This window comes from Micromonospora carbonacea (assembly GCF_014205165.1).
Taxonomy (GTDB): Bacteria; Actinomycetota; Actinomycetes; order Mycobacteriales; family Micromonosporaceae; genus Micromonospora; species Micromonospora carbonacea.
This window is the reverse complement of sequence record NZ_JACHMZ010000001.1, coordinates 5,511,983-5,627,325: the sequence shown is the minus strand read 5'-3', so window position 1 is coordinate 5,627,325 and position 115,343 is coordinate 5,511,983. Positions and strand designations below refer to the sequence as shown.

Here is a 115,343-nt window from a genome sequence, read left to right as displayed (position 1 = left end):
CATCTCGGGCGACAGCGGATAGACCAGGCGGGTGCTCCAGGTGAAGAGCACCTCCGACAGGGACTGGGGCTCCGGCGCCCGGCTGCGGCTCAACGCCGGGCGGAAGGCGGCCAGCGCCCGGGTGTCCACCGGCGCCCACCCGTCGCTGCCCCGCCCGAAGAGCCGGTGGTCCGGCCAGGTGACCGGGGTGACCACGGGGATGCCGGCGAGCGACCCGGCGACCACGGTGGTCAGGTCGTAGTCGTGGAACAGCACCTGCACCCGGCGGGCCCGGAACTCCCGCAGCTGCGCGGCCAGGACGGTCTCCACCAGGTCGGCGTCGGCGTATGCGGACCGGGACAGCAGGTCGTCCAGGCGCAGGGCGGTCGCCGCGTCGGGGTACGGCGCGGCGTCCGGCCCGGGGATCGGCACCGCCGGCACGCCCAGCCGGTCCAGCAGCGGCCGGAAGTGTGGGCTGGCGAACAGCACCGGCGTGTGCCCCGCGAGGCGAACCGCCTCGTACACGGAGAGCACGGTGGAGACCGAGCCGAGGCCGTACGACCACACGCCGGGAACCAGGCCGACCCGCATGGTGTCATCCTCCTTCCGGGCGCCGCACCGGTGTGGCCGGTGCCCTGCGGCGACTGTAGGAAGCCGGCGACGACGGCAACAAGGTGGCGACGTCCGCCGCCGGCACAGATGCGCCCTGGGTGCCATCTGTCCTGCGCCGAAGGTCGTAGATATCGATCCGGAGCGGGCCTGCGGCGGGTCGTCGTCCCTATCCTGGGCGCGACGATCCGTCACACTCTGGGAGGGACTCATGAGGCAACGCGAGTTGTCCGGCGGCGCGGGGATCCAGGTCAGCCAGCTCTGCCTCGGCGCGATGGCGTTCGGCACCGAAGTGGACGAGGAGACCTCGTTCGCGATCCTGGACCGCTTCGTCGAGGCGGGCGGCACCACCATCGACACCGCGAACTGCTACTCGTTCTGGGTCCCCGGCGGGGTCGGCGGCGAGAGCGAGACGGTGCTCGGCCGGTGGCTGGCCCGCCGGGGCGGCCGGGACGGCCTGGTGCTGGCGTCGAAGGTGGGCTCCGGGCCGGGGGCGAACGGCGGGGCCGAGGGGCTCGCCCCGGAGGTGATCCGCACGCAGCTCGCCGGCTCGCTCCAGCGGCTCGGCGTGGACCACCTGGACCTGTACTACTCGCACCGGGAGGACCGCGACACCCCCGACGAGCAGACCCTGGCGACGTTCCACGAGGCGGTGACCGAGGGGAAGGTCCGCACGCTGGGGGCCAGCAACCACGCCGCCTGGCGGCTGGCCGAGACCCGGGCGTTGGCCGAGGCGCGGGGCTGGACGCCGTACACGGCGGTGCAGCAGCGCTACTCCTACCTGCTGCCCCGGCCGGCGACGGCGCTGCCCGAGGGCGGGCACGTGCACGCCAGCGACGAGCTGCTGGACCTGGTCCGCAGCCGGGGCCTGACCATGTTCGCGTACAGCACCCTGCTGTGGGGCTCGTACACCCGGCCGGACAAGCCGCTGCCGGAGCACTACCAGCACCCGGGCACCGAGCGCCGGCTCCAGGCGTTGCGGGAGGTGGCGGACGAGCTGGGCGTCACGGTCAACCAGGTCGTGCTGAGCTGGCTGACCGGCGGGGACCCGGCGATCGTGCCGATCGTCGGGGTCAGCTCGGTGGCGCAGCTCGACGAGGCCCTCGCCGCGGTCGACCTGGACCTGCCGACCGAGCTGCGCAAGCGGCTCGACGAGGCCTGCTGAACCGGACCCGCGTCGGCGACCGGGCAGGGGAATCCCCTGCCCGGTCGCCGTGTGTCCACGCAGAAACCCCGTCCCGCTCCCCCGGGCGGGGGAGCGGGACGGGGCCGGCCGCCGCCCGCGCGTGCCGGTCAGCCGGTGCCGGTGAGGGAGACGGTGAACCGCTGCCCGAGGTGGTCGGAGAGGCCCTGCGGGCCGACCATCCGGTAGTCGTGGGACCGCATCGGGCCGGAGACGAACGCCCAGTCCAGCCGCCACCACGGCTTGCCGTCCGGCCAGGACGCCGGGTAGAGCAGGCCGCTGGCCTCGGCCACGTCGGTCATCCCACCGGCGAGGTCGTGCAGTTCGCCCATCGCCGAGGTGGCGTTGAAGTCGCCGGCGACGAGCTGCCCGTTGCCGTTGCCCGCCAGGTCGGCCCGCAGCGCCCGGTAGTGGGCCTGCCGGCGGTCCTCCTGGGCCCGCATGAACTCGGTGAACTCGGCGTCGGTCGGGTCCATCGAGATGTCGAGCTGCACCGGCACGTGCACGTTGTAGACGGAGAGCACCCGGCCGTCGACGAGCACGTCGGTGCGGAGCACCTTGTGCCGGTAGTAGTCGCCGAAGTCCGAGTCCGCCGGCACCCCGTGCCGGACCGGGTCGGTCAGGTACGGCAGCCCGTCCAGGGCCCGCGAGGCCACGATCGGAAGGCGGGACATGGTGAGCAGCTCCCCGACGGCCACCACCTGGTAGTCGGGGAAGAGGCGGCGCAGCTCGGCGACGTGGTCCACCCGGACCGGACGGTGCCGGTCCAGGTCCCAGCCGACGTACTCCTGGAGCAGGTAGACGTCGGCCTGCTGGGCGGCCAGGTAGTCGTGGAAGCGCTGCGGGTCGGAGCCGTCGTACCAGTACTCGGTGTTCCAGGAGAAGACCCGGACCGCGCCGGGCGGGGCGGGGGTGGCCCCGCCGGACAGCGCGGCCGGGTTCAGGCCGGACACGTCGAACCCGATGACCAGGCAGCACACCGCGGCGACGGCGAGCCGGGCGCGCGCCGGCCGGGCCAGCGGGGCGAGGGCCAGCAGCAGCAGCGGCACCGCGACGAAGACCAGCGGCGGCATCAGCTCGACGGGCCGCCACCACCAGTGCCCACCGGTGAGGAACAGGAACGTCAGGAGGAACACCGCCCAGCAGGCGGTGAGCGCGGCGAGCCAGCGGGCCCGGCGCGGCCACCCCGGCCTGCCCGGGTCGCGGCGTCGCGGTGCGGCGGGGGTGATGACCCCGGGGGCCCCCGGCGCGGCGGTGGCCGCGCCGGGGACGGGGTCGAGCAGGAGGCTCATGCCGTGGTCCCGACCATCGTCGGGGACGACGGGGTGCGGGCGGACGACCACTCGGCGTCGTAGAGCCGGCGGAAGTCGCGGGACACCAGCCACTGCAGGGCGCCGACCGCGATGCCGGCGGCGATCGCCACGTTCGTGCCGAAGGCGACGGCGGTGAACACGGCCAGGAACGGCAGGCCCTTGCGGCGTCGCACGTGCCGGTACATCTCCGCGTCCGCCGACAGCGAGATGCCGAACAGGGCGGCGGTCAGCAGCAGCCAGGCGGGGTGCAGCACGGCCAGCGGCAGGCTGGCGAGCACGCCGAGGGCGGCCACCGTGCCGAAGGAGCGGGCCGGGCTCTCGAAGCCCTTGGCGAAGCGCCGCCGCCGGGCGAACAGCGGCACCCGCAGCCGGGCCCGGCGGTAGAGCTTGTGCAGCAGCGGCCACAGCTCGTCGTCGTCGTCGTGCCAGCCGCGGACCTGGTCGGTGACCATGATCTGGTGGCGGGCCGACATCCGCTCGCCGTAGTCGACCTCCTCGGTTTGTCGCAGCCGGGGGTTGAACGGCCCGACCTCCTCGAAGACCCGGCGGGGGATCGCGGTCAGCGACGAGAAGAGGAAGCTGACCTCGCCGAGGGACGCCATCCGCCAGCAGTACGCCTGGAGCACCCGGCACTCCTCGACGATGCTGTCGCGGATCAGCGGGTCCTCCTCGTAGATGCCGCAGACCGCGCCGTACTCGGGGTGGGCGGCCAGCTCGGCGACCGCCAGCTCCACCGCGTCCGGGCGCAGCGCCACGTCGGAGTCGACGAAGAAGAGGATCTCGCCGCGGGCCGCCGCGGCGCCGGTGTTGCGGGCGACGGCCACCCCGCTGTTGCGCGGGGTCTGGAGCACCGTCACCGGCCGCTGACGGGCCTTGGCCAGCGAGTCGTCGGTGCTGTGGTCGTCGACCACGATCACCTCGATCGGCTGGTAGGTCTGCCCCAGCGCGGCGTCGATGCACTTGCCGATGGAGTTGCCGTAGTTGTAGTTCGGGATGATCACCGAGACCAGCGGGTTCGCGGTCGGGGTCGTCATGGGGCTGTCTCCTCAGGAGGGGGTGGGTGAGGTGGGTCGGGATCGTCAGTGGGCGAGGGCGAGCAGGGCCGGGTGTTGGGTGACGAGCAGGACGCCGCCGATCAGCACGCCCCACAGCAGGGCGTTGACCAGCATCGCCCGGTCCTTCAGCAGCACCCGGGTGGGTTCGCCGCCGTCACCGTCGACGACGACCACCTGGAGGTAGCGGGCCACCGCGAAGAGCGCGAACGGGGTCGAGCCGACCAACGCCAGCGCCTGGTACGGGGTGGGGATGGTGGCCTGCACGTGGCCGAGGAAGCCGCTGATCGCGACCGCGGCGCAGAGCACGATCAGCAGGTCCAGGTACTGCACCGAGTAGCCGGCCAGCGAGGGGCGGTGGGCGCTGCCACCGACGGCCATCTCGTGCCGCCGCTTGCCGAGGATGAGCAGCAGGCAGAGGGAGAAGACGGCGATCAGCAGCCAGCTCGACACGGCGACCCCGGCGGCCAGGTAGCCCTGCACCACCCGGAGCAGGAAGCCGCCGGCCACCACCAGCACGTCCAGCAGCGGCAGGTGCTTGAGCCCCCTGCTGTAGGCGACGTTGAGCGTCAGGTAGGCCGCGAGCGGCCACCAGGGGAACGCCGGTCCGAACGCCACCGCCGCGACCAGCGCGGTGGCGATCAGCGCGCCGAAGGCGTACGCGGCGGGCACGCTCACCCGGCCCGAGGCGATCGGCCGGTTGCGCTTGGTGGGGTGCGCCCGGTCGCGGTGCCGGTCGTAGACGTCGTTCCAGACGTAGACCAGCGCGGAGACCATGGTGAACAGCAGCACCGCCCAGCTCACCCGGCCGAGGAGACCGAGGCCGAGCCGAGGGGTGTCGATCAGCACCAGCGGCACCACCAGCAGGTTCTTCGCCCACTGGTGCGGTCGGATCAGGGTGATCAGGTCACGCACCAGGTTGCGGTCGGTGGCGGGGGAGTCGGTGGCCCGGGCCGCCGTGGGGGCGGCGGCCGGGGCCGGCCGGTCGAGGGTCGGCGGGTCGACGAGGACAGTCACGGTTACCTCCGGTGCCGATCAGAAGATGGCCTTGGCCAGGCCGAGGGCGCCCTGCTTCCAGGGGTCCCGGCTGGTCCGGCCGGACGAGGTCGGAGCGGCGGTGCGGTTGTTGGCCCGCCACCAGTCGTAGGTGCGCAGGATGGCGTCGCGGTTGGACAACCGGGGGGTCCAGCCGAGGACGTCGCGGGCCTTGTCGACGCTGACGTAGGAGTCCGCCCGCAGCTTGTGGATGAGGCGTCCGTAGACCGGGGAGAGCTTGAGCCGTTGCAGCAGCTCCAGCGCGGCGACGGCGGGGCGCACCGGCACCGAGACGACGCGCTTGCCGTGGCCGGCGGCGTCCAGCACCGCCTGGAAGTCCTCCCGCAGGGTGGCGAACTGGTCGGCGGCGATGTTGAACGTGTCGTTGGCGACGTCGTCCGGCGCGTGCAGCACGGTGCGTACCGCGTCGACCAGGTCGTCGATCGCCAGCATCTGGATCCGCACGTCGCCCTTGCCGAGGACCGGGAAGTTGCGACCCTCCTCGGCCCACTCGAAGAGCATCGAGAACAGCCCCATCCGGCCCGGCCCGAGGAACGTCTTGGGCCGCAGCATCGGCAGCACCATGCCGGCTGCGCGGTACCGCTCGGCGACCTCCTCCGCGCCGGCCTTGGCCCGGCTGTACGGGTCGACCGGCTCCCGCGGGTACTCCTCGGTGGTGGGCACCACGTTCGGCAGCCCGTACACGGCGGTCGAGGAGACGTGCACCACCCGGGCCGTTCCGGCGCGGGCGGCGGCGTCCAGCACCGTCTCCGTGCCGCCCACGATGATCGAGCGGATCTCGTCCTCGGGGTAGCTGGGCAGGGCGGCCGCGGTGTGCACCAGGGCGTCCGCGCCGGCCAGGACGGCACCGACCCTGGCCCGGTCCCGCACGTCGGCGACCGTGTACTCCACGCCCCGCACCGGCTCGATCGGGTCACGCACGTCCAGGCCGCGCACCCGCCAGCCGTCGGCGGCCAGCGCCCGCACCAGGTGCCCGCCCAGCATTCCGCTGCCGCCGGTCACCACCACCGTCTTCGCGTTCTGATTCACCACAGCGACGACACCTTCTCCTTGACGAAACGGGTGACCAGCCGGGGCAGGCCCTGGGCGAGGGTCTGGTCCAGGCGGTCGAGGAAGTGCTCCACCTCGGCCGTGCCGGTCACCAGCGACGGGCCGACCACCAGTGGGTTCTTGCCGTTGAGCGTGTAGTACGTGTAGATGTCGTGGTCCCGGTAGAGGGCGCTGATGACCGCGCAGGTGACGAGCTTCGTGCCGAACTGCGGGTCCTTGGCCAGGCCGCCGGGCGCCAGCTTGGTGACCAGGTCCAGCACCCGGGGCGCGTCCAGGAACACCCCCCACAGGGCGCCCGCGCCCCGGACCTCGGCGATCGCGTCCGGGTGCTCCTTGGCGAGCCGGGCCAGCCCGGGACCCAGGACCCGCTCGATGTCGCGGGCCCGGGCGGGGAAGTCCTCCTCCACCGCCACGTTGATCGCCTCGATCGCGGTGGCCGTCTCCTCGCCGAAGCCGTAGTAGGTGGTGCTGGTGCTCTGCAACAGCGCGTCGTTGAAGCTCTCGTACGCCTTGTGGAAGATCGGCCGCCGGGCCACGTACGCGGAGATCGAGGACTTGCCGCCGCCGAAGGACTTCGACGTGGTCACCACGTCCGGGATCAGCCCCGGGTAGCGCATGAAGTAGAACATCGTGCCGGTCTTGCCCCAGCCGGTGTAGATCTCGTCGAAGATCAGCACGATGTCCTCGCGGGTGCACAGCTCGCGCAGCCCGCGCAGGAACTCCTCCGAGCACCAGCGCATGGTCGAGGCGCTGAACGGTTCGATGAGGATCGCGTACACGTCGCACTTGCCCCGGCGGTCCCGGGTCGCGTCGACGGCGGCCTGGACCGCGGCCAGGTCGTCGTACGGGAAGCTCACCACGCCCGGGATGCCGGGGAAGGTGAAGTGGTTCTGCGAGCTGCCGGTGAGGCTGCCCGAACCGAGCAGCTTGCCGTGGAAGCTGATGTCGCTGCGCATGATCGTGTTGCGCTTGCCGCCGTGGTACTTGTAGGCGAGCTTGACCGCGCCCTCCACCGCCTCCGCACCGGAGTTGGGCAGGAACGACATGTCGAGGTCGCCGGGGAGCACGGCGGCCAGGTTGTGCGACAGGGCGGCCAGGTACGGCGAGAAGTAGGTCTTGTGCACCTCCATCCGCTGCTGCTGCTGGAAGCGCTGCCGGGCGGCCAGGATCCGGGGGTGGTTGTGCCCGTGGTTGAGCACCCCGACGCCGCCGGTGAAGTCCAGGATCCGCCGGCCGTCCCGGGTGTGGATCCAGGGGCCCTGGGCGTGGTCGACCAGCTCCCGGCCGAAGCCGAACGAGGTCATCAGGCTGACCTGGCTCTTGTTGACGTGCTTGCGGTAGAGGTCCTGCACCTCGGCGACGGAGAGCTGCTCCGCGTCGTCGATGGTCAGTAGCTCGGTCATGAGGGGTCCTTTCCGAAGCGGGGTTTTCCGGAGGCGGTGGTGGTGGAGCGGTGGCGGTGGTGGAGCAGTGGTGGTGGAGCGGTGGCGGTGGTGGAGTCGGTGGGTCGTGCCCGGCGTCAGCCGGGGGTCGGGGTGAGCCGGGCGTCCGCCCCGGCGGGCGGGGTGGCGGCGCGGCCCCTGGCGGCGAGCCGGTCCGAGACCGTGACCGTGAGCAGCGCCAGGCCCGCCGTGAGCACCTCGGCGAGGGTGCTGAGCACCCGGCTGGCCACCGCCGCGGTGACCGCCGCCGGCAGGGGCAGGACGGTGGACAGGGCCGCGACCACCAGCACCTCCCGCACGCCGGCGCCGTCCGGCACGAAGATGGCGAACGTGCCGGCGGTGGTGGCCAGGGCGAACGCGCCGACCGCCGCCGCCAGGGCGGCGCGAGCGTCCGCGCCGAGCAGCACCGCGACGACCCACAGGTGCATCCCCGAGAGCACCCAGGACAGGGTCTGCCACCCGATCGAGCGGCGGACCTCGGCGGGCCGGTGCAGCGGTGCCGGCTGGGGCCGGCGGGCGACCCGGGCGGCCAGCCGGACCAGGGTGTCGAGCAGCCCGGGCCGGACGGCCAGCACCACCAGCAGGGCGACCGGCAGGAGCAGCCAGGCCAGCCCGGCGCCGGTGCCGAGCACGGCCGGGGCCACCAGGAGCCCCACCGCGCCGCCGGTCAGCAGCACCACGACCAGGTTCACCAGGTAGGTGCCGGCCATCCGCCCCCGGCTGACCCCGGCGGCGTCGCCGAGCCGGAGCTGGGCGAGCAGGCCCCACAGCCGGCCCGGGACGAACTTGCCGAGGAACCCGACGAAGAACATCCGGACGCCGGTGCGGGACGGCACCTCCGCCCCCACCGAGGCCAGCGTCAGCGTCCAGGCCCGCATGCCGCAGAGCAGACCGGCCCCGGTCACCAGCAGCGCGGCCAGCAGCCACCCGGCGGTGTCCGGCCGCAGCAGCCGGCCCAGCGTCGACCAGTCCTGCCCGCGCAGGGCCAGGGCGACGCCGCCGAGCACCGCGACCACGAAGACCGCCGTGAGCGCCGTGCGCCACGCCCGCCGCCTGCCCATCACCGACCCGCCGCGAGGGGTAGCGGGCGGGGGCTGCCGGTGCCGCGCAGCCGGGCGACCAGTCCGGCCGCCGCGCCCACCACGATGGCGAGCTGGGCCACCAGGTGCACGCCGACGAACCAGGCCAGGAAGGCCGTGCCGCGCTCGCGCCGGACGAACGGCAGCAGGCCCGGGTCGGCGAGCAGGAAGAGCCCGAAGCAGGCGAGCGGCACGGCGAGCAGCGCCGGGTGCAGCAGGCCGAGCGGCAGGGTGGCCAGCACCAGCGGGGCGGCCAGCACACCGAGGGCGGGATTGACCGCCACGCTGCCGGCGCGCATCCGGTGCGCCCCGGCGAACGCCGCCAGCGGCAGCGAACGGCGGTACTGCTCGCGCAGCATGTCCCCGAACCGGGCGCAGTCGTCGTGCCGGCCGACCACGGTGTCGGTGAGCCTGATGCCGGTGACCCGGGCGAGCCGCTCGCTGTACTCGACGTCCTCGGCGTCGCGCAGCTCCTCGTGGAACTGGCCGGCGGCGAGGAACGCGGAGCGCCGCACCGCGGCCAGCGCGAAGATCGCGGTGTTGACCCGGCCCACGCTGCGCCGCCGCCACCAGTGCGCGTGCAGCACCTTGTAGTGCTCGATCGGCCCGTCGTCGTAGAGCGGCTGGGTGTCGTAGGTGCCGTGCACGCAGCCGCAGGAGGGATCGGCGGCGAGCACCGCCAGGGCGTTGGCGATCGCGTCGGCCCGCAGCGCCACGTCGGAGTCGACGAAGAAGAGGATGTCGCCGGTGGCGGCCCGCGCGCCGATGTTGCGGGCCGCCGACACGCCCCGGTTGCCACCTCCGTCGACCACCCGGCACGGGTACCGGGCCGCGATGTCGCGGGACCGGTCGGTCGAGCCGTCGTCGACGACGATGACCTCGTACGGCCGGTGGGTCTGCGCGAACACGGCGTCCAGGCACGCACCGAGCGTCTTCTCGTAGTTGTAGTTCGGTATGACGACCGAAACTCTCTGCCCATCAGCGGCCATTCGGCCTCTCCCCCTCACTCCCGACGCCGTGGTCGACGTCGATGAATACCGGTGCCAACGACGTTAGGGACGTCGATTCCTTTGGCCAAGGTGGCGCATCCTCATTCGGGTGGGATTTCCTCGAAGGTGGAAGGTCCATCTACGACTATCAGCGCATGGTTCTTTCCCGCAGTGGCAGGACGGCAGAGAAAGGGGCGCCCCGCACGTCTGGCACGACGTGCGGGGCGCCCTCGGTCAGGGTGGCGCGGGTGCGGCTGGGGCTCAGTTGCGGTGCGCGGTGTAGAGCAGGATCGGGGGGCAGTCGTCGGCGATCGCCCGCACGCTCCGCCGCATGCGGTGCAGGGCCTGCCGCCACCGGCTGCCCAGCGAGCGGCGGGCGGGCGGCGTCGGGCCCGGCGTGGGGTCCGGCGTCGGCGGGCCGGCCGGGAGCTGGTCACCGGCGGCCCGGGGCGGCGCGGTCGGGGTCGGGTGCTTCAGCGGGATCGTGATGGTCATGCTGCTCCCTCCATGGGTTGCGGTCGGTTCCTTCCGGTGGTCACACCTGCGCCAGCCGGCTCTGGGCGAGCTCGTCCCAGCGCAGCGCCGCCCCGGTGATGCCGAGCCGGCGGTGGCAGTCGGCCAGGACGGTGAAGGCCGCCGGGTCGTACGGGTCCACCTCCAACGCCCGGCGGTTCCAGCGGATCGCGGCCCACCAGTCCCCGGTATCCAGGGCCAGGTCGCTGAGGAGCCGCAGGGCGTGCAGGGCGCGGACCCGGCACCACTCCCGCTCGGCCACCGCCCACTCCGCGTCCTGGTTGGGCAGCAGGTCGCCCCGGTAGACCTCCAGCGCGCGCCGCAGGTGCCCAGCGGCCAGCGTCCGGTCGCCGCCGGCGACCGCGGCGGTGGCGGCGGTCATCCGCCGTTCGAAGGTGGCCACGTCGATCCGGAGGTGGTCGGCCTGGAGCAGGTAGCCGCCGTCCACCGAGGCGATCCGCACCGGCGAGTGCCGTTCGCCCGGTACGCAGAGGGCGCGGCGGGCCCCGTGCACCGCGGCCTTCACCGAGGTGACGCCGGCAGACGGGGGCAGGTGCGGCCACAGCGCCGAGCGGAGGGTGTCCCGGCTGACCGGTCGGCCCCGGTGCAGCAGCAGGTATTGCACGAGCGCCTGGGACTTGCCGGCCCGCCAGTTGGTGACGGTTCGGCCGTCGATGGTGATCCGAAATCCGCCGAGCAGTTCGGCGCTCGACGTGACTGCGATGTCTGACATAGTGTTCCACCACGCTCTGTCGTCCACTGGGCTGTGGGTGCCCTGCCGACCGTAAATAGCCTGCGCGGCGGAGGCCAAGGTGGCGCAGTCAATGTGGCCACGGAAGTGTCAATAGGTAGTAGGGGGTCTGCTACCTACGTCGTAGGCGTAAGTGAGTGGGTCGGGTGAACCGGGTAACGCGTTTCGCGTCCACGATATTCACATGACCTACCACTCGGTAATTCGGTTCGACCGGTACACCCGGTCCGTCGGTGTCGTGCGGCCGTCGTCGGTGGCGGTCTTGGAAGGCTGCCAGCACGTGGTGGCGAGTTGGCGGGAGGCCCGCCCCGTCGTCCAGGTCGTCTTCCAGTTGCGCTTCCTCGCGGGTGCGGCCGTGGCCGCACCGCAGGCGGTGCTGACCCGGCCCGGCTCGCTGCTGGCCGGCGCGTTCGCCTGGCTCTGCGCGACCTGGTTCGTGTACCTGCTGAACGGGCTCTCCGACCAGGTCGAGGACCGGCGTAACGGCTCGCCGCGACCGCTCGCCACCGGGGCGCTCCCGATCGGCGTGGCCCGGCGGATCGTGGTGGCCCTGGCCGGGCTCGCCCTCCTGTCGGCGGCGACGGTCTCGACGCGCCTGGTCGGGCTGGTGGCGCTGATGTTGGCCCTCGGCTGGCTCTACTCGGCCGGTCCCCGGCCGCAGAAGGGCAACATGTTCGGCTTCGTGCTGGTGGTGGTGTCGGGTGGGATCGTCACCTACCTGGCCGGCGCCGCCGCGTCGGGCGGGCCGGTGGGCCCGGAGCTGGTCGTGCTGTCGGTCGCGATGTCGCTGTGGATGGCGCTGGGCGGCACCACCAAGGACCTCTCCGATGTGGCCGGTGACCGGGCGGCCGGCCGGCGCACCCTGCCGGTGCTGCTGGGCGACCGGGCCGCCCGCCGGTTGATGGCCGTCCTGGTGGTGGTGGCCGGCGGCGTGCTGCTGTCGGGCGCCCTGGTGGTGGCCCCGGTGCTGATCCTGCCGGCGGTGGTGCTGGCGATCGGCGCGACGGGGGTGGTCGGTTGCCTGCTCACCGGGGCCGGTGCCACCGGGCGGTGGCTCCAGCGCCGCCCGTACCGGCTCTTCATGGTCAGCCAGTACGCCGTGCACCTGAGCGTGCTGGGGTTCCTCCCCGCCTGACGGCGGGCCGGGCGGCGACGGCAGTGTCGGAAGTGGACGGTTATCTTCGTCACTGCCCGCCAAGGGTCTACGCTCCGCTACAGGCACGCTACCGTGGTAGCCTCTGGCGAGACAGCGGGGGGGTCCGTGGCGAATCCGTACGCGATGCAGCCCGTGGCCGAGGCCGAACTGTCCTCGATGGCGCGCGAGATCGTCGAAGCGTTTCAGCAGTCACTGCATCAGCAGGAAAGTGACCTGGCCAACGGTCCCGACGTCCTGGCGCAGCTCGCGGCACAGGTGCAGGCGGTGCTCAGCGACGTCGCGGCCCGGGTGTCCATGACGGAGGCGCCACCGATGGATCTGGTCGGCGAGGCCCGGTTGTTCGCCGTCGACATCGGTGCCGACCGGGCCCGGCGCGGCATTCACCCGGTCCAGTCGCTCCGCGCCGCGACCACGCTCTTCGAGGTGATGCTGCCGATCATCACGCGTGGCCTGCCGGCCGCGGACAGCGCCGGGGCGCTGCGGCTCAGCCGCGCGCTGCACGAGGCGATCATGGCGCGGGTCGCGCTGGCCTCGCTGTCGTACGTGGGCTTCCTGATGGAGAAGCTCCAGGCGTCCCGGCAGGAGGAGCGCACCCGGATCGCCCGCGAGCTGCACGACCGGGTGCTGCACGAGATGGGGCTCACCCTGCACCGGCTCGACCTGCACCGGCACTACGCCGACCGCGACCCGGAGCAGGCCCGCGCCAAGATCGATTCGGCCATCGAGTCGCTGGACGAGGCGGTCCGCACGGTGCGCGGCCTCTCCGCCGAGCTTCGTCGTTCCGTGGGCGAATACGGCCTGGAGCGCACCCTGCGCGGCTACCTGGAGGCCAACGTCCCGCCCGCGGTGCAGTTCTCGCTGCTGACCAACGGCGATCTCAAGGTCCTCCCGCCCGACGTGCTGGAGGAGCTCTACCTGATCCTGCGGGAGGCCGCCCGCAACGCGTTGCGGCACGCCGAGCCGAGCCGGCTGGACATCGCGGTGGACGTGGGGGACAACGCGGTGGCCGCCATGGTGGTCGACGACGGGTGCGGCTTCGACACCACTGATCCGGAGCGCGCCCGGGGCGGCCTGCCGTCGATGTTCGAGCGGGCCCTGTTGCTGCACGGGCAGGTCGAAGTGATCAGCGCGCCCGGTCAGGGCACCCGCGTCGAGGTGCGGATCCCCTTCGCCGAGGCGGGCCTGTGACCGACGCGGACCGGCCCCAGATCCGGGTGTGCCTGGCCGACGACCACACCCTGCTGCGCGACGGCATCCGGGAGATGCTCTCCACCGAGCCGGAGTTCGCGGTGGTCGGTGAGGCGTCCTCCGGCCCGGAGGCGCTGGCCCTCGTGATGCGCCTGCGCCCGGACGTCCTGCTGCTCGACGTGGAGATGCCGGGTCCGGGCGCGGCGGCGGTGATCCGGCAGGCCCGGCGGGTGGCGCCGGAGACCCGGGTGATCGTGTTGACCATGCACGACGACCCGGACATGGTGCACGATCTGTTGGAGGCCGGTGCCGTGGCGTACCTGCTCAAGACGATCCTGCGAGACGACCTGGTCGCCGCGGTGCGCTCGGTGGTCCGCCGGCCCACGCAGAGCGTCCTGCTGGCGGTCTCCCGCGAGACGGTGGAACGGCTGGACCGGCAGAAGCCGCGGACGAACGGCACGCCGTTGACCTCGCGGGAGCTGGAGGTCCTCCGGCTCACCGCGGAGGCGATGAGCAACGCGCAGATCGCCAGCCGGCTCTTCATCACCGAGGCGACGGTCAAGCGGCACCTCACCAACATCTACGCCAAGCTGCAGGCGGTGTCCCGGGTGGACGCGATCCGCAAGGCGACCGCCGCCCGGCTGATCAAGCCGATGGACGACCGGCCGAGCGCCCGCTGACGACCGCGACACGCATCGTGAGGCATGACCGAGCCATGACCGGGGTCCCCTAGGTTGGTTCGGTCGGATGTCGTCGAGGTTTCGCCCGGTGTTCTCCCGGCCTCGCGCCGGCGGGATGTATGCCGGGCCAGTCTCCGGAACTGGGAGAGCCGCATGTCTCGGTGGAGGGAGTCCCGCTACTTTCAACTGGTGGTCAGCCAGGCCCGGGATTTCGCGGTCTGGCCCATCGGTCGACGGCCGCCCGCCGGGTGGCGGGTCGTGCCGTTCGCCGGCACCATCCAGGCCTGCGGCCGGCAGGTGGCGGAGCTGACCGGCGTGTCGCGGGCCGGCGACGCGGCACGCTCCCTCGCGACCGACGTCAGCCTCGTCGGCCTGCTCCGCAAGGCGGCGGGGGAGCAGCCCGATGCGCCGGCGCTGTGCGTCGGCGACCTGCGGCTGTCCTACCGGCGGTTGTGGGAGTCGATCGACGACGCCGCCGACCGGCTGACCGCCGCCGGCGCCGGCCCCGGCAGGCGGGTGGCCGTCGTCGGCGAGCGCGCCGAGGATCTGGTCGCCGCGGCGCTGGCGGTGCTGGCGGCCGGAGCCACCTGTGTCCTGTGCGTCGGCAGCCGCCCGGACGCGGCGGTGCGGGAGGCGCAGCCGGAGCTGGTGCTGACCCCGGCGGGAGCGGCTGCGCCCGACGGCTGGCCGGTGGTCCGGCAGCGCTGGCGCAGCGTGACCGGGGCGTTCTGGCAGGCCCATGGCCGCACCGGGCCGGCGATCGGCGCGCCGCCGGGGGAGGAGTCCGGACCGTCCCTGGTGGTGCCGCTGGCCGACGGCGCGGTGGGGGTGGTGTGGCGCGGTGCGCAGCTGAGCTGGTTGTCCGGGGCCTGCGGCCTGCCTCCGTCGGCCCACGGGGACCGGCTGAGCGTGCCGGCCTCGGCGGGCCCGCTGGTCGGCGTGGTGGCGGCGACCCGCGCCCTGCTGACCGGCGCGGAGCTGCTCCTGCCGGCGGCGCAGGCGCCGGGCACGGGCGGCCGGGGTGACGACACGGCGGGGCCGGCACGGTGGTCGCTGCACATCGACCGCAGCACCGGCCTGGCCGAGAGGACGGAACTGTTCGGCTTCGCCGAGACCTCGATGATGGCGGCGGTCGCGCCGGAGGGTGAGGTGTTGACGCCGCTGCCGCAGCACCGGTGGCACGTCCTCGACCCCGGCTTCGGGCCGGTGCCGACGGGGGAGGTCGGGGAGCTGTTCCTGGGCGGCCCCATGCTGGCCGTCGGGTACCTCGACCGGCCGGACCTGACCCTGGCCCGGTTCCTGCCCGATCCGCTGGGCGCGCCCGACGGCAGCCGGATGTTCCGGACCGGGTGTCGGGCGCGGTGTCTGCCGGGCGGCGGGTTCGTGCTCGTCGACGGGGAGGACTGAGCGCGGGTCGACCGGCCGCAACCCGCCGGACATGGCATTGACATATCTCACTCGATGGCTCTAGGGTCTTGCCGAATCGGTTCGACGCCAGCGGACGGTCCGGGTTGCGTCCGGCTCCGCGCGGTGCGGATGCCGTCGACGATTCGAAGACCACCTGGTCCCGCCTGGGCAGCGAGACCAGAGATGGAGCCTGCGGACGCGGAGCCGGGCACCGCGGGCACGTCGTGCGCCTCTCCCCGCGTTCCCCCAGTGGTGGGCGTGGTCGGGAGCGGCAGTCGTGGCGTCAGGGGGCTCCCCGTGGACCCCCGCACCCGAAGCAGTCCGAGCCGAGTGGCAGGAGCCCATCGATGGCGAAGCGCAGACCAATTCTCGGAACCATCGCGGCGGCGGCGATGCTCGTCGCCGGCGTGAGCGCGACGGCGCTGGCCGGAGGCCTGAGCGGAACCGCCTCGGCCGCGGGCGTCGGGGCGGCCGCGGCGACCGCGGGGTGCGGCAAGGCGCCCACGTTGACCAGCGGCCAGCGGTCCATCCAGAGCAGCGGCCAGAACCGCAGCTTCATCCTGCGGATCCCCGACAACTACGACCGGAACCACCCCTACCGGTTGATCTTCGGCTTCCACTGGAACGGGGGCACCGCCAACGACGTCGACTCCGGCGGGACGGACGGGGCGGCCTGGTCCTACTACGGGCTGCGCCAGCAGGCGAACAACAGCACGATCTTCGTCGCGCCCCAGGGCAACGGCAACGGCTGGGCCAATCCCGGCGGCCAGGACGTCACCTTCGTCGACGACATGATCAGGCAGATCGAGGCGGACCTGTGCGTCGACACGACGCAGCTGTTCGCGCTCGGCTTCAGCTACGGCGGAGGCATGAGCTACTCGCTGGCCTGCTCCCGGGCGACCGTCTTCCGCGCCGTCGCGGTCTACTCGGGCGGGCAGCTCAGCGGCTGTAGCGGCGGCACCCAGCCGATCGCGTACATGGGGATCCACGGCATCGGGGACCCGGTGCTCAACGTCTCCGCCGGCCGGTCCCTGCGCGACACGTTCGTGCGCAACAACGGGTGCACGGCGCAGAGCCCGCCCGAGCCGAGGGCGGGCAGCCTGACCCACATCACCACCACCTACTCCGGCTGCCGGTCCGGCTATCCGGTGGTGTGGGCCGCGTTCGACGGCGGTCACACCCCCGGCCCCGTGGACGGCGGCGGCGACAGCGGGGTCCGGACCTGGACCAAGGGCGAGGTGTGGCGGTTCTTCACCCAGTTCGACGGCACGGGCCCGAGCCCGTCGCCCACCGTCAGCCCGACCACGCCGCCGCCGGGCGGCACCACGCCCGTCCGCAACTCCGCCGCCGGCCGGTGCCTGGACGTCAACGGCGCCTCGCAGACCAACGGCGCCGCGGCGATCATCTGGGACTGCCACGGCCAGAGCAACCAGGCCTGGACCTCGACCGCGGCCCAGGAGCTGCGGGTCTTCGGCGGCAAGTGCCTCGACGTCAACGGCGGCGGCACCGCGAACGGCAGCTCGGTGATCATCTGGGACTGCAACGGCCAGTCCAACCAGCGGTGGCGGTTCAACGCCGACGGCACGATCACCGCTGTCGGTTCGGGCCGGTGCCTGGACCTGGTCAGCGGCGGCACGGCCAACGGAACGCGCACCCAGATCTGGGACTGCACCGGGGCGGCCAGTCAGCGGTGGAGCCGCAGCTGAGTCGCTGAACGTCGCGGACGAAACGGTGGATCCGGCGGGGCCCCGGCAGGCTATACATTGACGATAGTCGATTCATAAGGTCAACTTGTCGACGTGGTGGGCCGCTGGCGGCCTGCCGGGGCAACGCCGCCTCCGCCGTGCATAACGACGTTTTGTGGGGAGAGCAGGACATGGACGGACATCAGGACGGCCGCCGGTGGGCGCGATGGGGGCGGGCGGCGCGGACAGCCGCCACCGCGGCGGCGGCAGCCATCGGGATCGCGGCGCTGGCGCTCGGATCCACGGCGGGCCCGGCCGTCGCGGGCGTGGGCTCCGCCGAGCGCGGATCGCCGAGCGCCGCGCTCGCCGCCGCGTCGGTGGCCCGGGTCGCCGCGGGCAACGCGCACACCTGCGCGATCCCCACCGACGGATCACTGTGGTGCTGGGGCGACAACCTCAGCGGCCAGCTCGGCGACGGGACCACCACGAACCGCACCACCCCGGTCCAGGTCGGTGCGGCCACCACCTGGGCGCGCATCGACGCCGGCACCAGCAGCACGTGCGGGGTGCGCACGGACGGGACGCTGTGGTGCTGGGGCGGCAACTCCAACGGGCAGCTCGGCGACGGGACCTCCACGAAGCGCACCACCCCGGTGCGGGTCGGTGACGCCACCAACTGGGCCAGCGTCAGCGTCGCCGCCAACCACACCTGCGGCGTCCGGACCAACGGCACCCTGTGGTGCTGGGGCCTGAACCGCAACACGCAACTGGGCACCGGTTCGTCTCCCTACTGGACGACCACCCCGCTGCAGGTCGGCACGGCGACCACCTGGGCGAGCGTCTCCACCGGCTACGCGCACACCTGCGCCGTCCGCACCGACCGGACCCTGTGGTGCTGGGGCGACAGCACGGACGGCCAGCTCGGCCTCGGCATCCTCAGCTACCGGTCGACGCCGACGCAGGTGGGGACCGCCAGCTGGGCCGGCGTGACGACCGGCTACGCGCACACCTGCGCGGTCCGCACCGACGGGACCCTGTGGTGCTGGGGCGAGAACGGGTACGGCCAGCTCGGCGGCGGCACCGGTTTCCAGACCACGCCGGTCCAGGTCGGCACCGCCGCCACGTGGGCCAGGGTCGACGCCGGCGTCGACACGTCGTGCGCGGCCCGCACCGACGGCAGCCTGTGGTGCTGGGGCAACAACAACTCCGGGCAGGTCGGCGACGGCACCACCACCCACCGCAACACCCCGACCCGGATCGGCACCCTCACCACCTGGACCGACGGCTTCGCCGTGACCTACCACGGCTGCGCGATCCGCACCGACGGCGGCCTGTGGTGTTGGGGCAACAACATCTCCGGGCAGGTGGGCGACGGCACCACCGTCAACCGGTCGACCCCGGCGCAGGTGGTCGTGCCGGCCTGACCGGAAGTCCCGTTCTTCTCCGCCGCGCGGGCCCCGGTCCGGGTGGCTGTACCGGCGGAAAGGCCCTGGCCTGGGGTGTGAATCGCCAGGCCAGGGCCTTCTTCTGTTCCCCCGAACCGGCGGGGCATTCGCCGGTGCCATTCGCGCCCACCGGGGGGACGGCTGACAGGAGCAGTCGTCGGCGGTACGCTGTGGGCGCTCGGAATCCGAGCGGCATATCCAATTCTGTCATTCAGCCGGATTTCTGTCGGACTTCCGGCAGTGATGCCGTCGACCGTTTACCGCGACCGCGTTCGCGATCCTCCGATTACGGTGAGTGTCGCTTTAGTTGTGTCCGGTAATCGTCAATGCATCGTGACGGAGAGATTGTGTTGGGAGAGAGGGCATTGATGCATCGGCCCAGAATGTCTAGATGGCGAATGTTCTCCGCCGTCGCGCTCGGCGTCCTGCCGGTCCTTGCCGCCGCGCCGTCCGTCGCGGCGGTTCCCGGGGAGGCGGAGCGGCTGCCGCAGGCGTCGACGACCTTTGAGCACGAGTTGCTCGGAAAGGCCGTTCCCGACGAATGTTTCGCCGGCATCGGACAGCCCTATCCCGCCGGGCCGCCGTGCGCGCAGGGGCAGGCCAAGGTCAACCAGGCGTACGTATGGTCGCTCGCCCAGGCGAACAATCGCCTCTGGTTCGGCACCGGAGCAAATGTTAACTGCATCGTAACGGGGTCGACGCTCTCCCTGCCGAACCCGCGGCTGAACGACGACTATGTCTGCGAGTTCGCGAGCAGTCAGATTGTCGTACAGAATCCGACCATGCCGACAAACGTGGGCGATCACCGGCAGCCCCGGGTGTACGTATACGACCTGGCCTCCAAAGTGCAGACGGAGAAGACCAGCGTCATCATGAACGCGTCGGCCGACGACGCGTCCCGGCTGAAAAGGACGCTGGGCCTGCGGGCCGGCGGAACGCACCAGGGCGTCGTCCTGCTCGCCGGGCCGGCCCTCGGCCAGACGGTCAACATGTTCGCGTTCGACACGGCGACCGGCGATTACCTCGGGTCGGCCAACTTCACCAAGTACGGCAACATCCGCCACTTCCTCGTGGCCGGCGACGTCCTCTACGCGGGCGTCGGGGTCGGCGCCAACGGCCGTGACGGCGGGTACATGCTGCGCTGGGCCGGCGACCGGACCAACCCGTTCAACTTCGTCGAGGTCGGCAAGCTGCCCGCCCAGATCGCCGACCTGACGGAGCACGACGGCCGGGTCTTCGTCAGCACCTGGTCGGCGGCGACCGGCGGGTCGCTCGCCGCGCGTTCGACGGCCCGCACCGGCTGGGGCCGTCCCGGCGTCACGCCGGCCGACGAGCCCAACCCCGCCGTCGCCGGCGTCTGGATGAGCCCGCCGCTGGCCGACGGCGCGCCCGGCCTGACGGAGGAGGACACCGTCGGCTGGAAGCAGGTCTGGAGCGCGGCGTCCTACGAGCCGGACCCGGTCATCGCCGGCACGTACGGCCTCGGTGCGCTGATGTCCTACCAGGGCTACCTCTACTGGGGGACGATGCACGTCCCGATGAAGTCGACGAGCGTGGTCGCCGACCTGTACCCGCCGGCCGACGAGACCGCGGCGCGGACGATGCTGGAGAACACCCAGCGCCCGGTGAGCATCTTCCGGGGCAAGCGGTTCGACACCGACCGGGAGAAGGTGGAGCTGCTCTACGGGGAGCGGGTGCTGCCGGCGTACGACCCGACGGCGAACGAGGGCGCGGGCGCCTGGAAGTGGACCCCCACCGGCTACAAGCCGAAGTACGGCCACAGCGGGTTCGGCAACGTCTACACCAACTACACCTGGACCATGGCCGTCGCCGGCGGGCGGCTCTTCGTCGGCACGATGGACTGGAGCTACCTCGCGAAGGACCTGCTGCCCGAGGCCGCGCGGCAGATGGGCTTCGCCAACGCGGCGCGCGGGCTGAGCGACGACCTGGACCCGATCGAGATCGACCCCGAGCTCTACGGCGGCGACCTGTACGTGTTCGAGTCGAGCCTGCGGCCCGCCACCGCGGTCGACACGAAGGGGATGGGCAACTACCTCAACTACGGCTTCCGCACCATGGTCGCCGACGGCTCGACCCTGTACCTCGGGATGGCCAACCCGATGAACCTGCGTACCGACCCGACCGACGACGTTCCGGAGGGCGGCTGGGAGCTGATCAAGCTCACCCCCACCGGGCACTGAGCGGCAGCGGTGGGGCCGCCCGGCGCGTCCGGGCGGCCCCGCCGGCTCTCGTCCGGGGGCGGCCCCGGTAATCAGAAGAGGGTGAGGGGCTCGACCGGCACCGGCTCGGGCAGCGCCCCGAGGCCGGGCACCCGGGCGCGCACCTCGTCGTGGAACCGGCGGGCGAGCGCCGGCGCGTCGGCGTTGTCCGGGGTGTGCACGAACACGGTGGGCGAGCGGCCCTCGCGCAGCCAGCCGGCGACCACGTCGACCCAGCGCCGCCAGCCCTCGACCGTCCGCCCGGGGTCGTCGCGGCCGAGGTACCGGACGATCGGCCGGTCGGTCAGCGCCCGGGTCCGCAGCGGCAGGCGCGGCTTCCGCGTCCACGCCTCCCGCTCCGCGTCGCTGGTCGGCGGGCTCGCGAAGAACGCGGTGGTGTCGAACGGGATCCACTCGGCGTCGGTGACGGCGAGCGCCTCCTCGAGCAGCCGCGCCGCGTGGGCGTCGGCGAAGAACGCGGGATGACGCACCTCCACGGCCTGCCGGTGGGCCGCCGGGAGCCGCCGCAGGAAACGGGCCAGCGCGGGCACGTCGGCGGGGGCGAACGAGCCCGGCAACTGGACCCAGAGCGCGTGGGCCCGGGGCCCGAGCGGCTCGATCGCGTCGAGGAACGCGCGGAGTTCGGCGTCGGCGTCGGCGAGGCGGCGGTCGTGGGTGACGAGCCGGGGCAGCTTGACCACGAACCGGAAGTCCGGCCCGGTCTGCCGCGCCCACGACGCCACGGTGTCCCGGCTCGGCGTCGCGTAGAACGTCGTGTTCCCCTCGACCGCGTCGCACCAGCCGGCGTAGTGCCGCAGGCGCTCCTGGGCGGGCGACGGGTGCGCCAGGAAGCGCCCCTGCCACGACCGGTGCGCCCACATCGCGCATCCCACGTGCAGCCGCATGGGCCGACCCTATCCGGGCGCGCCGGGCCGGGGTCCGCCCCGGGTGGCACGGGCCCACCGGACTGGTGTCGGTGGTGTTGAATGTGGACGTCCCGCCCGTCTGACGGAGGTGCGCATGTCGGAGCTTCGGCTGCTCGTGGAGCCGGCCGCGGCGGTCTCCGCCGACCGGGTCGACCAGCTCACCGGCGGGCTCGCCGACGACCTGCGGTCCGTGCGGGGGCTGCGCGTCGCGTACGCCCAGTCGCCCGCGACCACCCACGGCAAGTCGCAGCAAGCCTGGGAGTTGGGGATGCTGGCCGTCGGCGGCCTCTTCTCGGCCGCCACCATGCGCACGATCGCGGTGATCGCGGTGGCCTACGCCGACCGGATCAAGGCCCGGTCGGTCCGGCTGCGCCGGGGTGACCGGGAGTTGGTGGTCACCGGGGCGACGAAGGTCGACGACGCGCTCGTCGCCCAGCTCGTCGCGCTGCTGGCCGACCCGCCCCCGGCCGCCGAGCCGGGCCCGCCGCCGCTCCCGCCCGCCGAGCCGGGCGCGCTGCCGCCGGCGGGGACGAGCGGCGGTGCCGCCGCCGGGGGCTGACCGTGGGACAGCGCCGCGCCCTGCTGATCGCCAACGACCGGTACGTCGACGAGGCGCTGAGCGACCTCTACGCGCCCCGGGAGGAGGCGCGGGACCTGCTGAGCCTGCTCGCCGACGCGGACATCGGCGCGTTCGACCAGACCGTGCTGCTGGAGAACGAGTCGAAGAGCTCGATCGAGCGGGCCATGGAGTCGATGCTGCGCGTGGCCGGCCCGGAGGACCTGGTCCTGCTCTACTTCTCCGGTCACGGGGTGCGCAGCAGCAAGCGGGGCCGGCTGCACCTGGCGGTGTCGAACACGGAGGTCGACCGGCTCTCGTCCACGGCGGTGTCGGCGTCGTTCGTCCGCGAGCTGCTCGACGAGTCGGACGCGGCGAGCTTCGTGCTCCTGCTCGACTGCTGCTACAGCGGGGCGTTCGAGGGGCAGGGCCTGAAGACCACCGACGACCTGGCCATCGACGGTGAGCTGAAGACCGGGTACGGCCGGTACGTGATCACCGCCACCAACTCGGTGGAGCGCGCCGACGACGGCCGCCCGGCGTCGGGGGCCGCACCTCGGCTGCGCTCGGCGTTCACCGAGACGGTCATCCAGGGGCTCAGCACGGGCGCCGCCGACCTCACGGGCCAGGGCCGGATCACCCCGGACGACCTGTGGCGGTATGTCCGGACGGAGCTGCCCAGGCGCACGACGTCGCAGTCGCCGTCGCAGTTCGGGCAGGTCAGTGACGAGATCCACATTGCGCTGTCGCGGGAGGGCCACCACCGTCAGCGCCAGCGCCGCGACCACCGGGACCTGCGCCTCGGCGACCTGCTCGGGCCGTTGGAGCCGACCGACGACGTGCGGCTCTGCGCGGTCGACTGGCGGCGGCGTGGTCTGCTCAAGGTGCCGGTCGGCCAGGCCCACCGGCTCGACCAGCCGGCCGGCGAGCCGCTCTGGCTCGACCTCGCCTCGTCCGAGGGGCACCTGCTGGTGGTGGGGCGGGCCGGGACCGGCAAGACCACGCTGCTGCGCACCATCGTCGGCGGGCTGGCGCTGACCCACTCCGACCAGGAGGTGGCCTTCCACTGCCTGGAGTCCGGCGGGAACTGGCTGGGCCCGATGCGCCGCCTGCCGCACGTGCGCGAGGTCGTCGGCGACGACGAGGTCGCCGAGGTCGACGCCCTGCTGGACCGGCTGGAGCGGGACGTCCTCGCCCGCAAGAAGCTGTTCCGCCGCTACGAGCTGGAGTCGCCGACGAGCCTGCGCGCCCGGCGCGCCACCCTGGACGGCGGGCCGTACCCGGACTTGTTCCTGGTGGTCGACCGCTGGCAGGACTTCGCCGCCCTGCTGCCGGACTTCACCACCCGGGTGGTCGACCTGGCCAACAAGGGCCTGGGGTACGGCGTGCACGTCGCCGTCGTCGAGCGCAGCTGGCGGGCGATCCCGGAGGAGCTGCTGGAGCTGCCGCAGGCCAGGATCGAGACCCGGCTGTCCCAGCCGCAGGAGTCGCGGGTCAGCCCCGACCTGGCGGGGCGGCTGCCGGCGAACCTGCCGGGCTGGGCGATCCACGGCCGGCGCACCTTCCGCATCGCCCTGCCGGACCTGACGGTCAGCGACGCCGATCCGGAGACCGAGGCTCCCGGCGCGGTGGACGAGGCGGGGCTCATGGTGTCGCTGATCGCGCAGGCGTGGTCGAGCGCGCGGGAGCCCGAGGAGGTCGTCGCCGGCCGGCGGGTGCGGGTGCCGTTCTCCGGGCACACGGACGAGGCGCTGGCGCTGGTCGGCGTGGCGGACTACGCGGCGCTGGGCGACTTCGCGGGGGCCGACGAGCCGCTCGGCCCGGACTTCCTGCGGCTGCCCATCGGGGTGGCGGAGGACGGCCGGCCGGTGCTGCTAGACCTGAAGGAGTCCGCCCGGGACGGGATGGGCCCGCACGGGGTGCTGGTCGGCGCGCCCGGCTCGGGCAAGGGCGAACTCGTGCGGGCGGTCGTGCTCGGGCTCGCGGCCCGGCACTCCGTCGCCCGGTTCAGCGTGCTGCTGGTCGACTTCAAGGGCGGCGCGGCCTTCGCCGGGCTGGACGGCCTGCCGCACGTCGCCGGGCACGTCGTCAACCTCGCCGAGGACCCGGCCCTGGCCGACCGGCTGCGGGACGCGCTCGGCGGCGAACTGGCCCGCCGGCAGGAGCTGCTGCGGTCCGCCGGCACGCTGCCGAACTGGTGGGCGTACGAGCAGGCCAGGGCGGCCGGCGCGGAGCTGGTCGAGCTGCCGGTGCTGCTGGTCGTCTGCGACGAGTTCGCCGACCTGCTCACCGTCCAGCCGGACCTGGGCGAGCTGTTCGCCCGGATCGGCCGGGTCGGCCGCGCGCTGGGCGTGCACCTGCTGCTGGCCGGCCAGCGGGTCGAGGAGAGCCGGCTGCGCGGGCTGGAGACCTACCTGTCGTACCGGATCGCCCTGCGGACGTTCACGGCGCAGGAGAGCCGGCTGGTGATCGGGGTGCCCGACGCGTACGGGTTGCCGTCGGCCCCCGGGAGCGGCTATCTGCGCGCCGGGTCGGGTGATCCGGTCCGGTTCCGGGCGGCGTACGTCTCGGGGCCGGTGGGCCTGCGCACCGGCTACGCGGAGCCGCCGCCGCCCGACCTGGCCGGGCACAGCCTCGTCGACGTCGTGGTGGGCCGGCTGCGCGCCGCCGGGCCCCGGGCGCGGCAGGTCTGGTTGCCGCCGCTGGACGCCTCGCCCACCCTGGGTGGGCTGCTGCCGCCGGTCGACCCGAGCGCCGCCGGGCCGCCGGCCGACCTGCCGGGGTTCCTCGCCGTGCCCGTCGGGATCGTCGACCGCCCGTACGAACAGCGCCGAGACCCGCTGACGGTGGAGCTGGCCGGCGTGGGCGGGCACGTCGCGGTGGTGGGCGCGCCGCTGGCCGGCAAGAGCACGCTGGTGCAGACGCTGGTGGCCGCGCTGGCCCTGACCCACAGCCCCCGGGAGGTGCAGTTCTTCTGCCTCGACTTCGGCGGCGGGCGGCTGGGCGTCCTCGCCGGGTTGCCGCACGTGTCCGGGGTGGCCGGGCGGCGCGACGTCGAGGCGGTGGGCCGGACCATCGCCGAGGTGGTGGGGATCCTCGACCGGCGCGAGGACCGGTTCGCGGAGCTGGGGATCGAGTCCATGGCGGCCTACCGCCGCCTGCGCGCCGAGGGCGCGCACGCCGACGACCCGTTCGGCGACGTGTTCCTCGTGGTCGACGGCTGGCCGACCCTGCGGCGGGAGCACGAGGAGCTGGAGGAGGCCGTCGCCGACGTCGCCGCCCGCGGGCTGACCTACGGGGTGCACCTGCTGGTCACCGCCGGCCGCTGGGCCGACTTCCGGCCCGGCCTGCGGGACCGCCTCGACACCCGGCTGGAGCTGCGCCTCGCCGACCCGTACGAGTCGGAGATGGGCCGGCGGGCGGCGGCGAACGTCCCGGAGCGGTCCCCGGGACGCGGCCTCGCGGGCGACCGGGCGCACTTCCTGGCCGCCCTGCCGCGCGTCGACGGCCGCGACGGCGTCGCCGACCTGGCGGAGGCGACGGCCGAGCTGGTGGCGGGGGTGGCCGCGGCGTGGCCGGGGGAGGCGGCGCCGCCGGTGCGGCTGCTGCCGTTGCGGCTGACGGTCGCCGAGCTGGACCGCGCGTGCCCCGCCGGGGAGCGGGGCCTGCCGATCGGGCTGGACGAGGCGACGCTGGGCCCGGTGGTGCTCGACCCGGCGGCCGACCCGCACCTGGTCGTCTTCGGCGACGCCGAGTGCGGCAAGACGAACCTGCTCCGGCTCGTCGCCCGGCAGGTCGTCGCGCGCTACTCCCCGGCCGAGGCGCGGCTGGTGCTCGCCGACTACCGGCGGGGCCTGCTCGGCGCGGTCGAGGGGGAGCACCTGCTCGACTACGCGCCCTCGGAGCAGTCCTTCGCCCAGACGGTCGCGGAGATCCGTGGCGTCCTACACGAGCGGCTCCCGGGCCCGGACGTCAGCCCGCAGCAGCTACGCGAACGGAGCTGGTGGCAGGGCCCGGAGCTGTACGTCCTGGTGGACGACTACGACCTCATGGCGGCGGGCGGCACCAACCCGCTGCACGCCCTGCGGGAGCTGCTGCCGGTGGCGGGGGACGTCGGCCTGCACGTGGTGCTGGCCCGGCGGAGCGGCGGGGCGGGGCGGGCGATCTACGAGCCGGTGCTGCAGACCCTGCGCGAGCTGGGCTCGGCCGGGCTGCTGATGTCGGGCGACCGGGGGGAGGGCGCGATCCTCGGGAGCCTGCGCCTGCGTCCGCTGCCGCCGGGCCGGGGGGTGCTGGTCCGCCGCCGGGAGGGGCAGCAGGTGATCCAGACCGCGCTCGTGGCGGCGTGATCGTCAACCCAGGGTTGACGATCCGAGGTGCGTCAACTTATGGTTGACGCATGACGGAATACGCCCAGCTTCCCAATCCGGTCCGGCTCGACGACCTCATCGCGGGGATCAAGAAGGCCCGCCCCGACGTGCTCGACCAGCTCGCCGACGCGGTCGTGGCCGCCGACCACCTCGGCGACGTCGCCGACCACCTCATCGGCCACTTCGTCGACCAGGCCCGCCGCTCCGGCGCGTCCTGGACGGAGATCGGCCGCAGCATGGGGGTCAGCAAGCAGGCCGCCCAGAAACGCTCCGCCGCCAAAGCGGAGACCGCCGCCACGCTCGACCCGAGCGCCGGGTTCGGCCGGTTCACCCCGCGCGCCCGCAACGTGGTGCTGGCCGCGCAGGAGGAGGCGCGGGCGGCGGGCCACGCCGAGATCACCCCGGGGCACGTCGTGCTCGGCCTGCTCGCCGAGCCGGAGGGGCTGGCCGCCGCGCTGATCGTGGCCCGGGGCGTACCCCTGGAGCGGGTCCGGGAGGCCGCCACCGCGGCCCTGCCGGCGAAGGCCGACCGGGTCCCGGAGCTGATCCCCTTCGACGCGCGGGCCAAGAAGGTCCTGGAGCTGACGTTCCGGGAGGCCCTGCGCATGGGACACAACTACGTCGGCACCGAGCACATCCTGCTCGCCCTGCTGGAGGAGGAGGGCGGTGACGGCGTGCTCGGCGGGCTCGGCCTGGAGAAGGACGCCCTGGAGTCCGCCGTGGAGGGCGCGCTGGCCGAGCTCGCCCGCAAGCGGGCCTGAACCGCGTCGGGCACGCGCCACGGGGGCGCGTGCCCGACGTCGGGACGGCGGTCAGTCGGCGGCGGGGAACCCGTAGCGGGCCGCGTGCTCCGGGTCGGCCGGGTCGACCTGCCGGATGCCGGCGTCGGCGAGCCGCTTGTTCACCTCGTCGAGCTGCTCCCGGACCAGCCGGGCCTCCTCCTCGGTGACCCGCCCCCGGTGCGGCTTGCCGGCGTGCTCGATGGTGCCGTAGTCGACCTTCTCGGCGCCCTTGCGGGCCTTCGGGGGCCGCACCCGCTCGGCGGTCTTCAGCAACTGGGCCATCGGCACGTCGGTGGCCATCGCGTCGAACTCGCTGGCCGTCAGCACCACCCGGCGGGGCTCGCCGCCGCCGTGCCGGTCGTGGACCTCGACCACCGCGACGTCCAGGGCCGCGTCGTCGATGCTCTCCACCTCGGTCGCGGTGGCGTCCAGCTGCACGGGCCCCGCGACCAGGTCGGGGTGCTCCAGCACCACGACGCGGACCACCTCGTCGTCCGGCTGCAGAACGGTGCCGCTGAAGTCGGAGACGTGGATCGTCTTCTTGCCCATGCGCGGAGCTTCTCCTGTCGGTGACCGGTTGTCGGACCAGAAGAAATTACCCGACAGGTGTGCGAAAGGACGGGCTGGACCGGACGGGTGTGTCGCGCGGCGGCCGGTCGGCACGCCGGGCCGAGGGCCGTAGGCCGCCGCCTACGATCACCGGGTGGACACCCCGGTCGCCGCCCCGCCGCCCCGGACCGAGGCCGAGGCGCTCGCCGTGCAGGACCGGCTGCGGCCGCTGGTGGACCTGACCGCGCCGGGGCCCGCCGCGCCCGCGACCGTGGCGGGGCTCGACGTCGCGTACGCCGAGTGCGGCGACCGGCTCGCGGCGGCCGTCACCGTGCTGGACGCCCGGACGCTGGCCGTGGTGGACCAGGCGGTGAGCGTGGGCCGGCCCGCCTTCCCGTACGTCCCCCGGCTGTTCGCCTTCCGGGAGCTGCCCGCCCTGCTGGCGGCGTTGGGCCTGCTGACCGTCCGCCCGGAGCTGCTGGTCTGCGACGGGCACGGGCTGGCCCACCCGCGCCGGTTCGGGCTCGCCTGCCACCTGGGCGTGGTGACCGGCCTGCCGGCGATCGGCGTCGGCAAGACGCCGCTGGTGGGCCGCTGGGAGCCGCCGGGCGCCGCGCGTGGCGCCTGGTCCCCGCTGTGCGACGGCGGGGAGGTGGTGGGCCGCGTGCTGCGCACCCGGGACGGCGTGAAGCCGGTCTTCGTCAGCGTCGGGCACCGGATGGGGCTGGAGAACGCGTGCGCCCGGGTGCTCGCGCTGACGCCGCGTTACCGGCTGCCCGAGACCACCCGCGCCGCCGACCGGCTCTGCCGCGCCGCGCTCGCGGGCCGCAGCGGCGGGTGAGAAGGGGACCCTTCTCTACCGCAGGCGTTAACAAGGGGCCCCTCCTTTCCGCGTCGAGCCGCGATCGGCGGCCGGTAGTAACCTGGCCCGCGGACCCGGACGGGAGAAACGGCGGTGATCATGGCGCTACGTCGGCACGCGACGCGGCTCGCGGCGGTCTGCGTGATGCTGGGCGGCCTGGTGGCCGCCGGGGCGTCGCCGGCCCTGGCCGAGGGCGACTCGGTGCGGGTACGCGCCACCGACAGCTTCCGGCCGGGCGGCTCGCCCGGCGCGGTCAACGTCGAGGTGCGCAAGCGCACCGAGGGCTGCGTGGTGCTGCGCACCGGGCTGGGCCTGAGCCTCGCCGGTCTCGCCGCCAACCAGGTCACCGCGCAGGTGAGCCTCGGGGGCCGTTGGGTCCCGGTGCCGGTCTCTGGCGGCGGGGGAGCGGTCACCACAGGCCGGTCCGCCCCGACGAACCCGACCCTGTGCAAGGGCAAGGGCGTCACGATGCGCTACCGGCTGACGTTCGCGGCGGGGGCGCCGGGCGGCCGGCTCACGGTGGTCGGCGAGGCGGTCGACGGGCGGGGCCGGGCCATCGGCCGGGGGGCCGTCGCGTCCCGGGTGGTCGGGCCGCAGGCGGCGACGCCGTCGCCCACCCCGAGCCGCAGCCCGTCGCGGTCGCCGAGCCCCAGCCCGAGCCCGACGGCGGAGCCCACGACCGACGCCCCGACGGCCGGGGAGCCGACCCTGGCCGCCGTCGCCGCCGAGGCCGGCGGGGCCGGCACCGTGGCCGCGGCCGAGGAGGGCTCCGGCGGGCTGTCCTGGATCATGCTCTTCGGCGTCGGCCTTGTCGTGCTGGGCGTCGGCCTGATCGTGCTGCTGGTGCGCCGGTCGCGGGCCGACCGGGAGCCGGCCGACGACGCCGACGCCCTCCCCGGCGTCCCGTTGCCGCGCAACCCCGGCGGCACCACCTACCGCTCGGCGACGCCCGCGACGCCCGCGCCGGGCCGGACGCCACCGGCCCCCGGGGTGTACGGCCGACCGGCCGCGCCGCCGTCCGGCGGGGTCTACGGCTCGCCGGCCGCGCCGCCGCCCACCGGCGGGGTCTACGGCGGCGCGCCGCCACCCGCCGGGGGCGACGCGGCGGGGCCGGGCGAGCCGCCCGCGCCCGCCGGTGGGGGCGACGCGACGACGATCATGCCGCGCCTGCCCGGCTGAGGCCGGCCGCCCCCCGGTGCTCCGATACGCTCAGGCCGTTGGCGACCTGCGGCGAAGGAGCGAAGCGCGTGTCTGATCTGTCCCGGATCGTGAAGGCGTACGACGTCCGTGGGACGGTGCCGGACCAATGGGACGAACGCGTCGCCGAGGCGCTCGGGGCCGCCTTCGGGCAGGTGCTCGCCGCCGCCGGCGAGCCAGGCGACGCCGTGGTGATCGCGCACGACATGCGGGCCAGCGGGCCGGGCCTGGCGGAGGCGTTCGCCGCGGGCGTCCGGGCCGAGGGGCGCTCGGTGATCGAGCTGGGGCTGGCCTCCACCGACATGCTCTACTACGCCTCCGGCACCCTCGGGCTGCCCGGGGCGATGTTCACCGCCAGCCACAACCCGGCGCAGTACAACGGGATCAAGATGTGCCGGGCCGGCGCCCGCCCGATCGGCCAGGACAGCGGGCTGGCCGAGATCCGGGACCGGGCGCAGGCCCTGCTCGACTCCGGGGCCGCCCGGCCGGCCGGCGTGCCGACCCGGCCGACGCAGCGGCGCGACCTGCGCCCGGAATACGCGGCCCACCTGCGCAAGCTGGTCGACCTGTCCGGCATCCGGCCGCTGAAGGTCGTGGTCGACGCGGGCAACGGGATGGGCGGCTGGACGGTGCCCAGCGTCCTCGGCGACGCCGTGCTGCCCGCGCTGCCGCTGGAGATCGTGCCGCTCTACTTCGAGCTCGACGGCACCTTCCCCAACCACGAGGCCAACCCGCTGGACCCGGCCAACCTGGTCGACCTCCAGCGGGCCGTCCGCGCGCACGACGCCGACCTGGGCCTGGCGTTCGACGGCGACGCCGACCGCTGCTTCGTGGTCGACGAGCGCGGCGAGCCGGTCTCCCCGTCGGCGATCACCGCCCTGGTGGCGGTCCGCGAGCTGGCCAAGCACCCCGGCTCCACGGTGATCCACAACCCGATCACCTCGCGCGCCGTGCCGGAGATCATCCGCGAGCACGGCGGCGAGCCGGTGGTGACCCGGGTCGGCCACTCGTTCATCAAGGCCGAGATGGCCCGCACCAACGCCGTCTTCGGCGGTGAGCACTCCGCCCACTACTACTTCCGCGAGTTCTGGTTCGCCGACACCGGCATGCTGGCCGCCATGCACGCGCTCGCGGCGCTCGGCGGCCAGGCCCTGCCCCTGTCCGAGCTGGCCCGCGAGTACGAGCGCTACGTCGCCTCGGGCGAGATCAACTCCACGGTGGCCGACCAGGCGGAGAGCATCGCCCAGGTGCGGGCCGCGTACCCGGAGGCGGCGGTCGACGAGCTGGACGGGCTGACCCTGAGCTTCCCCGACGGCGCCTGGTTCAATCTGCGCGCCAGCAACACCGAGCCGCTGCTGCGGCTGAACGTCGAGGCACCGACCGAGGAACGGATGATCTCCCTCCGCGACGAGGTGCTCGACCGGGTTCGCCGATAAGATCCCCTGCGCCGGCCGGCACCGCCGACCGCCGCCTACGCACCCGTGGAAGGAGCCGCACCGTGGCCCTGGACCCGCAGTTGCTCGAGATCCTCGCCTGTCCGGACACACACCACGCCCCGCTCGACTACGACGCGGGGGCGCAGACGCTGACCTGCACCGAGTGCGGGCGGATCTTCGAGGTGCGCGACGACGTGCCGGTGCTGCTGCTCGACGAGGCGCGCGGCGGACCCGCGCAGCAGTCGTGATGGAGGGGACGGCCGGGGTCAGCGGGCACCGGCACGCCGACGAGGCCCTGCTCGACAACCCGGACGCCCTCGCCGAGCACGACCCGGGCGGCATGCTGCGGTTCATGGCCTCGGCCGGGGCGCAGGTGCGGGAGTCCGCCGCCCTGGCGGCGGAGGCCAACCTCACCGTGCTCGCCGACGAGGGCCGCCCCCGGGCGGTCGTCATCGCCGGCATCGGCACCGCCGGGCGTACCGGGGACGTGCTGGCCACGGTCGCCGGGCCGCGCTGCCCGGTGCCGGTCATCCCGCACCGCAGCGCCGGTGTGCCCGGCTGGGTGGGCGCGGCCGACGTGGTGATCGCGGTCAGCGCCTCCGGCCGCAGCCCGGAGGCGCTCGGCGCGGCCGAGGCCGCCCACCGCCGGGGGGCCCGCCTGGTCGCCGTCGGCGCGCCCGACTCGCAGTTGCAGTCGGTGGCCGAGCGGGCCCGCGCGCCGTTCATCCCGGTGCCCCGCCGCGCCCCGGCCCGGGCCAGCCTGTGGGCGCTCACCGTGCCGGTTCTGCTCGCCGCCCGTACGCTCGGGCTCGTGAAGGTCAACGAGGCGGATCTCGCGGAGACGGCGGCGCGGCTCGACGCCGACGCCGACCGCTGCCGCTCCACGGCCGAGTCCTTCGTCAACCCGGCGAAGTCGCTGGCCCTGGGGCTGGCCGGCTCGGTGCCGATCGTCTGGGGCTCGTCGCCGCTGGCGACCGTCGCGGCCCGCCGGTTCGGCGACACCCTGTCGGCCAACGCCCGCTACCCGGTGGTCAGCGGGGCGCTCGGCGAGGCCGGGCGGGGCCGCGTCGGCCTGCTCGACGGCGTGTTCGGCGGGCTGGCCGAGGGGGAGCGGGACATCTTCGCCGACCCGGGCGAGTCCGCCGACGGCGGCACCCGGCTGCGGCTGGTGCTGCTGCGCGACGGCGGGCTCAACGCCGAGGACGACGCCGACGAGCCGCTGGCGGTCGAGGAGCGGCGGGCCGACGCCGTGCAGACGCTCGCCGAGCGGCGCGGGGTCCGCTGCGACGTGGTGACGGCCGAGGGCGGCTCCGCGCTGGAGCGGCTCGCCTCGCTGGTGGCGGTGCCCGACTTCGCCTCCGTCTACCTCGCCCTGGCACACGGGCTGGACCCGATGGCGGTTCCGGCCATCACCGAGATGAAGGAGCTGGCAAACCAGTGAGCACGTGCGGCATCGAACGGGGAGCGGTGTGAGCGCCAACGGCGGTACGAGGGCGATCGTCGCGGCCCTGCTGGCCAACGTCGGCATCGCGGTCACGAAGTTCATCGCGTTCCTGTTGACGGGCTCCTCGTCGATGCTCGCCGAGTCGATCCACTCGGTGGCCGACTCGGGCAACCAGGGCCTGCTGCTGCTCGGCGGCCGGCGGGCCAAGCGCGAGGCCACCCCGCAGCATCCGTTCGGGTACGGCCGGGAGCGCTACGTCTACGCGTTCATCGTGGCCATCGTGCTGTTCAGCGTCGGCGGCCTGTTCGCGCTCTACGAGGCGTGGCACAAGGCCGCCGACCCGCACCCGATCGAGAGCTGGCACTGGGTGCCGGTCGTCGTGCTGGTGGCGGCGATCGTGATGGAGAGCTTCTCCTTCCGCACGGCGATCGTGGAGTCCAACCTCATCCGGGGCAACCAGTCCTGGGTGCGGTTCATCCGCCGGTCCAAGGCCCCCGAGCTGCCGGTGGTGCTGCTGGAGGACTTCGGCGCGCTGGTCGGTCTGGTCTTCGCCCTGTTCGGCGTCGGGATGACCCTGATCACCGGCAACGGCATGTGGGACGCGGCCGGCACGGCGATGATCGGCGTCCTGCTGGTGGTCATCGCCGTCACCCTGGCGATCGAGACCAAGAGCCTGCTGCTCGGCGAGGGCGCGGAGCCGACCGACGTGGCGACCATCGAACGGGCCGTCACCGACGGCCCGGAGGTGGAGCGGATCATCCACATGAAGACGCTCTACCTGGGCCCGGAGGAGCTGCTGGTGGCCGCGAAGATCGCGGTGCCGGCGTGCGAGAGCGCCGAGGAGCTGGCCCGGGGGATCAACGCCGTCGAGGCGCGGATCCGCGCGGCCGTCCCGGTCGCCCGGGTGATCTACCTGGAGCCGGACATCTGGTCCGCCACCGCGCAGCGGGCCGGCACCGGCGCCGCCGCGCAGACCGCCGTCGCCACGCCGGAGGCCGTCGCGCCGCAGGCGGCGGTGGCCGGCGCGGACGAATCGCCCGCCGGGGGCTGACCATGGAGCCGCTGCACGGTCCGATCCGGGACTACGCCTGGGGTTCGCGCTCGGCGATCGCCGGGTTGCAGGGGCGGCCCGTGCCCAGCCCCGGGCCGGAGGCGGAGCTGTGGCTGGGCGCCCACCCGGGCGCGCCGGCCAGCGTGCAGCGCGACGGCGAGCCGGTGAGCCTGCTCGACGTGCTGGCCGCCGAGCCGGGGCGCTGGCTCGGCGAGCGGTCGGTGCGGCGGTTCGGCCCCCGGCTGCCGTTCCTGCTCAAGGTGCTCGCCGCCGACGCCCCGCTGAGCCTGCAGGCGCACCCCGACGCGGAGCAGGCCCGCGCCGGGTACGCGGCCGACGCGGCGCGGCCGGCGGGGGAGCGCAACTACGCCGACCCGCACCACAAGCCCGAGCTGCTGGTCGCGCTCACGCCGTTCGCGGCGCTGTGCGGCTTCCGCGACCCGGCGGTGTCGGCGGCGGCGCTGGCCGCGTTCGGCGTACGGGCGCTGGAACCGGTGGTGGCGGCGCTGCGCGAGGGCACGGCGGGGCTGCGGGAGGCCGTCCGGCTGCTGCTGAGCTGGCCGGAGGCCGAGCGGGCGGGGCTGGTGGGGGCCGTGCTGGCGGCGGAGGCCGCCGGGCCGGACGCGGCGCTGGCGCGGGCCCTGGCCACCCGGTATCCGGGCGACCCGGGGGTGCTGGTGGCGCTGCTGCTGCACCACGTGCGGCTCGCGCCGGGGGAGGCGATCTGGATGCCGGCCGGCAACCTGCACGCCTACCTGCGGGGCACCGGTGTGGAGATCATGGCGGCCAGCGACAACGTGCTGCGGGGCGGCCTGACCCCGAAGCGGGTGGACGTCGACGAGCTGCTGCGGGTGTTGCGCTTCGAGGTGCTCGACGACCCGCTGGTGGCCCCGGAGCAGGTGGCGCCCCAGGTGGTGCGCTGGCCGGTGCCGGTCGACGACTTCGCGCTGCACCGGGCGGTGCTGGCCGGCGCGCCGGTGCGGCTCGCGGTGCCGGGGCCCCGCGTGGTGTTCTGCCGCGCCGGGAAGGTCCTGGCCGACGACGGGACGGGTGCGGTGGCCCTCGCGCCGGGGCAGGCCGCGGTCGGTCCCGCCGACGCGGGCCCGCTCGTCCTCGACGGCGAGGGCGAGGCGTACGTGGCGACCAGCGGGTTGGACCGGGGCGCCCTCGGGTCCGGCTAAAGCCGGGCTTGGGTTCCGCTTGGACCGGCGTGTTTTCCGCTCGTTCGACCTGCCCGTGCGGGGCGGCCGAGGTGGCCGGTGGGTGGGGACCGGGCGGGCGGAGCCGGCCGACACAAATCGGGAATTCCCGAAATAGCTTGACGGCGTGCTGGCTCGGTGTAACTTTCTAAGTGCGCAGCGTCACCGCGACGAAGGTCCGGTGGCGCGCGGGGAACCAAACCGGGGGGATGCACGGGGCGGCCGGACCGTGGGCGGACAGTCCGCTCGCGACCGACCGCCCCGTGCGCTGTCCGTCTCCGCGCGTAAGGTGGAGGGTCGCGCAGCACTTCGTTCGTTCGACAGGAGCTTCCATGACCAGCACCCTCCCGGCGGCCCAACCCGGCACGCCGTCCGAGGCCCGGCCGAGCACCCTCGCCGAGGGCGACTACAAGGTGGCGGATCTGTCGCTCGCCGAGTTCGGGCGCAAGGAGATCCAGCTCGCCGAGCACGAGATGCCGGGCCTGATGGCGATCCGCCGCGAGTTCGCGCAGGCGCAGCCCCTCGCCGGGGCGCGGATCACCGGCTCCCTGCACATGACGATCCAGACCGCCGTGCTGATCGAGACCCTGGTCGCGCTCGGCGCGCAGGTCCGCTGGGCGTCGTGCAACATCTTCTCCACCCAGGACCACGCCGCCGCCGCGATCGTCGTCGGCCCCGACGGCACCCCCGACGCGCCGGCCGGCGTTCCGGTCTACGCCTGGAAGGGCGAGAGCCTCCAGGAATACTGGTGGTGCACCGAGCGGGTCCTCGACTGGCCCGACGGCCAGGGCCCCAACATGATCCTCGACGACGGCGGCGACGCGACCCTGCTCGTCCACAAGGGCGTCGAGTTCGAGAAGGCCGGCGCCGTGCCGCCGGTGGAGTCGGCCGACTCCGAGGAGTACGCGGTCATCCTGGAGGTGCTGCACCGGTCGCTCGGCGAGGACGGGCAGCGGTGGACCCGGATCGCCGCCGGCATCAAGGGCGTGACCGAGGAGACCACCACCGGCGTGCACCGGCTCTACGAGATGCACCGCGCCGGCACGCTGCTCTTCCCGGCCATCAACGTCAACGACTCGGTGACCAAGAGCAAGTTCGACAACAAGTACGGCTGCCGTCACTCGCTGATCGACGGCATCAACCGGGCCACCGACGTGCTGATCGGCGGCAAGATGGCCGTCGTCCTCGGCTACGGCGACGTGGGCAAGGGCTGCGCCGAGTCGCTGCGCGGCCAGGGCGCGCGGGTCGTGGTGACCGAGGTCGACCCGATCTGCGCCCTCCAGGCGGCGATGGACGGCTACCAGGTCTCCACCCTGGACGACGTCGTCGAGCAGGCCGACATCTTCATCACCGCCACCGGCTGCTTCGACGTCATCACCAACGAGCACATGGCCCGGATGAAGCACCAGGCCATCGTCGGCAACATTGGCCACTTCGACAACGAGATCGACATGGCCGGGCTGGCCAAGCGCTCCGACGTCGAGCGGGTCAACATCAAGCCGCAGGTCGACCTCTGGAAGTTCGCCGACGGGCACGCGATCATCGTGCTCTCCGAGGGCCGCCTGCTGAACCTCGGCAACGCCACCGGCCACCCGAGCTTCGTGATGTCGAACTCGTTCGCCAACCAGACGATCGCCCAGATCGAGCTGTTCACCAAGACCGACGAATACCCGACCGGCGTCTACGTGCTGCCGAAGCACCTCGACGAGAAGGTCGCCCGGCTGCACCTGGCCGCGCTCGGCGCGAAGCTGAGCACGCTGACCAAGGAGCAGGCGGCCTACCTGGGCGTCTCCCCGGAGGGCCCGTTCAAGCCGGAGCACTACCGGTACTGAGCCAGCACGACAGGGACCGGGTCGGCCGCACGGCGGCGGGCCCGGTCCCTTCGCGTGTGGGGGCGTGCGGCGGGGGCCGGCGGCGATCCCGGGGCGGGCGGGGCCGGGCGGGTGACGTGGCGAAGAACAACTTGACGGGGCCGGGCCGGCGGGAGGAAGGTATGGCTGCCCTAAGTTAACCGAGGCAACCTGATCGATCACGGAGCACCGATGTTCGCCACCTACCTGATCGGCCTGCGCGAGGGCCTGGAAGCGACCCTCGTGGTCAGCATCCTGGTCGCCTTCCTCGTCAAGTCGCAGCGCCGGGACCGGCTGCCGCAGGTGTGGGGCGGCGTCGGGCTCGCGGTGGCGCTGTCGGTGCTCGTCGGCTGGCTGATCGAGTACACCTCGACCTCGCTGCTGGCCCGCTCCGAGGACCGGGAGCTGTTCGAGGCGGTCACCTCGGTGGCGGCCGTCGTCTTCGTCACCTGGATGATCTTCTGGATGCGCCGGGCGGCCCGCACGATGGCCGGCGAGCTGCGCGGCCGGCTCACCGAGGCGCTCGCGGTCGGCTCGCTCGCGGTCGCCGGGATGGCCTTCCTCGCGGTGGTCCGCGAGGGGCTGGAGACCGCGCTCATCTTCTACTCCGCGGCCCAGGGCGCGGCCGGCGACAGCGGGCCGCTGTTGGCCCTGCTCGCCGGCATCGCCAGCGCCGTGGCGATCGGCGTGGGCCTCTACTTCAGCGCCCTGCGGATCAACCTGTCGGTGTTCTTCACCTGGACCGGCGCGCTGCTGATCCTGGTCGCCGCCGGCATCCTCAAGTACGGCGTGCACGACTTCCAGGAGGCCGGCGTCCTGCCGGGCCTCAACGACCTGGCCTTCGACATCAGCGCGACGCTCGACCCGAGCACCTGGTACGCGGCCCTGCTCGCCGGGATGTTCAACGTCACCCCCGCGCCGAGCGTGTTGGAGACCGTGGCCTGGGTCGCGTACGCGGTGCCGGTGCTGGCGCTCTTCCTGCGCCGCCCCGCCCCGCCCACCGGCGCGCCCGCGCCCGCCCCGTCGGCGGCTGCCGCCGGCGTCACCGAGCCCACCGGAACGGCGTCCGCGTCGCCGCGCGCCTGACCATCCCGAGGAGAAACCCCGATGCGTACCACCCGCTTCCTGGTGCTCGCCGCCGCCGGCGCGCTCGCCACCACCGGCCTCGCCGCCTGCGGCGGGCAGGAGAAGGACGCCGGCACGGCCGACGGCGGCCCGATCGCCGTCAAGGCGAGCGACACCGCCTGCGAGGTCGGCCGGACCGAGCTGGCCGCCGGCCAGACCGTCTTCGAGGTGACGAACTCCGGCGCGAAGGTGACCGAGTTCTACGTCTACGCCGCCGGGGACCGGGTGATGGGCGAGGTCGAGAACATCGCCCCCGGGCTCAAGCGCGAGCTGCGCGTGGAGCTGCCCGCCGGGACGTACGAGACGGCCTGCAAGCCCGGGATGAGCGGCAAGGGGATCCGGGGGGCGCTGAAGGTCAGCGGCACCGCCGCGACCGTCGCCCCCGACGCCGCGCTGGCCGAGGCCACCGCGAGCTACCAGCGGTACGTGACCAGCCAGACCGCCGCGTTGCTGACGAAGACCGAGGAGTTCGTCGCCGCCGTCAAGGCCGGCGACGTGGCGAAGGCCAAGGCGCTCTATCCGGTGGCCCGCACCTACTGGGAGCGGATCGAGCCGGTGGCGGAGAGCTTCGGCGACCTCGACCCGAAGATCGACGGCCGCGAGGAGGTCGTCGAGGAGGGCATGGAGTTCACCGGCTTCCACCGGATCGAGAAGGACCTCTGGACCACCGGCGACATCAGCTCCGACGGCCCGATCGCCGACCGGCTGCTCGCCGACGTCAAGGAGATCGTCGCCAGGGCCAACGCCGAGAAGCTCACCCCGCTCCAGCTCGCCAACGGCGCGAAGGCGCTGCTCGACGAGGTCGCCAGCGGCAAGATCACCGGCGAGGAGGAGCGGTACTCGCACACCGACCTGTGGGACTTCAACGCCAACCTGGAGGGCTCGAAGGCCGCCATCGCGGCGCTGCGCCCGGCCCTGGAGCAGCGCGCCCCCGACCTGGTCGCCCAGCTCGACACCGAGTTCGCCAACGTGGAGACGGCGCTCGGCAAGCACCGCGACGGCGACGGCTGGAAGCTGCACACCGCGCTGAGCAAGGCCGAGCTGAAGGAGCTGTCCGACAGCATCAACGCGCTGGCCGAGCCGATCAGCAAGGTCGCCGCGGTCGTCGCCCGGTGACGTACGGCCCCGGCGGACGCGCCGACGAGCAGGAGAGGGTGGTCGCATGAGCGCGAAGTTGTCCCGGCGGCGGGCGATCACGCTCGCCGGCGCGGGGGTCGCCGGGGTGGCGGGCGTCGCCGCCGGGGCCGGCGCGCTGGTCCGCGGCGGGGCCGAGCACGCCTCGGCCGACCAGGGCGCGGCGGCCGGCGCGGTGCCCTTCCACGGCGAGCACCAGGCCGGCATCACCACCCCGGCCCAGGACCGGCTGCACTTCGTCGCCTTCGACGTGGTCACCAAGGACCGGGCCCGCCTGGTCGAGCTGCTCGGTGAGTGGACGGCCGCCGCCGCCCGGATGACCGCCGGGAAGGACGCCGGGGTGATCGGCGCGGTCGGCGGCGTGCCGGAGGCCCCGCCGGACGACACCGGCGAGGCGCTCGGCCTGCCCCCGTCCCAGCTCACCCTCACCGTCGGCTTCGGGCCGACGCTGTTCCGCGACGCCCGGGGGCGGGACCGGTTCGGCCTCGCCGACCGCCGGCCCGCCGCGCTGGTCGACCTGCCGCACTTCGCCGGGGACGCGCTGCGGCCCGAGATCTCCGGCGGCGACCTCTGCGTGCAGGCGTGCGCCAACGACCCCCAGGTGGCGGTGCACGCCATCCGCAACCTGGCCCGCATCGGCATGGGCGTGGTCAGCGTCCGCTGGTCGCAGCTCGGGTTCGGGCGCACCTCGTCGACCTCGACCGGGCAGGCGACCCCGCGCAACCTGTTCGGCTTCAAGGACGGCACGGCCAACCTCAAGGCCGAGGACGGCGGGCTGCTGCGCGAGCACCTGTGGGTGCAGCCCGGCGACGGCCCGGACTGGATGACCGGCGGGTCGTACCTGGTCACCCGGAAGATCCGGATGCTCGTCGAGACCTGGGACCGCAGCTCGCTCGTCGAGCAGGAGCAGATCGTCGGCCGGGCCAAGGGCAGCGGCGCGCCGCTGGGCAGGGGCGACGAGTTCGACGAGCCCGACTTCGCCGCGAAGGGCGACGACGGCCAGCCGGTGATCGCCGAGACCTCGCACGTGCGGCTGGCCCACCCCGACGCCAACGACGGGGCGCGGCTGCTGCGGCGGGGCTACAACTTCGTCGACGGCTCCGACGGGCTGGGCCGGCTCGACGCCGGGCTGTTCTTCATCGCCTACCAGCGCGACCCGCGCAAGCAGTTCGTCCCCATCCAGACCCGGCTGGCCCGCAACGACGCGATGAACGAGTATCTGCGGCACGTCTCCAGCGGCATCTTCGCCTGCCCGCCCGGCGTCCGCGACGGCGGCGACCACTGGGGGCGGGCGCTGTTCGGCTGATCGGGCGGCCCGTCGGCGGCCCGCCGGCAACTCCCCGGACGGTGCCGCTCCCACCGACCGGAGCGGGGATGGAAGTATAGATCCCATGAGAGCCCGGGTACTGGTGGTCGACGACGACCCCGCGCTCGCCGAGATGCTCGGCATCGTCCTGCGCAGCGAGGGTTTCCTGCCCTCGTTCGTCGCCGACGGGGAACGGGCGCTGGCCGCGTTCCGGGAGAACCGGCCCGACATCGTCCTGCTCGATCTGATGCTGCCCGGCATGAGCGGCATCGATGTGGCCCGGGCGATCCGGGGCGAGTCGGGTGTGCCGATCGTGATGCTGACGGCCAAGAGCGACACGGTGGACGTGGTGCTCGGCCTGGAGTCCGGCGCGGACGACTACGTGGTCAAGCCGTTCAAGCCCAAGGAGCTGGTGGCCCGGATGCGGGCCCGGCTGCGCCGGGGCGAGGACGTGGCCCCCGAGCTGCTGACCATCGGCCCGCCCGGCAACCAGATCAGCATCGACGTGCCGGCGCACACGGTGAGCCGCAACGGCGAGGAGGTGAAGCTCACGCCGCTGGAGTTCGACCTGCTGGTCGCGCTCGCCCGCAAGCCGCGCCAGGTGTTCACCCGCGAGGTGCTGCTGGAGCAGGTCTGGGGCTACCGGCACGCCGCCGACACCCGGCTGGTCAACGTGCACGTGCAGCGGCTGCGGGCCAAGATCGAGCCGGATCCGGAGCGGCCGGAAATCATCCTGACGGTGCGGGGCGTGGGCTACAAGGCGGGCACGGGATAGCCTTGGTCGCACTGTGACCACCTCCCCGCCTCCCGGTCCCGCACCCACCGTCACCCGCCGGCCACCCGCCGCGCGGGAGCTGTGGCGCGTGTTGTCCGGGCGGGTGGCCCGGCTGCTGGCGGGCCTGCACCAGACGTGGCGTCGCTCGCTCCAGCTCCGGGTGGTGACCATCACACTGGTCACCTCCAGCCTGCTCGTGGGCGGGTTCGCCTACCTCATCGCCGACAAGATCACCAACATCCTGCTGGAGAACGCCGAGACCGACGTCCGGCTGCGGCTCAGCAGCGGCAGCGACTACGCGGCCAAGCAGTTCAGCCTGTTCAGCCAGGCGCAGGAGGCCCAGCTCCAGGACACCATCGACGGCACGGTCAACTACCTGGCCGGCGGTGACCCGCAGCAGACCAGCGGGGTGGTGGTGGCGATCACCGCCGACAACTACACCGGGATCATCGAGCCGCGCTTCTCGCCCGACGTCGACGTCCGCCCGCTGATCAGCCGGGAGCTGCGGGCCACCGTCGCCGACGGCAACATCGCCAGCCAGATCCGCACCGGCCGGCTCACCGGCGACACCACGAAATACCTGGTGTACGGCTCCCCGGTGCCGACCCGGTTCGGCCAGGTGGAGCTCTACTACCTCGTCCCGCTGACCCGGCAGGACGCCACGGCGACCGACGCCCGGGCCACCGTGGTGGCCACCGGGGCGGCCCTGGTGCTGCTGCTCGGCCTGCTCGCCGCCCTGGTGACCCGGCTGGTGGTGACGCCCGTGCGGGTGGCCGCCCGCACCGCGCAGCGGCTCTCCGCCGGCCTGCTCGACCAGCGGATGGTGGTCAACGGCGAGGACGACCTGGCGCTGCTGGCCGCCTCGTTCAACCAGATGGCGACCAACCTGCAACGGCAGATCCTGCGGCTGGAGGAGATGTCCCGGTTGCAGCGCCGGTTCACCTCCGACGTCTCGCACGAGCTGCGCACCCCGCTGACCACCGTCCGGATGGCCGCCGACCTGATCTTCGCCGAGCGCGACGAGTTCGAGCCGGCCGTGGCCCGCAGCGCCGAGCTGCTCCAGGCCGAGCTGGACCGCTTCGAGGAGCTGCTCACCGACCTGCTGGAGATCAGCCGGTTCGACGCCGGGTTCGCCATGCTCGACGCCGAGCCGACCGACCTGGTCCCGGTCGTGCACCGGGTCGCCGACCGGCTGGCCGGGCTGGCCGAGCGGGTCGGCGTGACCATCGACCTCGACCTGCCGGACGCCCCGGTGATCGCCGAGGTCGACCCGCGCCGCGTCGAGCGGGTGCTGCGCAACCTGGTCGGCAACGCCGTCGAGCACGGCGAGGGCAAGCCCGTCCGGATCACCCTCGGCCACGACCGGGCGGCCGTCGCGGTCACCGTCCGCGACCACGGGGTCGGCCTCAAGCCGGGCGAGGAGAAGCTGGTCTTCAACCGGTTCTGGCGGGCCGACCCGTCCCGGGCCCGGCAGACCGGCGGCACCGGCCTCGGCCTGTCCATCAGCCTGGAGGACGCCCGGCTGCACGGCGGCTGGCTGGAGGCGTGGGGCGCGCCCGGGCAGGGCGCCCAGTTCCGGCTCACCCTGCCGGCCCGGGCCGGCGACCGGCTGACCACGTCGCCGCTGCGACTGGTGCCCGCCGACGCGACCCTGCCCTTCGGCGGCCCCCGGGCCGGCGGGCTGCTCGCCATCGGCCCCGGCCCCGGCGGCGCCCTGGCCATCGGGCCGGCGGCGGGGGCCGAGGACCGGGCGGAGGTCGGGTCGTGACGCGCCGCCGGCTCGCCGGGCTGCTCGCCGGGGCGCTCCTGCTCGCCGGGGCGACCGGCTGCGGCATCCCCGAGCGGTCCGAGGTGAGGGTGGACGGGCAGGTCACCGCCGCCAAGTCCGGCTCGTCGAGCTTCCGCCGGGACGAGCCGCCGAACCGGCTCGCCAGCGGCACCGACCGCGCGGCCTTCGTCACCAACTTCCTCTCCGCCGCGGCCGGCGAGGCGGACCGCGCCTACTACCGGGTCAAGCAGTTCGTCGCCCCCGAGGGGCGCAGCCGGATCCAGGAGAAGCAGCCCAGCGAGGTGGCCCTCACGGTGGTCCGGCTGCGCGAGACACCCGTCATCACCGACAGCACCGACGGCACCCGGGTCACGCTGCGGGTGCAGCAGATCGGCCTGCTGCGCGCCGACGGCACCCTCATGCCGCCGGTGGCCACCGAGACGGAATACCGCTTCGAGCTGCGCGCCGCCGCCCAGGAGGACAAGCCCGACACCGGCTGGTACGTCGCCGACCCGCCGCCGAACGTGCTGCTGCTCAGCGACCAGGCGCTGCGGCAGTACTACCAGACCCACATCGTCTACTTCTGGAACACGGGCCGCACCCAACTGGTGCCCGACCAGCGCTACCTGCCGCTGGCCGTGCCCGACGAGCGGCGGGTCACCGAGGTGGTCAAGTGGCTGACCGCCGGGCCGTCGGAGTGGCTGGGGCCAGGCACGAGCCGGCTGCCCGACGGCACCCGGCTGATCAACAACGCGACCGGGGCCGACGGGCGGTGGGAGGTCAACCTCGACATGCCGGTCGACGCGGACGACCGGCGGGTGGAGGAGTTCGTCGACCAGCTCGCCTGGTCGCTGCCGGAGCTGGACGGCCAGCTCGAACTGCGGATCCACAACCAGACCCGGGTGACCGTGCCCGACCTCGGCCAGCGGCGGCGGGACCGGCCGGCGTACCCGCTCGGCGGCAACCCGCAGCGGTTCTGCGTCTACGACGGCGCGGTGCACCCGCTCGACTTCGGCGGCGGCGAGCCGGTCGACGCCGTTCCGGTCACCGAGGCCGTCAACAAGGGCGTCGTCTCGGCCGGGTTCAGCCGCTCCCACGACGAGGTCCGCGCCGCGCTGGTGACCGCCGGGGCGGACAAGCGGCACCGGCTGGTGGTCGGCGTCGGCGCGGCGCCGGTGTCGATCGTCCAGCGCGGCACCCGCACGTTCGCCGGGATGGGCCAGCCGGTGTGGCTGCGCTCGCCGGCCCCCGACCGGCCGCAGGGCCTGGTGGTGGCCGACGGCACGCTCTACCGCTTCGACTCCGGCGCCCAGCTGCGGGCCGTCCCGCTGACCGCCGAGGGCAAGGTGACGGCGGTGGCGACGTCGCTGGACGGGCACCGCATCGCCGTCATCGTCGGCGGCGCGCTCTACGTCGCGGCGGTCAACCTCAACGGCGGCGTGGTCTCCGTGGGCCCGGCCCGCCGGCTGGCCACCTCGCTGACCGACCTGTCCGCCGTGGACTGGGCGGGGGAGAACACCCTGCACCTGGCGGGCTCGGCCGGCCGGCCGGCGATCTACGACATCAGCGTGGACGGGGCGCTGGAGACGCCGCTGCGCCGGGACGTCGGCGCGCGGGTCAGCCACCTGTCGTCGTACCCGCTGAACGCGGTGGCACCGTTCCCCAACGGCAACCTGATGTACGAGGCAAACGGGGTGGCCTACCGCAACAGCCCGTTCGACACGATCAAGCGGGACGAGGTGCGGGACGTGACCCCGCCGGCGGCCGGGGCGCAGGCCGGCAACCCGACCGCCCCGTTCTTCCTCTACTGATGCGCCTCTGGGCGGACCTGACCGACCTGGTGCTGCCCGTGGAGTGCGCCGGTTGCCGGGAGCGCCGGGCGGCCCGGCAGGGGTTCTGCGCCGACTGCGTGGCGACCCTGGCGGCGCTGCGCCCCCGGCCGGTACGCCCCACCCCCGCCCCGCCGGGGCTGCCCCCGTGCGTGGCCCTGGGCCCCTACGGCGGGGCGCTGCGCGAGGCGCTGCTGGCGTACAAGGAACGGGGCCGGCACGGGCTGGCCCGGCCGCTGGGCGGGCTGCTCGCCGAGGTGGTGGCCGGCGCGGTCGGCGCGGCGCGGCCGGTGCTGCTGGTCCCGGTGCCGGACACCGCGGCGGCGGCGCGCGCCCGCTACGGCGACCACCTCGGCCGGCTGGCCCGGCACGCGGCGGCCCGGCTGGCCGGGGCCGGCTGGCCCGCGCGGGTGGTCCGGCCGCTGCGGGCGCTGCCCCGCCCGGACTCGGCCACCCTGGACAGCGCGGGTCGGGCCCGGGCGGCGGAGTCGGCGTTCCGGGCCCGGCCGGGCGTGGCCGCGCCCCGGGTCCGGGCCGGCTCGCCGGCCCCGGCGGTGGTGCTGCTCGACGACATCGTCACCACCGGCGTCACCCTGGCCGCCGCCTCCCGGGTGCTCACCGCGACCGGCCTGTCGCCGACGGTGGCCGCCGTCCTCGCCGCCACCGAGAAACGCCGCCTTCCGTGACCCAGCGTGTTTCTGATTCACCCGACCGTGTGTGAGCTGTGAAAATTCTGAGGCTTTGCGCGTTGGGGGGTGACTGTCGGGCGAACAGGGGTTAGCGTTTTCGTGTCGGGGGTAGGAAGGCATTCCCACCCGCCCCCGGCGGTGAGAGGAGGCGTAGCCGCACTGACCCGGTCGACGCCGAGCGTGGGGTCTCCCAGAAGGCGAGCCGGCCGGGATTTCCGGATCGAAGACCGTCCGAACAAGGGAGGTCACGTGGACATCGTGGTCAAGGGCCGCAACGTCGAGGTCCCGGATCATTACCGGGTGCACGTAGCCGAGAAGCTCGCAAAGATCGAACGTTACGATCACAAGCTTATTCGCGTCGATGTCGAGTTGTTCCACGAGCGCAATCCGCGCCAGTCCGACCATTGCCAGCGGGTCGAGATAACGTGCGTTTCCCGTGGTCCGGTGATTCGGGCCGAGGCCTGCACCGACGATTTCTACAGCGCACTCGACGCCGCGATCGCCAAACTGGACAACCGGCTGCGCCGCGCGGCGGACCGCCGCCGGGTCCACCGGGGGCGGCACGCGCCGATCTCCGTGGCGGCGGCCACGGCCGACCTGCCGGTCGCCGGCCTCGGGGCGCCCGTCGCGGCCCTCGACGGCGCCGGCACGGCCACGGCCGTCGCCGAGCGGTTCGAGGAGGAACCCGACGACCAGCCGTGGCACATCGCGCGGGCGAAGGTCCATCCCGCCGAGCCGATGACGGTCGACGACGCGCTGTTCCAGATGGAACTGGTCGGGCACGACTTCTACCTGTTCCACGACAAGGAGTCCGGCCGCCCCAGCGTCGTCTACCGGCGACACGCCTACGACTACGGCATCATCTCCCTCGACACCTGACCCGACGACCACGCCCCGCTGACCCGGCCCCGGGTCAGCGGGGCTCGTCGGTGGCGAGCCGGGCGTACAGGACCGAGTCGACGCGGGTGCCCCCGGGGCCGGGCAGGAGGCCGCGCAGGAGGCCCTCCCGGGTGAAGCCGGCCCGCGCGAGGACCCGCTGCGAGGCCGCGTTCTCCGGCCGGGCGCCCGCCCAGACCCGGGCCAGCCCGACCCCGTCGAACGCCCACCCGGTGACCAGGCGCACCGCCCGGGTGGCCAGGCCCCGGCCCCGTCCGGCGGGCAGCAGGCTGAATCCGACCATCGCCTGCCCGGTCGCCTGCTCGTCGTGGTAGAGCATGCACCCGCCGGTCAGCTCGCCGGTGTGCGCGTCCAGGATGGCCAGGTCGGCCGCCTCCCCGGCCAGCCAGCGGACGCCGGCCAGCCGGCAGCGCCGCTCGACGTCGGCGGGCGTCGGCGCGCGCGGAGGCACCCGGTTCGCGACGACCTCGGGCAGGCTGTGCAGCGCGAACATCGCCCCCGCGTCGTCGGGCCCGACCGGGCGCACGGTCACCACGCCGTCGGTGAGCCGCCCGCCGGGCAGGTCGGGCAGGAGGCGGGTCGTCGGGCCGGGCGGGTCGTCGGCCAGGCGTACCCAGCAGACCAGGTCCTGCCGGCCGCCGCCGCGCGCCAGGTTCGCCGCCCGGCGTACCCCCTCGTGCCGGAACCCGGCGGCGAGCGCGACCCGCTGGCTGGCCGTGTTCTCCAGGTGGGTGAGCAGCTCCAGGCGGGCCGTGCCGTGCGCGAAGGCCGCCGCCGCGAGCGCCCGGGTCGCGGCCGTGGCCACACCCCGCCGCCGCGCCCACGGCGCGACCCAGTAGCCCAGCTCCGCCTGCTCCCGCACCGGCACCGGGTTGCCCAGGCCCGCGCCGCCGAGCAGCCGGTCGGTGGCCGGGTCCGCGATCGCGTACGAGGCTCCGCCGGCGGCCCGGGCCGCCGCGACGCCCTCCGTCACCCACCACCGGGCGTCGGCCTCCGTGTAGGGGCTGGGCATGCCCGAGATGAACCGCTGGGTGAGCGGGTCGACACAGGCCGCCGCGATGTCCGGCACGTCCGCGAGGCGGTACGGCCGCAGCCGCACCCCGTCGCCCCCGACGGTCTCGGGCAGGCGGCCCGCGTTCACCGGTTGCCCCGGGACGGTCCGGGTGGTGCGGGCGCGGCGAGGTCCCCGGGCAGCAGCGACGCGACCCAGGCGTCGGCGCGGGTGCCGGCGCGGGTGGGCAGGAAGCCGCGGGCGGTGCCCTCCATGGTGAAACCGGCCTTCTCGGCGACCCGGCGGGACGCGGTGTTGCCGACGAGCGCGCGCCACTCGACGCGGGCCAGGCCGAGGGTGGTGAAACCCCAGGCGGCCAGGGCGGTGGTGGCCGCCGGCAGGTATCCCCGGCCCCGGGCGTGCGGCGCGGTCATGAAGCCGACCATGGCCTGCGCCGGGTCGGCGGCGGCGAGGCGCAGGTCGACCGAGGCGACGTAGCGGTCGTCGCCGTCGGCGACGGTGAAGTACGCGCCGGTGCCGCGCGCCCAGGCCGCGTCGGCGACGTCGCGCCTGAACCTCTCGGCGTCCGCCCGCTCGTACGGGGCCGGCACCGTGGTCCACTCGACCGTGTGCGGATCCCGGCAGGTGTCGGTGATCGCGTCGAGGTCGCCCTCCTCGATCGGCCGCAGCCGCAGCTCCCGCCCCGCGACCGTGGCGAACAGGGTGGGCTGCGGCCGGCCGAAGACGGCGGCCCGACGGGCGTCGAGGGAGTCCGGCCCCGCCGGCCCGGCCTCGCCCGGCGCGGGCAGGTCCCCGGGGAACAGGGAGCCGACCCAGCCCTCCGGCCGCCCGCCGGGCGACGGGTCGGCCAGCCGCAGCTCGCCCTCGACCCGGAAGCCGGCGCGCAGCGCGGTCAGCCGGGAGGCGTGGTTGCCGATCTCGGCCTGCCAGACCAGCCGGCGCAACCCCAGCGCGTCGAACGCCCAGCGGGCGACGGCCCGGGTGGCCCGGGTGGCGACGCCCCGGCCCCGGGCCCACGGCGCGACCCAGTAGCCGACCTCGCCGGAGTCCGTCGTGCGGTCCACCGAGACCAGCCCGCACGAGGCGAGCAGCTCGCCGGTGGCGGCGTCGCAGACGGCGAACGGCGCGCGGGTCCCGGCCCGCCAGTCCCCGGCGCTGATCTGGCCGACGAAGGCGCGGGCGTGTTCCGGCAGGTACGGGCGCGGTACGGTGGTCCAGCGCTGGATGTCCGGATCCTGGCAGGCCCGGTGCACGGCGTCCGCATCGGCCGTCCGCCAGGGTCGCAGCAGCAGGCCGTCCTCGGTGAGCTCCACGGGTTCCACCCGAGCCATCGTGCCGGATCTTTCGCGCTGGGCGTAACCGGATATCCCGCCGCCCGGCCGGCGGTCGGAGTGTTATGTCGGTTTCTCGCCGATCAGACCGCCGCCACCAGTGACCATCGGGCCGACGGAGCGCCTACGATGGGTCGAGACTGTCTAGGGGAGCGTTGATCCGTGTCGATTCTGGAAAAGGTCCTCCGCGCGGGCGAGGGCCGCATGGTGCGCCGGCTGAAGGCCATCGCCGCCGCCGTCAACTCGATCGAGGACGACTACGTCAACCTCAGCGACGACGAGCTGCGCGGTCTCACGGACCAGTACCGGGAGCGGCTCGCCGACGGGGAGACCCTCGACGACCTGCTGCCGGAGGCGTTCGCCACGGTGCGCGAGGCGGCCGCCCGGGTGCTCGGCCAGCGGCCGTACGACGTGCAGGTGATGGGCGGCGCGGCGCTGCACTTCGGCAACATCGCCGAGATGAAGACCGGTGAGGGCAAGACCCTGACCTCGGTCATGGCGGTCTACCTCAACGCGCTGTCCGGCAAGGGCGTGCACGTGGTCACGGTCAACGACTACCTGGCCCAGCGCGACGCCGCCTGGATGGGCCGGGTGCACGAGTTCCTCGGCCTGACCGTGGGGGTGGTGCTGCCCAACCGGCCGGCGAGCGAGCACCGCGCGGCCTACGAGTGCGACATCACCTATGGCACCAACAACGAGTTCGGCTTCGACTACCTGCGCGACAACATGGCCTGGTCGAAGGACGAGCTGGTCCAGCGCGGCCACAACTTCGCCGTGGTCGACGAGGTCGACTCGATCCTGATCGACGAGGCCCGCACGCCGCTGATCATCTCCGGCCCGGCCGAGCACTCCGCCCGCTGGTACGGCGAGTTCGCCGGCGTGGTGGCCCGCCTCCAGCCCGGCAAGGACGGCGAGGGCGACTACGAGGTCGACTACGCCAAGCGCACCATCGCGGTGACCGAGCGCGGCGTGGCGAAGGTGGAGGACCGCCTCGGCATCGACAACCTCTACGAGTCGGTGAACACCCCCCTCGTGGGCTACCTCAACAACGCCATCAAGGCCAAGGAGCTCTACAAGCGCGACAAGGACTACATCGTCAGCGACGGCGAGGTCCTGATCGTCGACGAGTTCACCGGCCGCATCCTGCACGGCCGCCGCTACAACGAGGGCATGCACCAGGCGATCGAGGCCAAGGAGGGGGTGGAGATCAAGCAGGAGAACCAGACCCTGGCCACGATCACCCTCCAGAACTACTTCCGCCTCTACGAGAAGCTCTCCGGCATGACCGGCACGGCCCAGACCGAGGCGGGCGAGTTCAACAAGGTCTACAAGGTCGGCGTGGTGAGCATCCCGACCCACCGGCCGATGGTCCGGCAGGACCGGGCCGACGTCATCTACAAGACGGAGAAGGCCAAGTTCAACGCCGTCGTGGAGGACATCGCCGAGCGGCACCAGGCCGGCCAGCCGGTGCTGGTGGGCACCGTCTCGGTGGAAAACTCGGAGATCATCTCGCAGCTGCTGCGCCGCCGGGGCATCCCGCACGCCGTGCTGAACGCCAAGTTCCACGCCCGCGAGGCCGAGATCGTCGCCCAGGCCGGGCGCAAGGGCGCGGTCACGGTGGCCACCAACATGGCCGGCCGGGGCACCGACATCCTGCTGGGCGGCAACGCCGAGTTCCTCGCGGCCAACGAGCTGCGCCAGCGCGGCCTCGACCCGGCGGAGAACGAGGAGGAGTACGCGAAGGCGCTGGAGGAGGTCCTGCCCAAGTGGAAGCAGGCCTGCGACGCCGAGGCGGAGGAAGTCGCCGCCGCCGGCGGGCTCTACGTGCTGGGCACGGAGCGGCACGAGTCCCGGCGGATCGACAACCAGCTTCGTGGCCGCGCCGGCCGGCAGGGTGACCCGGGCGAGTCCCGCTTCTACCTGTCGTTGCAGGACGAGCTGATGAAGCGCTTCCGGGCCGGCGCGGTCGAGGCGGTGATGGACCGCTTCAACATCCCGGAGGACGTGCCCATCGAGTCGAAGATGGTCACCCGCCAGATCAAGAGCGCGCAGGCCCAGATCGAGGGCCAGAACGCCGAGATCCGCAAGAACGTCCTGAAGTACGACGAGGTGCTCAACAAGCAGCGCCAGGTCATCTACGCCGAGCGCCTGCGGGTGCTCAACGGCGAGGACCTCTCCGACCAGGTCCGCAACATGATCGACGACGTCGTCGGCGCGTACGTCGTCGGGGCCACCAGCGACGGGTACGCCGAGGACTGGGACCTCGACCAGCTCTGGGCCAGCCTCAAGCAGCTCTACCCGGTGGGCGTGACCCTGGACGAGCTGGAGGAGGAGCTCGGCTCCCGGGCCGGCATGGACCAGGACTTCCTGCTCGCCCGCCTGAAGGACGACGCGCACGCCGCGTACGACCGGCGCGAGGAGCAGCTCGGCGCCGAGGGCACCCGTGAGCTGGAGCGGATGGTGCTGCTCCAGGTCATCGACCGCAAGTGGCGCGAGCACCTCTACGAGATGGACTACCTCCAGGAGGGCATCAGCCTGCGGGCGTACGCCCAGCGCGACCCGGTGGTGGAATACCAGCGCGAGGGCTTCGACATGTTCGCCACCATGATGGACGGCATCAAGGAGGAGACGGTCGGCTTCCTCTACAACCTGGAGGTGCAGGTCCAGGAGGCCGAGCCCGAGGCCGAGGAGGTGCAGCTGCTGGAGAAGCCGGTGGAGATCAAGGCCAAGGGCCTGGGCCGCGCTCCCCAGCAGCAGGGCCTGCAATACTCCGCGCCGACCATCGACGGCGAGGCGGGGGCCGGCGCGGTCGCCGTGGAGCGGCCCGAGGAGCAGGCCCCGCCGGTGCGCAAGCCGCGCGCGGCCCGGCCGACGCCCCCGCCGGCCCCGGAGCCCCAGCGCGCCCCGGCGGCGTTCGGTGGCAGCGGGCAGGCGACGGCGGCCAGCTCGGCCCGCCGGGCGGCACCGGGTCAGGCCGACGCGTCCGGCAACACGTCCCGTAACGCGCCCTGCCCGTGCGGCTCCGGCCGGAAGTACAAGCGCTGCCACGGCGCCGCCAACGGCGGCAACTGACCCACCGCGACACCGACGGGCCCCGGCGTTCTCGCCGGGGCCCGTCCGCGTCCGCGTCGGCGGGCTCCGCCGCCCAGCGTGATCGCCTGCTGGTTGGTGGGACGACACGCCGGACGAGTTCGCCAGGACCGCAGACGATCATGGGGGCTTCACCCCGGCGGGGAGCGGGAGCACCGGCGCCGACTTCAGAGGACCTGGAGGGCGGTGCAGAGCCAGCGCCCCCGGCGGTGCTCCAGGCGCAGCGCCATCGCCCAGGTGCGGCCGGTGGCGGCGGTCAGGACGGCGGCGGCCTCCACGGCAGCCGGGCGGGGTTCGCAGACCCGCAGCCGGCGCAGCCGCACGGTGGGGCGGGTGGAGCGGCGGCGCACCGGGCCGGTGTGTGCGGCGGCCGTGGCCAGCTCCTGCGCCACGTCGGCGGCCCGGCCGGGCTCGGTGAGCGGGCGGATCTGCCCGGGCGGCCGGTAGCCGTTGACGATCTCCAGGCAGGTGGCGACGAAGCGTTGGGCGGCCCGGGTCGCCTCCGGGGTGGCGGTCACCAGGGCGGACGGCCGCGGGGCGGTCGGGTCGGCCCGGCCGGGGCCGCCGGGGGTGGGGCGCGGGTCGGGCGGTCGGCCGGTGGGGCGGTGCGGGGCGAGCCGGTGCGCCTCGAACAGGTCGAGGGCCAGTTGGGCGGCGACCGGGCGGGGCCAGCCCTCGGCCGGCTCCTCGACGAAGGGCGGGTCGAGCGGCGGCGCGGGGCGGACCCGCACCGGGGGTCGGACGGGCCCGGGCCGGCGGGACTCGATCATCGCAACCCCCGATGCTTGCGTTTGCCTTCGTTTGCCTCCGACAGCCTCGATTCTCGGCCACGCAGCGGCCCCGGTCAATGGCACGGGGTGCGACGGAGGCTACTCGGGGTCGCGGTCGGTCAGCGGGTTGCCCCGGACCCACTCGGCGGTCTCGGCGTACTTGCGCTGGATGTACTCCTCCAGCCGGGCCCGCTCGACGCGCCACTGCCCCCGGCCACCGATCTTGATCGCGGGCAGCTCGCCGCTGCGCACCATGTGGTAGACCTGCGAGTCCGACACGTTGAGCTCGGCGGCCACGTCGGAGAGCAGCAGGAACCTCGGCTCCACGGAATCTCCCGGGGTTGGGATCGTTTGCTTCAGTTTGCCACCTGCTGCCGACGCCGCCGCCCCACGCCGGTCGACGCGCCGCCCGGCCGGTCCGCGCGGCAGCTTCCCGCCGGCCGGGTGCGCGGTGTATGACGGTCACGGCGTACGGCATGATCGGCGCCCGGGCCCACGCACGTCGGCCCGGAGGCGGAGGGAGACCACCGGTGAACGACGAGCTTGTCCGGGTGTACGTGCCGGCGATCGTGCCCATGCTCGCCCGCCTGCCCGAGCAGGGGCTGCCCGAGACGGACGCGCACGCCGTCACCCCCGCCCTGCGCGAGTGGTACGCCGAGGGCGACGAGGAGGAGCTGGAGTACGTCGCCTTCACCCGCGCCGCCCAGGACGCCCTGCTCCTGCTGCGCGACGACCCGGCCGCGCCCCGCCGCCGCGTGGTGATCTCCGTCGACGTGCCGGCCGCCGCGCTGCGCCGCACCGACGACGTGCTCGGCTCCAGCGCCGTCCGGCTGGTGCGCCCGGTGCCGGTGTCGGCCGTGGCCGCTCTGCACGTGGACGGCGACGTCGCGGTCGCCGACGTGTCGGCCGCCGCCGACGTGGCCGCCGAGGCCCTGGCCGGCGACCCCGACGCCCAGTTCACCGTCGACGGCGCGGAGGACCACGAGCTGGAGTGGTACGACGTCACCGAGCTGGAGCAGCTCCTGCGCGTCGCCTCCTGACCCGCGCCACGCCCGCCCTGCCGCCGACCCGGCGCGTGCCCGTCAGCGGTCGGCGCTCGCCTCCACCGCCTCCGCGCCGTCGTCCTCGGCGGCGTCGTCGGGCGACGGGCCCAGGGTGCGGCCGAAGGCGATCAGCGCGGTGAGCGCGCCGACGAAGAGCACCCAGATGCCGTTGTCCACCCGGGAGGTGCCCAGCGAGGTCTGCGCGACGGAGTCCGCCTCGCTCAGCGCGCCGGCGAGGTCGAGCAGGGACCGCCCGCCGACACGGATGACGACCTCGGCGAGCAGCAGGAGCAGGCCGGGGCCGGCCCCGGCCAGCAGGTAACCGGGCCAGCGGACGTCGCCCGCCGCCGGGTCGCGCCGCTGGGCGCGGCGACGGGCCCAGGTCAGGTACGCGAAGGCGAGCAGCCCCGCCACCAGGCCGGCGAGCAGCGACTCCGTGCGCGACACCCACTTGGCGGCGGTGACCAGGGACTCCTGGGTGTCGCCCGCCCCGAACAGGTCGAACAGGGGGTCCCGGGCCCGGCTGAACGCCACCACGAACACCAGGGCCCCGAGCGCGGCGGTGACCACCGCCCCGGCGACCCGGGCGTTGCCGGCGCCGGCCACCGCGCCGCCGATGGTCGCCGCCGCCGCGGCGGTGCCGGCGATGACGTTGGTGGTCGCGTTGTCGAAGTAGGTCAGGTTGATCACCACGGCGGCGGCGAGCCCGACGAGCAGGCCGGCGCCCGTCGCGACGACGAAGCGCAGGGTGGCCCGGTCGACGCCGCGCCGGGCCAGCAGGTTCGCCGCCGCCAGGGCGGCCGCCGCGCCGGCCACCAGCGCGGCCGAGATCACCCCGGGCAGCGCGAACGCGGAGAGGCTGATCGCGGTGACGCCCGCCTGGGCGGAGGTGATCGCCGCCCGGGTCGACCAGAGCATCGCCGCCAGCCAGCCGACCGCCAGCACCGCGAGCACGACCGCGCCGGGGGCGCGGACGATCGCGCCCCCGGGGGCCGGGAGAGCCTCGGGGACCTGGAGAGCCTCGTCGGCCGGCTCCGGCGCGGCGGCCGGGTCGGTCTCCACCGGCTGGTCCGGCTCCTCGGCCGTGGAGCTGCCGGGCTGGTTGCTCATCGTCTCCCCTTCGACGGGCGCCCGGGCCCGCGTCGGCGCTGCCGGGACGCGGCGGGCTGGTCACCGGCCATCCAGGGTACGCGCCGGGCGCGCCGCCGGGCCGGGGCCATGCTGACGGGGGGAGCCGGGGCGGCCGGCGGACGGGACCGGCCCGCGACCGGGGCGGCCGGCATGGGCGCGGCCGGGGTCGGCCGGCGGCCGGGTGCTGGCCGGCGGACGGGCGGCCGGGGCTGACCGGCCGGCCGCGGGAGCGGGGCAGCGGGCGGAGCGGGGCAGCGGGCGGCCCGTGGAAGAATCGGCGCAGGTCCCGCCGCCGCGACCGGTACACCGCGCGGTGCCCGGCGTCCGGTCACCCGGCCGGCCGCCCGCGGGTCCGGTTTCGCCACCGCTGTCGAGATCGCCAGGAGCGCTGATGGACGCCGTGTTCTCCGTACCCGAGCCGCACAACGAGCCGGTCCGCACCTACGAGCCGGGCGGCGTCGACCGGGAACGGCTCCAGCGGAGGCTGGCCGAGCTGGCCGCCGAGCGGATCGACCTGCCGATGACCATCGCCGGGGAGCAGCGGATGGCCGGCGGCGACCCGATCGACGTCGTCCAGCCGCACCGGCACGCGCACGTGCTCGGCGTCACCGGCCACGCCACCCACGACGACGCCCGCGCCGCCGTCGCCGCCGCGAAGGCGGCCGCCCCGATGTGGCGGTCGCTGCCGTTCGCCGAGCGCGCGGCGATCTTCCTGCGGGCCGCCGAGCTGCTCGCCGGCCCCTGGCGGGACACCCTCAACGCGGCCACGATGCTCGGCCAGTCGAAGACCGCCGTCCAGGCCGAGATCGACGCGGCGTGCGAGCTGATCGACTTCCTCCGGTTCAACGTGTTCTTCGCCCGGGGCCTGCTGGAGGAGCAGCCGTTCTCCTCCCCGGGGGTGTGGAACCGGTTCGACCACCGCCCCCTGGAGGGCTTCGTCTACGCGGTCACCCCGTTCAACTTCACCGCGATCGCCGGCAACCTGCCGTCCGCGCCGGCCCTGCTGGGCAACACGGTGGTCTGGAAGCCCGGCCCGACCCAGCAGTTCGCCGCGCACTTCACCATGCGGCTGTTCGAGGCGGCCGGCCTGCCGCCCGGCGTGATCAACATGGTCACCGGCCGGGGCGAGGAGGTCTCCGACGTGGTGCTCGCCGACCCGGACCTGGCCGGCATCCACTTCACCGGCTCCACGAAGGTCTTCCAGCACCTGTGGCGCACCGTGGGCGAGAACATCCACCGCTACCGGGGCTACCCCCGCCTGGTCGGCGAGACCGGCGGCAAGGACTTCGTGGTCGCGCACACCAGCGCCGACGTCGACGCGCTGCACACCGCGCTGATCCGGGGCGCCTACGAGTACCAGGGCCAGAAGTGCTCGGCCGCGTCGCGGGCGTACGTGCCCCGGTCGCTGTGGGACGGCGGGCTGCGGGACCGGCTGGCCGCCACCGCCGACTCGCTGACCTACGGCGACGTCACCGACTTCACCAACTTCGGCGGGGCGGTGATCGACGCGAGGGCGTTCGACCGGCACACCGCCGCGCTGGAGCTGATCTCCGGCGACCCCTCCTGCACCGTGCTGGCCGGCGGCACCGCCGACGACTCGGTCGGGTGGTTCGTCCGGCCGACCCTGTTCGAGTGCTCCGACGCCGCGCACGAGACGTTCACCACCGAATACTTCGGGCCGATCCTCGGCGTGCACGTCTTCGACGACGCCCGCTTCGACGACGTGGTGGCGCAGGCCGAGTCGATCGCCCCGTACGCGCTGACCGGGTCGATCTTCGCCACCGACCGCCGGGTGGTCGACACGGTGGCCGAGCGGATGCGGTACGCGGCCGGCAACTTCTACATCAACGACAAGCCGACCGGGGCGGTGGTCGGGCAGCAGCCCTTCGGCGGCGCCCGCGCCAGCGGCACCAACGACAAGGCCGGCTCCTGGCACAACCTGGTGCGCTGGATGTCCCCCCGGACGATCAAGGAGACCTTCGTCCCCCCGACGGACCACACCTACCCCCACATGGGCTGAGCGCAAGGAAGGGCCCCCTGTTAGCGCTTTCTGTTGCACAGGGGGCCCTTCCTAACGCCCGGGCGCGCGCCAGCGGGGCGCCCGCGGCGGGGTGGGGGCGCGCCAGGTCACCGTCCCTTAACGGACTGTCGCCGGCCGACAGTGCACATTGGAAGCCGTCCGGGTGGCGAAAGTGGCAAATCCTGGACGCCACGGCGGCAAAGTGGCAGCGTAATGGGCATGGCGGATTCCGGAGTGAACCCCACGGCGGCGGCCCTTCTCGGGCTGCTCCACGAGGGTCCCATGACAGGCGGTCAACTGATGGCCGCCGCCGAGCGCAAGCTCGCCCCGTACTGGTCGATGACCCGCAGCCAGGTCTACCGGGAGCTCCCGGTGCTGGCCGAGCGCGGTCTGGTGCGGCTGGGCAAGCCCGGCCCCCGCTCCAGCCAGCCCTACGCGATCACAGCGGCCGGGAAGCGGATGTTCTCCCGGTGGCTGGCCGAGGACCCGGGACGCGACACCATCCGCAACCCGATCGCCCTGCGGATCGCCTTCGGCGGCCTGCACTCGGCCAACCAGCTACGCAACCTGCAGGCCTCTGCCAATGAATACCACACCGAGGCCCTCGCGCGGGTGCGGGAACAGGTGAAGAACGCCAAGAAGGAGGGCGACAACTTCGACGCCAGCGCGCTGGAGTTCGCCGTCGCCTACCACAAGGCCGCCCTGTCCTGGCTGAAGTCCGCCCCGGTCGGCTGACGCCGTCGACCGCGCGGCCCGTCACCCCGCCACCGGGCCGCGCGGTCGGTCTCCAGGCTGCCTCCCGCCCGCACCGGGGACAGTTTTGGCTCGTGACCGCGGGGCTGGCAAGCCCACCCGGGGCCACCGCAGTACGCTTGTCAGTCGTGACCGCTGCCGATTACGCCGAACAGCTCAAGGAACTCGACGCCATCCTGCGCAACATCGAGGCCGTGCTCAACATCGACCGGCTGCACGAGGACAAGGCCCGGCTCGAGGAGCAGGCCTCCGCGCCGGACCTGTGGGACGACCAGGCCAAGGCACAGCAGGTGACCTCCCAGCTGTCCTACGTCAACGGCGAGATCGACAAGCTGGGCAGCCTGCGCTCCCGGCTCGACGACGCCCGGGTGCTGCTGGAGCTGGCCGAGGCCGAGGACGACCCCGGCGTGCTCGCCGAGGTGGAGACCGAGATTGGCGCGCTCACCAAGAGCATCCAGGACATGGAGGTCCGCACCCTGCTCTCCGGCGAGTACGACTCGCGGGAGGCGCTGGTGGCGATCCGGGCCGGCGCGGGCGGGGTGGACGCGGCCGACTTCGCGGAGATGCTGCTGCGGATGTACCTGCGCTGGGCCGAGCGGCACGGCTACCCGACCGAGGTCTACGAGACCTCCTACGCCGAGGAGGCGGGCCTGAAGTCCGCGACGTTCGCGGTCAAGGTCCCCTACGCCTACGGCACCCTCAGCGTCGAGTCGGGCACCCACCGCCTCGTGCGGATCAGCCCGTTCGACAACCAGGGCCGCCGGCAGACCAGTTTCGCCGGCGTGGAGGTCCTGCCGGTCACCGAGCAGACCGACCACATCGACATCCCCGAGAACGAGGTGCGGGTCGACGTCTACCGCTCCTCCGGCCCGGGCGGGCAGAGCGTCAACACCACCGACTCGGCCGTGCGGCTCACCCACATCCCGACCGGCATCGTGGTCACCTGCCAGAACGAGAAGTCCCAGCTACAGAACAAGGCGTCCGCGCTGCGGGTGCTCCAGGCCCGGCTGCTGGAGCGCAAGCGGCAGGAGGAGCAGGCCAAGCTGGACGGCCTGAAGACCGACGCCGCCGGCTCGTGGGGCGACCAGATGCGCTCGTACGTGCTGCACCCCTATCAGATGGTGAAGGATCTCAGAACCGAGCAGGAGACGGGCAATCCGAGCGCGGTCTTCGACGGTGAGCTGGACAGCTTCATCGAGGCCGGCATCCGCTGGCGCAAGCAGCGGCAGCTCGCCAGCGACGCTGCGTGATCACCCGTGGGCGGAGCGCGTCGTCGATCTCCTGCTAACCGGGCGTTTCGACGACGCGCCCCGCATGACGGGGGCGTGGGGCTTGGCTCATCGATTACACCGCGTAGACTCACCACCCGTGATTCAGCTTGAGCAAGTGACGAAGACGTACCCGAAGGCGTCCCGGCCTTCGCTCGACAACGTGTCCGTCTCGATCGAGAAGGGCGAGTTCGTCTTCTTCATCGGCCCATCCGGCTCCGGCAAGTCCACCATCATCAAGCTGCTGCTGCACGAGGTGACCCCGAACAAGGGGCGCGTCATCGTGAACAGCAAGGACGTGACCTCGATGCGGTCGTGGAAGCGCCCTCACTTCCGGCGCTCCATCGGCTGCGTCTTCCAGGACTTCCGGCTGCTGCCGAACCGCACTGCGTACGAGAACGTGGCGTTCGCCCTTGAGGTGATCGGCAAGACCAAGGCGGTCGCCCGCCGGGTCGTGCCCGAGGTGCTGGAGCTGGTCGGGCTCGGTGGCAAGGAGCACCGCTACCCGCACGAGCTCTCCGGTGGTGAGCAGCAGCGGGTGGCCGTGGCGCGGGCGTTCGTGAACCGCCCGCTGATCCTGCTCGCGGACGAGCCGACCGGAAACCTCGACCCGGACACGTCCATCGAGATCATGCGCCTGCTGGACCGGATCAACCGCACCGGTACGACGGTCGTGATGGTCACGCACGACTCGAACATCGTGAACCAGATGCGCCGCCGGGTCGTCGAGATCGAGAGCGGCCGCATCGTGCGTGACCAGGCCCGCGGCGTCTACGGGTGAGCCGGCGCTCCACCCCTGTGCAGCCTGACGACGAACACCTCACGCCGGAGACCCGGAGGAATTCCCGATGCGCGTGAAATACGTCCTGTCCGAGGTACTGGTCGGACTGTGGCGCAACGTCACCATGACCATCGCGATGATCATCACGTTGGCCGTGTCGTTGACCATGCTCGGTGTCAGTGGCCTGGTGTACAGCAAGGTCGACGACATGAAGGACCTGTACTACAAGAACATCCAGGTCTCGATCTTCCTGAAGAGCGACGTCACCGACCAGCAGCGCACCGACCTGGAGACGAAGCTCAAGAGTGACTCCCTGGTGAAGGAGGTCCTCTACGTCAACAAGGACGAGGCGTACAAGCGTTTCCAGGAGATGTACCAGGACGCGCCGGACCTGGTGACCGCCGTGAAGCCCGACCAGCTGCCGGAGTCGTTCCGGCTCACGCTGGTCAACCCCGAGCAGTACAAGAGCATCTACGACCAGTACAAGGACACGGAGGGCGTCGACGAGATCGTCGACCAGAGCCGGCTGCTGGACAAGATCTTCGACCTCTTCACCGCCGGCCAGAACATCGCCCTGGCCGGGGCGATCGCGATGGCCATCGCCGCCCTGCTGCTGGTCGCCAACACCATCCAGGTGGCCGCGTACAGCAAGCGGCGCGAGGTGGCGGTCATGAAGCTGGTCGGCGCGTCCAACTGGTTCATCCAGGCGCCGTTCGTCCTGGAGGCCGTGGTCGCGGGTCTGATCGGCTCGTTCCTCGGCCTGGGCGCGCTGATCGCCTTGAAGTTCTTCCTGTTCGACGGCTCCCTGAGTGCGTTGCAGGGCCTCTTCTCCCCGGTGACCTGGAGCGACATCTTCCTGACGTTCCCGATCATGGCGGGCGTCGGCGCGGTGGTCAGCGCCGTCACCGGCTGGGTCACCCTCCGGTTCTACCTGCGCGTCTAGTCGCCCACCGGGTCTGCCGGCGACAGCCGAGGGCCCCCCGGCGCGGAATAATCCGCGCCGGGGGGCCCTTGTCGTTCGGGTAGCATGATCTCCGCTTCCGGCCCGCCGTCCGGGCCGGGGCCGGAATCGCACGAGGGGAGGGGCACCGATGCCACGGGAGAAGGGGCGCAAGGTCGTCGCCTCCAACAAGAAGGCACGGCACGACTACGCCATCCTCGACACCTACGAGGCGGGCATGTCGCTGACCGGCACCGAGGTGAAGTCGCTGCGGGCGGGGCGGGCGTCGCTGGTCGACGCGTTCGCCCAGGAGCGCGACGGCGAGCTGTTCCTGCACGGCATGCACATCCCGGAGTACACGCAGGGCACCTGGACCAACCACGAGCCCCGGCGCACCCGGAAGCTGCTGCTCAAGCGCCTGGAGATCGACCGCCTGATCGGCAAGACCCGCGAGGGTGGCCTCACCATGGTCCCGTTGCAGGTCTACTTCTCCGACGGCTGGGCCAAGGTGGAGATCGCCCTGGCCAAGGGCAAGAAGACGTACGACAAGCGTCAGGACCTGGCCAAGCGGGACGCGGAACGGGAGATCGCCCGGGCCGCGGGCCGACGCGGCAAGGGCATGGACGACTGATTCGTCCCGTTTGTCCGCCTCGGCGCGCCGGGGCGGGGCTCGGGGATGAATCCCGTTGCGGCAGGCGTTAGTCTTGGTGGTGCCGCCACACCGGCGGCCCGTCGAGGGGGTGACTGGTTTCGACTTCGTACGTTGCGGCAGGGGAAGCGAGCCGAGGAAGCCGACGTCGTCTCGAGAATCGGTCGTCGGAAACCAATAAGCGCCAAGAACAATCGCGCTGACTTCGCTCTCGCCGCCTGAGGCGAGTAGCTAAGTCTGTCGGCCTGGGAACGCCTTCGTCCCAGTAGCCGGCATCAGCTAGAAGGCTGGCCAACCGGACCCGGTCGCGGGGTCCGTGCGGCGAGATCAATCAGCGACTGGGCCCGTCACACCAACTTGCTCGCGTGAGCGGTGGGGCCGAGTAGAGGCACAGCGAGCTGCGCTCGGAGAAGCCCTGACAAACCGGCGAAGGACCCGGGTTCGATTCCCGGCACCTCCACCACCTGACGAAGCGCCCCGGCCACCCGGCCGGGGCGCTTCGTCGCATCCGGCGGAACCGCAGGCCGCGCGGGCGCGTCGTAGCGGTATGCGTCGAGTTCTCGCCCTGCTGGGGCTGCCCCTGTTGGTCGTCGCGGCCGGTTGCGCACCGGCCGGTTCCGGGCCGTCCGCCGGCGGCAGCCCCGCCGGCAGCGCCAACGACGAGCGCTTCGCGGCGTTCGGGCAGCGGGCCGCCGAGGTCGCCGACGCGTGGCGGCCGGGCACCGCCTGGACCGGCGGCTACCTGCCGTTGCAGGAGCCCACCGTGCTCCTCGGCGACCCCGGGTTCAGCCCCGACACCGAGCAGGCGTTCCGCAACGGCTGGTACCGCGAGCAGGTCGAGGTGCCCACCGCCCGGCCGGCCGACGGTGCGGTCCGCTTCCCCGACGGGACGCTCACCGTGAAGCTGCTCAGCGCCGCCGAGGCGTACCGGCAGCTCGACCAGGGGGACCCGCCGCCCTGCGAGGGGCGGCCGAGGAGCCCCGGACGGCCGGCGAAGCCCGGTTCCGGCCCGATCGTGGAGCCGGGGCCCGACGGCCCGACCGTCGGGGAGGGACCGTACGGCCACAGCGTCGGCCCGAACGACCCGGTCGGCAGCGCGCCGGCGTCGGCCTGCGTGCCGCTCACCGTCACCGCCGTGACGCTCGGCACCGCGCCGGTCCGCACCAGCCGCGGCGAGGCGCAGGTGCCGGCGTGGCTGTTCACCGTCGACGAGCTGACCGCGAAGGTGGCCCGGCTCGCCGTCGCCGACCCCGCCGCCCCGCCGCAGGGGACCGCGCCGACGGGCCGGGCCCCCGACGGGGTGGCGAGCGCGCAGGACCTGCTGGCCGTCGACGGGGCGAAGCTGACCTGGCGGGTCGGCGTGGGCGCCTGCGACACCGGGCTCACCCCGCTCGTGCAGGAGCGCGACGACGTGGTGGTGGTCGGCGGCGGGGTCGTCCGGGGCACCGGCGTGTGCGTCGACCTGCTCAAGCTGGAGCCGGTCACCGCCACCCTCAAGGCGCCGCTGGGCAACCGGCCGGTGCTCGACGTGGTCACCGGCGCGCCGCTGCTCCTGCACCCCTGAGCCTGGCCCCGAGGATGCGGGGTGGCCCCCGAGGGCGCAGCGCGGCCCCGAGGGCGCTCAGAGCAGCTTCGGGACCTCGGTGCTGATCGGCGCCGGCAGCACGGTGGGCCGGTCCGCCGCCAGGGCCGCGCCCAACGCGTCGCCCAACCCGTCCGGCTCCGCGACGACCGTGGCGGCGCAGCCGTACCCCCGGGCGACCGCGACGACGTCCAGGCCGGGCAGGTCCAGGCCGGGCACCCCGGGGGTGTGCTTCAGCTCGGCGAACGCCTTGAGGATCGCGTACTGCTGGTTGACCGGGACCACGACGGCCAGCGGCAGGCGCAGCCGAGCGGCCGTCCACAGCGCCTGCACCGAGTAGTGGAACGACCCGTCGCCGATCACCGCGACCACCGGCCGGCCCCGGCCCGTGTCCCGCTCCGCCAGGGCGATCCCGACCGCCGCCGGCAGCCCGAACCCGAGGCCGCCGCTGGCCATCGTGAAGTACGACCCGGGGCGGGTGACCGGCAGCCGGCGGCGCAGCGCGGCCAGGTTGGACGGTGACTCCTGGACGAGGACCCCGTCGGGCGGCCAGTGCCGGGCCAGGGCGGCGAACAGCGCGTCGGGGCTCGCCGGTGGGCCCGGATCGGGCGGCCCCGGCGCCGGCCGGGGCGGCGGGGGCGGTCGGTTGGCCGTCGGGAGCAGCTCGGCCAGGGCGGCCAGGGCCAGGCCCGCGTCGGCGAGCAGGCTGTCGCCGACCGGCGCGCGGGCCGTCTCGTCGGGATCGTCGGTGACGTGCAGCAGCCGGGCGCCGGCGGGCAGGTAGTCGCCCGGCACGTGCGGGTAGTAGCGGAACACGGGCGCGCCGACCACCAGCACCGTGTCGTGCCCGGCCAGGGCCTCGGCCAGGGGCCCGATCGCGTACGGCAGCACGCCCCGGTAGTGCGGGTGGTCCTCGGGGAACGGGGCCCGCTCCGGGGCGGGCGCGGCCCAGACCGGTGCGGCCAGCCGCTCGGCCAGCGCCACCGCCGCCGGCCACGCCCCGGCCCGGTCGACCGCCGCACCGAGCACCAGCGCGGGGCGGCGGCTGGCGGCCACCCGGGCGGCGAACTCCCGCAGCCGGGCCGGGTCGGGGGCGTACCGGGTGGCCACGGTGCGCACCTCGGGCGGCCCGTCCGCCGGCCGGGCCCAGTCGTCCAGCGGCAGGGACAGGAAGACCGGGCCGGCGGGCGGCTGCACCGCCGTGGCGTACGCCCGCATGAACGCCGCCGGGATGTCCTGCGCGCGGGCCGGCTCGTGGCTCCACTTGACGTACGGCTGGGTCAGCTCGGCCGCCCGGGGGCTGGCCAGCCGGGGCTCCAGCAGCAGCATCTCCCGGGTCTGCTGACCGGCCGAGACGATCAGCGGGGTCTTGTTGTGCCAGGCGGTGACGAGGTTGCCCATGCCGTTGCCGGTGCCCGGGGCGGTGTGCAGGTTGACGTGGGCGGGGCGGCCGGTGGCCTGGGCGTACCCGTCGGCCATGGCGACGGCCGACGCCTCGTGCAGGGCGTGGACGTAGCGGAAGTCGGCCGGGAAGTCCTGGAGGAAGGGCTCCTCCGTCGAGCCGGGGTTGCCGAACACGGTGGTCATGCCCAGCGCCCGCAGCAGCTCGTACGTCGTCTCGCGGACCGTTGCCACCCGCCGAATCTATCGGGTAAACCCCCACCTACCGGGCGATTCGCCCTCCCGTGAGCCCGGCCGGGTTCACGGCAGGGCGAAGGGCAGCTTGATCCCGTCCAGCGCGTGCCCGCACGGGCAGTCCCGCCCGGCCGGCAGGGCGGCGACGGCGTCCAGCAGCACCCCGCGCAGCCGGTCGGTGTTCTCGGCGAAGACCCGGAAGACCTCCTCCTGGGTGACCGACTCGCCCGCCTCCACCCCGGCGTCGAGGTCCGTGACCAGCGCGATCGGGGTGTAGCAGAGGGCCAACTCGCGGGCGAGCACCGCCTCCGGGTGCCCGGTCATGTTGACCACCGCCCCGCCGATCGCCGTGAACCAGCGCGACTCCGCCCGGGTGGAGAAGCGCGGCCCCTCCACGACCACCATCGTCCCGCCGTCGACGGCCGGCACGCCGCGTCCGGCCGCCGCGTCCAGCAGGGCCCGGCGGCCCACCGGGCAGTACGGGTCGCCGAAGGCCACGTGCACCGCGCCCCGGTCGTAGTAGGTCTGCACCCGCCCGCTGGTGCGGTCGATCAACTGGTCCGGCACCACGAACGTGCCCGGCCCCAGCTCGGGGCGGAGCCCGCCGACCGCGCACGGGGCGAGGACCTGCCGCACCCCGAGCGCGCGCAGCGCCCACAGGTTCGCCCGGTACGGGATCAGGTGCGGCGGATGCCGGTGGTCGCGCCCGTGCCGGGGCAGGAACGCCACCCGGCGGCCACCCACCTCGGCGATCGTGACCGCGTCCGAGGGCTCGCCGTACGGGGTCTGCACCCGGTGCTCGGTCGCGCCCTCCAACAGGGCGTAGAGCCCCGAACCGCCGATGACCGCGATGTCCGCCGTCGGACCCATCGTCGCCCCCTTCGATCCCACTCGATCACCCACCGGTCAGACCTTAGCCAGCGCCGCGGGCGCAGGCTATGGTGCCAGACATGGCGTTGACAGCACGGATGAGCCCGGCGTCCCGTGCCGACCGGGTCCGGCAGGCCACCCCCCATGCCGGCCACGACGTCGGTCCTGCCCGGCCCGGCGGCGACGCCGTCCGGGGGCGTCACTTCCGCGTCCTGGCGCGCGGCTGACGGATGTCCGACATGCAGGGAGAGGACCAGGCGATCGGCGGGCGGGCGATGGACTCGATGACCGGACGGCTGCTGGTCGCGACCCCCACGCTCAAGGACCCGAACTTCGACCGCACCGTGGTGCTGCTCGTGGCCCACGAGCCGGGCGGCGCGCTCGGTGTGGTGCTCAACCGGGCCACGGAGGTGCCGGTCGCCGACGTCCTCGGCGACTGGAGCGACCTGGCGCGGGACCCGGCGGTGCTGTTCGAGGGCGGCCCCGTCCAGCCCGACTCGGCCATCTGCCTGGCCCGGATGCGCAACCCCGTGAAGCGGCTGCGGGGCTTCCACCAGGTCTCCGGCGCGGTCGGCACGATCGACCTCTCCGTGGACCCGGAGCGGATGCGGGAGAGCATCGGCGGCATCCGGGTCTTCGCCGGCTACTCGGGCTGGGGCGCGGGCCAGCTGGAGCAGGAGATCGAGGACGGGTCCTGGTTCGTCCTCGACGCGCTGCCCGGCGACGCGTTCGTCGACCGCCCCGACGACCTGTGGCCGATGGTGCTGCGCAGGCAGGGCGGGATGATGGCCGCCGTCGCCCACTTCCCGCCCGACGTGGCGCTCAACTGAGGCGGCGGGGGAGGGCCCCCGCGAGATGACCATGCGGGCGGGCGTGTGTATAGTTCTGTCCGTGCCCGGGAGACCGGGGGCGAACAGCAAGGGGCCGTGGCGCAGCTGGTAGCGCACCACACTGGCAGTGTGGGGGTCAGGGGTTCGAGTCCCCTCGGCTCCACCGAACGCACCGTAGTGCGAACCGGTGGTCAATCGTGAAAAACCCCGCCCGGATCCGGGCGGGGTTTTCGTCTTACCTGTCCGACTCGGGGCAGACGACAGGAGCGCCGCGATGACCACCACGGATCCCGACGGGGCGACGGTCGCGCGGTTGCGCGCCGCCGGCTGCGTCTTCGCCGAGGACGAGGCGCGGCTGCTCGTCGAGGCCGCGGGGACGCCGGAGGAGCTGCACGAGCTCACCCGGCGGCGGCTGCTCGGCGAGCCGCTGGAGGTCATCCTCGGTTGGGCCGAGTTCTGCGGGCTGCGGATCGTCGTCGAACCCGGCGTCTTCGTGCCCCGCCAGCGCACCACCTACCTCGTCGAGCAGGCCGTCGCCGTGGCCCGGCCGGGCGCGGTGGTGGTGGACCTGTGCTGCGGGACGGGGGCGATCGGCGCGGCCGTCGCGGCCCGGGTGCCCGGGGTCCGGCTGCACGCCTGCGACGTCGAGCCCGCGTCGGTGCGCTGCGCCCGCCGCAACCTCGAACCGATCGGCGGGCACGTCCACGAGGGCGACCTCTACGCCGCCCTGCCGGCCGGGCTGCGGGGGGCCGTCGACGTGCTGGTCGTCAACGCGCCGTACGTGCCCACCGACGAGATCGCCATGATGCCGCCGGAGGCGCGCGAACACGAGCCCCTGGTGGCGCTCGACGGCGGCGTCGACGGCGTCGAGGTGCACCGGCGGGTGGCCGAGGGCGCGGCCCGGTGGCTCGCCCCCGGCGGGCGGCTGCTCATCGAGACCGGCGAGGGACAGGCCGCGTGGACGGCGGCGGCGATGTCGGCGCACGGGCTGGTGGCGACCACGTCCACCTCCGACGAGTGGTACTGCACGGTGGCCGTCGGCCGCCGGATGGATGGCCTCCGCCCCCCGGCGGAGGACCACCCGTTCCGGCAGCGAACGCGACCGGGGTCGCCGACTCAGCCCTCGACGTAGCGGTCGGCGACCTCCAGCGCCTCGTCGAGGATGTCCAGCCCCCGCTGGGCGTCCTGTTCGGAGATGACGCAGGGCGGCACCACGTGCACCCGGTTGAAGTGGGTGAACGGCCACAGCCCCCGCCGGCGGCAGGCCGCCGCCAGCTCGTTCATCGGCGCCGCCTGGGCCGGGGTGGGCGCGAACGGCACCAGCATCTCCCGGGTCCGCCGGTCGCGGACCAGCTCCACCGCCCAGAACGCGCCGAGCCCCCGCACCTCGCCGACGCTCGGATGCGACTCGGCCATCTTGCGCAGCCGGGGGCCCAGGACGTGCTCGCCGAGCCAGGCGGCGTGCTCGACGACCCCCTCGTCCTCCATGGCCCGGATCGTGGCCACGGCGGCGGCGCAGGCCAGGGGGTGACCGGAGTAGGTCAGGCCGCCGGGGTAGGGGCGGTCGGCGAACTCCGCGGCGACCCGGTCGGAGATGAGCACGCCGCCGAGCGGGACGTAGCCGGAGTTGACGCCCTTGGCGAAGGTGATCAGGTCGGGCACGACGCCCCAGTTGTCCACCCCGAACCACGCGCCGGTCCGGCCGAAGCCGGTCATCACCTCGTCGGTGACCAGCAGGATGCCGTACCGGTCGCAGATGGCCCGGACGCCGGGCAGGTAGCCGTCCGGGGGCACCAGGATGCCGTTGGTGCCGACGATGGTCTCGATCAGCACGGCGGCGATGGTCGTCGGCCCCTCGAACTGGATGACCTGCTCCAGGTGCTCCAGCGCCCGCGCGCACTCCTGCTCGGCGGTCTCGGCGTGGAACGCCGACCGGTACGGGTACGGCCCGAAGAAGCGGACCACCCCGGCCGTGCCGGTGTCGGTGGGCCACCGGCGCGGGTCGCCCGTCAGGTGCATCGCCGTGTGCGTGGCCCCGTGGTACGACCGGTAGGCGCTGAGCACCTTGGGCCGCCCGGTCACCAGCCGGGCCATCCGCACCGCGTGCTCGTTGGACTCCGTGCCGCCGTTGGTGAAGAACACCCGGTTCAGGTCGCCCGGCGCGTGCTCGGCGATCAGCCGGGCCGCCTCGGAGCGCTGGTCGTTGGCGAAGTGCGGGGCGATGGTGCACAGCCGGGCGGCCTGCCGCTGGATCGCCTCGACCACCCGAGGGTGGGCGTGGCCGATGTTGAGGTTGACGAACTGCGACGAGAAGTCCAGGTAGCGGTTGCCGTCGTAGTCCCAGAAGTGCACGCCCTCCCCGCCGGCGATCGGCAGGGGGTCGATGTGCGCCTGCGCCGACCAGGAGTGGAAGACGTGGGCCCGGTCGGCCGCCCGGACGGCTGCCGCCGCCCCCGGGTCGGGCCGCTGGTTCTCAGAGTGCATCGCTGCTGTCCTTTCGGGCTCTCGGGTGGGGCTTGCGGGAGGGGACGGCCGGGCGCTCAGGCCGGCACCGGGAACGCCCGCTCGTGGTGCAGGAAGTAGTCGATGTCGGCGCTGACCGTCTCGATGAACCGGCCGGGGTCGCCCGCCCCGTGGCGCAGCAGGTCGGCGTTGCGCCGCCGCACCTCGGCGGAGAAGGGCAGGTTGCCGGCCTCCCGGTAGCGGATCGCCCCGTCCGGGTCCCGGCCGGGAACGACCTCCGACCGCGCGTGGATGCTCGCGCTGAACGGCACGTCGAGCCGGCCGGCGTCGAACGCCGCCACGATCGCGCCGGCCAGGTCGTCGCCGTCGAGCACCGGGTCGACCAGCTCGGCGACCTCGCGTTGCAGCCAGTGCATCTCCTCGGCGACCCGGTCGGCGTCGAGGCGGACGAAGTCGAGCAGGGCGGAGCCGCCGAGCAGGGTGGTGTGGATGCCGGTGGCGTTGGCGGCGGCGTCCGGGATCCCGTACGCCTCCTGGTTCGTCTTGTTGATCACCTTGTCGGCCCCGCCGAGCCGGGCGACCAGGCCGCCGTAGAGGACGAGCGCGTCGGCCGCCCGGCGGTCGCGCGGGAAGACCCCCATGAACTCGTGCAGCACCGGGTAGACCTCGACGTCGGCCGGCAGGTACCGCGCGGCCAGCTCGCGGATCGACCGCAGGGCGGCGACGTCCTGGTGCACCTCCCCGCCCTGCGGGTAGGCGATGGACAGGCAGCGCACCCCCTGCGCCACGGCGGCGCGGGCCTCCAGCAGGGTGGCGGCGAGGCTGATCGACGGCGGCACCAGCACGGCGGTGAGGGTGCCGAACAGCTCCCGGTCGACGAGCACGCCCGCCTCGGCGAGCCGGCCGCAGACCGCGTCGACCTGCCGCCAGCACTCCAGCGACGTGGCCAGCGGGACGTTCTTGCAGTACGGGATGTTGTAGCCGATCCCGCCGCCCTCGAAGGAGGTGAAGCCGGCGGCGAGCGACACCGCGAACAGGTCGCGGGGGTCGGGCGAGCCGTGCCGGATCTCCAGCGGCACGTCGACGGTGGCGACCAGTTCCCGGCCGCGCTGCCAGCCGTGCGCCACCAGCGGGTAGCCGTTGAGGTCGGCGGGGTTCTCCCGCAGCACCCGGGCGGCGTGGTCGAACTGCCGCAGCCGGGTGAACGAGTCGATCGTCACGGTCAACATGCCCGGTCCGGCGGGCGCGAGCGAGCGCAGCAGCTCCGTCATCGCGTCGTGCGCCCCGACGCCGCAGCGGGGCTGCACGATCGGCCGGCCGGCGCGGCGGGCCGCCCGCAGCGCCGCCACCGCGGTCGGCGCGCCGCTGTCGCGCAGGTGTGCCACGGTCTCCGCCCAGGACGGCAGCCCGTCGACGGTGCTGTCCGCCAGGTGCAGGTCGGCCCAGTCAGCCACGGCTGCCCACCGCCGTCCGGGACCCGCGCTGGCCGGCGGCCCGCGTGCCGGTGCCCTGGTGGGCCGCCCGCGTGCCGGTGCCCTGAAGGTGGGCCGCCCGCGTGCCGGTCCTGGTCCGGGCGTTGCGCTTCTTCGCGCGCCGGGTCGCGCCGGGCGCGGCCGCGCGCAGCAGGTCCAGCACCAGCGGCAGCTCGTAGGGGTTCTCCAGGATGTGGTCGACGCCGAGGGCCCGCAGCCGGTCGTGCACGTCGTCGGCCTTGTGGCTGCCGACCGAGAGGTTCCCGCCGAGGATCACCGGGCGGGCGAGCCGCCCGGCGGCCCGCAGCGCCGGCAGGTCCCGCAGGTCCGCGTACGCGTGCCCGTTGAGGCTGCCGATGATGACCGCCTCCGCCTCGGGGTGCGCGTCGACGGCGTCGGCGAACTCGGTCAGCGGCGTGCAGACGCCGAGGTTGACCACGTCGTAGCCGTGCTCGCGCAGGTGCATCGCGATCAGGTGGTTGGCCACGGCGTGCGCGTCGCTGCCCGCCACGCCGAGGATGACGAGGTGTCGCGTGGTGTCCATGATGCTCCCGTCCGGGCCGTCGGGCCCTCGTGTCGTGGGGGTTGGGCGGCGGGGCCCCACCGGCCCCGCCGCGTCGGCCGGTCAGTCGTCGAAGGCGGCGAACAGTTCGCGGTCGCTGGTCTCCGCGAGCCGCTGCGGGTCGAACTCGTCCGGGTCGGCCTCGGCCAGGGAGTCGAGGACCAGGTTGATCGCGGGGATCAGGCCCCAGATCTCGCGGTACGGGGGCCAGCCCCGGTGCCCGCCGTCGATGTCGGCCTGCCGGGCGAAGATGTAGTTGGCCCAGTCCCGGCTCATCGGGCGGCGGTGGTGGAAGTCGTGGCAGACGGTGTCGCCGGTGAGCACCAGGTAGCGCGAGGGGAAGTGGACCAGCAGCATCCGGGTCCACCAGCGGGCCCAGGCGCGCACCGCGGCCCCGCCCCGCAGGGAGCTCGCCGGGGCGGGCTCGCCGATGAAGATGGCGTTGGTGAGGCTGGCGAAGTACGCCTTGCCGCGGCGCTGGGTCTGCCAGGGGGCCGGGAACGTGTGCTTGACGCAGAGCCGCAGGGTGTTGCTGATCTGGAAGAACACGGTCATCGGCAGCACCCAGCCGACCAGCACCAGGGGCCAGGCGTGGGCGACCGTGGCGAGCGCGGCGACGGCGGCGTACCCGGTGGCGGTGAGGGCCCGTTCGGTGCGGCTGGCGGCGTGGCTGTAGGAGCGGATCCGGGCCCAGAGGAACCGGGCGTGGAACACCGGCGAGGTGAGCCGGCCCAGCACCTGCCGCCACATCTGCCGGCGGGTCATCCCGGGGCGCAGCCGCAGGCTGACCAGGAACGCCTGCACGGTGGGGTCGCGGAGCGTCATGTGGTGCAGCGCGTGGTGGTCGGCCACGTGCTCGGCGCTGTAGCGCTCGAAGTGCTGCACCATCAGCACCCCGGCGACGATCTTGCCGAGGATCTGGTCCGGGCGCTTGCGGGCCCACATGTTGCGGTGGGCGCACTGGTGGAACACCATCATGCGCAGGTTGCGCGCGCCGTGCAGGGTGCTCGCCCAGCCGGGCAGGAGCAGCGCGAGCCACCAGCCCGACAGGGCCAGGGCGACCCCGGTGGCGGTCAGGCCGACGGCGACGGACCCGGTCGCGGTGACCAGGTGGACGGTCGGGGTCAGCCGCAGCGGCCGCTGCCCCGTGTGCGGCCGGCCGGTGAGGAAGGTCAGCGGGAGCTGGGCGAAGCGGGGCAGCCGCCGCATCGAGTCACGGACGCTGTTGTCGGCCGAGTCGCGGGTGTCCCGCTCGGCGACCGTCAGCCGGCCGGGCCGCTGGTCGGCCGCCGCCGGCCCGCCGGCCCGGGACGCCGGGCGGCGGGGCGCGGTGACGGTGGGCTGGTGCGGCCCGGTGGCGGCGGCACGACGGGGCGCGGCGACGGTCGGCGGGTGCGGCTCCGTGCCGGTGGTGCGGCGGGGCGCGGCGGCGGTGCGGCGCGGGGCGGCGACGGTGCCGTCCGGGTCGGCGGGCCGCGCAGAGGCGTCGATGGTAGTCATTTCTCCCCTGTTTCTCTCTGCTCGGAGGCGGCGGGACGCCCGCCGCGCTAGCGGCTCGCCTGCGCCGACCGCTCCAGGTCGGCGGCGGTGGCGAGGATGTCGTCGATGACGCGGTCCAACTCGTCGGTGGTGGTGGCCGGGTTGAGCAGCATCAGCTTGAGGAAGACCGGGGACGACCCGTCGGGCCGGCGCACGCGGGTGCGGGCCAGCAGCGTGACGCCCCGGGTCATGAGCTGCCGCCGCAGCTCGCCGTTGAAGGCGTCGACGTCGCCGTCGTGGCGGTAGCGCAGCAGCACCGTGCTCAGCGACGGCCGGGCGGCCAGTTCCAGGGCTGGCTCCGCCTCGACCCGGTCGGCGGCGTAGCAGGCGAGGTCGTGGCAGCCGTCCACCATCGCGGCCATCCCGTCGCGGCCCAGCGCGTTCATCGTGACGGCGATCTTGAAGGCTTCCGCGCGGCGGGTCGCCTGCACCGAGTTGCCGTACAGGCCGATGAAGCCGGCCTCGGCGTCGTCGTCGGCGTTCAGGGTGGTGGTCTGCTGCGCCAGCGGCGTCATGACGCTCGCGTCGCGGACCAGGAAGATGCCGGAGGTCGCCGACGTCCAGCCGAACTTGTGCAGGTCGAGGGTGACCGAGTCGGCCTCGGCGATGCCGTCCAGCCGGGGGCGCAGCCGGGGGGAGAACAGGGCCCCGCCACCGTACGCGGCGTCGGCGTGCAGCCACACGCCGTGCCGGCGGGTCACCTCCGCCAGCGCCGCCACGTCGTCGACCCAGCCCTGGTCGGTCGCGCCGACACAGGCGATCGCCGCCACCGGGACCACGTCCTCCGGCAGGCCCGCCAGCGTGCGCTCCAGCTCCTCCGGCAGGAGCCGTCCCAGCTCGTCGGAGGGCACCCGGACGATCATGTCCTCGCCCAGGCCGACGATGCCCACCGCCCGGCCGATGGAGAAGTGGGTGGCGTCCGTGGCCAGCACCACCGGCCGCTTGTCGAGCCCGGTGAGGCCCTGCGCGAAGGGCCGCCACCCGCACCGCTGCGCCAGCACCCGGTCGCGGGCCGCCAGCACGGCCATCAGGTTGGAGATGCTGCCGCCCGCGGTGATGGTGCCGCCCGCGTCCGGGCCGTAGCCGACCAGCTCGCCCAGCTCGCGGATGACGTAGCGCTCCAGTTCGAGGGCGTACGGGCCGCTCTCCCAGGCGTGCAGGGACTGGTTCAGGATGCCCACCACCAGCTCGGCGGCGGCGGCGACCGGGGTGGGCGGGCACTGCATGCGGGCCACCGCGGCCGGGTGGCTGACGTCGACCGACCAGGTGGCGTAGTCCCGCACGAACCGGCGGAACGTCTCCAGGGGATAGCCCGGCTCCGCCGGCAGCAGCGGCCCGCCCAGGGACCGCCGGGCGGCCTCCCGCACCGCCGCCGGACCACCGGCGGTCACCGGGCCGGGCCGGTCCAGGGTCACCTCCCGCAGGGTCTCCAGCGCCACCGCGGTCAGCGCCTGCACGTAGTCCAGTCCGGCGAGGCTGCCGGCCGGCGGCAGCACGGCGTCCACCTGACGGGCGGCCGAACCCGCCGCGACCGTCTCCGTCCGGTTGCTCTCTTGCATGATCGTCACTGCGGTCTCCTCGACTCCGGCTCCGTTGCCACATCGGCGGTGGCGGCTGACGTCGGAGGAAATCCCCGGGCATCCTTCGGTCGGCTATGGCCCGGCTATCCGTCGGTCGAGGCGGCGCGCCCCACAGATCGGTTAGCCCGGGGATAGGACTTCGATAGCCGGCCGGGGACACAGGTGACAGACGCGATCCGCACCCGTTCCCGTGGAGGTAACCGATGATCCGCCTGCTGCTGGCGACGACCGCCGCCGTCCTCGCCGTCGCGGTGCCCGCCGGTCACGGCACCGCCTCGACGCCGAACCTGGAGCCGGAGACCGGCTGGGGCGCGCCGGCCGGTCACACCATCGAACCGATGGACGAGACCGGCTGGGGATTGCCACCCGCACCCCAACGGCGGCGGTGAGACATCGGGCCCGCCCGGTGGGACGGGCGGGCCCAACGGTGGGACAGGGTGGACCCGACCGTGGGACAGGGTGGACCTGCCCCACCTCGGGACCTACCCGGACACGTCCGCCAGGGCGCGCAGCGCGCGGGCGTGCCACACCCGAGCCTGCAACTCTCCGAAGATGTCCGCCGCCCGGCGGAGCTGGTCCGCCGCCTCCGCCCGGTCCCGGTCGGGCAACTGGGACAGCTCGTACAACGACTGCGCCTCCACCACCCGCTCGACCACCTGACCGGCGAGCTGCCGGGCCCGGGTCAGCATCGCCCGGGCCTTCGCCAGCCGCCCGTCCCGGCCGTACACGACACCGAGGCCGTGCAGCGCGTACGCCTCGCCCGTGCGGTCGGCGGCGGCCCGGACGATCTCCAACGTGCCCTGGAACGACTCCTCGGCGCGGCGCAGCTCGCCGGAGCGCAGATACAGCTCACCGAGCCGGTGCAGCACCTGCGCCTCGACCCGCCGGGCCCCCGCGTCCCGGCAGATGGTGAGCGCCTCGCCGAGCAGGGCATGCGCGGCGGCCGGATCGCCCTGCTCCAGCCGGATCCCGGCGATGCTCACCAGCACGTGCGCCCGGCCGACCAGGTCGCCGACCGAGCCCAGCCCGGCCAGCGCCGCCTCGTACCCCCGCAGGGCCGCCCGGTCGTCGCCGCGCAGCCGGTGGAGGTAGGCGAGGTTGCGTTCCACCAGCGCCACCCCGTGCCGCTCGCCGAGGGGACGCAGGATCCGCAGCGCGGTGGTGAACATCCGCTCGGCCTGACCCGGGTCGCGCAGGAACATGTGCATCGCGCCGAGGGAGTGCAGCGTGATCCCCTCGCCGCGCCGGTTGCCGCTGCGCCGGGTCGCGGACAGGGCGATGTCGGCGGTCTCCGCCCACTCGTCGAAGTAGCTGCGGGCCTCGAAGAGCGTCACGAGGGTGAACGCGAGATCCCAGCACAGCTCGTCGAGGCCGAGGGCGTCGGCCTGCCGCACGGCGCAGACCAGGTTGCGTCGCTCCAGCTCCAGCCAGTCCATCGGCCGGCCGAGCAGCCCGTCGGTGACCGCGCGGGGCACCGGCCAGCGGGCGGCGGTGCCGTGCACGATGGTGAAGTCGCCGCCGTACTCCCGGCGGTGTGCCTCCTCGGCCACGGCGAGCCAGGCGCCGAGCACGTGCCGCACCAGCGACTCACGCTCCTCGGGCGGCTCCTCGGCCAGGAGGCGTTCGCGGGCGAAGACCCGGACGAGGTCGTGCAGCCGGTAGCGGGTGGAGCCGCTCTGCGGGTGGCCGTGCGCCTCCAGCAGCCGCACGTCGACCAGCTGCTCCAGCAGATCCTCCAGCACCGACGGCGGCTCGTCGAGCAGCGGCGCGGTCACCCACAGCGGGAAGTCCTCGCAGTCGAGCAGCGCCAGCCGGCGCAGCAGCCGGCGGGACCGCTCCGGCAGGCTGTGGTAGCTCAACCCGATGGTGGTGCGGATGCACAGGTCGCGGTGGACCAGCTCGTCGAGCAGCTGGGACTGGTCCCGCAGCCGGTCCACCAGGCGGCTCACCCGCCAGTGCGGGCGCGAGGCGAGGCGGGCGCCGGCGATGCGCAGCGCCAGCGGCAGCCACCCGCACAGTCGCGCCAGCTCGTCGGCCTGGACGGGCTCGGCGGCGATCCGGTCGCCCACGATCTGATGCAGCAGGGCCACGCTCTGCTCCGGCGTCAGGGCGTCCACGTCGACCTCGTGCGAGCCGGCGAGGGTGCCGAGCCGGACCCGGCTGGTCACGATGACCGCGCAACCGGCCGTGTTCGGCAGCAGCGGCGCGACCTGCGTCTCGTCGGCGGCGTTGTCCAGCAGGATCAGCACCCGCCGCTCGGCGAGCCGGCTGCGGTACAACCCGATCCGCTCGGTCAGGTTGTCGGGGATCGCCGGACCGGCCACGCCCAGCGCCCGCAGGAAGCGGTCCAACACCTCCGCCGGGCGCTCCGGGCTGGGCGACGGCCCGCCGAGGTTGGCGTAGAGCTGGCCGTCGGCGAACCGGTCCACCAGCGAATGCGCCACGTGCACGGCGAGGCTGGTCTTGCCCGCCCCGCCCGGGCCCGTGATCACCGCGAGCGGGGCGAAGCCCCGGTGCCCCGGGTCGGCCTCGGCCGTCAGCACGTCGCGGATCTCGCCGACGAGCTTCTGCCGGCCCGTGAAGTCCGCCAGGTCCGCCGGAAGCTGGTGCGGAGCCCGCGGGCCGGGCGGACCCGGCGACGCGGGACCCGCGCCGGCGGACGGCGCGGCCGGGGACGCGGCGGGCGTCGCCGGAAGATCGAGCTGCGGCGCGCGGGACAGGATGGCCCGCTCCAGCCGGGCCAGCTCCGCGCTCGGCTCCATGCCGAGCTCCTCCACGAACAGCGCCCGCGCCCGCCGGTACGCCTTCAGCGCGTCGGCCTGCCGGTCGGCCCGGTAGAGCGCGAGCATGAGGTGGGCGTGCAGCCGCTCCCGCAGCGGATGCCGGGCGATCAGCGCCTCCAGCTCGCCGACCAGCTCGTCGTGGCGGCCGAGCGTCAGCTCCAGCCGGATCCGCTCCTCGACGGCCGCGCCGCGCCGCTCGTCGAGCCCCCGCCGCCACGCCTCGACCGGCTCGCCGGGCACGCCGGCCAGGGTCGCGCCGTACCAGAGCGCGTCGGCGGCCCGCAGCCGGGCGACCGCCTCGGCCACCTGGCCCTCACCCCCGAGGTGCCGGCTCTCGGCGACGAGCAGCTCGAACCGCCCCGCGTCCAGCTCGGTGGGGGCCAGCCGCAGCAGGTAGCCGCCGAAGCGGGTCTCCAGGGCGTCCTTGCGGCCGACCTCGGCCAGCAGCCGCCGCAACTGCGACACGCAGATCTGGATCTGCGAGCGGGCCGTGGACGGGGGGCGGCCGTCCCACACCGTGTCGATCAGATCCTCCACCTGCACCGCCCGGCCCCGGTTGGCGGCGAGGATGGCGAGGACCGTGCGGGCGCGGAGCCCGGGAATGTCGAGCCGGCGGTCTTCGTGGGTGATCTCTATTGGCCCAAGGACCCGTAGCAGCACGACCTTCCCCTGACCGTAGCCGAGTGTCCACTCAGGCTAACAGTGGGTACTTGCTGCCGCAGTGGCGCGAAGCGGCGGCGGCCCGTGGCGCGTGACCGGTGACGCCCGTGCGAGCCGGTGGCCGCCGCCTGTCGTCGCTTGTCGCCGTTCGTCCTCAGCCGACCCGGAGCCGTTGCAGGTGCACCACCGCGCCGATGACCAGCAGGCCACCCGCGATCTGCACGGCGTTGAGCGACTGGCCGAGCCAGGTCCAGGCGAGGACCGCGCTGAACACCGGCTCCAGGCAGATGTTCACCGCCCCGGCATGCGGGCCGACCCGGGCCGTGCCCCAGGAGAAGAGCACGAAGGGGGCGAGGGTGCCCAGGATCGCGACGAAGAGCACCCCGGGCAGCAGGTCGTGCCGTCCGACGATCTCCGGCACGCCCTGCGGGGCGAAGTAGAGCAGCCAGGCCACACTGGACACGGCGAACGCGTACGTGTTGGCGCGCAGCGCCCCGTACTTGCGGGTGGCCCGGCTGCCCAGCACCGAGAAGGCGGCCACGCCGACGGCGGTGGCGATGCCGAAGCCGACCCCGAGGAGGTTCACCTCGCCCAGCGGCGTGGTGGGCAGCTCCACCACCAGGGCCACCCCGGCGAGGGCGACGACGAGCCCCAGGGCGATCGCGATGCCGGGCCGGCACCGGCCGAGCACCACCAGCCACCCCACCACGAACGCCGGGGCGAGATTCTGCAACACCATGGCGACCGCGACCGGCAGGTGGCTGATCGCCAGGAACAGGCACGCGTTGGCCACGGCGATCGCCAGGCCGAACGCGACGACCAGCGGCCAGTCGATCGGCTCCGTGCGCCTCGGCGTGCCGGGGCGGCGGCGGGCCAGGGCGAGCAGCAGGCCGAGCCCGGCGAGGCTGATCAGGGTACGGGCGGCGACCAGCTCGGCGGGGCGCAGCCCGGAGTCGAACAGGTCGCTGGCGACGGTGCCGCCGAAGCCCCACAGCGCGGTGGCGACGCACACGGCGAGCAGCCCGAGCCGCCGCGCCCCGGGGTCGGGCGCCTCCTCGTCGTGGTCGGGGCGGGCGTCCCGCTCCTCGGGGTGGGCCTGCCGCTCCTCGGGGTTGGCGTCCCGCTCGTCGGGGTGGGTGTGCCGCTCGTCGGCGGACGAGGGGGTCAGGTCGGCGGATGCCGTCATGGAGTCACCTCGGCGTGGTCGTCGTGCGTGTCGGACCGGTTGCGGACGGTGGTACCCAGCGCAATGCCGACTGTAACCTCTAAACTGTTTGAGTGGTTACCGACGCGGGGAAGTGGGGCGATGTGGGAGGTGGGGCGATGAAGCGCCAGGAGGCACCCGGCCGGCTGGAGGTCGTCCGGTCCTTCGTCAACACGCTCGACCTGGAACGCGGCGTCGACGACCTCGACACGGTCGAGGGCCTGGCCGGCTGGCTCGCCGCCGCTTGGTCACTTGCCGATCTCCCTGCTGGGCCGCTCCAGTCGCCCGCGCTGGAAGCGTTGTCTCGGCCCGGGGAGTCGCCCCGGCCTGGTGGGGCACCCCGGCGGCCGGGCGTGCCGCCCGCGCTGACCGAGGCGGACCGGCGGGCGGCGGTGGAGCTGCGCGAGGCGCTGCGCGACACCATCGCTGGTGCTGGTGCTGGTGCTGGTGCTGGTGCGTTCGGGCTCTCTGCCTCCGGGGTTGCTGCCCCCGCCCCTGCGGCTCTGGATCGGCTCAACCGCGTCGCCGCGCGGCTGCCCGTACACCTGAGTTTCGCCGACGCGACGACGCCGCAGTTCGTCTCCGAGCACGGCGGCGTCGACGCCGTGCTGGCCGGGCTGCTCGGCGTCGTGGCCGTCGCCGCGCTCGACGGCACCTGGGTCCGGCTGAAGATGTGCCCGGCCGAGGACTGCCGCTGGGTCTTCTACGACCACGCCCGCAACCGGACGGGGGTGTGGTGCCAGATGGCCGAGTGCGGCAACCGCCGCAAGGTACGCGAACACCGGATGCGGCAGCGCACCACGCCGACCATCCGCACCTGAAGACGAGGACTCCGCAGATCGTGGAGAGTTTCGGCCCCTGGAGGGGCCATCTCGCTCCGAGATCTCCCAATCCTGCCCGCGATCTTGCAGTTTCGGCCCTCCAATAGGGCGTGTTGCCCCTTTTGTCGGGGCCGCAACTGCAAGATCGCGGGGCAGGGGGCGGGGCGGTTCTGACTGTGGGTGGTGGTCGGTCGCGGGGATCTTGCCTGCTGTTTCGCCTGCACGTCACCACCGGAGCCTTCTGGGCGTTGACAGGGCGACGCACTGAGATTGGTGTCTCCGAATTTTCTATCAATCATGACAAATGTATTCCGCTCTCCTCAAACGGACGTCATGACCCCAGAGGTTCTTTCGCCGCATAGTTACAATGCGGCTGCCGCTGTCGGGGCGCACCGGGGAGAGGCGCGGATGCTGGGAACTGCGAGGAAAGCCGTGACGACGATGAGCATCTGGCGTAGGAGTCTGTGGCGCTATCGAGTCACCACTGCGGGAATTGCGCTGACCTCTTTCGGCGCCGCCACAGCGATCCACAACCCTCCTGTCGCAATCAGCGTGCTGGCGGCAGCAGCCGGCTGTTTCGTTTCCGGGCTGGAGATCCATGCCAATCGTCGCCGGGCCCGGTTGGTGCGGTTCCAGTCGCGGGACGGCGACGACTATGGCGACCTGTCGAGTCACCTCAGCAGTCTGGGGCCCGTCGTCAAAAGCGCACACGACGTCGGCGTGATCATGGCGAAGGAGTGCGCGCGGCTCCGCGGCCAGCTCGTCAGGGCCGAGCTGGAAACCTCACCGTACCGCCTGCCTCGCGAGCTCAGGATCTGGTCGTTCGACTTTCTTGCGCGTCGAGCCCGCGTCGCTGCCATGTACAACGGTGACATCATCGGCTTGGCCTCCGACGTGCCGTCCGGCGATGAGGACGCGGCTGTCAAGCTCAGGCCCGGTCGCTATTTCGACTTCTTTTGCAGCAACCTGCTGGCTCCGTTCGACGTATGGGGAACGGGTAGGAAGCTGCCGCTTCTGCGGGGAAGGGAGTTGATCCTCGACCAGGATGGGAAACTGCTGACCTTTCGGCGCAGCCGACTCGCCAACACGGTCGGCGTGTCCTCGCTGGCCTTCACGACGGACGGCCAACTGATCCTCGTGGCCCAGGCCAAGGACAATGTGGGAAGCCCCGGCCTCATCGCTCCGTCCGGCTCCGGCGCTCTTGAACCCCGCGACCTGCCTCAGGATGGCACCGGGCTGACGCTCGGAGACATCGTCCGCCGCGGTGCGGAGCGGGAGTTGCGGGAGGAGTGCCACATCAGCGAGCAGGACATCGAGGTCGGCGCGATCGTGGGGCACGGCCGGTGGGTCAGCCGGGGTGCCATGCCGGAATTCTGCGTGGTCACCCTGCTCCAACTCACCAGCGACGAGGTGCTCGATCGGGCCGCCCGGCTCGTCGAGCGCCCCTACGTCACCGAGGTGCTGGCGGTCGACCTGGCACCGATCACGAGATGGAACCCGAAGAAGCCGCTGGCCATGCTGCCGGAAGAGATCAGAGGATCGGCTTCCTGGCCCCTTGCCCTCGGTCTGGCCTGCCTGGCTCAGGCCATTCTCGACCAGTCGTGGCCGCTGCGGCAGGAACTGGTGCAGCGGCTGCCTGCCCAGGAGCAGCGACGACCCGTGCGTGAAGGCGCGTGACCGGGGCCGCCCTCATCCCAGATGTTCGACGTCGAACGGGAGGATCGGTCACCGGCGGGTCAGGCCGATGGTGGCGGCGAGGCGGGCCACGTCAGCGGCGGTCGGCCCGGCGCGGAGCACGGCGGTCAGCGCGGCGTGGGCGGCGGGGCGGAGGCGGGTCTCGGCCGGGGCGATGCCGTCGGCGGTGACCAGGGCGCGGCCGGCGGCATCATGGTCGCCGAGGTCGAGGTGGGCGCGGGTGATGTCGACGAGGTGGGCGGCCCGGTGCTCGGCGGGGAGCAGCCGCCACCCGTCGTCGCCGGTGGCCCGCCGGTGGGCGGCGACGGCCAGCTGATGGTCGCCGAGGCGCATGGCGGTCAGGGCGCGGGTGAGTTCGACGGTGGTGGGGCCGAACCCGATGCCGTCGTGGTCGTCGTGCTGCCGCTCGCCGTGGGCGGCGGCGAGGTGGGCCGCCCGCTCGGTGAACTCGGCAGCGGCGGCGACGGCCCCGCACGAGGCGGCGGCGAGAGCGGCCTCGGTCAGCAGGGTTCCCGTCAGCGCGGGCTCCTCCAGCAGGAAGACCCGGGACCGCACGAGGTCGAGGCGGTGCACGGCGGCTGCGGCGGCACCCGTCGCCAGCTTGCCCTGGCGTAGCGCCCGGAGCGCCTGGGTGACGGAGACCGCCGCCAGGCCGGCCAGCCGTGGATCGTCGGCGGCGGCACCCATCGCCCGGTCGGCCGCCAGCCAGGCCAGGTCGGCCTTGCCGAGCTTGACCAGCACCTGAGCGGCGAGCCGATAGACCCGCACCGGCAGGTCGGCGGCGGACGCGTCGCCAGCCGCGCGGGCGTCGGCGAGCAGGTCGGGCAGCATCCGCAACACCTGGGCGTGGTGGCCGTTGCGGTACGCCGTCCAGGCGTACCCGATCTGGTCGGCAGGCTGGCGCGGCGACGACGCCGGCTGGCCGTCGCCACCGATTCTTGGTACGTCGTAGCGCGCCAACGCCTCGCGCACCCGCTCCACGGCGCTGCCGGTGTCGGTGCCGGCAGCCGAACCCCGCTGGGCCCTGCCGCCGAGCAGGACGGCCGGGGCGACCCCGAGGGTCGCGGCCACCGTCTCGATCACCGAGAACCGATCGAGGGTACGGACGCCGCGCTCGACCTTGTCGACCCAGCTCTTCGACCGGCCGATCCGGTCGGCGAAGACCTGCTGGCTCATGCCCCGGCTGACGCGCAGCTCCGCCACCCGCCGCCCGATCGGCGGCTCGTCGCCGGTGCGCCGCGTTGGCCGGGTCACCGGTCCCGCTCCGTCGGCGGCATGGCCAACGTGGACTCCCCGCAGCGCGGACACCACCGCGACTTGACCCGGAAGGCCAGCAACCCGAGGAGGAATCCCGGCACCAGTCCACCGAACACGATCGGGACAACGTGGGACATCACGATCACTCTCACCTTCTGGCGAGGCGGAGCCCGGGTGCTGCCCGCCGGGCTCGTGTGGCGAGTTTGATGCTCTGGTGGGTGATAAGTTAGCGCACTTAATTAGGGGTTGCAATGACGATGATGGCACTTACTTTGGAGTGGTGCTTCGGACCGTGCTTGCTGCGCCTCGGGTGCCATGGTCGACTTGGAGCGAGTAGGCGCGTCAACTCGAAGGGGTCATCCATGGCCGGCAAGGAACCGCCCAACTACCAGCGCGTCGTTGACGACCTGCGCAGGCGGATCCTCTCTGGCGAACTGGCCCCCGGCGACAAGCTCCCTACGGAGAAGGAACTCCAGCAGCGCTGGGGATTCTCCACCACGATCGTCAAGCACGCCCTCACGCTGCTCCGCAGCGAAGGGCTCATCGAAGGGCGGCGCGGGTCGGGCAACTACGTCCGCGACCGGACACGGCTCGTGCGTCGCGCCCACTCCCGGGACATGCGTAAGCGCATCGGCAGCACGTCGCCGTTCACCCGGGACAGTGAAGCGGCGGGCAGGCGACCGAGCTGGGAAGCGCACAGCGAGAAGATCCCGGCAACACAGCACACCGCCGAACGACTCGGCATCCAGCCCGGCGAGCCGGTCATGTTCACCAGGTACCGCTACCTGGCCGATGGAGTCCCCATCCAGCTCGCCTACTCGTACGAGCCCTTGGCCGTCACCGGTGGCACGCAGGTCGAGTACCCAGAGCAAGGTCCGGTCATCGGTGTGGTTGCCCGCATGGACTTCATCGGCGTGGCCATCGACCGGTTCGTGGAGGAGGTCACCACCCGGCCAGCGATGCCCGAAGAGGCGGAGGCACTCAGACTCGACCGGCGCGGTGGCAGGTGGGTGATCGCGGTCGAGCGCACCTACTACGCCGGACAGACCGCCGTGGAGACCGCCGACATCGTGTTTCCTGGTGATCGCTACCGGCTTGTGTACGAAGTGCCGGTCGACCCTTGGTCTTCGCCCGATGAGCCCGATATGCCGTGACAGGAGGTTTCGGCCGGGGTGCTGCCGAGGCCAGTTGCTCACAGCGGCGCGTGACGCCGGGAACCGGGAGATCTCGACGGCGGTCACCTGGGAGGCTGCGGCATGGGCGTCCTGTGAATGATGGCGTCGTGCGCCGCTCGCCTTACACGATCTTCCAGGTGTGCTTAATCGGTTTGGCGCTGCTATCGCCGTCGGTCATGTCGGGGCTGCCCCGGCGAGAATGGCCGACGGGCTGCCCGGCGTTCGTCGGTGCCGGGACTCGGCGGTCGGCTCCACCGGCGATCCCCACGTGAACGTGAATGAGCCCTGGCCGGATTGCGAATGGCGACGGGCGTGCCACGCGCCTCCTGTTGGATATCCGACCCCCGGAAGCGCTTTTCTTGACCGTAGCTAACCAGCGTGGCAGCCTGTTTCGGCGGATGCGGCGCGAGCGGCAGCGGCGGATTCTGGTCTCGGTAAGGGGGTACCGAAGATGGATGACGCGCCCTGGCTGGCGAATCATCCTGTGCTGGAGGCGCTGCGGCGTCGGCGGAGGGAGAGCGACTCTCCAGGCAACCGGTCGGACGATTTCAAGATCGGATTGGCTGTTGAGGGTGGTGGAATAAGAGGCGTGGTTTCCGGTGCCATGCTGTGTGCGCTGGAAGACCTTGGCATGACCGCAGCCTTCGACGCCGTCTACTCGGCGTCGTCCGGCGCGATCAACAGCGCCTACTTCCTGGCCGGGGGCAGTTGGTATCCACTGTCGATCTACTATGACGATCTGACCACCCGGAAATTCGTCGACTTCCGGCGGTTCTTCAGGGGCCACATCCTTGACCTGGACTACGCCTTCGGAGTCGTGGTCGACCAGCTCAAGCCGCTCGACTATGAAAGGGTGATCGCTTCGCCCGTCCCGCTGCACATCGCGATCACCCTGGCCGACGAGATCCGGACCGAGACGGTCCATGATTTCACCTCCCGCGCCGACCTGCGTAGTGCCCTTGTCGCCAGTGCATGGCTGCCTGTGGCGTTGCGTGGCACGGCTGTCTTCCGCGGTGAGCGGGTGGTCGACGGTGGCGTGCTGACTCCCCACCCCTACCGCATCGCACTGCAGGACGGCTGCACCCATGTGCTCTCGCTCAGCACCCGGCCGATCCGTCCGCCCCGCGACGGGGTGTCACTTTCGCAGCGCTACGCCGCTCGGCACCTCAACGCGATCAGGGACGGGCTCGGGGCCGGGTACCTGCGTGCGATGCGCGACTATCGAGTCGAACGGCGCATGCTGCAGCGGCGGATGACCGAGCCGGGGGAAGCGCCATACGTGCTCGACCTGGCGCCCTTGCCGTGGATGCCTGAGGTCAAACGGCACGAGATGGACTCCGGGCGCGTCATCGCCGGGGCCCGGGGTGGCTATGAAGTCATGTACTGCGCCATCGAGAACCGTGACCCCGCGCTCATTCCCGGCGGGCGTATCCGAGCCGTGCCACGCCTCACCATAGTTGCGAAGGATCATGCACAGTAGCGCTAGGCGAGACACCCTCTCGACCGTTCTCCGGGCCATCTCCCCTGACGCCGAGGAAAGTGGACCCGCCGAGCAGGAGCTGGTGGGCTTGACTCGCTACAGCTGGGGAGTGACGTTGCTCCAGCTGCCGACCGACGCACAGAGTTTCCTCAGCCTGTTCGAGCGGTCCTGGGACAGCGTGGTGGACGACCTCCACGGGTGGTGTGGTGGATTCCGTGCCCGACCGGAATCGGTCCAGCGGCCGCTCGAGACGGTCTTCGGTCATCTCGGGCTGCTCCTGATCACCCTTGTGTCTCTGCGGCACTCCGATGAATACCGCCATCCCCGCAAGGAGGTGGGCCCGGACGGCGGGCATGGGCAGACCGGTCACGATTGCGACTCGTTGTGCGTGCCGCTGGTGCGGGACCCCGCCGTGCGCCGGGCAATCGCCGAACATTACAGTCCGGATGCCTGGATCCCGGGGCACGATACGAGCGAGATCGAGCCGAGCGCCTCGGCCCGTAGTGAGTGGAACAGCATCGACTTCGACACGGTCCGGTTTCACCGACACGGCACCACCTCGTTCATCCTGGCGGGTTACCCGGCCGGGGCGGCACATGGACGACGTCGGCAGCTCGCGCTGAAGTGCCTGGTATATCCATTCTTGCAGGTGCCGACGATCGTCAGAAATACCGCGGAGTACTATTCCAAGTACGGCGTGCCCAGCCGCGATCTGCGACATCTGGTGCAGATCTGGGCGAGCAGCGCCAGCTGGATCCTGATGGATTATGTTCCGGGGGAAACCCTCGCCGAGCATCTCGACCGCCGGCGCGGCAACACGCCGGGGTCGGCTTCCGCCGACCGAACGACTCGGCGACCCGCAGCCGCGGCGCGCGAGATCGAAATCGACGTGCTGGCCGATCTTGGCCGGGAGCTCTTCGCTGCAATGGCTGAGCTCGAGCAGGCCGGGCTCCGGCATTGCGACCTGTCCCCGTCGAACATCATCGTCGCGAGTGGCGAGGAAGGAGCGCGTCCCTCCTTCATCTTCATCGATCTCGGTGTCAACTACCTCTACACCCATGCCCTTCCGGGCATCGGAGGTCCGGACGCAACCTATGTCGCGCCCGAACTCAGGGCCGGCGGCACCGGCACGAACAGAACCGATCTCTATTCGGTCGGTCAACTACTTGTCGCCATCTCCGGCGCACCCGGCGGATCCGACGGCACGGTGCCGGACCTCTTCTATGCCGAGACCCCGGTGATGGCCCGGTTCATCGAGGACCTCGTTGACGGCGAGCCGACCCGCCGGTTGCTGCTCTTTCGGCCGGATCCGCCTCCAGCCCCCCTCTACCCACAGCTTCGCCGATTCTTCGACGAGGAACTCGCCGCCATGGCGGCTACCCGCCGTGGACGAGTCGGCCAGGTCAGAATTCGGTGGCTGGCCGCCCTGCTCGACCTCTTCATGCCGCTGGCCGGAGCGCCAGCCCGGCAATGGCAGGTCTGGCGGATCCGGCGGAGTCAGGGGCTCTACCGGCATCCTCGTCGTAGCATGCACATCCGTTGGCTCCTCACTGCTTCATGGCTGTCGGCGGCGGCCTGGTATGTCGCGGCCACGGTCCTGGTCACCTGGTGGCTGCGTGACCTGGGCTGGGATTGGGGGAACCAGGCGATCGCCTTCCTGCAACAGGCGACCGGAACCCCGTCAGACAGGTTTCCCTACCTCGATGACCTGCGGCAACCGGACTACCCGATCTCCGATTTTGCGGAGAACCTCCCGGTACGCATGGTCGGCCTGAGCTTCCTCCTGGTCGGTGCGCGCTACTACCAGAACCTCTTCGCCGGGTTGACCCCTTTGGTAGCCGGCCTGCGCCAGGGGTGGCTGAGTCTGCTCGCCATCGTCGCCGAACTGCACATGCGGCTCTTTGCGGTAGCTGCCTTCCTGCTCGTCCTGCCACCGACGCTGGTGCAGGGGCGGTGGTGGTCTGTCTTCACGCCGGTCGGGGTTCTCTTCGTGTTCATCTGCAACTGGTCCTGCCTGTCCTTCGCCCGGCTGGCGCTACGGCGCGCCAAGGCGGCGCAGCTTTCGACCGTTCCGGCCGGCCGTGTCGCCGGCCTTGATGCTTTCAGCGGCTGGACACCATCGGCGGCGTTCTATGCGGTGACCTGCGGGGTAATTGGCACGCTGATTTACCTCGATCTGGTCAAAGACGTCTATGTTTATGCCGGCGCGGTAACCGCCATCAACACCGTTCTCTTTTACGTCATCAAGTGCAGCGGTCGTAGTGCCGCGGACGTCCGGACCGGGCTGGGGAGGGCCTTTCTCGCCGCCGAACGTCTCCGCTACGCGGCCGAAGGCCGAGTGCCCAGGCCACGTGTCGGTGACTGAGCCCCGTGCGCGTGGGCGGAAAGACGGGTGAGCATCGGCGGACACCGCCGGAGGGGCCCCTGGTGCGGGACCCCTCCGGTCAGTGCCCGGCGTGCCGGATCGTCACTTCCTGAGCAGTCGCACCTGCACGGTCTGGCTCGCGCTCTGCTCCGTCGCGGTGCCGAACGCGACGGTGACCGTCACGTCGAGCCGCCCCGCCTTCACCAGCTCCTTCCGGTAGGCGGGGTCGACCGTCACGGTCAGCGTGACCGTGCCCGCCTTGCTCACCTGCTTCGTCACCGCGACCACCTTGTCGCCGGTGAGGGTGAGCGTGCCGGCCGTGTTGACGGTGGCGGCGATCGTCGCCGTGCCCGCCTTGGCGTCGGTGGTCACCTTGCCGAGCCGCACCGTCGGTGCCGGCGTCACGGGGGCGACCTTGCCCACCACCGCCTTGGACAGCGTCGCCCGCCCGGCCGAGTCGACGACCAGCGCCTGGAGCTTGACCTGCCGGCCGGCGTCCCTGGCGCTGGGTGTCCAGTCGAACAGGTACGGGGCGACGGTGCTGGTGCCGACCCTGACGCCGTTGACGAGCAGGGTCGCCGACGCGATGGCGAAGTCGTCGGTGCCCCGGATCAGCGGGCGCACCGTCGTCCCGACCCGGAACACCGCGCCCTGCCCCGGGTCGGCGACCTGGGCCCACGGGGCGCGGTCGGCGACGCGGCCCACCCCGGTCGGCACCGCCTTCGGCGGCTTCGGCAGCCGCTTGGCGAGGGTGACGGTGGCCGCGCCGGTGCTGTCGGGGCCGGAGACGGCCTCGATTCCGGCGCGCGGGTCCGCCGGGCCGCCCGCGAGCGGCGCGCGCTTGCCGAGGTAGCTGCCGGTCACCGCGAACGGGGCTGCCTCGCGTACGCCGGTGTTGTCGGCGTTGGCGTTGTAGACCGCGTACCCGTTGCCGGTGATGACGTCGCCGGAGGCGGTGAGCGCCCCGGCGGTGTCGGTGCCGGCGTCGGTCAGCAGGATGCCGTAGGACTTCTCCGGCGCGGGCGGGTGGTAGTTCCCGGTGATCCGGCTGTCGTCGACGAAGCCGGTGACCCCGCTGGCGTACTGGATGCCGACCTGCGGGAACACGCTGCTCGACGCGCCCGTGACGACCGTGCCGGTCACGTAGCCGTGGTGGCGGACGCCGGTCCGGGCGGTGTTGTCCGGGCTGCCGTCCGTGCCCCGCGCGCCGTCGAACAGGATGCCGCCGGACTGGTAGCCGGTGACCACGCTGCCGGTGACGGTCACCTCGCTCTCGACGGTGGCGACGCCCGCCCCCCGGATCACGCCGGTCTTGACGATGCCCCAGCCGTGCGGGTGCTCGGCCAGCTCCTGCGCGGTGGTGGCGGCCCGCAGCGGGCCGACGACGCTGTCCGCGACGCGACCGGCCGCGCCGAAGAAGGCGATGCCCGCCTCGGCCCACACGTTGCCGGAGGTGACGGTGACGCCGGAGATGTCGACGAACATCTCGTTGGTGTCGGTCGAGCCGAGCGACTGCCGCGACACGGTGATCACGTTGCCGCCGCCGTCGCGCAGGTAGGGCTGGTCGCCCGCGAGGGTGCCGAGCGACTGGTCCGGCTCGATGGTCACCTTGTCCGCGCCCGCGCCCTTGATCTTCAGGGGCTTGGTGATGGTGAGGCCGTTGCGCGCGCCGGCCTGCACGGGGTTGGACGCGTGGTGCACCGGCGTCGAGGACTCCCGGTAGACGCCCGCGCAGACCACGATCGTGTCCCACGGCGAGGCGTGGTCGACGGCCGCCTGGATCGAGGCGAACTGGGCGGTCGGGCACTGCCTGCCGTCGTCGTCGACGGTCCAGGTGGTGTTCCCGCGCGGGTTGGCGACCGGGTCGACCAGCGCCACCTTGCCGGGGGTGTTGTCGTACGCGGCGAGGTAGGTCGCCGGGTCCGGGCCGCCGAGCGCCGACTTGCCGTAGCCCGCGCCGTTGGCGTGGTTGCCGTCCGACAGCAGCCGCGCCCCGGCCGCGCTCTCCTGGAAGCGCACGTCGGCGAGCTGGATCGAGCCGGACTTCGGCAGGTCGCCCGCCCCGAAGCGGAGTTCGAGCTTGGCCAGGGAGCCGACGTCGACGCCCTGCGCGGCGAACTCGCTCAGCGGCACGCGGATCTGGTCGAGGACGATGTGCGTGTTCGGCGTGTTCGTGCCGGTGGACATGTGCAGGGCGTTGCCCCAGCGCGGGTCACCGGCGTCGACGGTGGCCTCGTGCCCGGCCGTGTCGCTCAGCGCGATGACGAAGCGCTGCGTGGTCGACGTCGGGTCGTACGACGTGGGCAGCTCGTTGGGCCAGGCCGGGCTGGTCGGGGTGCCGTCGACGGTGGTGTCGCGGGTGTTGTCGCCCCGGTTGTCGGCGCCCGGGTTGCGGGTGTCGAAGAAGTTGACGGCGGCGCTGAGGGCCAGCGCCTTCAGGCCCCGTACGTCCTTGGACGCGGCCGGGATCGCGGCGGTGAGGGTGGCGGGGGAGGCCGGCTCCCAGGCGAGGGTGAGCTGCCGGCCGTAGGAGTGGTTGATCGGGCTGTTCTCGCGGGTGGCGTTCTGCCCGCCGAGCGCGCCGGCCGCCGGCAGCGGGCAGGGCTTGGCGGCGGTCGGCAGCCCGGTCTTGCCGAGCTGCGCGGGCGCGAAGTCCTGGGGCTCCGGGTTGCACCAGTCGTAGCCGCCGGCCGTCGCCGCCGGCTTCGGCGCGACGCCGGCCGCCTGGGCGTACGGGTCGGCGAAGCCGCTGCCGGTCAGCGGGCCGCCGAGGGCGTTGAGGCCGAGGGGGTTCTCCACCTCGGGGCGGATCACGTCCACCCGCTCCTGCGGCGCGGCGAAGTAGCTGGTGTTGACCCGCTCGTTGCAGGGGATGGCCAGGCCGGACGGGCTGGTCGGGCAGGCCGTCGCCGGAACCTGGAGGCCGCTGGCGGTGTTGGCCAGCTCGCCGGTCAGCCAGGGCTGGAACGCGCCCTCGCCGCCGACGTAGCGGCGGAAGAAGGCGGCCATCGTGGCCAGCCCCAGCTTCTCCTGGTCGCCCATCCGGGCCGCGTCGCCGGAGAACTTGGTGTTCACGGCCGGGTTCAGCGGGTCCGAGTTGTCGATGGCGTAGTTGAGGTCGGGGTCGGTGTAGCTGGCCGCGCCGCTGAGCCGCAGGTTGTGCGGGTGGATGTTGTTCGTCGCGAACGGGGCCGAGTTGCCGCAGGCGGCGTCGTTGTTGCCCTGGCCGTCCGCGCCGCCGTCGGCGTACCAGACGGTGTTGTACCAGTTGTGGATCGCGCCGAGGTGCTCGACCTGGATGCGGGGGAAGGGGTCGCCCGGGTTGACGTACTGGCTGCGCTCGAACAGCCGCGCGCCCTGGAGGTTGGACACGTCGCCGTCGCACATCGGCAGGATCGTCAGGTACGGCATGCCGTACGGTGCCTTGCGCTCGTAGTCCACCGGCGCGAGGGAGATGACGCCGCGCAGCGGGTAGCGCGGGCCGTCGGTGCGGATGCGGTTGTAGTCGATGAAGCTCGACACGGCGTCACCGCCGCGCGAGTGTCCCATCAGGCCGATGCGGGTCAGGTCGAGGCGGCCGGAGAGCGTGGTGCCGACGGTCGTGTGCTCGTCGACCGGCAGGCCCCCGGCGCGGTTGGCCGCGCTGAGCGCGTCCAGGGTGGCGGCGATGAGCATGCGCCGGCTGTGCATGCCTTTGCCCTTGCTGCTGTCCTGCCGCATCATCAGCTGGTCCTGCGACACCGAGAACGTCGTGTAACCCCAGGTGGCGAGGTTCTCCGCGAGGTAGGCGTAGCCGTTCTCGTTGTGCTTGAACTGGGCGCAGGTGAGCTGGGCGCTGTTCTGCCCGGAGTCGCACGAGCCGTGGTTGCCGTGCACCAGGACGATCAGCGGCGACGGCGTGGTGCGCTTGGCCCAGTCCGGCGTGTGGAGCTGGCCGCGGATCTCGATCTGCTCCGCCGCCTGCGCCGTCCCCGGCGTCGGGTCGGCCCCGGCGGAGTTGGGCTCCTGGATGTCGGCGAGGCCGAACTTGGCCTCCTGGACGGCCTGGTGACCGAACGGTCCGCGCGCCGTCGGGTCGGGCAGGCCCGCCGGCGCGGCGGGGGGCGGCGCGGCGGGGGTGGGGGATGCCGCCATGGCCGGGGCGGCCAGCGCGACCGGGGCCGGCAACGAGACGGCCACCGCGAGGAGAATACGCACGCTCCTCGATGTTCGTACCTTCAAAGTGTCTCCCCGGAAAGGAGTGGAAATGTTCAACGAGCGGGACGCTAACCAGCTCTCGTTTCTCCTGCGTTTCGTATGACATGCGTCTCGCGGCGCTGGAGAACCCGCCTCTACCAGGGGATATGTGTTCCTGACGGGAAGTCGGCCGCAACTGCGGCGATTGGGACTCCGGGGCTCTTCGCGACTCGTATCCGTGCCGGGAAACGGTGTGCCGGACGGCGCGATTCGGGTCGGCGCAATCCGTTGTGAATTGCGGTCCCGCGAATGGAGAGCCGTACTTGAATGTATTGCTGTCGTCGGTCGGCGCGGGGGCGTGCCGCGCGGGCCTCGGCCCGGGTCACGATCTACGCAACAGGGCCATCACGGGCAAGTAGTGCGCACGCCCGTGCACGTGGCTAAGGGGGCAGGGTGGCCAAGTCCGTGACGAGTTGGTGCAGGTCGGTGGAAAGATTTCGGGCAGATGACCGGACCGTGATCTTCTCGATACGCAGCTATTGGTGTCCGGGTCCCCGAGCGGTAGCATCCACATTCGTGACGGTCGCTGGGCGCGATTGTGTCGGTGTCGTCGCGAGCTGGCTTTGGCCTATTCGGCCGAATGTGGCGTACACAGGATCACTCGGTCCCGGCGACGGGCAGCCGTCGACCGATCGATCCGCCCTGCTTCCGGCTCTTGGCAGAGCCGTGTGACCGCTGGCCGGTGTTCCATTTCGGTGCAGGTCCAAATGCGTGGAACAATCATTCACGGCTGCGCCAGAACGAGGTAGAGATGGTTGCCATCCGGCAGGTCTCGGCGGATCAGAACAGCGAGTTGGCCGCCTGCGTCAGAGCCTGGCGGCACCGGCTGGTGCCCGAGGACCGGCAGGTCGTCCGCAGGCGTCGGGCCCGTCGGTCGACCGTCACCCAGGAGGAGATCGCGGAGATCGTCGGGGTGAGCGTCGTCTGGTACAGCAACCTGGAACGCGGGGTGCGGGCCAACTACTCGGACGCCTTCCTCGACGCGGTCGCCGAGGCGCTGCGCCTCGACCGGCGCGAGCGGGAGCTGCTGTACCTCCTGGCGGTCGGCCGGATGCCGGCGCCGTCGACGGTCGGCGCGACCGCCGTCGTCCTCGGCCCCGCCCTGCGCCAGTTCGTCGAGGGGCAGCGCTGGGCGACCTACGTCCTCGACCGGTATGCGCGGGTGGTGCTGCACAACGAGGTGTGCGAGGCCTATTATCCCTGGCTGCGCAGCGATCCCAGCTATCCCCGCTGGCTGTTGACCGACGCCGACGCGCGCCGCCGGCTGGTCAACTGGGAGACCGACTGGGCGGCGCCGCTGCTCACCCAGATGCGTATCGCCCAGGCGCTGCATCCCCAGGACGCGGGGATCGCCGCCCTGGTCGACGCCTGCCTGGAAACCAGTCCCGAGGCCCGTTGCCTGTGGAACGCCCACGCCGCGTACGGGTGCGCGTTGCGGTCCAGGCGGGGCATCCGGCTCAGCGAACACCGCACGACGCTTGTCGACGTCGTGACCCTCACCGATCCGAGCGCGAGTGAGCTGCAGATCGTCTCGCTGATTCCGGTGGCCGAGGCCGCGTAGCCGCCTTTCACCTCCCGCTTCCCCTCCGGCGATTTTCGCCGCCGCCGGCATCCGGCTGTCCGCGCGCCCCTGCGGAAACCGTTTACACCAACTGCCACTTGGTGAAAGTGGCAATTTCTGGCTGCCGTCGCTATCGCCCGGCAGGATTCTCCCCGGCCGCTTCCGGGGGCTATGTGGACTCCCTGCGGCATCGATGTGGACCGGAGGCGGATCATGAATCCATTCGACGATGCGGACGGCACGTTTCTGGTGCTGGTGAACGCCGAGTCGCAGCACTCGTTGTGGCCGGAATTCGCCGAGGCGCCGGCGGGCTGGACCGTGGCATGGGGGCCGGGCGGGCGCGACGACGCGCTGCGTTTCGTCGAGGAGAACTGGCAGGACATGCGGCCGAAGAGCCTCGCCCTCGCCATGGACCAGGCCGAGAACGCCGCGTCCCATGGGTGAGGACGACCAGCGCTGGCCGTTGAGCAGCGAGCAGCAGCGGCTGTGGTTCATCGACCGGTTGGCACCGGCCAGCGCCGCGTACCACGTTCCCGTGTCGTGGCGGCTGCGGGACGCCGTGCCGCTGCCGGAGGTCGTCGCCACCGTGGGCCGCCTGCTGGCCCGGCACGACGCGCTGTTCACGGCCTTCGAGGAGGTCGACGGCGAGCCGGTGCAGCGCCTGCTGCCGGGCCGCGAGCTGCCCCTGGAGGTCCACGACCTCACCGGCTGTCCGGCCGCCGAACGCGACGCCCGGTGCGCCGAGGTGGTGCGGGAGGTGTCCCGCCGGCCGTTCGACCTGGGCGCCGGGCCCCTGGTCCGCGCGGCGGTGTTCGCCGTCGACGACGACGTGCGGCTGCTCCACCTCACGTTCCACCACATCGCCGTCGACGGCCTCTCGCTGGAGATCGTCGAACGGGAGCTGGCCGCCGGGCTGGGCGGCGTTCCCGTGCCGCCCCCGGCGGCGGCCACGTACGTCGAGCACTGCGCCCGGCAGCGGGAATGGCTGGCCGGGCCGCAGGCGCAGCGGGACCTCGACCGGCGCGTCGAGCAGTTGCGGGGCGCACCGGAGCTGCTCGACCTCGGCCGGGACCGGACCCGGCCCCGGGACTTCACCTATCGCGGCGAGACCCTGCGGTTCACCGTGGACCCCGGCGTCCGGGGCCGGGTGCGGGCCCTGGCGGCGGGCCGCGGCGTCACGCCGTACGTGGTGCTGCTGGCGGCCTTCCACGTCTTCCTGCACCGGCAGACCGGGCAGACCGACCTCGTCGTCGGCTCGCCGGTCGCCGGCCGGGGGGACAGCCGCTTCCTGGACGTGGTCGGCCTGTTCGCCGGCACGATGGTGGCCCGCACGGACCTGGGCGGCGAGCCGACCTTCGAGGCCGTCGTGGCGCGCACCCAGGAGTCGGTGCTGGACGCCCTGGAGCACCTCGACGTGCCGTTCGACCGGCTGGTCAACCGCCTCGTGCCGCAGCGGGTGCCCAGCCACGGCCCGCTCGTGCAGGTGCTGTTCGCGTTCCACGAGACCGGGCCGGCGGCCGGGGCCGGCGTCGCGGGCGGAGCCGGGGCGGGGGCCGGCGCGTCGTTCCTCACCCGCGAGTTCGTGCCCACGGACACCGCGAAGCTGGACCTCACGTTCACCGTCTACGACGACGGCGACCGCTTCGACATCGAGATCGAATACTGCACGGACCTGTTCGGCCGCGACTCGGTCGAGCACTTCTTCCGGCACTGGTCGTGCCTGCTGGCGAGCGCGCTCGACCAGCCCCGGCTGGCGATCGGGCAGCTCGCCGCGATGGACGCCGCCGAGCGGTCGCTGATCCGGTCCTGGTCGGCGGCCCAGACGTCGACGGCGGTGGACCCGGCGGGTGACGACGCCGACCTGACGGTGCACGAGTTGGTGGGTCGGTGGGTGGAGGGGTCGCCGGGTGCGGTGGCGGTGGTGTGTGGGGAGGTGGTGTTGACGTATGGGGAGTTGGGTGTGCGGTCGGATGTGGTGGCGGGGTTGTTGCGGGGGTTGGGGGTTGGTGGGGGTTCGTTGGTGGGGGTGTGTGGTGGGCGGTCGGTGGAGTTGGTGGTGTGGTGTTTGGGGGTGTTGAAGGCTGGTGGGGCGTATGTGCCGTTGGATGTTGATTATCCGGCGGAGCGGTTGTCGTGGATGTTGACCGATTCGGGTGTGTCGGTGGTGTTGGGGGGTGTGGGTGCGGCGGGGCGGTTGCCGTCGGGTCCGTGGCGGGTGGTGGAGGTCGACGGGGAGGTCGCGGTCCCGGTTGACGAGGTGCCGTCGCCGGTGCGGGTGTCGGGGGACAGTGCGGCGTATGTGATCTACACGTCGGGCTCGACCGGCCGCCCCAAGGGCGTCACGGTGACCCACCGCAACGCGGTCCGGCTGTTCGCCTCGGCGGCCCGCGACTTCAGCTTCGGGCCCGACGACGTCTGGTCCATGTTCCACAGCTCGTCGTTCGACGTCTGCGTCTGGGAGACGTGGGGCGCGCTGGGCAGCGGCGGCCGGCTCGTCGTGGTGCCCTACTGGGTCTCCCGCAGCCCCGACGACCTGCACGCGCTGGTGCGGGACGCGGGCGTGACCGTGTTCAGCCAGACCCCGTCCGCGTTCGTCCAGTTCGAGGCCGCCGACGCCCGCCTCGCCGACCCGCAGCCGCTGGCGCTGCGCTACGTCGTCTTCGCCGGTGAGGCCCTGGAGCACGGGTCGGTGCGCCGGTGGGCCGCCCGGCACGGCTGGGACCGGCCGCGCTTGGTCAACATGTACGGGATCACCGAGACCACCGTGCACAACACGTTCCGCGAGGTCGGCCCGGACGACCTGACCCGCGCCCTCACCCAGATCGGCCGCCCGCTGGCGGACCTGGCGATCCACGTCCTCGACGGGAACCTGCGGCCCTGCCCGGTCGGCGTCACCGGCGAGATGTACGTCGGCGGGCCCGGGGTCGCCCGGGGCTACCTCGGCCAACCCGGGCTGACCGCCGGACGCTTCGTGGCGGACCCCGTCGGCGACGAGCCGGGCGCGCGCCTCTACCGCAGCGGCGACCTGGCCCGGTGGCGTCCCGACGGGACCCTGGAGTACGCCGGCCGCGCCGACAGCCAGATCAAGATCCGGGGCTTCCGGGTGGAGCTGACCGAGATCGAGGCCGTCGCCCACCAGTTCCCCGGCGTCACCGGCGCGGCCGTCACCATCCGGCCCGACGACGCGGGGGCCCCGCAGCTCATCGCGTACGTGGTGCCGGCGGCCGGGTCGGCGGTGCCGGTCGCCGAGCTGCGCCAGTGGCTGGCGGACCGGCTGCCCGACTACATGGTGCCGGCGCGCTTCGTGGAGCTGGCGGCGATCCCGCTGACGCCGAGCGGCAAGACCGACCACCGGCGGCTGCCCGACCCCGTCGAGGAGGCCCGCCCCGCCGGCAGCGGCGACTACGTCCCGCCGCAGGGCCCGGTGGAGCGGCGGCTCGCCGAGATCTGGGTCGACGCGCTCGGCCCCGTCCAGGTGGGCCGGCACGACAACTTCTTCCACCTCGGCGGCGACTCGATCCGCAGCATCCGGGTGCTCGGCGCGGCCCGCGCCAGCGGCATCTCCTTCGAGTTGCAGGAGCTGTTCCACCGCCCCACGATCGCCGAGCTCGCCGCCGCCTGCACGGTCGTCGACGTCCCCGACGCGCCGACGCGCCGCCCGTTCGAGCTGGTCGCCGCCGCCGACCGGGCCCACCTGCCGGGCGGGCTCGTCGACGCGTATCCGATGACCGCCCTGCAGGTCGGCATGGTCTACGAGATGACCCGCGACCCGGAGCGGCTGCCGTACCACAACGTCGACAGCATGAAGGTGCGCGCGCCGTTCGAGGCCGACGCCTTCACCCGGGCGGTCGCGCACGTCGTGCGCCGGCACCCGATCCTGCGTACGGCGCTGGCGCTCACCGACTACAGCGAGCCGCTCCAGCTCGTGCACGCCGAGGCGGTCCTGCCGGTCGGCTGCGACGACCTGCGCGGCCTCGACGAGGCGGCGCAGGACGAGATCGTCCGGGCCTACCTGGAGCACCAGCGGGTCACCCCGTTCGACCACGACCGCCCGCCGCTGCTGCGGATGCACGTGCACCGCCGCTCCGACGACGTGTTCCAGTGGACGCTCACCGAGCACCACGCCGTGTTCGACGGCTGGAGCCTGCACTCCACGCTCAGCGAGATCATGCGGGTCTACCAGGGCCTGCGCGACGGCATCGAGCCGACGGACCCGCCGCTGACCGCGCAGTACCGCGACTTCGTCGAGCTGGAACGCGCCGCCCTCACCTCGACCGAGACCGAACGGTTCTGGCGCGAGCGGCTGGCCGAACCGCCGGACACCCGGCTGCTGCGCTGGCCCGACGGGCCCGTGCCGGAGCTGCCCGGCGAGCAGCGCTTCGCGGGCGAGTGGTGGTATGCCACCGACGCCCGCCAGCGCTACGGCTCGGTGGAGACGGTGCTCAGCCCCGAGCTCTGCGCGGCGCTGGGGGACCTGGCCAACCGGTGCGGCACCCCGCTGAAGGCCCTCTTCGTCGCGGCCTGCCTGCGTACGGTCGGCTACGCCACCGGCGCGACGGACGTGCTGGTCGGGGTGACCGCCAACGGCCGGCCGGAGGAGGCCGGCGGCGACGACGTGCGGGGGCTGTTCCTCAACACGCTGCCGTTCCGGCTGGCGCTGCCCGACGGCACGTGGACGGACCTGATCGCCGCGGTCTTCGCGGCCGAGCGCGACATGCTGCCGCACCGCCGCTTCCCCATGGCCGAGATGCAGCGCCGGCTCGGCATGGACCAGCCGGTCAACGTCAACTTCGTCTACAACCACTTCCACGTGATGGCCGAGATGCTCTCCGGCCGGGGCACCGAGATCCTCGACGGCAAGATCGGCAGCTTCTCCACGGTCCGCGCCGAGCCGACGAACTTCCCGCTCAACATCGGCGTCGTCCGCGACCCCGTCTCCGACCGGGTGCTGCTGGCCATGGACTTCCACACCGACGCCGTCCGGGCCGAACAGGTCCGGCTGCTGCGCGACTGGTTCGTGGCCGCCCTGTGGGACATGGTGACCGCGCCGGACCGCCGGTACCTGCGCGAGCCGCTGGCCGGCGCGGCGGAGCGGTCCCTGCTCGCCTCCTGGTCGGCGGCGGCCGCGCCGCCCCCGGAGCCCGCCGACCGCGCGCTGCTGGTGCACGAGTTGGTGGGTCGGTGGGTGGAGGGGTCGCCGGGTGCGGTGGCGGTGGTGTGTGGGGAGGTGGTGTTGACGTATGGGGAGTTGGGTGTGCGGTCGGATGTGGTGGCGGGGTTGTTGCGGGGGTTGGGGGTTGGTGGGGGTTCGTTGGTGGGGGTGTGTGGTGGGCGGTCGGTGGAGTTGGTGGTGTGGTGTTTGGGGGTGTTGAAGGCTGGTGGGGCGTATGTGCCGTTGGATGTTGATTATCCGGCGGAGCGGTTGTCGTGGATGTTGACCGATTCGGGTGTGTCGGTGGTGTTGGGGGGTGTGGGTGCGGCGGGGCGGTTGCCGTCGGGTCCGTGGCGGGTGGTGGAGGTGGACGGGGAGGTTGTGGTCCCGGTCGCCGCGGCCTTGCCGCCGGTGCCGACAACGGCTGACAGTGCGGCGTATGTGATCTACACGTCGGGGTCGACCGGCCGCCCCAAGGGCGTCACCGTCCCGCACTCCGCCGTCGCCCGGCTGCTGCACTGGGGCGCGGAGTTCCTGGCCGCCGGCCCCGACGACGTCTGGTCCATGTTCCACAGCTCGTCGTTCGACTTCTCCGTGTGGGAGATCTGGGGCGCGCTGAGCACCGGCGGCCGGGTCGTCGTGGTGCCCTACTGGGTCTCCCGCAACCCCGAGGACTTCCACCGCCTCGTCACCGACGCCGGGGTCACCGTGCTCAACCAGACCCCCTCCTCGTTCGCCCAGTTCGAGGACGTGGACTCCCGCGCCGACCGGCCCCACGCGCTGCGCTGGGTGGTCTTCGGCGGCGAGGCCCTGGAACACGCCTCGGTGCGCCGGTGGGCCGCCCGGCACGGCTGGGACCGGCCGCGCCTGGTGAACATGTACGGGATCACCGAGACCACCGTGCACGTCACCGCCCGCACCCTCGGGCCCGACGACGTCGGCGACGGCCTCAGCCGGATCGGCCGCGAGGTGGCCGGCCTCACCGCGCACGTCCTCGACCCGATGCTCGTGCCCGTGCCGCCCGGCGCGGTCGGCGAGCTCTACGTCGGCGGCGCGCGGCTGGCGCGCGGGTACGTGGGGCGGCCCGGGCTCACGGCGGAGCGGTTCGTCGCCGACCCGTACGCCCGCCCGCCCGGCGGCCGGCTGTACCGCACCGGCGACCGGGTGCGGCTGCGCCCCGACGGCGACCTGGAGTACGCCGGCCGCGTCGACAACATGGTCAACATCCGGGGCTTCCGGGTCGAGCCCGGCGAGGTCGAGGCGACGATCGCCCGGCACCCGGGCGTCGGCGCGGCCGTCGTGGTGACCCGCCCCGACGAGGCGGGACGCGCCGGGCTCGTCGGCTACGTCACCCCCGCCGGCCCCGCCACCCTCACGGCGGCGCAGGTGCGCGAGTGGCTGCGCCACCAGCTTCCCGAGTACCTGCTGCCGGCGCGGCTCGTGGTGCTCGACGCGCTGCCGCTGACCCCGACCGGGAAGGTCGACCGGGCGGCGCTGCCCGAGCCCGAACTCGACGGGTCGCTCACCGGCCCGGCCCCGCGTACCCCGGCCGAACGCATCCTGTGCGACCTCTTCGCCGAGCTGCTCGGGGTGCCCGAGCTGGGCATCGACGGCAGCTTCTTCGGTCTCGGCGGCGACAGCATCATGTCCATCCAGCTCGTCAGCCGAGCCCGCCGCGCCGGCCTGCGACTCAAGCCGAAGGACGTCTACCAGCAGCGCACCGTGCGCGCCCTGGCCGCCGCGGCGACCACCGTGGACGGCGTCGACGTCGGCACCGCCGACGACGGCACCGGCACCGTGCCGCTGACGCCCATCATGGCCTGGGCCCGGGAGGAACTCGGCGGCCCGCTGGACGCGTTCAGCCAGTCGATGCTGGTGCGGGTGCCCGCCGGGCAGACCGTCGAGCGGGTCCGCGAGGCCGTGCAGGCGCTGCTCGACCACCACCCCGCGCTGCGGATGCGGGCCCGCACCGGGCCGGGCGACGCGTCGTGGGAGCTGGAGATCCCACCCGCCGGGGCGGTACGCGCCGACGACTGCCTGCGCGTCGTCGACCTCGCCGACGCCGACACGGCCGACCGGCCGGCGCTCATCGCCGCCCAGGCGCGGGCCGCCCGCGAGCGGCTGCGCCCCGCCGACGGCGTGCTCGTGCAGGCCGTCTGGTTCGCCGCCGGCCCGCACGTCGGGAACCGGCTGCTGCTGGTCGTGCACCACTTCGCCGTCGACGGGGTGTCGTGGCGGATCCTGCTGGCCGACCTGCGCGCGGCCTGCGCCGCGCTGGACGCGGGGCGGCCCCCGGCGCTGGAGCCGGCGGGCACCACGCTGCGCGCCTGGGCGCGGCAGGTCGCGGCGCTGGCCGGGGAGCCGACCCGCGCCGACGTGCCAGACCGCGCCGACGAGCCGACCCGCGCTGCGGAGCTGGCCGCCTGGACGCGGCTGCTGGACCGGCCCGACCCGCCGCTGGGCGACCGGCCCCTCGACCGCCGCGTCGACGTCCACGGGCGGCTGCGCAGCGTCTCCCGGACCGCGTCGCCGGCCTGCACGCTGGCCGCGCTGACCACGGCCCCGGCCGCCTACCGGACGGGGGTGGACGAGATCCTGCTGAGCGCCCTGGCGCTGGCGCTGCCGCCGTGGCTGGCCCGGCGGGGCCGGGGCGGCTCCGACGGGGTGCTGGTCGCCCTGGAGGGGCACGGCCGCGACGGGCTCGTGCCCGACGCCGACCTGTCCCGCACCGTCGGCTGGTTCACCCGCATCCACCCCGTCCGGCTCGACCCGGGCCCCGTCGACGGGGCGCAGGCGCGCACCGGCGGCCCGACCGTCAGCGCCGCCGTCAAACGGGTCAGGGACCAGCTCACCGCCCTGCCCCCGGCCGGCGGGTACGGCGTGCTGCGCTACCTCGACCCCCGGACCGGCCCCGCGCTCGCCCGGATGCCGGCCCCGCAGGTGGCCTTCAACTATCTCGGCCGGTTCCCCGCCGCCGAGCCGGACGACTGGGGGCCGGCGGAGGAGGGTTTCGTGCTGCGGGGCGGGGCCGACCCGGGCGACCCCGTGCCGCACGCCCTGGAGATCGGGGCCGTCACCGTCGACGGCCCGGCCGGGCCGCAGTTGCGTACCACCTGGTCGTGGCCGGCGGGGCTGCTGGCCGAGACCGACGTGGCCGACCTGGCCGACGACTGGCACGCCGCCCTGGAGGCCGTCGTGGCCAGCTCGGCCACGCCGTCCGCCGGCGGTCACACGCCGGCCGACCTGCCGCTGGTCTCGCTGACCCAGGACGAGATCGACGACCTTGAGCAGGAGCTCGCGGCGGAACAGGGAGCGGTGTCATGACGACGTCGAACATCGAGGACATCCTGCCGCTGGCGCCGTTGCAGGCCGGGATGATGTTCCACTCCTGGCAGGGCAGCGCCGGCCCGGAGGTGCAGACCGCGCAGCTCATCCTCGACCTGCACGGCCCGTTGGACGCCGCCGCCCTGCGCGCCGCGGCGGGCGGGCTGCTGCGCCGGCACCCCAACCTGCGGGCCAGCTTCCGGGAACGCCGCTCCGGCGCGCCCGTGCAGGTGATCACCACGGGGGCGGGCCTGTCGTGGACGGAGGTGACCGTCGAGCCGGGGGAGGACCCCGACGTCGCCCTCGCCCGGCACACCGAGGCCGACCAGGGCCGCCGGTTCGACCTGCGCCGGGCCCCGCTGATCGTGTTCCGGCTGATCCGCGTCGACGGCCACCGGCACCGGCTCGTCGTCACGTACCACCACATCCTGCTCGACGGCTGGTCCACGTCCCTGCTGATCCGCGAGCTGTGCGCCCTCTACGAGCACGGGGGCGACGGCGCGGCGCTGCCGCCGCCGGTGCCGTACCGGGACTTCCTCGCCTGGCTCGCCGCGCAGGACCGGCCGCGCGCCGAGGCGGCCTGGCGGGCGGCGCTGGCCGACCTGGACGGGCCGACCCTCGTCGCCCCCGCCGACCCGGCCCGCGCCCCCATCTGGCCGGGCAGCCTGCCCGGCGAACTCGGGCCGCAGGAGACGGCGGACCTCGTCGCGTTCGCCCGCCGGCACGACCTCACCGTCAACACCGTCGTCCAGGCCGCGTGGGCGCTGCTCGTCGGCCAGCTCACCGGGCGCTCCGACGTGACGTTCGGCGCGGCCGTGTCCGGGCGGCCCCCCGAGCTGGCCGGCGCGGAGAGCATGGTCGGCCTGCTGATGAACGTCGTGCCGGTGCGCGTGCGGCTGCGCCGCGACGAACCGCTGTCGGCGCTGCTGACGCGGATCCAGCACGAGCAGGCCCACCTCATCGAACACCACCACCTCGGCCTCGCCGACGTGCAGAAGGTCGCCGGGACGGGCGAGCTGTTCGACACCTGCGTCGCGTTCGAGAACTTCCCCGAGTCCGGGGAACTGCGCTGCGGGCCGCTGCGCGTCGAGGCGGGCGCGGACGACGCCGCCCACTACCCGCTGAGCCTCAACGCGGCGGCCGGCACCCGGCTGCGGCTGCGGCTGTCGTACCGGCCGGACCTGTTCCCGGCGGCCTTCGCCCGGGGCCTGCTGCGCCGGTTCACCCGGCTGCTGACCGACCTGCCCGCCGCGACGGCGACCCGCACCGGGCGGCTCGACCTGCTCGGCGTCGAGGAGCGGCACCGGCTGTCCACCCAGTCCCGCAACCCCGACCCGGTGCCCGTGGCGACCCTGCCGGCCCTGGTGGAGGCGTGGGCCGCCCGCACGCCCGACGCGGTCGCCGTGCGCTGCGGCGCGCGGAGGCTGACGTACGCCGAACTGAACGCCGACGCGAACCGGCTCGCCCACGCGCTCGTCGCCCGGGGGATCGGCCCGGAGCGGCTCGTCGCGCTCGCCCTGCCGCGCGGCGTCGACCTCGTCACCGCGATCCTCGCCGTCACCAAGGCCGGCGGCGGCTACCTGCCGGTCGACCCGGAATACCCGCGCCCCCGCGTCGAGCAGATGCTGGCCGACGCCGAGCCGGCCTGCGTCGTGTACGCCGGGGCGGACGCCGCGCCGGTGGCCCGCGCCGCCGCCGAGGCCGCCGGGCTGCCCCGCCTCGACCTGCGCGACCCGGCGCTGGCGGCGGAGCTGGCCGGCCGCCCGGACCGCGACCCGACCGACGGGGACCGTCGGGTCCCGCTGCTGCCGACCCACCCCGCGTACGTGATCTTCACGTCGGGGTCGACCGGCCGCCCCAAGGGCGTCGTCGTCACCCACCGGGGCGTCAGCAGCCTCGCCGCCACCCAGGCCGCCCACCTCGGCGTCGACGGGCGGGCCCGGGTCCTCCAGTTCGCCTCGCCCAGCTTCGACGCCTCCTTCTGGGAGCTGTGCATGGCGCTGACCTGCGGCGCGGCGCTGGTCGTGCCGACCGAGCGGCTGCTCGTCGGCGAGCCGCTCGCCGAGTGCGTCCGGGCGCACGGGGTCACCCACGCGACGCTGCCACCGGCGGTGCTCACCCAGCTCGCCGTGCAGCCGCTGCCGACCCTGCGCTCCCTGGTGCTGGCCGGCGAGGCGCTGCCCGCCGAGCTGGTGACCCGCTGGGCGCCGGGCCGCCGCATGGTCAACGCGTACGGCCCGACGGAGACGACGGTGTGCGCCACCGTCAGCGCCGACCTGCGCGCCGACCGGGTCGGGGCGGGGGCCGCCGTGCCCATCGGCCGCCCGGTGCGCAACTGCCAGGTGTACGTCCTCGACGACAGCCTCCGGCTCGTCCCCGCCGGGGTGGCCGGCGAGCTGTACGTGTCGGGGCGGGCGCTGGCCCGCGGCTACCTGCGCCGGCCGGGGCTGACCGCGACCCGGTTCGTCGCCGACCCGTACTCGGGGCCGGGCGAGCGGATGTACCGCACCGGCGACCTGGTGCGCTGGCGTCCCGACGGGGAACTGGAGTTCGTCGGCCGGGTCGACGACCAGGTGAAGGTGCGGGGGCACCGGATCGAGCCCGGCGAGGTGGAGGCGGTGCTGACCCGCCACGACGCGGTCGCGCAGGCGGCGGTGGTCGTCCGCGAGGTCGGCACGGGCGGCCGGCAGCTCGTCGCGTACCTCGTCGGGGCGGCGGGCGGACCCGCCCCCGACCCGGCGGCCGTGCGCGCCTTCGTCGCCGCCCACCTGCCCGAGTTCATGGTGCCGAACATCTTCGTGCGGCTCGCCGCCCTGCCGCTGACCCCCAACGGGAAGGTCGACCGGCCGGCCCTGCCCGCGCCCGGCCAGGAGCCCGCGCCCGGCGACGACCTGCCGGGCACCGCCACCGAGAAGCTGCTCTGCGACCTGTTCGCCGAGGTGCTCGGGGTGCCCACCGTCGGGGTGGGGGACAGCTTCTTCGGCCTCGGCGGCGACAGCATCTCGTCGATCCAGCTCGTGAGCCGGGCGCAGAGCGCGGGGCTGGCCATCCGGCCCCGGGACGTCGTCGCCCACCCGACCGTCGCCCGGCTGGCCGCCGCCGCCGACCTCGCCGCCGACGTCGCCGCCGACCGCACCCGCGACGCCGCCGTCGCCCGCGCCGCCGACGGGGTCGGCGAGCTGGACCCGACGCCGATCATGGAGTGGCTGCGGGCGGCCGGCGGGCCGGTGGACGGCTACTACCAGTCCATGGTGGTGCGCGTGCCCGCCGGGCTCACCGAGGCCGACCTGCGCGCCGCCGTGCAGGCGGTCCTCGACCGGCACGACACGCTGCGGATGCGGCTGGACCGGCCGTCCTGCCCCGACGGCCCCTGGCGGCTCGACGTGGCCGCGCCGGGCAGCGTGCCGGCCGCCTCGGTGCTGACCCGGGTGCCCGTCGACCCGGCCGACGAGGAGCCGGCCCTGCGGGCGGTCGTGGCCGCGCACGCCCGCGCCGCGCAGTCCCGGCTCGCGCCGGCCGCGCGGGTCATGCTCCAGGCCGTCTGGTTCGACGCCGGCCCGCAGGCCCGGGGCCGGCTGCTGCTGGCCGCCCACCACCTCGCCGTCGACGCGACCTCCTGGGGGATCCTCCTGCCCGACCTGGCCGCCGCGTGGGCGGCGGTGTCGGGCGGGGCCCGGCCCGAGCTGGCCCCGGTCACCACCTCGTACCGGCGGTGGTCGGCGCTGCTCGCCGAGGAGGCGACCCGGCCGGCGCGCGCCGCCGAGCTGGACCTGTGGCGCGGGGCGCTGGCGGCGGCCCCGCCGCCCGTCGGCACCCGCCCGGCCGACCCGGCCCGGGACACCGCCCGCACCGCCCGCAGCCTGGCCCAGACCGTGCCGGCGGAGCTGTCGGCGGCGCTGCTGCGCCGCGTCCCCGACGCGTTCCACGCCGGGGTCGACGAGGTGCTGCTGGCCGCGCTGGCCATCGCGGTCGCGTCCGAGCGGCCCGGCGGGCTGCTCGTCGACGTCGAGAGCCACGGCCGGCACCCGCTCACCGAACACGTCGACCTCGCCCGCACCGTCGGCTGGTTCACCAGCCTGTTCCCGCTGCGGGTGGACCCGGCCGGCGTGGACTGGGCGGACGTGTGGGCCGCCGGACCCGCCGTCGGCGTCGTCGTCAGGGAGGTCAAGGAGCGGCTGCGGGCCGTGCCCGACCACGGCATCGGCTACGGGCTGCTGCGCCACCTCAACCCGGCCACCGGCCCCGAACTCGCCGGGCTGGGCCGCCCGCAGCTCGGCTTCAACTACCTGGGCCGGCTCGGCGGCGGCGCGGCGGAGGCCGACTGGACGCCCGTCGCGGGCGACGCCCTCGGCGGCGACGTCGACGCGGACATGCCGCTGCCGCACGCCGTGTCGCTGAACGCCGTGACCGTGGACACCGCCGACGGGCCCCGGCTGCGGGCCACCTGGACGTGGGCCGGCGACGCCGTGCCCGAGCCCCGGGCCCGCGAGCTGGCCGACGCGTGGCTGCGCGCGCTACAGGTGCTGGCCGACAGCGCGGCGGCACCGGCGGCGGGCCGGATCCCGTCGGACTTTCCGCTGGTCGCCGTCGGGCAGGCCGAACTCGACGCCATCGGGGCCGAGTATCCGCGCCTGACGGACCTGCTGCCGCTCGCGCCGTTGCAGGAGGGCATCCTCTACCACGCCACGTACGCCGGGGCCGGCGCGGACGTCTACACCGCCCAGCTCACCCTGGAGCTGACCGGCCGGCTCGACCCGCAGGCGCTGCGCCGCGCCGCCCAGGGCCTGCTCACCCGGCACCCGCACCTCGGCGCGGCGTTCCGGCAGCGGCTCGCCGGCCCGCCGGTGCAGGTCATCGGCGACGGGGTGGCGGTGCCGTGGCAGGAGACCGACCTGTCGGCGCTGCCCGCCGCGGAACGCGACGCCGAGGCCGCCCGGATCGCCGACACCGAACGGCGGCGGCGCTTCGACCCGGCCCGGCCGCCACTGCTGCGGTTCAGCCTGGTCCGGCTCGCCGCCGAGCGGCACCGCCTCGACTTCACCCACCACCACATCCTCCTCGACGGCTGGTCGCTGTCGCTGGTGCTGCGCGACCTCATCGCCGGCTACGAGCACCACCGGGGGGCCGCCGCCGCCCCGCCGCCGCCCGCGCCGTTCCGCGACTACCTGGCCTGGGTGGCCCGGCAGGACCGGTCCGCCGCCGAGTCGGCGTGGCGGGCGGCGCTGGCCGGGCTGACCGAGCCGACCCTGCTGGCCGGGCCGGGCGCGGCGCACCCGACGGCGCTGCCGCGCGACGTCGACCTGGAGCTGGACGAGGAGCTGACGGCGGCGCTGACCGCCCTGGCCCGGGACCGCGGCGTGACCGTCAACACCGTGCTCCAGGGGGCGTGGGGCGTGCTGCTCGGCTATCTCACCGGCCGCGCCGACGTGGTGTTCGGCACCCCGGTCGCGGGACGCCCGCCGGACCTGCCGGGCGTCGAGCAGATGGTCGGGCTGTTCCTCAACACGCTGCCGGTGCGGGTGTGCGCCGGCCCGGGGGAGACCTTCGGTGACCTGCTGACCCGGCTGCACGGCGAACAGTCGGCCCTGGTGCCGCACCAGCACCTCGGGCTGGGCGCGGTGCAGCGGCTCGCCGGCACCCAGGGCGCACTGTTCGACACCCTGTACGTGTTCGAGAACTACCCCGTCGCGCTCGACGGCACGCCGGCCGTGGGCGACGCCCGGATCACCGCCGTGACGGGCCGCGACGCCACCCACTACCCGCTGGCCGTCGTCGTGCTGCCCGGCCGCCGGATGCGCGTCCGCGTCAGCCACCAGCCCGACCTGGTCGACGCGGCGACGGCGGCGGCGGTGCTGGAGCGGCTGGCGGCGCTGCTGCGGGCGGTCGTCGCCGACCCGGTGACCCCGGTGGCCCGGCTCGCCCCGCTCACCGGCGCGGAGCTGCGCCTGCTCGCCGCCGCCAACGACACCGCCCACCCGGCCGGGGCCGCCGCCGACCCGATGAGCCCGTTCACCCTCGCCGGGCTGGTCGAGGCGCAGGCGCGGCGCACCCCCGACGCGGTGGCCGTCCGCTGCGGCGACGAGGAGCTGAGCTACGCCGGCCTCGACGCCGCCGCCAACCGGCTGGCGCACCTGCTGATCGCGCGCGGGGCCGGCCCGGAGCGGGTGGTGGCCGTCGGGCTGCCCCGCTCCCCGGCCAGCCTCGTGGCGATCCTCGCCGCCGTGAAGGCGGGCGCGGCGTACCTGCCGGTGGACCCGGACTACCCGGCCGCGCGGCGGGCGCTGATGGTCCGCGACAGCGCGGCCGTCTGCGTCGTCGCGACCCGGGACACCGCCGGCCAGCTCGTCGCCGACGGCTGCCCCGCCGACCGGTGCGTCGCCGTCGACGACCCGGCCGTGGCGGACCTGCTCGACCGGCAACCCGCCACCGCGCCCACCGACCGGGAGCGGCGCGCGCCGCTGCGCCCCGGGCACCCCGCCTACGTCATCTACACGTCCGGCTCGACCGGGCGGCCCAAGGGCGTGGTCGTCCCGCACGCCGGCATCGTCAACCGGCTGCGCTGGATGCAACAGGAGTACGGGCTGACCGCCGCCGACCGGGTCCTGCACAAGACCAGCCTCAGCTTCGACGTGTCGGTGTGGGAGATGTTCTGGCCGCTGTCCACCGGCGCGGCGGTCGTCGTCGCCGACGCCGAGGAGCAGCGCGACCCGACCCGGCTGGCCCGGCTGATCGCCCGGCACCGGGTCACCACCGCGCACTTCGTGCCGTCGGTGCTCGCCGCGTTCCTGGCCGAGCCGGTCGCCGCGTACTGCGCCGGCCTGCGCCGGGTGATCTGTAGCGGCGAGGCGCTCGACCCCGACCTGGCGCACCGCTTCCACGCCGCCTGCGGCGCGGAGCTGCACAACCTGTACGGGCCCACCGAGGCGTCCGTGGACGTCACGCACTGGCCCGTGCCGGCCGGCGCACGCCCGGCGTACGTGCCGATCGGCCGGCCCATCTGGAACACCCGGGTGCACGTGCTCGACGGCTGCCTGCGCCCCGTACCGCCGGGTGTGGTGGGCGACCTCTACCTGTCCGGCGTCGGCCTGGCCCGGGGCTACCTGGGCCGGCCCGCCCTGACCGCCGAGCGGTTCCTGGCCGACCCGTTCGGCGGCCCCGGCGAGCGGATGTACCGCACCGGCGACCGGGCGGCCTGGGACGCCGCCGGCCAGGTGGTGTTCCACGGGCGCGACGACCAGCAGGTGAAGGTGCGGGGCTTCCGCGTCGAGCTGGGCGAGATCGACGCGGCGCTGGCCCGCTGCGCGGGCGTGGCCGCCGCGGCGACGACGGTCCGGGAGGACGTGCCGGGCATCCGCCGCGTCGTCGGCTACGTGGTGCCGCAGCCGGGGACCCCGTTCGACCCGGCCCGGCTGCGCGCCGAGCTGGCGGCGGGCCTGCCGGCGTACCTGGTGCCGGCGGTGCTCGTCGAACTCGCCGCGCTGCCGCTCGCGCCGAACGGCAAGCTCGACCGCGCGGCCCTGCCCGCGCCGCCGGCACCGGCCGCCGAAGCGGAAGCCGACGCCGGGGCGGTCACCGCCTGGGAGGCCCGGCTGTGCGCGCTGTTCGGCGAGGTGCTCGGCGTGCCCGCCGGGGTCGACGACGACTTCTTCGACCTCGGCGGGGACTCGCTCACGGCGATGCGGCTGGTGCACGGCGTCGAGGCGCTCGGCGTCGACCTGGAGGTCCTGCAACTGATGCTGCACCCCACCCCCGGCCGACTGGCCGCGCACCTGCCCGAACCGGTGCCGGCCCCCCGCACCCCTGCGCGCGAAGGTTCCGCCCCCACCCCTGCGAACGAAGGTTGACGACAATGCTGACGCTGGGATTCAGCGGCCTCGACCGCGGCACGGCGCTCAAGCGCGCGATACTCGGCGACGGCTGGCGGCGGGAACAACGGATCGTCCAGGGCCTGGACTCCGCGGCGGCCCTGGTCGACGAGACCGGGGTGATCGCCGCCGCCGCGCAGGAACGCTACGACGGCGACAAGGGCACCGGCCGCTTCCCCCACGACGCGATCGACGCCTGCCTGCGGGCGGCCGGGGCGACGATGCGCGACGTCGAGGTCGTCGCACACGGCTTCCGCTACGAGCCGTCCCCCGTCTGGCAGCTCGACCACCTCGCGACCCGGTGGTACGAGGAGGTGTACGCCCAGCGCGTCCAGCGGGAGACCTTCCGCGCCCACTACCCGCCCGCCGTCGCCGAGCCCCGCTTCGTCCACGTGCGGCACCACGTGGCCCACGCCGCCAGCAGCTACTACCTCAGCGGCTTCGACGAGGCGCTGGTGGTCGTGGCCGACGGCATGGGCGAGCAGGAGTCGCTGACCGTGTTCGAGGGCCGGGGCGCGGCGCTCGACCAGTGCGGCAGCTATCCGATCATGAGTTCGCTGGGCATCCTCTACAGCGTCTTCACGCACTACCTGGGCTTCCAGCCCGGCATGGACGAATACAAGGTGATGGGGCTCGCCCCGTACGGGGACCGGCAGCGCTACCGGGGGCCGCTCGACGAGTTCGTCCGGCTCGACCCCGACGGCGGGTTCGCCGTGCCGCTGCTGTCGGCCAACAAGTCCCCGCTGGAACGCGAGACGCACCAGGGCGTGCTGCGCCGGCTGGAGGAGAAGCTCGGCCCGGCCCGCGAGCCCGACTCCGAGCTGGCGCAGCACCACATGGACGTGGCCGCCGCCCTCCAGGACGCGCTGGAACGGACGCTGCTGCACGTGCTCACCGAGTACCGCCGCCGCACCGGGCTGCGCCGGCTCTGCCTGGCCGGCGGCGTCGCGCTCAACTGCTCCGCCAACGGGGTGATCCTGCGCAGCGGCCTCTTCGACGAGGTGTTCGTGCAGCCGGCCGCCGGTGACGACGGCACCGCCCTGGGCGCGGCCCTGGCCGCGCTGCGCGAGGCGCGGCCGGCGGCGCCGGCCGGCATGGACATGCCGTACTGGGGGGACGACCTCGCCGACGCCGACGTCGCGGCGGCGCTGCGCGACCTCGGCCCCGGCTTCACCGTCGCGCGGCACGCCGGGGAGGACCTGGTCCGCGAGACCGTCGCGCTGATCGAGGGCGGTGCCACGGTGGCGCTGTGCCAGGGCCGGATGGAGTTCGGCCCGCGCGCCCTGGGCAACCGCAGCATCCTCGCCGACCCGCGCTCGCCGACGATGCGCGCCCACCTCAACACGGTGGTCAAGCAGCGCGAGGAGTTCCGCCCGTTCGCCCCGGCGGTGCCCGTGGAGGACGCCGCCACCTACTTCGACATCCCGCCGGGGACGGCGGCGGCGTTCCGGCACATGCTGATGGTCACCGGCGTGCGGGAGCCCTACCGGGACCGGCTGCCCGCCGTCACCCACGTCGACGGGTCCGCCCGGGTGCAGGTGGTGCAGCGCGGGTCCGCGCCGCTGTTCTGGGCGCTGCTGCGCGAGATGGGCCGCCGCACGGGGCTGCCGGTGCTGGTCAACACGTCGTTCAACCTGCGGGGGCAGCCGATCGTCCGCACCCCCGCCGAGGCGGTCGCCACGTTCGCCCGGTCCACCCTGGACGCGCTGGTCCTCGGCGACCACCTCGTCCGGCGCACCGGCACGGGCGCCGGGGCGGGCGCCGAGCCGGGTCGCGGCGTCGGTGCCGACGCGGGGAGGACCGCGTGAGCATCGACAACGAGCCGGCGACGGCCGACGCCGCGCCGTACGCCGAGATCGTGCACGCCACCCTCGGCCAGGTGCTACGGCGGGACCGGATCGACCCGGACGCCGACTTCTTCGACCTCGGCGGGCAGTCCCTCCAGGCCGTCGAGGTGGCCCTCGAACTGCGCCGGCGCACCGGCATCGCCGTCGACCTGGACCTGCTGTTCACCTGCCGGCGGCCCGTCGACGTGGCCGCGCACCTGGCCCGGCACGCGCCGGCGGCGCGCGAGACCCCGATGTCGCCCACCGAGGAGCGGCTGCTGTTCCTCGACCGGCTGCACCCCGGCTCGCCGCTGTACTGCGTCCCGGTGCGCTACCGGTTCGCCGGCGAGCTCGACGCCGAGGCGCTGCGCGCCGCGTTGCAGGACCTGGTGGACCGGCACGAGGCGCTGCGCACCTGCTTCACGGCGGACGGCCGGCGGCTGGTCCGGTCGGCCGCCGCCCTGCCGTGGACGGTCGTGGACCTGTCGGGGGAGGAGCCCGCGCGGGCCGCCGCCGAGGCCCGCCGGCACGTCGCGGAGGAGGCCCGCCGGCCGGTGCCCACCGACGTGCCGCCCCTGGCCCGGGCCTGCCTCGTCACCGAGCCCGGCGACCGCGCGGTCCTGCTGCTCACCCTGCACCACCTGATCGCCGACCAGCACTCGCTGGACCTGCTCGACCGCCAGCTCCAGCAGTCGTACGGCGAACGCGTCGGCCTGGCCCGGGACCTGCCGCCGCTGCGCCGCCGGGGCCTGGCCGGCCGCCCCGACGCGGCGGCGGCGCGCGCCTACTGGCGGGGGCAGCTCGCCGGGCTGGGCGGCCGGACGGCGCTGCCGGCCGACCGGCCGCGCCCCGACGTGGTGGGCCCGGCCGGTGAGGTGGTGACCGCCCCGGTCGACGCCGCGCTGGTGGCCCGCCTCACCGAACTGGCGGCGGCCTGCGCGGCGTCGGAGTTCATGGTGCTGCTCGCCGCGTACGCGGCGTTCCTCGCCCGGGTCGCCGCGCCCGCCGGCGCGGCGCATGCGCCGGAGGTCGTGGTCGGCGCGCCGCTGGGCGGGCGGACCGCCGACGACGAGGACACCGTCGGCATGTTCGTCAACGTCCTGCCGGTCCGGGTGCGCATCGGGCCCGACACCACCTTCCGGCAGCTCGTCGCGCAGGTGCGCGGGCAGGTCAGCGCGGCGCTGGCCTACCAGTGGACGCCGTTGCAGGAGCTGGTGGCCGACGCGACCGCCGCGGCGGGCCCGGCCGGGCACCCGCTGACCCAGGTCAGCATCTCGCACGTCGACGACCGCGCCTGGCACTGGGCCCCGGCCGGGGCCACCGCCGCCCGCGACGTCCTGTCGACCGGCACCGCCAAGTACGAGCTGCTGTGGACGGTCACCACCGGCGCGGCGTCGGCGACGTCGGCGCTGGAGGCCGCCGCCGACCTGTTCACCCGGGGCCGGGCCGAGGAGCTGCACGGCCGGCTGCTGGCCGACCTCGCCCGGCTCAGCGCGGCCCCGGACGCCCCCGTCGCGGCGACGCTGCCCGCCGCGCAGCCGCCGGCCCCCTCGGCGGTCCGGGTCGCGCCGGCCCCGGTCGCTTCGGCCCCTGCGCCGGTCCCGGCCCCCTCGGCGGTGCCGGTCGCCCCGGCCGCGCCGGCCGCGTCGGTCGCGCCGGCCGCGTCGGTCGCGCCGGCCGCGTCGGTCGCGCCGGCGGTGTCGGTCGCGCCGACCCCGTACCGGGCCGCCGGCCGGGCCCCCGGCGGGTACCGCCGCCAGCCCGCCGAGCGGCCGGTGCACGAGCTGGTGGCGCACCGGGCGCGGGCGTACCCGGACGCGGTCGCCGTCCGGCACGGCGGGACGAGCCTGCGCTACGGCGAGCTGGACGCCGCCGCCGCCGGGCTCGCCGGGCACCTGGTCGAGGCGGGCGTACGGCCGGGGGACCGGGTCGCGGTGGCCGCCGAGCGGGGCGCGGACGCGGTCACCGCGTTCCTGGCCGTGCTGCGCGCCGGGGCGGCGTACGTGCCCGTCGACGTGGCCCAGCCGAGCGCCCGCAGCCGGACGATCCTGCGCGACAGCGGCGTGCGGCTCGCCCTGTGCCAGCCGGGCGCGCGGGGGCACGTGCCGGCCGGGGTGGAGACCGTCGACCTGGCCGGTGCGCTGGCCGGGGCCGCCGACCGGCCCGCGCCGCCGCCGGTGCCGGTGCCGGTGCCGGTGACCGTCCGGCATCCCGCGTACGTCATGTACACCTCCGGCTCCACCGGGACGCCAAAGGGGGTGGTGGTCCCGCACGAGGCGATCCTGCGGCTGGTGCCGCGGTCCAACTTCCTGAGCCTGCACCCGGAGGACGTCGTCGCGCACCTGTCGAACACCGCCTTCGACGCGGCCACCCTGGAGGTCTGGGGCGCGCTGTGCGCGGGCGCGACGCTGGCGGTGGTGCCGCGCGAGGTGGCCCTGTCGCCGCACCGGATGGGGCGGTTCCTCGCCGACACCGGTGTGAGCGTCATGTTCACCACGAACGCCCTGCTCAACGCCATCGTCGCGCACGTGCCCGACGCGTTCGCCGGGCTGCGGGTGCTGCTCATCGGCGGCGACCAGTACGCGCTGGAGCCGGTCCGGCGGATGCTGGCCGCCGGCGCGCCGCAGCACCTCGTCAACGCGTACGGGCCGACGGAGAACACCACCTTCTCCGCCGCCCACGAGGTGACCGCCGCCGACCTGGACCGGGGGGTCCTGCCGATCGGCGGGGCCATCGACGGCACGTACCTGCGGGTGCTCGACGACCGGCTGGCCCCCGTCGCGCCCGGCGGCACCGGCGAGCTGTACGTCGGGGGTCAGGGGCTGGCCGACGGCTACGTGGGCGACCCGGGGCGCACCGGCGCCGCGTTCGTCGCCGACCCGTTCGCCGTCGAGCCCGGTGCGCGGCTCTACCGCACCGGCGACCTGGTGCGGCTGCTGCCCGACGGCGGCGTCGTGTTCCTGGGCCGCCGCGACGACCAGGTCAAGGTCAGCGGGTTCCGGGTGGAGCTCGGCGAGGTGGAACGGGTCCTCGGCGACTGCCCCGGGGTGGGCGAGTGCGCCGTGCTGGCGGTCGCCGACGCCGACGCCGTGGAGCTGGTCGCCGTGCTGACCGGCCCCGCCGACCCCGGCGAGGTGCGGGAGTACCTGCGGGCCAACCTGCCGGCGTACATGGTGCCGGCGCGGTGCCACCGGGTGCGGCGGCTGCCGACGACCAACAACGGCAAGGTGGACCGGCCGGCGCTGCTGGCGGAGCTGGCCCGCGCCGCTGCCCCGGCCCCGATTCCGGCGGGTGCCCCGGCCCCGGATCCGGACACGCTGGCCGTCCCGGCGGACGGTTCGCCCAGACCCGGCGCACCGGCCACCGCCGACGATTCGGTCGCCGCCGGGCTCGCCGACATCTGGCGGGACCTGCTGGGGGTCGCCGACGTCGCCGCCGACAGCCACTTCTTCGCGCTGGGCGGCACCTCCATCAAGGCCCTGCACCTGGTCGGCGCGGTGCACCGGCGGTTCGGCGTGGACCTGCGGATCGTCACCGTGTTCCGCCGGCCCGCCTTCGCCGACCTGGCCCGCGAGATCACCGACCTGGTGGGGGAGGCCGCCGACCCGGCCCGCGAGGCGACCGACCTGGCCTGCGAGGCGACCGACCCGGTCGGGGAGAGCACCGGCCCGGCCGGGACCGAGCGGAGGGGGCACGGCGATGGACCTGGGCGACCCTGACCTCTACCTCGACCCGGGCCGGTTCGACCGCTGGCGCGGCCACGCCGCCGCCGACGCCGTGCTGTGGAGCGAGGCCGGCACGTCGCCGGGCGGCTTCTGGTCGGTGTTCTCGCTGGCCGCGTGCCGCGCGATCCTCGCGCCGAAGGCGCCGTTCACCTCCGAGTACGGGATGATGATCGGCTTCGACCGTGACCACCCCGACAAGGCGGGCGGCGGGATGCTCGTGGTCGCCGACGGACCCCAGCACGGCCGGCTGCGCAGCGTGATCATGCCGTTCCTGTCCCGGGCGATGGCCGAGTCCCTCGACGACGTCGTCCGGCAGGAGGTGCGCCGGCTCGTCGCCGAGGCCGTCTCGGCC

At 73.9% G+C, this 115,343-nt stretch carries 81 protein-coding genes, 1 tRNA gene and 1 other RNA gene (2 of these 83 running past the window's edge); 54 read left to right on the top strand and 29 right to left on the bottom strand.

What is annotated here, in order from left to right; genetic code table 11:
* Positions 1-570: the beginning of a nucleotide disphospho-sugar-binding domain-containing protein gene (locus tag HDA31_RS23495; protein WP_074478400.1), read on the bottom strand. It extends 630 nt beyond the left edge of the window; 570 of the gene's 1,200 nt are visible here — the first part of the coding sequence; the start codon lies at positions 568-570; its stop codon lies beyond the left edge, outside the window.
* A 229-nt stretch (positions 571-799) separates the two neighbouring features.
* Between HDA31_RS23495 and HDA31_RS23490 the strand changes: the two genes are divergently transcribed.
* The gene (locus HDA31_RS23490) at positions 800-1,753 is read left to right on the top strand and encodes an aldo/keto reductase (protein ID WP_074478402.1); all 954 of its coding nucleotides are present in this window, start codon (positions 800-802) and stop codon (positions 1,751-1,753) included.
* Between the two features lie 128 nt (positions 1,754-1,881).
* Here the strand turns inward: HDA31_RS23490 and HDA31_RS23485 are convergent, their stop codons facing one another.
* The 9 genes from HDA31_RS23485 to HDA31_RS23445 all read right to left on the bottom strand — a co-directional run bounded on the left by HDA31_RS23485 (position 1,882) and on the right by HDA31_RS23445 (position 10,998).
* Complete coding sequence (locus tag HDA31_RS23485; RefSeq protein ID WP_178063550.1) at positions 1,882-3,063, bottom strand: endonuclease/exonuclease/phosphatase family protein; 1,182 nt, start codon at positions 3,061-3,063, stop codon at positions 1,882-1,884.
* Complete coding sequence (locus tag HDA31_RS23480) at positions 3,060-4,118, bottom strand: glycosyltransferase family 2 protein (protein ID WP_178063551.1); 1,059 nt, start codon at positions 4,116-4,118, stop codon at positions 3,060-3,062. The genes HDA31_RS23485 and HDA31_RS23480 overlap by 4 nt, the downstream gene beginning before the upstream one ends.
* Positions 4,119-4,163: 45 nt before the next feature.
* Positions 4,164-5,153, bottom strand: a complete 990-nt coding sequence (locus HDA31_RS23475; RefSeq protein WP_246384437.1) for a UbiA prenyltransferase family protein — start codon at positions 5,151-5,153, stop codon at positions 4,164-4,166.
* 18 nt (positions 5,154-5,171) lie between these two features.
* Positions 5,172-6,221 (bottom strand): NAD-dependent epimerase/dehydratase family protein, encoded by a 1,050-nt coding sequence (locus HDA31_RS23470; RefSeq protein ID WP_074478530.1) that lies wholly within the window; start codon positions 6,219-6,221, stop codon positions 5,172-5,174.
* Positions 6,218-7,546, bottom strand: a complete 1,329-nt coding sequence (locus tag HDA31_RS23465) for an aspartate aminotransferase family protein (RefSeq protein WP_219825083.1) — start codon at positions 7,544-7,546, stop codon at positions 6,218-6,220. The genes HDA31_RS23470 and HDA31_RS23465 overlap by 4 nt, the downstream gene beginning before the upstream one ends.
* Positions 7,547-7,761: 215 nt before the next feature.
* Entirely contained in the window at positions 7,762-8,745 is a 984-nt protein-coding gene (locus HDA31_RS23460; protein ID WP_178063553.1) for a lysylphosphatidylglycerol synthase domain-containing protein, read from the bottom strand.
* Positions 8,745-9,752 (bottom strand): glycosyltransferase family 2 protein, encoded by a 1,008-nt coding sequence (locus HDA31_RS23455; RefSeq protein WP_074478408.1) that lies wholly within the window; start codon positions 9,750-9,752, stop codon positions 8,745-8,747. Before HDA31_RS23455 ends, HDA31_RS23460 begins: the two co-directional genes overlap by 1 nt.
* Before the next feature lie 261 nt (positions 9,753-10,013).
* The gene (locus HDA31_RS23450; RefSeq protein WP_178063554.1) at positions 10,014-10,247 is read right to left on the bottom strand and encodes a hypothetical protein; all 234 of its coding nucleotides are present in this window, start codon (positions 10,245-10,247) and stop codon (positions 10,014-10,016) included.
* Positions 10,248-10,287: 40 nt separating this feature from the next.
* Positions 10,288-10,998, bottom strand: coding sequence for an AfsR/SARP family transcriptional regulator (locus tag HDA31_RS23445; RefSeq protein WP_178063555.1), 711 nt, complete (start codon positions 10,996-10,998; stop codon positions 10,288-10,290).
* A 202-nt stretch (positions 10,999-11,200) separates the two neighbouring features.
* Here HDA31_RS23445 and HDA31_RS23440 point away from each other — a divergent pair, with 202 nt between their 5' ends.
* The 7 genes from HDA31_RS23440 (at position 11,201) to HDA31_RS23410 (ending at position 20,778) form a co-directional block, all read left to right on the top strand.
* Positions 11,201-12,151, top strand: coding sequence for a UbiA family prenyltransferase (locus HDA31_RS23440; RefSeq protein WP_083302971.1), 951 nt, complete (start codon positions 11,201-11,203; stop codon positions 12,149-12,151).
* Positions 12,152-12,277: 126 nt separating this feature from the next.
* Entirely contained in the window at positions 12,278-13,360 is a 1,083-nt protein-coding gene (locus HDA31_RS33160) for a sensor histidine kinase (RefSeq protein WP_178063556.1), read from the top strand.
* Positions 13,357-14,040, top strand: a complete 684-nt coding sequence (locus HDA31_RS23430; RefSeq protein WP_074478413.1) for a response regulator — start codon at positions 13,357-13,359, stop codon at positions 14,038-14,040. Before HDA31_RS33160 ends, HDA31_RS23430 begins: the two co-directional genes overlap by 4 nt.
* A gap of 153 nt (positions 14,041-14,193) precedes the next feature.
* Entirely contained in the window at positions 14,194-15,447 is a 1,254-nt protein-coding gene (locus tag HDA31_RS23425; RefSeq protein WP_178063557.1) for an AMP-binding protein, read from the top strand.
* A 347-nt stretch (positions 15,448-15,794) separates the two neighbouring features.
* On the top strand, positions 15,795-17,153 hold the full coding sequence (locus HDA31_RS23420; RefSeq protein ID WP_074478417.1) for an RICIN domain-containing protein: 1,359 nt from the start codon (positions 15,795-15,797) through the stop codon (positions 17,151-17,153).
* Between the two features lie 170 nt (positions 17,154-17,323).
* Positions 17,324-18,556, top strand: coding sequence for an RCC1 domain-containing protein (locus HDA31_RS23415; protein ID WP_178063558.1), 1,233 nt, complete (start codon positions 17,324-17,326; stop codon positions 18,554-18,556).
* Between the two features lie 419 nt (positions 18,557-18,975).
* Positions 18,976-20,778, top strand: a complete 1,803-nt coding sequence (locus HDA31_RS23410) for a hypothetical protein (protein ID WP_246384439.1) — start codon at positions 18,976-18,978, stop codon at positions 20,776-20,778.
* Between the two features lie 71 nt (positions 20,779-20,849).
* Here HDA31_RS23410 and HDA31_RS23405 read toward each other — a convergent pair whose 3' ends face one another.
* On the bottom strand, positions 20,850-21,701 hold the full coding sequence (locus HDA31_RS23405; protein ID WP_178063560.1) for a DUF72 domain-containing protein: 852 nt from the start codon (positions 21,699-21,701) through the stop codon (positions 20,850-20,852).
* Positions 21,702-21,816: 115 nt separating this feature from the next.
* On the opposite strand from HDA31_RS23405, the gene HDA31_RS23400 reads away from it, so the two are divergent.
* The 3 genes from HDA31_RS23400 to HDA31_RS23390 are packed head-to-tail and all read left to right on the top strand — an operon-like array spanning position 21,817 to position 27,409.
* Complete coding sequence (locus HDA31_RS23400; protein ID WP_178063561.1) at positions 21,817-22,281, top strand: hypothetical protein; 465 nt, start codon at positions 21,817-21,819, stop codon at positions 22,279-22,281.
* 2 nt (positions 22,282-22,283) lie between these two features.
* On the top strand, positions 22,284-26,627 hold the full coding sequence (gene eccCb, locus HDA31_RS23395) for a type VII secretion protein EccCb (protein WP_178063562.1): 4,344 nt from the start codon (positions 22,284-22,286) through the stop codon (positions 26,625-26,627).
* 50 nt (positions 26,628-26,677) lie between these two features.
* Positions 26,678-27,409 carry a Clp protease N-terminal domain-containing protein gene (locus HDA31_RS23390; protein ID WP_178063563.1) on the top strand — a complete coding sequence of 244 codons (732 nt, stop codon included), beginning with the start codon at positions 26,678-26,680 and terminating at the stop codon, positions 27,407-27,409.
* Between the two features lie 51 nt (positions 27,410-27,460).
* On the opposite strand, the gene HDA31_RS23385 is transcribed toward HDA31_RS23390, so the two are convergent.
* Positions 27,461-27,979: a hypothetical protein gene (locus tag HDA31_RS23385; protein WP_178063564.1), complete on the bottom strand. Its 519-nt coding sequence runs from the start codon at positions 27,977-27,979 to the stop codon at positions 27,461-27,463.
* Between the two features lie 154 nt (positions 27,980-28,133).
* Here HDA31_RS23385 and HDA31_RS23380 point away from each other — a divergent pair, with 154 nt between their 5' ends.
* The 16 genes from HDA31_RS23380 to hpf all read left to right on the top strand — a co-directional run bounded on the left by HDA31_RS23380 (position 28,134) and on the right by hpf (position 46,523).
* Positions 28,134-28,820 (top strand): endonuclease V, encoded by a 687-nt coding sequence (locus HDA31_RS23380; protein ID WP_178063565.1) that lies wholly within the window; start codon positions 28,134-28,136, stop codon positions 28,818-28,820.
* A gap of 120 nt (positions 28,821-28,940) precedes the next feature.
* Positions 28,941-30,020, top strand: coding sequence for a hypothetical protein (locus HDA31_RS23375; RefSeq protein WP_178063566.1), 1,080 nt, complete (start codon positions 28,941-28,943; stop codon positions 30,018-30,020).
* A 68-nt stretch (positions 30,021-30,088) separates the two neighbouring features.
* On the top strand, positions 30,089-31,474 hold the full coding sequence (locus tag HDA31_RS23370; RefSeq protein WP_178063567.1) for a phosphomannomutase/phosphoglucomutase: 1,386 nt from the start codon (positions 30,089-30,091) through the stop codon (positions 31,472-31,474).
* A gap of 62 nt (positions 31,475-31,536) precedes the next feature.
* Positions 31,537-31,722 carry a Trm112 family protein gene (locus HDA31_RS23365; RefSeq protein ID WP_043962058.1) on the top strand — a complete coding sequence of 62 codons (186 nt, stop codon included), beginning with the start codon at positions 31,537-31,539 and terminating at the stop codon, positions 31,720-31,722.
* Positions 31,719-32,915, top strand: a complete 1,197-nt coding sequence (locus HDA31_RS23360) for an SIS domain-containing protein (RefSeq protein ID WP_074478441.1) — start codon at positions 31,719-31,721, stop codon at positions 32,913-32,915. Before HDA31_RS23365 ends, HDA31_RS23360 begins: the two co-directional genes overlap by 4 nt.
* A 28-nt stretch (positions 32,916-32,943) precedes the next feature.
* On the top strand, positions 32,944-33,969 hold the full coding sequence (locus HDA31_RS23355) for a cation diffusion facilitator family transporter (protein ID WP_178063568.1): 1,026 nt from the start codon (positions 32,944-32,946) through the stop codon (positions 33,967-33,969).
* Positions 33,970-33,971: 2 nt separating this feature from the next.
* The gene (manA, locus tag HDA31_RS23350; protein ID WP_178063569.1) at positions 33,972-35,150 is read left to right on the top strand and encodes a mannose-6-phosphate isomerase, class I; all 1,179 of its coding nucleotides are present in this window, start codon (positions 33,972-33,974) and stop codon (positions 35,148-35,150) included.
* Positions 35,151-35,500: 350 nt separating this feature from the next.
* A complete protein-coding gene (gene ahcY / locus HDA31_RS23345; RefSeq protein ID WP_178063570.1) occupies positions 35,501-37,000 on the top strand; it encodes an adenosylhomocysteinase in 1,500 nt (499 codons plus the stop codon).
* Between the two features lie 210 nt (positions 37,001-37,210).
* Positions 37,211-38,104: an iron uptake transporter permease EfeU gene (gene efeU / locus HDA31_RS23340; RefSeq protein ID WP_178063571.1), complete on the top strand. Its 894-nt coding sequence runs from the start codon at positions 37,211-37,213 to the stop codon at positions 38,102-38,104.
* A gap of 21 nt (positions 38,105-38,125) precedes the next feature.
* Positions 38,126-39,259: an iron uptake system protein EfeO gene (gene efeO / locus HDA31_RS23335; RefSeq protein ID WP_178063572.1), complete on the top strand. Its 1,134-nt coding sequence runs from the start codon at positions 38,126-38,128 to the stop codon at positions 39,257-39,259.
* Positions 39,260-39,305: 46 nt separating this feature from the next.
* On the top strand, positions 39,306-40,583 hold the full coding sequence (efeB, locus tag HDA31_RS23330; RefSeq protein ID WP_074478452.1) for an iron uptake transporter deferrochelatase/peroxidase subunit: 1,278 nt from the start codon (positions 39,306-39,308) through the stop codon (positions 40,581-40,583).
* A gap of 85 nt (positions 40,584-40,668) precedes the next feature.
* On the top strand, positions 40,669-41,358 hold the full coding sequence (mtrA, locus tag HDA31_RS23325) for an MtrAB system response regulator MtrA (RefSeq protein ID WP_043962066.1): 690 nt from the start codon (positions 40,669-40,671) through the stop codon (positions 41,356-41,358).
* 13 nt (positions 41,359-41,371) lie between these two features.
* Positions 41,372-43,126 carry an MtrAB system histidine kinase MtrB gene (gene mtrB / locus HDA31_RS23320; RefSeq protein WP_178063573.1) on the top strand — a complete coding sequence of 585 codons (1,755 nt, stop codon included), beginning with the start codon at positions 41,372-41,374 and terminating at the stop codon, positions 43,124-43,126.
* Positions 43,123-44,937 carry an LpqB family beta-propeller domain-containing protein gene (locus HDA31_RS23315; protein WP_178063574.1) on the top strand — a complete coding sequence of 605 codons (1,815 nt, stop codon included), beginning with the start codon at positions 43,123-43,125 and terminating at the stop codon, positions 44,935-44,937. The genes mtrB and HDA31_RS23315 overlap by 4 nt, the downstream gene beginning before the upstream one ends.
* Positions 44,937-45,641, top strand: coding sequence for a ComF family protein (locus tag HDA31_RS23310; protein ID WP_178063575.1), 705 nt, complete (start codon positions 44,937-44,939; stop codon positions 45,639-45,641). Before HDA31_RS23315 ends, HDA31_RS23310 begins: the two co-directional genes overlap by 1 nt.
* Positions 45,642-45,893: 252 nt before the next feature.
* On the top strand, positions 45,894-46,523 hold the full coding sequence (gene hpf / locus HDA31_RS23305; protein WP_043962069.1) for a ribosome hibernation-promoting factor, HPF/YfiA family: 630 nt from the start codon (positions 45,894-45,896) through the stop codon (positions 46,521-46,523).
* 34 nt (positions 46,524-46,557) lie between these two features.
* Here the strand turns inward: hpf and HDA31_RS23300 are convergent, their stop codons facing one another.
* Both HDA31_RS23300 and HDA31_RS23295 read right to left on the bottom strand, forming a co-directional pair.
* The gene (locus HDA31_RS23300; protein ID WP_178063576.1) at positions 46,558-47,682 is read right to left on the bottom strand and encodes a GNAT family N-acetyltransferase; all 1,125 of its coding nucleotides are present in this window, start codon (positions 47,680-47,682) and stop codon (positions 46,558-46,560) included.
* Positions 47,679-48,884, bottom strand: a complete 1,206-nt coding sequence (locus tag HDA31_RS23295; RefSeq protein WP_221486669.1) for a GNAT family N-acetyltransferase — start codon at positions 48,882-48,884, stop codon at positions 47,679-47,681. The genes HDA31_RS23300 and HDA31_RS23295 overlap by 4 nt, the downstream gene beginning before the upstream one ends.
* Before the next feature lie 162 nt (positions 48,885-49,046).
* Between HDA31_RS23295 and secA the strand changes: the two genes are divergently transcribed.
* Positions 49,047-51,956, top strand: coding sequence for a preprotein translocase subunit SecA (gene secA / locus HDA31_RS23290; RefSeq protein ID WP_178063578.1), 2,910 nt, complete (start codon positions 49,047-49,049; stop codon positions 51,954-51,956).
* A 185-nt stretch (positions 51,957-52,141) separates the two neighbouring features.
* Here the strand turns inward: secA and HDA31_RS23285 are convergent, their stop codons facing one another.
* Positions 52,142-52,744 (bottom strand): Rv3235 family protein, encoded by a 603-nt coding sequence (locus HDA31_RS23285; protein WP_178063579.1) that lies wholly within the window; start codon positions 52,742-52,744, stop codon positions 52,142-52,144.
* 99 nt (positions 52,745-52,843) lie between these two features.
* Positions 52,844-53,071, bottom strand: a complete 228-nt coding sequence (locus HDA31_RS23280) for a helix-turn-helix domain-containing protein (RefSeq protein WP_007074927.1) — start codon at positions 53,069-53,071, stop codon at positions 52,844-52,846.
* Positions 53,072-53,274: 203 nt separating this feature from the next.
* Here HDA31_RS23280 and HDA31_RS23275 point away from each other — a divergent pair, with 203 nt between their 5' ends.
* Positions 53,275-53,784 carry a DUF6912 family protein gene (locus tag HDA31_RS23275; RefSeq protein WP_178063580.1) on the top strand — a complete coding sequence of 170 codons (510 nt, stop codon included), beginning with the start codon at positions 53,275-53,277 and terminating at the stop codon, positions 53,782-53,784.
* 42 nt (positions 53,785-53,826) lie between these two features.
* Here the strand turns inward: HDA31_RS23275 and HDA31_RS23270 are convergent, their stop codons facing one another.
* Positions 53,827-54,897, bottom strand: a complete 1,071-nt coding sequence (locus tag HDA31_RS23270) for a hypothetical protein (protein ID WP_178063581.1) — start codon at positions 54,895-54,897, stop codon at positions 53,827-53,829.
* Positions 54,898-55,309: 412 nt separating this feature from the next.
* Between HDA31_RS23270 and pruA the strand changes: the two genes are divergently transcribed.
* The 8 genes from pruA to HDA31_RS23230 all read left to right on the top strand — a co-directional run bounded on the left by pruA (position 55,310) and on the right by HDA31_RS23230 (position 62,893).
* Positions 55,310-56,938, top strand: coding sequence for an L-glutamate gamma-semialdehyde dehydrogenase (gene pruA / locus HDA31_RS23265; RefSeq protein ID WP_178063582.1), 1,629 nt, complete (start codon positions 55,310-55,312; stop codon positions 56,936-56,938).
* Positions 56,939-57,157: 219 nt separating this feature from the next.
* Complete coding sequence (locus tag HDA31_RS23260; protein WP_178063583.1) at positions 57,158-57,673, top strand: PadR family transcriptional regulator; 516 nt, start codon at positions 57,158-57,160, stop codon at positions 57,671-57,673.
* Positions 57,674-57,819: 146 nt separating this feature from the next.
* Positions 57,820-58,941, top strand: a complete 1,122-nt coding sequence (gene prfB / locus HDA31_RS23255; RefSeq protein ID WP_178063584.1) for a peptide chain release factor 2 — start codon at positions 57,820-57,822, stop codon at positions 58,939-58,941.
* Positions 58,942-59,059: 118 nt separating this feature from the next.
* Positions 59,060-59,740: a cell division ATP-binding protein FtsE gene (ftsE, locus tag HDA31_RS23250; protein ID WP_043962078.1), complete on the top strand. Its 681-nt coding sequence runs from the start codon at positions 59,060-59,062 to the stop codon at positions 59,738-59,740.
* Between the two features lie 67 nt (positions 59,741-59,807).
* Positions 59,808-60,683, top strand: coding sequence for a permease-like cell division protein FtsX (gene ftsX, locus HDA31_RS23245; protein ID WP_074478479.1), 876 nt, complete (start codon positions 59,808-59,810; stop codon positions 60,681-60,683).
* 148 nt (positions 60,684-60,831) lie between these two features.
* Positions 60,832-61,311: an SsrA-binding protein SmpB gene (gene smpB / locus HDA31_RS23240; RefSeq protein ID WP_074478481.1), complete on the top strand. Its 480-nt coding sequence runs from the start codon at positions 60,832-60,834 to the stop codon at positions 61,309-61,311.
* Between the two features lie 105 nt (positions 61,312-61,416).
* Positions 61,417-61,792, top strand: a transfer-messenger RNA (tmRNA) gene (gene ssrA / locus HDA31_RS23235).
* Between the two features lie 84 nt (positions 61,793-61,876).
* Positions 61,877-62,893, top strand: coding sequence for a hypothetical protein (locus HDA31_RS23230; RefSeq protein WP_178063585.1), 1,017 nt, complete (start codon positions 61,877-61,879; stop codon positions 62,891-62,893).
* A gap of 57 nt (positions 62,894-62,950) precedes the next feature.
* On the opposite strand, the gene mdlC is transcribed toward HDA31_RS23230, so the two are convergent.
* Both mdlC and HDA31_RS23220 read right to left on the bottom strand, forming a co-directional pair.
* Positions 62,951-64,546 carry a benzoylformate decarboxylase gene (gene mdlC, locus HDA31_RS23225; RefSeq protein WP_178063586.1) on the bottom strand — a complete coding sequence of 532 codons (1,596 nt, stop codon included), beginning with the start codon at positions 64,544-64,546 and terminating at the stop codon, positions 62,951-62,953.
* Between the two features lie 66 nt (positions 64,547-64,612).
* Positions 64,613-65,416: an S-methyl-5'-thioadenosine phosphorylase gene (locus HDA31_RS23220; protein ID WP_074478486.1), complete on the bottom strand. Its 804-nt coding sequence runs from the start codon at positions 65,414-65,416 to the stop codon at positions 64,613-64,615.
* Between the two features lie 80 nt (positions 65,417-65,496).
* Between HDA31_RS23220 and HDA31_RS23215 the strand changes: the two genes are divergently transcribed.
* The 4 genes from HDA31_RS23215 (at position 65,497) to HDA31_RS23200 (ending at position 67,378) form a co-directional block, all read left to right on the top strand.
* Positions 65,497-65,643: a hypothetical protein gene (locus tag HDA31_RS23215; protein WP_178063587.1), complete on the top strand. Its 147-nt coding sequence runs from the start codon at positions 65,497-65,499 to the stop codon at positions 65,641-65,643.
* Between the two features lie 12 nt (positions 65,644-65,655).
* A complete protein-coding gene (locus tag HDA31_RS23210; RefSeq protein ID WP_074478540.1) occupies positions 65,656-66,246 on the top strand; it encodes a YqgE/AlgH family protein in 591 nt (196 codons plus the stop codon).
* A 90-nt stretch (positions 66,247-66,336) separates the two neighbouring features.
* Positions 66,337-66,409 (top strand) — tRNA-Ala (locus tag HDA31_RS23205).
* 111 nt (positions 66,410-66,520) lie between these two features.
* A complete protein-coding gene (locus HDA31_RS23200) occupies positions 66,521-67,378 on the top strand; it encodes a putative protein N(5)-glutamine methyltransferase (protein ID WP_246384441.1) in 858 nt (285 codons plus the stop codon).
* Here HDA31_RS23200 and HDA31_RS23195 read toward each other — a convergent pair.
* The 5 genes from HDA31_RS23195 to HDA31_RS23175 all read right to left on the bottom strand — a co-directional run bounded on the left by HDA31_RS23195 (position 67,363) and on the right by HDA31_RS23175 (position 73,841).
* Positions 67,363-68,730: an aspartate aminotransferase family protein gene (locus HDA31_RS23195; RefSeq protein WP_178063588.1), complete on the bottom strand. Its 1,368-nt coding sequence runs from the start codon at positions 68,728-68,730 to the stop codon at positions 67,363-67,365. The genes HDA31_RS23200 and HDA31_RS23195 overlap by 16 nt on opposite strands.
* 56 nt (positions 68,731-68,786) lie before the next feature.
* Positions 68,787-70,163, bottom strand: coding sequence for a methylaspartate mutase (locus tag HDA31_RS23190; RefSeq protein WP_178063589.1), 1,377 nt, complete (start codon positions 70,161-70,163; stop codon positions 68,787-68,789).
* Positions 70,156-70,725, bottom strand: coding sequence for a cobalamin-dependent protein (locus HDA31_RS23185; protein WP_178063590.1), 570 nt, complete (start codon positions 70,723-70,725; stop codon positions 70,156-70,158). Before HDA31_RS23185 ends, HDA31_RS23190 begins: the two co-directional genes overlap by 8 nt.
* Before the next feature lie 81 nt (positions 70,726-70,806).
* Entirely contained in the window at positions 70,807-72,243 is a 1,437-nt protein-coding gene (locus HDA31_RS23180) for a fatty acid desaturase (RefSeq protein ID WP_246384443.1), read from the bottom strand.
* 47 nt (positions 72,244-72,290) lie between these two features.
* Positions 72,291-73,841: a pyridoxal phosphate-dependent decarboxylase family protein gene (locus HDA31_RS23175; protein ID WP_178067131.1), complete on the bottom strand. Its 1,551-nt coding sequence runs from the start codon at positions 73,839-73,841 to the stop codon at positions 72,291-72,293.
* Positions 73,842-74,065: 224 nt separating this feature from the next.
* Between HDA31_RS23175 and HDA31_RS23170 the strand changes: the two genes are divergently transcribed.
* The gene (locus HDA31_RS23170) at positions 74,066-74,251 is read left to right on the top strand and encodes a hypothetical protein (RefSeq protein ID WP_178063591.1); all 186 of its coding nucleotides are present in this window, start codon (positions 74,066-74,068) and stop codon (positions 74,249-74,251) included.
* A 93-nt stretch (positions 74,252-74,344) separates the two neighbouring features.
* Here HDA31_RS23170 and HDA31_RS23165 read toward each other — a convergent pair whose 3' ends face one another.
* Both HDA31_RS23165 and HDA31_RS23160 read right to left on the bottom strand, forming a co-directional pair.
* Positions 74,345-77,305, bottom strand: coding sequence for an AfsR/SARP family transcriptional regulator (locus HDA31_RS23165; RefSeq protein WP_178063592.1), 2,961 nt, complete (start codon positions 77,303-77,305; stop codon positions 74,345-74,347).
* Positions 77,306-77,459: 154 nt separating this feature from the next.
* A complete protein-coding gene (locus tag HDA31_RS23160; RefSeq protein WP_178063593.1) occupies positions 77,460-78,491 on the bottom strand; it encodes an EamA family transporter in 1,032 nt (343 codons plus the stop codon).
* A 137-nt stretch (positions 78,492-78,628) separates the two neighbouring features.
* Between HDA31_RS23160 and HDA31_RS23155 the strand changes: the two genes are divergently transcribed.
* A complete protein-coding gene (locus tag HDA31_RS23155; RefSeq protein ID WP_178063594.1) occupies positions 78,629-79,330 on the top strand; it encodes a CGNR zinc finger domain-containing protein in 702 nt (233 codons plus the stop codon).
* 432 nt (positions 79,331-79,762) lie between these two features.
* Positions 79,763-81,007 carry a hypothetical protein gene (locus HDA31_RS23150; protein WP_178063595.1) on the top strand — a complete coding sequence of 415 codons (1,245 nt, stop codon included), beginning with the start codon at positions 79,763-79,765 and terminating at the stop codon, positions 81,005-81,007.
* Positions 81,008-81,055: 48 nt separating this feature from the next.
* Here the strand turns inward: HDA31_RS23150 and HDA31_RS23145 are convergent, their stop codons facing one another.
* Both HDA31_RS23145 and HDA31_RS23140 read right to left on the bottom strand, forming a co-directional pair.
* Positions 81,056-82,279, bottom strand: coding sequence for a helix-turn-helix domain-containing protein (locus HDA31_RS23145; RefSeq protein ID WP_246384445.1), 1,224 nt, complete (start codon positions 82,277-82,279; stop codon positions 81,056-81,058).
* The gene (locus HDA31_RS23140) at positions 82,276-82,419 is read right to left on the bottom strand and encodes a hypothetical protein (RefSeq protein ID WP_178063596.1); all 144 of its coding nucleotides are present in this window, start codon (positions 82,417-82,419) and stop codon (positions 82,276-82,278) included. Before HDA31_RS23140 ends, HDA31_RS23145 begins: the two co-directional genes overlap by 4 nt.
* Positions 82,420-82,644: 225 nt before the next feature.
* On the opposite strand from HDA31_RS23140, the gene HDA31_RS23135 reads away from it, so the two are divergent.
* From HDA31_RS23135 to HDA31_RS23125, 3 genes are all read left to right on the top strand, one after another.
* A complete protein-coding gene (locus HDA31_RS23135) occupies positions 82,645-83,436 on the top strand; it encodes a GntR family transcriptional regulator (protein ID WP_178063597.1) in 792 nt (263 codons plus the stop codon).
* Positions 83,437-83,908: 472 nt separating this feature from the next.
* Positions 83,909-84,937 carry a patatin-like phospholipase family protein gene (locus HDA31_RS23130; RefSeq protein ID WP_178063598.1) on the top strand — a complete coding sequence of 343 codons (1,029 nt, stop codon included), beginning with the start codon at positions 83,909-83,911 and terminating at the stop codon, positions 84,935-84,937.
* 109 nt (positions 84,938-85,046) lie between these two features.
* A complete protein-coding gene (locus HDA31_RS23125) occupies positions 85,047-87,302 on the top strand; it encodes a protein kinase family protein (protein WP_178063599.1) in 2,256 nt (751 codons plus the stop codon).
* 102 nt (positions 87,303-87,404) lie between these two features.
* Here HDA31_RS23125 and HDA31_RS23120 read toward each other — a convergent pair whose 3' ends face one another.
* A complete protein-coding gene (locus HDA31_RS23120; RefSeq protein WP_246384446.1) occupies positions 87,405-91,499 on the bottom strand; it encodes an alpha/beta hydrolase in 4,095 nt (1,364 codons plus the stop codon).
* A gap of 790 nt (positions 91,500-92,289) precedes the next feature.
* On the opposite strand from HDA31_RS23120, the gene HDA31_RS23115 reads away from it, so the two are divergent.
* The 7 genes from HDA31_RS23115 to HDA31_RS23085 all read left to right on the top strand — a co-directional run.
* A complete protein-coding gene (locus tag HDA31_RS23115) occupies positions 92,290-93,099 on the top strand; it encodes a helix-turn-helix domain-containing protein (RefSeq protein ID WP_178063601.1) in 810 nt (269 codons plus the stop codon).
* A 213-nt stretch (positions 93,100-93,312) separates the two neighbouring features.
* Positions 93,313-93,543: an MbtH family protein gene (locus HDA31_RS23110; protein ID WP_178063602.1), complete on the top strand. Its 231-nt coding sequence runs from the start codon at positions 93,313-93,315 to the stop codon at positions 93,541-93,543.
* Positions 93,536-101,575, top strand: coding sequence for a non-ribosomal peptide synthetase (locus HDA31_RS23105; protein WP_178063603.1), 8,040 nt, complete (start codon positions 93,536-93,538; stop codon positions 101,573-101,575). The genes HDA31_RS23110 and HDA31_RS23105 overlap by 8 nt, the downstream gene beginning before the upstream one ends.
* Entirely contained in the window at positions 101,572-109,419 is a 7,848-nt protein-coding gene (locus HDA31_RS23100) for a non-ribosomal peptide synthetase (protein ID WP_178063604.1), read from the top strand. The genes HDA31_RS23105 and HDA31_RS23100 overlap by 4 nt, the downstream gene beginning before the upstream one ends.
* A gap of 5 nt (positions 109,420-109,424) precedes the next feature.
* On the top strand, positions 109,425-111,248 hold the full coding sequence (locus HDA31_RS23095; protein ID WP_178063605.1) for a carbamoyltransferase family protein: 1,824 nt from the start codon (positions 109,425-109,427) through the stop codon (positions 111,246-111,248).
* Positions 111,245-114,985, top strand: a complete 3,741-nt coding sequence (locus HDA31_RS23090) for a non-ribosomal peptide synthetase (protein WP_178063606.1) — start codon at positions 111,245-111,247, stop codon at positions 114,983-114,985. The genes HDA31_RS23095 and HDA31_RS23090 overlap by 4 nt, the downstream gene beginning before the upstream one ends.
* Positions 114,966-115,343: the 5' portion of a cytochrome P450 gene (locus HDA31_RS23085; RefSeq protein WP_178063607.1), read on the top strand. The gene runs 825 nt beyond the window's last position; only the first 378 of its 1,203 coding nucleotides appear in the window; its start codon is at positions 114,966-114,968; the stop codon falls past the right edge of the window. The genes HDA31_RS23090 and HDA31_RS23085 overlap by 20 nt, the downstream gene beginning before the upstream one ends.

Bases quoted from the DNA above. Each gene is read 5' to 3' on its own strand.
- HDA31_RS23310 (WP_178063575.1), top strand. From the start codon at position 44,937: ATGCGCCTCTGGGCGGACCTGACCGACCTGGTGCTGCCCGTGGAGTGC.
- HDA31_RS23180 (WP_246384443.1), bottom strand. From the start codon at position 72,243: ATGACTACCATCGACGCCTCTGCGCGGCCCGCCGACCCGGACGGCACC.
- HDA31_RS23440 (WP_083302971.1), top strand. From the start codon at position 11,201: ATGACCTACCACTCGGTAATTCGGTTCGACCGGTACACCCGGTCCGTC.
- HDA31_RS23185 (WP_178063590.1), bottom strand. From the start codon at position 70,725: ATGGACACCACGCGACACCTCGTCATCCTCGGCGTGGCGGGCAGCGAC.
- smpB (WP_074478481.1), top strand. From the start codon at position 60,832: ATGCCACGGGAGAAGGGGCGCAAGGTCGTCGCCTCCAACAAGAAGGCA.
- HDA31_RS23220 (WP_074478486.1), bottom strand. From the start codon at position 65,416: ATGGGTCCGACGGCGGACATCGCGGTCATCGGCGGTTCGGGGCTCTAC.
- HDA31_RS23210 (WP_074478540.1), top strand. From the start codon at position 65,656: ATGCAGGGAGAGGACCAGGCGATCGGCGGGCGGGCGATGGACTCGATG.
- ftsX (WP_074478479.1), top strand. From the start codon at position 59,808: ATGCGCGTGAAATACGTCCTGTCCGAGGTACTGGTCGGACTGTGGCGC.
- HDA31_RS23155 (WP_178063594.1), top strand. From the start codon at position 78,629: ATGAAGCGCCAGGAGGCACCCGGCCGGCTGGAGGTCGTCCGGTCCTTC.
- HDA31_RS23460 (WP_178063553.1), bottom strand. From the start codon at position 8,745: ATGGGCAGGCGGCGGGCGTGGCGCACGGCGCTCACGGCGGTCTTCGTG.
- HDA31_RS23455 (WP_074478408.1), bottom strand. From the start codon at position 9,752: ATGGCCGCTGATGGGCAGAGAGTTTCGGTCGTCATACCGAACTACAAC.
- HDA31_RS23175 (WP_178067131.1), bottom strand. From the start codon at position 73,841: ATGCAAGAGAGCAACCGGACGGAGACGGTCGCGGCGGGTTCGGCCGCC.
- HDA31_RS23420 (WP_074478417.1), top strand. From the start codon at position 15,795: ATGGCGAAGCGCAGACCAATTCTCGGAACCATCGCGGCGGCGGCGATG.
- HDA31_RS23465 (WP_219825083.1), bottom strand. From the start codon at position 7,546: ATGACCTCGTTCGGCTTCGGCCGGGAGCTGGTCGACCACGCCCAGGGC.
- HDA31_RS23450 (WP_178063554.1), bottom strand. From the start codon at position 10,247: ATGACCATCACGATCCCGCTGAAGCACCCGACCCCGACCGCGCCGCCC.
- HDA31_RS23130 (WP_178063598.1), top strand. From the start codon at position 83,909: ATGGATGACGCGCCCTGGCTGGCGAATCATCCTGTGCTGGAGGCGCTG.
- efeU (WP_178063571.1), top strand. From the start codon at position 37,211: ATGTTCGCCACCTACCTGATCGGCCTGCGCGAGGGCCTGGAAGCGACC.
- HDA31_RS23105 (WP_178063603.1), top strand. From the start codon at position 93,536: ATGGGTGAGGACGACCAGCGCTGGCCGTTGAGCAGCGAGCAGCAGCGG.
- HDA31_RS23215 (WP_178063587.1), top strand. From the start codon at position 65,497: ATGGCGTTGACAGCACGGATGAGCCCGGCGTCCCGTGCCGACCGGGTC.
- HDA31_RS23110 (WP_178063602.1), top strand. From the start codon at position 93,313: ATGAATCCATTCGACGATGCGGACGGCACGTTTCTGGTGCTGGTGAAC.
- HDA31_RS23095 (WP_178063605.1), top strand. From the start codon at position 109,425: ATGCTGACGCTGGGATTCAGCGGCCTCGACCGCGGCACGGCGCTCAAG.
- HDA31_RS23230 (WP_178063585.1), top strand. From the start codon at position 61,877: ATGCGTCGAGTTCTCGCCCTGCTGGGGCTGCCCCTGTTGGTCGTCGCG.
- HDA31_RS23160 (WP_178063593.1), bottom strand. From the start codon at position 78,491: ATGACGGCATCCGCCGACCTGACCCCCTCGTCCGCCGACGAGCGGCAC.
- HDA31_RS23140 (WP_178063596.1), bottom strand. From the start codon at position 82,419: ATGTCCCACGTTGTCCCGATCGTGTTCGGTGGACTGGTGCCGGGATTC.
- HDA31_RS23400 (WP_178063561.1), top strand. From the start codon at position 21,817: ATGTCGGAGCTTCGGCTGCTCGTGGAGCCGGCCGCGGCGGTCTCCGCC.
- ahcY (WP_178063570.1), top strand. From the start codon at position 35,501: ATGACCAGCACCCTCCCGGCGGCCCAACCCGGCACGCCGTCCGAGGCC.
- HDA31_RS23200 (WP_246384441.1), top strand. From the start codon at position 66,521: ATGACCACCACGGATCCCGACGGGGCGACGGTCGCGCGGTTGCGCGCC.
- HDA31_RS23480 (WP_178063551.1), bottom strand. From the start codon at position 4,118: ATGACGACCCCGACCGCGAACCCGCTGGTCTCGGTGATCATCCCGAAC.
- mtrA (WP_043962066.1), top strand. From the start codon at position 40,669: ATGAGAGCCCGGGTACTGGTGGTCGACGACGACCCCGCGCTCGCCGAG.
- HDA31_RS23270 (WP_178063581.1), bottom strand. From the start codon at position 54,897: ATGAGCAACCAGCCCGGCAGCTCCACGGCCGAGGAGCCGGACCAGCCG.
- HDA31_RS23490 (WP_074478402.1), top strand. From the start codon at position 800: ATGAGGCAACGCGAGTTGTCCGGCGGCGCGGGGATCCAGGTCAGCCAG.
- efeB (WP_074478452.1), top strand. From the start codon at position 39,306: ATGAGCGCGAAGTTGTCCCGGCGGCGGGCGATCACGCTCGCCGGCGCG.
- HDA31_RS23170 (WP_178063591.1), top strand. From the start codon at position 74,066: ATGATCCGCCTGCTGCTGGCGACGACCGCCGCCGTCCTCGCCGTCGCG.
- HDA31_RS23410 (WP_246384439.1), top strand. From the start codon at position 18,976: ATGTTCTCCGCCGTCGCGCTCGGCGTCCTGCCGGTCCTTGCCGCCGCG.
- HDA31_RS23405 (WP_178063560.1), bottom strand. From the start codon at position 21,701: ATGCGGCTGCACGTGGGATGCGCGATGTGGGCGCACCGGTCGTGGCAG.
- HDA31_RS23135 (WP_178063597.1), top strand. From the start codon at position 82,645: ATGGCCGGCAAGGAACCGCCCAACTACCAGCGCGTCGTTGACGACCTG.
- HDA31_RS23295 (WP_221486669.1), bottom strand. From the start codon at position 48,884: ATGGCTCGGGTGGAACCCGTGGAGCTCACCGAGGACGGCCTGCTGCTG.
- HDA31_RS23100 (WP_178063604.1), top strand. From the start codon at position 101,572: ATGACGACGTCGAACATCGAGGACATCCTGCCGCTGGCGCCGTTGCAG.
- efeO (WP_178063572.1), top strand. From the start codon at position 38,126: ATGCGTACCACCCGCTTCCTGGTGCTCGCCGCCGCCGGCGCGCTCGCC.
- manA (WP_178063569.1), top strand. From the start codon at position 33,972: ATGGAGCCGCTGCACGGTCCGATCCGGGACTACGCCTGGGGTTCGCGC.
- HDA31_RS23485 (WP_178063550.1), bottom strand. From the start codon at position 3,063: ATGAGCCTCCTGCTCGACCCCGTCCCCGGCGCGGCCACCGCCGCGCCG.
- HDA31_RS23425 (WP_178063557.1), top strand. From the start codon at position 14,194: ATGTCTCGGTGGAGGGAGTCCCGCTACTTTCAACTGGTGGTCAGCCAG.
- pruA (WP_178063582.1), top strand. From the start codon at position 55,310: ATGGACGCCGTGTTCTCCGTACCCGAGCCGCACAACGAGCCGGTCCGC.
- HDA31_RS23285 (WP_178063579.1), bottom strand. From the start codon at position 52,744: ATGATCGAGTCCCGCCGGCCCGGGCCCGTCCGACCCCCGGTGCGGGTC.
- HDA31_RS23415 (WP_178063558.1), top strand. From the start codon at position 17,324: ATGGACGGACATCAGGACGGCCGCCGGTGGGCGCGATGGGGGCGGGCG.
- HDA31_RS23390 (WP_178063563.1), top strand. From the start codon at position 26,678: ATGACGGAATACGCCCAGCTTCCCAATCCGGTCCGGCTCGACGACCTC.
- HDA31_RS23375 (WP_178063566.1), top strand. From the start codon at position 28,941: ATGGCGCTACGTCGGCACGCGACGCGGCTCGCGGCGGTCTGCGTGATG.
- HDA31_RS23445 (WP_178063555.1), bottom strand. From the start codon at position 10,998: ATGTCAGACATCGCAGTCACGTCGAGCGCCGAACTGCTCGGCGGATTT.
- HDA31_RS23385 (WP_178063564.1), bottom strand. From the start codon at position 27,979: ATGGGCAAGAAGACGATCCACGTCTCCGACTTCAGCGGCACCGTTCTG.
- HDA31_RS23260 (WP_178063583.1), top strand. From the start codon at position 57,158: ATGGCGGATTCCGGAGTGAACCCCACGGCGGCGGCCCTTCTCGGGCTG.
- HDA31_RS23195 (WP_178063588.1), bottom strand. From the start codon at position 68,730: ATGCACTCTGAGAACCAGCGGCCCGACCCGGGGGCGGCGGCAGCCGTC.
- HDA31_RS23115 (WP_178063601.1), top strand. From the start codon at position 92,290: ATGGTTGCCATCCGGCAGGTCTCGGCGGATCAGAACAGCGAGTTGGCC.